93 protein-coding genes, 2 tRNA genes and 2 pseudogenes are annotated in these 94,362 nt (G+C 41.9%); 70 read left to right on the top strand and 27 right to left on the bottom strand.

The genetic code is table 11. The features are described 5' to 3' along the window. A partial coding sequence (locus H7844_07170; protein ID MEO5357061.1) for a pyrophosphate--fructose-6-phosphate 1-phosphotransferase occupies window positions 1-934 on the top strand: 934 nt, incomplete at its 5' end. A gap of 157 nt (window positions 935-1,091) precedes the next feature. Here H7844_07170 and H7844_07165 read toward each other — a convergent pair. Then, window positions 1,092-2,105 (bottom strand): methyltransferase domain-containing protein, encoded by a 1,014-nt coding sequence (locus tag H7844_07165; GenBank protein ID MEO5357060.1) that lies wholly within the window; start codon window positions 2,103-2,105, stop codon window positions 1,092-1,094. Between the two features lie 284 nt (window positions 2,106-2,389). Next, a complete protein-coding gene (gene ppdK / locus H7844_07160; GenBank protein ID MEO5357059.1) occupies window positions 2,390-5,044 on the bottom strand; it encodes a pyruvate, phosphate dikinase in 2,655 nt (884 codons plus the stop codon). A gap of 387 nt (window positions 5,045-5,431) precedes the next feature. Here ppdK and H7844_07155 point away from each other — a divergent pair. From H7844_07155 to H7844_07135, 5 genes are all read left to right on the top strand, one after another. Beyond that, window positions 5,432-5,506 (top strand) — tRNA-Gln (locus tag H7844_07155). A gap of 103 nt (window positions 5,507-5,609) precedes the next feature. After that, complete coding sequence (locus tag H7844_07150) at window positions 5,610-6,557, top strand: ribose-phosphate pyrophosphokinase (protein ID MEO5357058.1); 948 nt, start codon at window positions 5,610-5,612, stop codon at window positions 6,555-6,557. Between the two features lie 50 nt (window positions 6,558-6,607). Then, window positions 6,608-7,252 carry a 50S ribosomal protein L25 gene (locus tag H7844_07145; protein ID MEO5357057.1) on the top strand — a complete coding sequence of 215 codons (645 nt, stop codon included), beginning with the start codon at window positions 6,608-6,610 and terminating at the stop codon, window positions 7,250-7,252. 2 nt (window positions 7,253-7,254) lie between these two features. After that, on the top strand, window positions 7,255-7,842 hold the full coding sequence (gene pth / locus H7844_07140; protein MEO5357056.1) for an aminoacyl-tRNA hydrolase: 588 nt from the start codon (window positions 7,255-7,257) through the stop codon (window positions 7,840-7,842). Continuing rightward, window positions 7,829-8,407: a hypothetical protein gene (locus H7844_07135; protein MEO5357055.1), complete on the top strand. Its 579-nt coding sequence runs from the start codon at window positions 7,829-7,831 to the stop codon at window positions 8,405-8,407. The genes pth and H7844_07135 overlap by 14 nt, the downstream gene beginning before the upstream one ends. A 59-nt stretch (window positions 8,408-8,466) precedes the next feature. Here H7844_07135 and H7844_07130 read toward each other — a convergent pair whose 3' ends face one another. The 4 genes from H7844_07130 to H7844_07115 all read right to left on the bottom strand — a co-directional run bounded on the left by H7844_07130 (window position 8,467) and on the right by H7844_07115 (window position 11,090). Then, on the bottom strand, window positions 8,467-9,120 hold the full coding sequence (locus H7844_07130; GenBank protein ID MEO5357054.1) for an apolipoprotein A1/A4/E family protein: 654 nt from the start codon (window positions 9,118-9,120) through the stop codon (window positions 8,467-8,469). Window positions 9,121-9,185: 65 nt separating this feature from the next. Further along, window positions 9,186-9,938 carry an ABC transporter permease gene (locus H7844_07125; GenBank protein ID MEO5357053.1) on the bottom strand — a complete coding sequence of 251 codons (753 nt, stop codon included), beginning with the start codon at window positions 9,936-9,938 and terminating at the stop codon, window positions 9,186-9,188. 37 nt (window positions 9,939-9,975) lie between these two features. Then, a complete protein-coding gene (locus H7844_07120; GenBank protein MEO5357052.1) occupies window positions 9,976-10,305 on the bottom strand; it encodes an STAS domain-containing protein in 330 nt (109 codons plus the stop codon). A 374-nt stretch (window positions 10,306-10,679) separates the two neighbouring features. Next, window positions 10,680-11,090: an MGMT family protein gene (locus H7844_07115; protein ID MEO5357051.1), complete on the bottom strand. Its 411-nt coding sequence runs from the start codon at window positions 11,088-11,090 to the stop codon at window positions 10,680-10,682. 604 nt (window positions 11,091-11,694) lie between these two features. Between H7844_07115 and H7844_07110 the strand changes: the two genes are divergently transcribed. From H7844_07110 to H7844_06950, 33 genes are all read left to right on the top strand, one after another. Beyond that, entirely contained in the window at window positions 11,695-13,563 is a 1,869-nt protein-coding gene (locus H7844_07110) for a carbamoyltransferase (GenBank protein ID MEO5357050.1), read from the top strand. Between the two features lie 36 nt (window positions 13,564-13,599). Further along, window positions 13,600-13,749, top strand: coding sequence for a DUF5989 family protein (locus H7844_07105; protein MEO5357049.1), 150 nt, complete (start codon window positions 13,600-13,602; stop codon window positions 13,747-13,749). Between the two features lie 4 nt (window positions 13,750-13,753). Beyond that, the gene (locus tag H7844_07100) at window positions 13,754-14,122 is read left to right on the top strand and encodes an SxtJ family membrane protein (GenBank protein ID MEO5357048.1); all 369 of its coding nucleotides are present in this window, start codon (window positions 13,754-13,756) and stop codon (window positions 14,120-14,122) included. 49 nt (window positions 14,123-14,171) lie between these two features. After that, window positions 14,172-15,167 (top strand): polysaccharide deacetylase family protein, encoded by a 996-nt coding sequence (locus tag H7844_07095; protein MEO5357047.1) that lies wholly within the window; start codon window positions 14,172-14,174, stop codon window positions 15,165-15,167. After that, window positions 15,164-16,636: a polysaccharide biosynthesis C-terminal domain-containing protein gene (locus H7844_07090; GenBank protein MEO5357046.1), complete on the top strand. Its 1,473-nt coding sequence runs from the start codon at window positions 15,164-15,166 to the stop codon at window positions 16,634-16,636. The genes H7844_07095 and H7844_07090 overlap by 4 nt, the downstream gene beginning before the upstream one ends. A gap of 4 nt (window positions 16,637-16,640) precedes the next feature. Next, entirely contained in the window at window positions 16,641-17,579 is a 939-nt protein-coding gene (locus H7844_07085; GenBank protein MEO5357045.1) for a glycosyltransferase family 2 protein, read from the top strand. A gap of 4 nt (window positions 17,580-17,583) precedes the next feature. Further along, window positions 17,584-18,828 (top strand): ATP-grasp domain-containing protein, encoded by a 1,245-nt coding sequence (locus H7844_07080; protein MEO5357044.1) that lies wholly within the window; start codon window positions 17,584-17,586, stop codon window positions 18,826-18,828. 179 nt (window positions 18,829-19,007) lie between these two features. Continuing rightward, complete coding sequence (locus tag H7844_07075) at window positions 19,008-19,658, top strand: CpsD/CapB family tyrosine-protein kinase (protein ID MEO5357043.1); 651 nt, start codon at window positions 19,008-19,010, stop codon at window positions 19,656-19,658. Further along, window positions 19,645-20,733, top strand: a complete 1,089-nt coding sequence (locus tag H7844_07070; protein ID MEO5357042.1) for a polysaccharide biosynthesis/export family protein — start codon at window positions 19,645-19,647, stop codon at window positions 20,731-20,733. Before H7844_07075 ends, H7844_07070 begins: the two co-directional genes overlap by 14 nt. Continuing rightward, window positions 20,691-22,757, top strand: coding sequence for an SH3 domain-containing protein (locus tag H7844_07065; protein MEO5357041.1), 2,067 nt, complete (start codon window positions 20,691-20,693; stop codon window positions 22,755-22,757). Before H7844_07070 ends, H7844_07065 begins: the two co-directional genes overlap by 43 nt. An 89-nt stretch (window positions 22,758-22,846) precedes the next feature. Continuing rightward, the gene (locus tag H7844_07060) at window positions 22,847-23,875 is read left to right on the top strand and encodes a sugar transferase (protein MEO5357040.1); all 1,029 of its coding nucleotides are present in this window, start codon (window positions 22,847-22,849) and stop codon (window positions 23,873-23,875) included. Next, window positions 23,872-25,269: an O-antigen ligase family protein gene (locus tag H7844_07055; protein MEO5357039.1), complete on the top strand. Its 1,398-nt coding sequence runs from the start codon at window positions 23,872-23,874 to the stop codon at window positions 25,267-25,269. Before H7844_07060 ends, H7844_07055 begins: the two co-directional genes overlap by 4 nt. Beyond that, complete coding sequence (locus H7844_07050; protein MEO5357038.1) at window positions 25,266-26,426, top strand: glycosyltransferase; 1,161 nt, start codon at window positions 25,266-25,268, stop codon at window positions 26,424-26,426. The genes H7844_07055 and H7844_07050 overlap by 4 nt, the downstream gene beginning before the upstream one ends. Next, window positions 26,419-27,531 carry a glycosyltransferase gene (locus H7844_07045; GenBank protein MEO5357037.1) on the top strand — a complete coding sequence of 371 codons (1,113 nt, stop codon included), beginning with the start codon at window positions 26,419-26,421 and terminating at the stop codon, window positions 27,529-27,531. Before H7844_07050 ends, H7844_07045 begins: the two co-directional genes overlap by 8 nt. Before the next feature lie 7 nt (window positions 27,532-27,538). Next, on the top strand, window positions 27,539-28,543 hold the full coding sequence (locus H7844_07040) for a hypothetical protein (GenBank protein MEO5357036.1): 1,005 nt from the start codon (window positions 27,539-27,541) through the stop codon (window positions 28,541-28,543). Window positions 28,544-28,594: 51 nt separating this feature from the next. After that, the gene (locus H7844_07035; protein MEO5357035.1) at window positions 28,595-28,936 is read left to right on the top strand and encodes an SPASM domain-containing protein; all 342 of its coding nucleotides are present in this window, start codon (window positions 28,595-28,597) and stop codon (window positions 28,934-28,936) included. Window positions 28,937-28,967: 31 nt separating this feature from the next. After that, the gene (locus H7844_07030; GenBank protein MEO5357034.1) at window positions 28,968-29,486 is read left to right on the top strand and encodes a Uma2 family endonuclease; all 519 of its coding nucleotides are present in this window, start codon (window positions 28,968-28,970) and stop codon (window positions 29,484-29,486) included. Between the two features lie 314 nt (window positions 29,487-29,800). Then, window positions 29,801-30,448: a hypothetical protein gene (locus tag H7844_07025; protein ID MEO5357033.1), complete on the top strand. Its 648-nt coding sequence runs from the start codon at window positions 29,801-29,803 to the stop codon at window positions 30,446-30,448. 36 nt (window positions 30,449-30,484) lie between these two features. Beyond that, on the top strand, window positions 30,485-31,894 hold the full coding sequence (locus H7844_07020) for a sigma 54-interacting transcriptional regulator (protein ID MEO5357032.1): 1,410 nt from the start codon (window positions 30,485-30,487) through the stop codon (window positions 31,892-31,894). A 94-nt stretch (window positions 31,895-31,988) separates the two neighbouring features. After that, entirely contained in the window at window positions 31,989-32,360 is a 372-nt protein-coding gene (rpsF, locus tag H7844_07015; GenBank protein MEO5357031.1) for a 30S ribosomal protein S6, read from the top strand. A 6-nt stretch (window positions 32,361-32,366) separates the two neighbouring features. Continuing rightward, window positions 32,367-32,759 carry a single-stranded DNA-binding protein gene (gene ssb / locus H7844_07010; GenBank protein ID MEO5357030.1) on the top strand — a complete coding sequence of 131 codons (393 nt, stop codon included), beginning with the start codon at window positions 32,367-32,369 and terminating at the stop codon, window positions 32,757-32,759. A gap of 40 nt (window positions 32,760-32,799) precedes the next feature. Further along, a complete protein-coding gene (gene rpsR, locus H7844_07005; protein MEO5357029.1) occupies window positions 32,800-33,054 on the top strand; it encodes a 30S ribosomal protein S18 in 255 nt (84 codons plus the stop codon). Then, window positions 33,054-33,335 (top strand): DUF507 family protein, encoded by a 282-nt coding sequence (locus H7844_07000; GenBank protein MEO5357028.1) that lies wholly within the window; start codon window positions 33,054-33,056, stop codon window positions 33,333-33,335. Before rpsR ends, H7844_07000 begins: the two co-directional genes overlap by 1 nt. A 50-nt stretch (window positions 33,336-33,385) precedes the next feature. Beyond that, a complete protein-coding gene (locus tag H7844_06995; protein ID MEO5357027.1) occupies window positions 33,386-33,610 on the top strand; it encodes a DUF507 family protein in 225 nt (74 codons plus the stop codon). 1 nt (window position 33,611) lies between these two features. Further along, complete coding sequence (locus tag H7844_06990; GenBank protein MEO5357026.1) at window positions 33,612-33,917, top strand: HNH endonuclease; 306 nt, start codon at window positions 33,612-33,614, stop codon at window positions 33,915-33,917. A 2-nt stretch (window positions 33,918-33,919) separates the two neighbouring features. Continuing rightward, the gene (locus tag H7844_06985) at window positions 33,920-34,297 is read left to right on the top strand and encodes a hypothetical protein (protein ID MEO5357025.1); all 378 of its coding nucleotides are present in this window, start codon (window positions 33,920-33,922) and stop codon (window positions 34,295-34,297) included. Between the two features lie 194 nt (window positions 34,298-34,491). Then, a complete protein-coding gene (locus H7844_06980) occupies window positions 34,492-34,827 on the top strand; it encodes a TusE/DsrC/DsvC family sulfur relay protein (protein ID MEO5357024.1) in 336 nt (111 codons plus the stop codon). Window positions 34,828-34,929: 102 nt separating this feature from the next. Then, on the top strand, window positions 34,930-35,718 hold the full coding sequence (locus tag H7844_06975) for a respiratory nitrate reductase subunit gamma (GenBank protein ID MEO5357023.1): 789 nt from the start codon (window positions 34,930-34,932) through the stop codon (window positions 35,716-35,718). 12 nt (window positions 35,719-35,730) lie between these two features. Then, window positions 35,731-37,323: a (Fe-S)-binding protein gene (locus tag H7844_06970; protein ID MEO5357022.1), complete on the top strand. Its 1,593-nt coding sequence runs from the start codon at window positions 35,731-35,733 to the stop codon at window positions 37,321-37,323. Continuing rightward, on the top strand, window positions 37,324-37,842 hold the full coding sequence (locus H7844_06965; GenBank protein ID MEO5357021.1) for a hypothetical protein: 519 nt from the start codon (window positions 37,324-37,326) through the stop codon (window positions 37,840-37,842). Between the two features lie 135 nt (window positions 37,843-37,977). After that, a complete protein-coding gene (locus tag H7844_06960) occupies window positions 37,978-38,865 on the top strand; it encodes a branched-chain amino acid transaminase (GenBank protein MEO5357020.1) in 888 nt (295 codons plus the stop codon). 61 nt (window positions 38,866-38,926) lie between these two features. Further along, window positions 38,927-39,748, top strand: coding sequence for a hypothetical protein (locus tag H7844_06955; protein ID MEO5357019.1), 822 nt, complete (start codon window positions 38,927-38,929; stop codon window positions 39,746-39,748). Between the two features lie 177 nt (window positions 39,749-39,925). Then, window positions 39,926-41,467 (top strand): hypothetical protein, encoded by a 1,542-nt coding sequence (locus H7844_06950; protein ID MEO5357018.1) that lies wholly within the window; start codon window positions 39,926-39,928, stop codon window positions 41,465-41,467. A 7-nt stretch (window positions 41,468-41,474) separates the two neighbouring features. Here the strand turns inward: H7844_06950 and terL are convergent, their stop codons facing one another. Genes terL through H7844_06930 form a run of 4 tightly spaced genes read right to left on the bottom strand, consistent with a single transcriptional unit; the run spans window position 41,475 to window position 44,235 of the window. Further along, the gene (gene terL, locus H7844_06945; protein MEO5357017.1) at window positions 41,475-43,172 is read right to left on the bottom strand and encodes a phage terminase large subunit; all 1,698 of its coding nucleotides are present in this window, start codon (window positions 43,170-43,172) and stop codon (window positions 41,475-41,477) included. After that, entirely contained in the window at window positions 43,165-43,659 is a 495-nt protein-coding gene (locus H7844_06940) for a hypothetical protein (protein ID MEO5357016.1), read from the bottom strand. The genes terL and H7844_06940 overlap by 8 nt, the downstream gene beginning before the upstream one ends. Next, on the bottom strand, window positions 43,652-43,960 hold the full coding sequence (locus tag H7844_06935) for a hypothetical protein (GenBank protein MEO5357015.1): 309 nt from the start codon (window positions 43,958-43,960) through the stop codon (window positions 43,652-43,654). The genes H7844_06940 and H7844_06935 overlap by 8 nt, the downstream gene beginning before the upstream one ends. Window positions 43,961-44,007: 47 nt before the next feature. Next, window positions 44,008-44,235: a hypothetical protein gene (locus tag H7844_06930; GenBank protein MEO5357014.1), complete on the bottom strand. Its 228-nt coding sequence runs from the start codon at window positions 44,233-44,235 to the stop codon at window positions 44,008-44,010. Window positions 44,236-44,524: 289 nt separating this feature from the next. On the opposite strand from H7844_06930, the gene H7844_06925 reads away from it, so the two are divergent. Next, window positions 44,525-47,899, top strand: a complete 3,375-nt coding sequence (locus tag H7844_06925) for a tetratricopeptide repeat protein (GenBank protein MEO5357013.1) — start codon at window positions 44,525-44,527, stop codon at window positions 47,897-47,899. A gap of 99 nt (window positions 47,900-47,998) precedes the next feature. Here the strand turns inward: H7844_06925 and xseB are convergent, their stop codons facing one another. The 6 genes from xseB to H7844_06895 form a co-directional block, all read right to left on the bottom strand. Further along, window positions 47,999-48,280, bottom strand: coding sequence for an exodeoxyribonuclease VII small subunit (xseB, locus tag H7844_06920; GenBank protein MEO5357012.1), 282 nt, complete (start codon window positions 48,278-48,280; stop codon window positions 47,999-48,001). A 3-nt stretch (window positions 48,281-48,283) separates the two neighbouring features. After that, complete coding sequence (xseA, locus tag H7844_06915; protein MEO5357011.1) at window positions 48,284-49,696, bottom strand: exodeoxyribonuclease VII large subunit; 1,413 nt, start codon at window positions 49,694-49,696, stop codon at window positions 48,284-48,286. Continuing rightward, the gene (locus H7844_06910; GenBank protein ID MEO5357010.1) at window positions 49,693-50,736 is read right to left on the bottom strand and encodes a hypothetical protein; all 1,044 of its coding nucleotides are present in this window, start codon (window positions 50,734-50,736) and stop codon (window positions 49,693-49,695) included. Before H7844_06910 ends, xseA begins: the two co-directional genes overlap by 4 nt. 39 nt (window positions 50,737-50,775) lie before the next feature. Continuing rightward, complete coding sequence (locus H7844_06905) at window positions 50,776-52,647, bottom strand: hypothetical protein (GenBank protein MEO5357009.1); 1,872 nt, start codon at window positions 52,645-52,647, stop codon at window positions 50,776-50,778. Window positions 52,648-52,668: 21 nt separating this feature from the next. Further along, on the bottom strand, window positions 52,669-54,279 hold the full coding sequence (locus tag H7844_06900; GenBank protein ID MEO5357008.1) for a glycosyltransferase family 39 protein: 1,611 nt from the start codon (window positions 54,277-54,279) through the stop codon (window positions 52,669-52,671). Between the two features lie 227 nt (window positions 54,280-54,506). Further along, the gene (locus H7844_06895; GenBank protein ID MEO5357007.1) at window positions 54,507-55,661 is read right to left on the bottom strand and encodes an O-antigen ligase family protein; all 1,155 of its coding nucleotides are present in this window, start codon (window positions 55,659-55,661) and stop codon (window positions 54,507-54,509) included. 343 nt (window positions 55,662-56,004) lie between these two features. Here H7844_06895 and H7844_06890 point away from each other — a divergent pair, with 343 nt between their 5' ends. Together H7844_06890 and H7844_06885 are read left to right on the top strand one after the other, a co-directional pair. Next, complete coding sequence (locus H7844_06890; GenBank protein ID MEO5357006.1) at window positions 56,005-56,217, top strand: type II toxin-antitoxin system HicA family toxin; 213 nt, start codon at window positions 56,005-56,007, stop codon at window positions 56,215-56,217. A 26-nt stretch (window positions 56,218-56,243) separates the two neighbouring features. Next, on the top strand, window positions 56,244-56,681 hold the full coding sequence (locus tag H7844_06885) for a type II toxin-antitoxin system HicB family antitoxin (protein MEO5357005.1): 438 nt from the start codon (window positions 56,244-56,246) through the stop codon (window positions 56,679-56,681). A gap of 43 nt (window positions 56,682-56,724) precedes the next feature. On the opposite strand, the gene H7844_06880 is transcribed toward H7844_06885, so the two are convergent. Further along, entirely contained in the window at window positions 56,725-56,880 is a 156-nt protein-coding gene (locus H7844_06880; GenBank protein MEO5357004.1) for a hypothetical protein, read from the bottom strand. A gap of 139 nt (window positions 56,881-57,019) precedes the next feature. Here H7844_06880 and H7844_06875 point away from each other — a divergent pair, with 139 nt between their 5' ends. Continuing rightward, the gene (locus H7844_06875; protein MEO5357003.1) at window positions 57,020-58,642 is read left to right on the top strand and encodes a phosphomannomutase; all 1,623 of its coding nucleotides are present in this window, start codon (window positions 57,020-57,022) and stop codon (window positions 58,640-58,642) included. A 95-nt stretch (window positions 58,643-58,737) separates the two neighbouring features. On the opposite strand, the gene H7844_06870 is transcribed toward H7844_06875, so the two are convergent. Both H7844_06870 and H7844_06865 read right to left on the bottom strand, forming a co-directional pair. After that, a complete protein-coding gene (locus tag H7844_06870; protein ID MEO5357002.1) occupies window positions 58,738-60,546 on the bottom strand; it encodes a hypothetical protein in 1,809 nt (602 codons plus the stop codon). 652 nt (window positions 60,547-61,198) lie between these two features. Then, window positions 61,199-61,315: pseudogene (locus H7844_06865) on the bottom strand (prepilin-type N-terminal cleavage/methylation domain-containing protein). Window positions 61,316-61,997: 682 nt separating this feature from the next. On the opposite strand from H7844_06865, the gene H7844_06860 reads away from it, so the two are divergent. From H7844_06860 to H7844_06845, 4 genes are all read left to right on the top strand, one after another. Continuing rightward, complete coding sequence (locus H7844_06860; GenBank protein ID MEO5357001.1) at window positions 61,998-62,606, top strand: DUF2155 domain-containing protein; 609 nt, start codon at window positions 61,998-62,000, stop codon at window positions 62,604-62,606. Window positions 62,607-62,673: 67 nt separating this feature from the next. Then, window positions 62,674-63,441 carry an AAA family ATPase gene (locus tag H7844_06855; protein MEO5357000.1) on the top strand — a complete coding sequence of 256 codons (768 nt, stop codon included), beginning with the start codon at window positions 62,674-62,676 and terminating at the stop codon, window positions 63,439-63,441. 102 nt (window positions 63,442-63,543) lie between these two features. Then, on the top strand, window positions 63,544-63,855 hold the full coding sequence (locus tag H7844_06850) for a nucleotidyltransferase domain-containing protein (GenBank protein ID MEO5356999.1): 312 nt from the start codon (window positions 63,544-63,546) through the stop codon (window positions 63,853-63,855). Further along, window positions 63,852-64,208, top strand: a complete 357-nt coding sequence (locus H7844_06845) for a DUF86 domain-containing protein (protein MEO5356998.1) — start codon at window positions 63,852-63,854, stop codon at window positions 64,206-64,208. Before H7844_06850 ends, H7844_06845 begins: the two co-directional genes overlap by 4 nt. A gap of 51 nt (window positions 64,209-64,259) precedes the next feature. Here H7844_06845 and H7844_06840 read toward each other — a convergent pair whose 3' ends face one another. Beyond that, entirely contained in the window at window positions 64,260-66,980 is a 2,721-nt protein-coding gene (locus tag H7844_06840) for an AMP-binding protein (GenBank protein ID MEO5356997.1), read from the bottom strand. A gap of 283 nt (window positions 66,981-67,263) precedes the next feature. Here H7844_06840 and H7844_06835 point away from each other — a divergent pair, with 283 nt between their 5' ends. The 3 genes from H7844_06835 (at window position 67,264) to H7844_06825 (ending at window position 69,191) form a co-directional block, all read left to right on the top strand. After that, window positions 67,264-67,446, top strand: a complete 183-nt coding sequence (locus tag H7844_06835) for a hypothetical protein (GenBank protein ID MEO5356996.1) — start codon at window positions 67,264-67,266, stop codon at window positions 67,444-67,446. A 119-nt stretch (window positions 67,447-67,565) separates the two neighbouring features. Then, entirely contained in the window at window positions 67,566-69,059 is a 1,494-nt protein-coding gene (locus H7844_06830) for an SPOR domain-containing protein (protein MEO5356995.1), read from the top strand. A 50-nt stretch (window positions 69,060-69,109) separates the two neighbouring features. Then, window positions 69,110-69,191: transfer RNA gene (locus H7844_06825), tRNA-Leu, on the top strand. A gap of 314 nt (window positions 69,192-69,505) precedes the next feature. Here the strand turns inward: H7844_06825 and H7844_06820 are convergent. The 3 genes from H7844_06820 to H7844_06810 form a co-directional block, all read right to left on the bottom strand. Next, window positions 69,506-69,778: a type II toxin-antitoxin system YafQ family toxin gene (locus H7844_06820; protein MEO5356994.1), complete on the bottom strand. Its 273-nt coding sequence runs from the start codon at window positions 69,776-69,778 to the stop codon at window positions 69,506-69,508. Next, window positions 69,775-69,996, bottom strand: a complete 222-nt coding sequence (locus H7844_06815; GenBank protein ID MEO5356993.1) for a hypothetical protein — start codon at window positions 69,994-69,996, stop codon at window positions 69,775-69,777. The genes H7844_06820 and H7844_06815 overlap by 4 nt, the downstream gene beginning before the upstream one ends. A gap of 284 nt (window positions 69,997-70,280) precedes the next feature. Further along, entirely contained in the window at window positions 70,281-70,439 is a 159-nt protein-coding gene (locus H7844_06810; protein ID MEO5356992.1) for a hypothetical protein, read from the bottom strand. A gap of 197 nt (window positions 70,440-70,636) precedes the next feature. Between H7844_06810 and H7844_06805 the strand changes: the two are divergent. Beyond that, window positions 70,637-70,903, top strand: a pseudogene (locus H7844_06805) (IS3 family transposase). A gap of 44 nt (window positions 70,904-70,947) precedes the next feature. Here H7844_06805 and H7844_06800 read toward each other — a convergent pair. After that, complete coding sequence (locus tag H7844_06800) at window positions 70,948-71,460, bottom strand: Uma2 family endonuclease (protein MEO5356991.1); 513 nt, start codon at window positions 71,458-71,460, stop codon at window positions 70,948-70,950. Between the two features lie 349 nt (window positions 71,461-71,809). On the opposite strand from H7844_06800, the gene H7844_06795 reads away from it, so the two are divergent. From H7844_06795 to H7844_06780, 4 genes are all read left to right on the top strand, one after another. Next, window positions 71,810-72,478 carry a molecular chaperone Tir gene (locus H7844_06795; GenBank protein MEO5356990.1) on the top strand — a complete coding sequence of 223 codons (669 nt, stop codon included), beginning with the start codon at window positions 71,810-71,812 and terminating at the stop codon, window positions 72,476-72,478. Between the two features lie 10 nt (window positions 72,479-72,488). Beyond that, a complete protein-coding gene (locus tag H7844_06790; protein ID MEO5356989.1) occupies window positions 72,489-72,725 on the top strand; it encodes a hypothetical protein in 237 nt (78 codons plus the stop codon). Between the two features lie 10 nt (window positions 72,726-72,735). Then, the gene (locus H7844_06785) at window positions 72,736-73,383 is read left to right on the top strand and encodes an HAD-IA family hydrolase (GenBank protein MEO5356988.1); all 648 of its coding nucleotides are present in this window, start codon (window positions 72,736-72,738) and stop codon (window positions 73,381-73,383) included. A gap of 62 nt (window positions 73,384-73,445) precedes the next feature. Then, window positions 73,446-73,970, top strand: a complete 525-nt coding sequence (locus tag H7844_06780; protein MEO5356987.1) for a hypothetical protein — start codon at window positions 73,446-73,448, stop codon at window positions 73,968-73,970. A gap of 24 nt (window positions 73,971-73,994) precedes the next feature. On the opposite strand, the gene H7844_06775 is transcribed toward H7844_06780, so the two are convergent. From H7844_06775 to H7844_06765, 3 genes are all read right to left on the bottom strand, one after another. Further along, window positions 73,995-74,264 (bottom strand): hypothetical protein, encoded by a 270-nt coding sequence (locus H7844_06775; GenBank protein ID MEO5356986.1) that lies wholly within the window; start codon window positions 74,262-74,264, stop codon window positions 73,995-73,997. A gap of 98 nt (window positions 74,265-74,362) precedes the next feature. After that, window positions 74,363-75,442, bottom strand: coding sequence for an ion channel (locus H7844_06770; GenBank protein ID MEO5356985.1), 1,080 nt, complete (start codon window positions 75,440-75,442; stop codon window positions 74,363-74,365). Next, entirely contained in the window at window positions 75,442-76,020 is a 579-nt protein-coding gene (locus tag H7844_06765) for a thermonuclease family protein (GenBank protein ID MEO5356984.1), read from the bottom strand. The genes H7844_06770 and H7844_06765 overlap by 1 nt, the downstream gene beginning before the upstream one ends. A 373-nt stretch (window positions 76,021-76,393) precedes the next feature. Here H7844_06765 and H7844_06760 point away from each other — a divergent pair, with 373 nt between their 5' ends. The 15 genes from H7844_06760 (at window position 76,394) to H7844_06690 (ending at window position 94,182) form a co-directional block, all read left to right on the top strand. Then, a complete protein-coding gene (locus H7844_06760) occupies window positions 76,394-76,597 on the top strand; it encodes a dodecin family protein (GenBank protein MEO5356983.1) in 204 nt (67 codons plus the stop codon). A 399-nt stretch (window positions 76,598-76,996) separates the two neighbouring features. Further along, window positions 76,997-77,614, top strand: a complete 618-nt coding sequence (locus H7844_06755; GenBank protein MEO5356982.1) for a class I SAM-dependent methyltransferase — start codon at window positions 76,997-76,999, stop codon at window positions 77,612-77,614. A 284-nt stretch (window positions 77,615-77,898) separates the two neighbouring features. After that, window positions 77,899-79,164: a 3-isopropylmalate dehydratase large subunit gene (leuC, locus tag H7844_06750; protein ID MEO5356981.1), complete on the top strand. Its 1,266-nt coding sequence runs from the start codon at window positions 77,899-77,901 to the stop codon at window positions 79,162-79,164. Beyond that, window positions 79,161-79,622: a RidA family protein gene (locus tag H7844_06745; protein MEO5356980.1), complete on the top strand. Its 462-nt coding sequence runs from the start codon at window positions 79,161-79,163 to the stop codon at window positions 79,620-79,622. Before leuC ends, H7844_06745 begins: the two co-directional genes overlap by 4 nt. Beyond that, window positions 79,622-80,932 (top strand): ribosome biogenesis GTPase Der, encoded by a 1,311-nt coding sequence (gene der, locus H7844_06740; GenBank protein ID MEO5356979.1) that lies wholly within the window; start codon window positions 79,622-79,624, stop codon window positions 80,930-80,932. Before H7844_06745 ends, der begins: the two co-directional genes overlap by 1 nt. A gap of 168 nt (window positions 80,933-81,100) precedes the next feature. Next, entirely contained in the window at window positions 81,101-81,460 is a 360-nt protein-coding gene (locus tag H7844_06735; protein MEO5356978.1) for a DsrE family protein, read from the top strand. A 412-nt stretch (window positions 81,461-81,872) separates the two neighbouring features. Then, window positions 81,873-83,426 carry a transglycosylase SLT domain-containing protein gene (locus tag H7844_06730; protein ID MEO5356977.1) on the top strand — a complete coding sequence of 518 codons (1,554 nt, stop codon included), beginning with the start codon at window positions 81,873-81,875 and terminating at the stop codon, window positions 83,424-83,426. Window positions 83,427-83,460: 34 nt separating this feature from the next. Beyond that, window positions 83,461-83,994, top strand: a complete 534-nt coding sequence (locus H7844_06725) for a TlpA family protein disulfide reductase (protein MEO5356976.1) — start codon at window positions 83,461-83,463, stop codon at window positions 83,992-83,994. Between the two features lie 286 nt (window positions 83,995-84,280). Further along, complete coding sequence (locus H7844_06720; GenBank protein ID MEO5356975.1) at window positions 84,281-85,318, top strand: hypothetical protein; 1,038 nt, start codon at window positions 84,281-84,283, stop codon at window positions 85,316-85,318. Window positions 85,319-85,432: 114 nt separating this feature from the next. Then, window positions 85,433-86,638 (top strand): ABC transporter permease, encoded by a 1,206-nt coding sequence (locus H7844_06715; GenBank protein ID MEO5356974.1) that lies wholly within the window; start codon window positions 85,433-85,435, stop codon window positions 86,636-86,638. A 3-nt stretch (window positions 86,639-86,641) separates the two neighbouring features. Further along, window positions 86,642-87,307: an ABC transporter ATP-binding protein gene (locus tag H7844_06710; GenBank protein MEO5356973.1), complete on the top strand. Its 666-nt coding sequence runs from the start codon at window positions 86,642-86,644 to the stop codon at window positions 87,305-87,307. Window positions 87,308-87,477: 170 nt separating this feature from the next. Next, on the top strand, window positions 87,478-87,750 hold the full coding sequence (locus H7844_06705; GenBank protein MEO5356972.1) for a CD225/dispanin family protein: 273 nt from the start codon (window positions 87,478-87,480) through the stop codon (window positions 87,748-87,750). Then, a complete protein-coding gene (locus H7844_06700) occupies window positions 87,728-88,111 on the top strand; it encodes a DUF2752 domain-containing protein (protein MEO5356971.1) in 384 nt (127 codons plus the stop codon). The genes H7844_06705 and H7844_06700 overlap by 23 nt, the downstream gene beginning before the upstream one ends. Before the next feature lie 164 nt (window positions 88,112-88,275). Then, on the top strand, window positions 88,276-89,976 hold the full coding sequence (locus H7844_06695; GenBank protein MEO5356970.1) for a BamA/TamA family outer membrane protein: 1,701 nt from the start codon (window positions 88,276-88,278) through the stop codon (window positions 89,974-89,976). A 147-nt stretch (window positions 89,977-90,123) separates the two neighbouring features. Continuing rightward, window positions 90,124-94,182 carry an S-layer family protein gene (locus H7844_06690; protein ID MEO5356969.1) on the top strand — a complete coding sequence of 1,353 codons (4,059 nt, stop codon included), beginning with the start codon at window positions 90,124-90,126 and terminating at the stop codon, window positions 94,180-94,182. Window positions 94,183-94,362 lie beyond the last annotated feature (180 nt).

Below are 94,362 nucleotides of genomic sequence, written 5' to 3'. Positions count from 1 at the left end.
GTGTGCCGAGGCGTTGACAAAAGGAACTAACTCCTTTCTGCTAAAGTGTATCGGGGTGGATTGTCCCTTTCTATACACAATAGGCGGTGATGATACAAGTCTGACGGCGGCTGATTTGGCAAAGTATCTGCACGACAACGGCTATGAGCTGACGGTAATTGGGCTGCCAAAAACGGTTGATAACGACATTGTGCCTATAGCCCAAACGCTGGGTGCTTACACGGCTGCCGAACATGGTGCTAATTTCTTTATGAATGTTGTGGCGGAGTCATCGGCAAACCCGCGTATGCTCATAGTGCACGAGGTTATGGGAAGAAACTGTGGATACCTGACGGCAAAAACCGCTGAAGTTTATCATGAAAAACTAAAACATCTGGACTTTCTGGACTCATTCGGCCTCTCAAGGGAAAGGTACGATGTTGATGCCGTTTTAATTCCTGAAGTGGAATACGATATGGATAAACTTGCTGATTATCTCAACAAGAAATTAACCGATAAAGACTGCGCAAACATATTCATATCCGAGGGAGCGGGAGCGGCCGGAATAGTTAAGGAACTTGAATCAAAGGGGCTTGAGGTACCAAGGGACGCCTTCGGACACGTTAAATTGGATAAGGTAAACGTAGGGCAGTGGCACGCTGATGCGCTGCTATCTAAGGCAAGCGCCGGTAAAACGCTTGTACAAAAAAGCGGCTACTACGCAAGGGCAGCACGTCCAATTCTTCAGGACCTGATGCTGATTAAGGCAATGACTGACCTTGCGGTAGAGATGGCCGGAAAGGGCACCCCGGGCATCGTCGGCCATGACGAGGAAAAGAGAGGCGTCTTACGCTGCATAGAGTTTACGCGTATAAAGGGCGGTAAACCGTTTAATGCAAAACTCGGCTGGTTTACAAATCTGCTGAAGGAAATCGGCCAACCCGATCTTAAGTAATACCAAGCGGCAGTCAGAAGTAAACACAGGCGGAAAGAAGAAAGTGACGGAGGCGTACTTTTGGGTACGCCCCGGAGCTTTTGACAAGGACAACGAAGTTAGACAAATGAATTAGAATTGGAATTATTTATACGAAAGTGCAGTAAAAAAATCTAAACTATGAGCTGCCTGCAGCCTTTCTCTTTCCCCGCCCTTCTATTCCGTTGTAGCCATAGTGTATTTCCACATCATCCAGATCGGCCTCCTTAAAAAGCGCTTTTACCTGCTCCATATTAAGGGGGTTATCATATGCCGCAGAGAGAAAGTCAAACGTATCCAGCACTGCCCACTCCTTTAACACATTCTCGCTGAGATTGAACACTCCCCGGTAATCCGCCATACTAAAGATAATACTTAGCTTTCTGCTGCTTATTCCGGTAATCTTATGAAAAAGGCCTGTTATCGGATACAGAAAATTCACGTATTTCTCACATAACTTATAGAGCTTCTCAGGTGGGAGTTTTGTAGTAAATGGCCGGATATAATACTTCGTCATAAGGAGGTCTTTGTACCATTTGTCAAATTTGCAATAAATGTCAATAGTAAGCCTTCCACCCGGTTTTAAACATGGCGGCAAGGACAGAAATGCCTTTTTCACATCCGGTGTGTGCTGAAGCACTCCAATGCACAATAATTTGTCAAAGAAACCCCTCTTAACGGGCAGATTGTAAATATCTCCCTGCACTATAAGAAGGTTTTCATTATCACCGTGAGAGGCGTAATTAGCCTCAACTGCATTACTGTAGTCAAGCGAAACGATAAATGCACCGGTTTGAAGTGCAATTTCGGTATATCTTCCGGCTCCTGAGCCAATTTCAAGCATAGTCTCGTTCTGAAGGTTTCTGCCCCACTTTGTCTCATTAAAAAATCTATCCTCTGTAATCTTCAGCCCTGTGTATGAATCCAGAAGAGTTCTCGGATGCCTATTCCACTCAAAACCAAAACTTGCAGCGTAGTTGTCAATTGGGACAAAGCGGGGAATATATTTGATTATCGGATATGAAGCACCACAGTTGCGGCATTGAAGCATACCCTCTTTAACTTTATCATCATTGACCTCATCTGTCTTCTGTATAACCAAACCACCCAGGCACCCAGGGCAGCGTAAATATTCTAAATGAGCTTTTCTCATCCGATTGTCCCCTCCGCTTTTGTCATCTCTCTAAAAACCACCACTACTGCTCTTTTTTTATTGAAAGGTCTCTTGTAAAATCCACGCATCGCATATCTTTACCGCTTATGGAAAACTTCTTGTTACAGTGCTCCCGCCATGCACACACTACACATATGGTTTGCTCTTGTGCCATTCTCTCAGTCCTCTGCTATTTTTACCTTATTATATCTAAAGCCGATACAAATAAAAAAGGGGGAAAGCATAACCTTCCCCCCTTTCAACAATATAACAGTTAAACCGTATTACGCAGTGGTTGAAGCTGTTTTACCGGTCTTTTTCTTAAGTGCAGCCTGTGCCGCCGCAAGTCTTGCCAGCGGTAACCTGAAAGGTGAGCAGCTTACATAGTCCATTCCTACGTTAAAGCAAAACTCCACTGATCTTGCCTCTCCGCCGTGCTCTCCACAGATACCTACTTTGAGTTTAGGCTTAGTGGAACGCCCCTTTTCAATACCCATTTTTACGAGCTGGCCAACTCCGCCGATGTCTATGGTTACGAAAGGATCATCAGGAAGTACCTTCTTCTCTACATAAAATGGTAAAAACCTTCCGGCGTCGTCACGGCTTAAGCCAAAGGTGGTCTGTGTAAGGTCGTTGGTACCAAATGAGAAGAAATCTGCATCCTCAGCTATTTTATCGGCTACAATCGCTGCACGCGGAAGCTCAATCATTGTTCCGATTAAGTACTCCACATTCACTTTTGCCTTTTCCATAACCGACTCGCAGGTCTTTATGGTCATCTCTTTAAGTTTCTTAAACTCCTCAGGAACCGCTACCAGAGGGATCATTATCTCAGGTATTACTTCCTGGCCCTCTTTCTTAAGATCGCAGGCGGCTTCCATAATTGCCTGTACCTGAATTTCATACATTTCAGGATAAGTTACGCCAAGTCTGCAACCCCTGTGTCCGAGCATCGGGTTGAACTCGTGAAGTGCCTCGTTTCTTTCATTAAGTTTTGCTGCTGATACTCCCATCTCCTTAGCAAGTCCGTCAATCTCTTTCTTTGTGTGTGGGAGAAACTCATGGAGGGGTGGATCCAAAAGTCTTATTGTAACCGGTTTGCCCTTCATGACTTTAAAGATTCCCTTGAAGTCTTTCTTCTGCATTGGGAGAATTTTCTTCAGTGCTTTACGTCTGCCTTCCTCGTCATCGGCAAGAATCATCTCTCGCACTGCCTTGATTCTGTCTTCTTCAAAGAACATATGTTCTGTTCTGCAAAGGCCGATTCCTTCCGCTCCAAACTTAAGTGCAACTTCCGCATCATGAGGAGTGTCGGCATTGGCTCTTACACCCATCGTTCTGCACTCATCCACCCAGGTCATAAACTTTGCGAAGTCGCCGGTTATTGCAGGCTCGATGAGTTTGGTTTCACCGATAATGATATCACCGGTTGAACCGTTTATAGTCAACATGTCACCCTCTTTTAAGCTGTTGCCTTTTACGTTGAGGGTCTTTTTCTTAGAGTCTATTACGAGGTCGCCGCAACCGGCTACACAGGGTTTCCCCATACCTCTTGCAACAACAGCAGCGTGCGAGGTCATACCGCCGCGGGCTGTCAGAATTCCCTGGGCTGCGTGCATTCCACCAATATCCTCGGGGGAGGTCTCAAGTCTGACAAGTATAACTTTCTCTTTCTTCTCCGCCCAATCCTCTGCGTCCTTTGCTGTAAACACTATCTTTCCTACGGCTGCTCCAGGTGAGGCCGGTAGTCCCTTGGCTACCTTGTTAAGTTTTGCCTTAGGGTCTATCATCGGGTGTAAGAACTGGTCAAGCTGCGGAGGCTCTACTCTTAAAACCGCCGTCTCTTTGCTTATCTTTTTCTCATCCACTAAGTCCATGGCTATTTTTAAAGCCGCCGCCGCCGTTCTCTTACCTACTCTAACCTGAAGCATGAAGAGCTTTTTCTCTTCAATCGTAAACTCCAGATCGAGCATGTCATTGTAGTGAAGCTCCAGTTTTTTATAGATATCCATGAGGTGGTTGTACGCTTCCGGCATGTCTTTCTTAAGATCCTCAACAGGCATAGGGGTACGAATACCAGCCACAACGTCCTCGCCCTGGGCGTTAATCAAACATTCGCCGTAGAACTTGTTCTCACCGGTGGAAGGGTTTCTGGTAAACGCAACACCTGTTCCAGATGTGTCACCCATGTTGCCAAACACCATAGTGCATATGTTTACAGCAGTACCGAGGTCATCGGGAATTCCATTGAGTTTTCTGTAGGTCTTAGCACGCTCTCCGTTCCATGAGTTAAACACTGCGTCAATGGCAGCCTTCAACTGGTCCATGGAATCCTGTGGAAAGTCCTGTTTGGTTTCCTTTTTGTAAAGGGCCTTAAACTTAACTACCAAGTCTTTTAACTGCTCTACGTTTAGGTCTGCATCGTACTTTACTTTTGACTTGTCTTTTACCTCATCCAGAACGTGCTCAAACTTCATTCTGTCAACGCCCATAACTATTGAAGCAAACATGGTGATAAAACGTCTGTAAGCGTCGTAAGCGAATTTTTCATTACCTGATCTTGCGATAATACCTTTGATAGTAGCATCGGTAAGACCGAGGTTTAAAACTGTGTCCATCATACCCGGCATAGAAAACTTAGCGCCCGAGCGCACTGATACCAGAAGGGGCCTGTCAGGATCACCGAACTTCAGGTTCATGATTGCCTCAACCTTTTTAAGGTCTTCCATCGCCTGATCCCACATGCCATCCGGATACTTTGCGCCGTTTACGAAATACTCATTACAAGCCTCCGTGGTAATTGTAAAACCTGGGGGCACAGGAATCCCGAGCTTGGTCATCTCGGAAAGACCGGCTCCCTTACCGCCGAGAAGGTCCTTCATTGTACCGTCTCCGTCAGCCTTACCATCTCCAAAAAAATAAACCCACTTCTTTGACATACACTTCTCCTCCTACTTATTTTTGGTATTGATTATTAATAACTTAGCTCTCACATCCAAACGGCACATTATAATATATCTTTACAACAAGTTTCAATATGTTTTTTATTTATAAAAAGTTTTTTCAACATTTTTTTATTTTTTTTCAATTCAGGGTCTCAACCAGGTTGCAGTCAAAAGAGTAACGAGGCTGCTGGGAGAAAGCGGCGCCTCCCCTTACAGGGGATTCCCCTTTAGAGGAGAGCACGCCCCGGAGCTTTAGATGAAGCCAACAAAGTTAATCGAATGAATGCAACCTGGTACTACATAAAAAATAATGATGATATTTTGACAATTCTACTGCTGTTTATATACAATACCGCTCTATGGGTTATAAAGACAAGCTGTTGGGGCGTCGACAAACGGCAAGTCAGGAGACTTTGGATCTCCCATCTGGAGGTTCGAATCCTCCCGCCCCAGCCATATTATCCGGCAGGGCTGCCGGTGGGAAGCTGCCCAGGGTGGTTAGTACAGAACACTTTAGCACATAATTATTAAGGAATTACCTTAAATAGAGGAGAGCGGCATGTTAAAAGAGATAAAAATAATTACCGGTAACTCTAACCGCCGGTTGTCTGAGGAAGTTGCGGAGTTCCTGAGAGTCGGGCTTACCGACACCATAGTTAAAACATTCGGGGATGGCGAGATTTCCGTTCAGGTCAATGAAAATGTCCGGGGCCATGATGTTTTTGTTATTCAATCAATGTGTAATCCGGTTAATAATAATTTAATGGAACTGCTTCTTATTGTTGACGCTTTAAAGAGAGCCTCAGCCGGCAGAATAACCGCAGTAATTCCATACTTCGGCTATGCCCGGCAGGACAGGAAGGTGCAGCCGCGGGTACCGATTTCATCTAAACTAGTAGCTGATTTAATCACTGTCGCAGGCTGCCACAGAGTTCTGACTATTGATCTACACGCCGGCCAGATACAGGGATTTTTTAATATTCCTGTTGACCACCTCTACGCTACTCCCGTGCTCCTTAATTATATAAAAGAACATCTTCCGGTTAAAAACCTTGTAATCGTATCGCCCGATGCCGGAGGGGTTGAAAGGGCACGGTCTTTTGCAAGACGCCTTAAGTGCTCACTTGCCATTATTGACAAACGCCGTGAAAATGCCAACGAATGCACTGCAGAAAATGTTATTGGAGAGGTGCAGGGAAAAGACGTTCTAATACTGGACGATATGATTGATACCGCAGGCACCACTGTACAGGCGGCCAGCATTCTAAAATTCAACGGAGCCATCAACGTCTATGCCGCATGTTCCCATGCCGTTCTCTCCGGCCCAGCTATTGAGAGAATCAGCAATTCCGTGATTGAACAGGTCATTACAACAAACACTATCCCCACCTACGGTAAGGATGCTATGTGCCCAAAACTGGTAGTCCTCTCAATTGCCGCTCTCATGGGTGAGGCGATAAGGAGAATATATGAAGAGTCGTCTATCAGTTCACTTTTTGTCAAATAGAGATAAAAGCCGGGGTTTTAAATACTCCGGGTTAAATAAGAGGAGGATGTATGGAAAGAGTTAATTTAGCCGCACAAAAGAGAGAGAGTGTAGGCAAGGGGGCTGCACGAACACATCGCAGAGATGGAATAATTCCCGCCATTATGTATAGAAAGGGACAATCCACCCCGATACACTTTAGCAGAAAGGAGTTAGTTCCTTTTGTCAACGCCTCGGCACACGAACAGATTTTGGTGAACCTCAATTTTGCAGACGGCACTACGGCTGTTGCCATTATGAAAGAACATCAGGTGGAACCGCTTACCGGAGAGCTGCTTCATGTGGATTTTCAGGAAATATCCCTGCAGGAAACTGTAAGGGTTAGTGTTGCCGTGATTTTAAAGGGAACCCCTATTGGTGTTAAGCGAGACGGAGGACTTCTTCAGACAGGCATAAGGGAGATAACAATAGAAAGTCTGCCTGATGATATTCCTGCACACATTGAACTCGATGTTACAAGACTTGAGCTGGGAGATTCCCTGCATGTTGCGGATATTAAAGCTGGAGAGAAAATAAAGGTTCTGACTGACCCAGGGGAGTCGCTCTGCACTGTATCGGCAACAGCGTTGCTTGAGTCTGCCCAGGCAGGGGAGACCACAACAACAAAAGAACCTGAGATAATTAAAAAGGGCAAGCAGGAAGGTAAGGAGAAATAACCTTGTGGCTGCTCACTGGATTGGGAAATCCTGGTTGTAAGTACAAAAAGACCCGGCATAATGTCGGCTTTACTGTGATAGATGAGCTGGTTTTGCGTTTTAATGTTGATATGAAAGGCGGTCGAGAGCACGGCAGGGCGCCTGTTATTACCGGCAAATGCCAGATAGCGGGGCAGGAGATTTGCCTTATAAAGCCCCTTACTTTTATGAATTTATCAGGTACTGCCGTTGGCAGGCTGGTAAGAATGGATCCAGATAAGACCATCGTTATTCAAGATGATGTTGATATGCCTGCCGGTAAGTTAAAGATAAAATATGGGGGGGGCTCCGGGGGCCATAAAGGGGTTGCTTCCATAATTGAACATGCCGGAACAAATAATTTTTACAGAGTAAAGATAGGCATTGGGAAAGATCCCCACATTGCAGTTGAGGACTATGTACTGAGTAAGTTTACTCCTAAAGAGTTTCCTCTGATAGTTGATGCCGTCTCTGAGGCTGTAGCAGCTATTGAGTGCATAATCGCAGAGGGACCTCAAAAAGCTATGAATATTTATAATATCAGAGGAGGACAGCCTGATGGCGGCAATTGAAAAAAAGACATATTATTTTGAAAGACCAGGAAAAGAAAACTCTGATGATTGTCTGAGATTATCTGTAGATGCTGCGGCGCAAATGGACATCAAGCATGTGGTTGTAGCCACAACAGGCGGTGATACAGGGCTTTTATTTTCTGAAGCTTTTCAGGGAAAAGATATAAACCTGGTTGCAGTTACACATAGCCATGGCTTTAAGGAGGCTAATACTTTTGAAATACCGCCGGATGTTGCGGTAAAGATACGGCAAAACGGAGCTGTTGTTTATACCGGAACTATGGTAACACATTCGCTGGAGAGTGCCTTTTCCCAGAAATTTAACGGCCTTTATCCGACATTGATAGTGGCACAAACTCTGAGACGCTTTGGGGAAGGCTCTAAGGTGTGCTGTGAAATTGTTATGATGGCAGCAGATGCAGGGCTTATTCCTGAGGGGGTTGAAGTGTTGGCGGTAGCCGGCACAGGCAGAGGGGCGGATACGGTTTTGATTATACGCAGTGCTGCCTCCAAAAGATTTTTCGATTTGAAAATTCTTGAAATTATTGCTAAACCGAGACTATAACTCTTTTTTTAACGATAAAACCTTTGGGCTGTATAACAGATAACTTGTGTTGTACATGATTACTTAATAAGCAGTTTTAAAATCAGGGCAAATCCGGCCAACTGGCCAATCCAAAACAGAAACATCCATTTAATGTTTTCTTTGCTCGCTCTTTCAATTCTTAACTCTGTTTCTGTCTTATATAGCTCCATTTTATTCTCAAGCGCAGCTATGGATGTGTCCATTTTATTCTCAAGCGCAGTTATGGATGTGTCTATTTTATTCTCAAGCGCAGCTATGGATTTCTCCATTTTGTTCTCAAGCGCAGTTATGGATGTGTCTATTTTATTCTCAAGCGCAGTTATGGATGTGTCTATTTTATTCTCAAGCGCAGTTATGGATGTGTCTATTTTATTCTCAAGCGCAGCTATGGATTTCTCCATTTTGTTCTCAAGCTCAATTTTTATGGTTTCCATTTTGTTCTCAAGCTCAATTTTTATGGTCTCCATTTTGTTCTCAAGCTCAATTTTTATGGTTTCCATTTTGCCGTCAAGCCTTGTAATATCAGTCTTTGTAGCAAGTTCCCTGGTGAGTTCATCTCGAAGCTCAAGTTTGCTCTGTAGAGAAACGACATCTATTACGGACTCTACAGCCCGAACAAATTCTCTAGAACCGGCTTTGCCGGCATGTTCCTCTAATATGTCATATACCTCAACAGGTAAAGTAACTGCCATAGTACTCTCAGTGTAGCAAATAGTAGTTATCTTTGTAAAGTGGTATTCTATATTTTTTAATTTTATCAGAGGAAATAGTAAAAGAGGGCTGTGAAGAAAAAATCGAAAAATATGACTAAAAAAATCGAGGATACAACAGAGGCGGTAGTTCTGAGGCCGACCTCCTCGGCACTTCCCTCTACTTTAAAACCGTGGTAAGCACCAACTATGGTTATTACAACACCAAAAGCCCATGCTTTCATAAGGCCTGTGAAAAAATCCTTTAATTGAAGGGCATTTAGCGTCTGGTCTATATAAAGCCCTGAATTAAGTTCAAGCTCGGTAATGGCAACACAAAACCCGCCAAATATCGCATTTGCATCAAAAATAGCAGTCAGCACCGGCTGCATAATCATAAGAGCTATAAGCTTGGGCACTACCAGAAACCGTATAGGATTAATCCCCATACTTATAAGCGCATCTACCTCCTCCGCCGCCTTCATTGAGCCAATCTCGGCTGCAAAAGCTGACCCGCTTCTGCCGGCTACTATTATCGCACCCAGTATCGGCCCCAGCTCCCTTGTCACAGATACACCAACAAGGTTTGCAACATAAATAAGCGCTCCAAACTTTTTTAACTGATACGCCGCCTGCAAAGCTAGTATCACCCCTACAAAAAAAGATATTATCAACACCGTGGGAACCGAATTGTAACCCACCTTCACTATCTCCGACACTGTTGCCCGTACTCGTACCGGTTTACCCTTAAACGGTGAGACCAGACACCAATAAAACACCCCATTAACCAGCACAGAAACATCATGAACCACTTCACGCACAGAGAAGGCTTTCCCTCCCACTACCGCCAAAAACTTTCTAAGCGCCAACCGCACTGTCCAAATCCGTATAAATGTCAAAAATCAGGTCAAGCTTTGAAAATTGAAAAATTTTAACGACACTTACTGAAACATACACAAAGCGCAACTTGCCACCATACAGAGACATCTCCTTTAACGCCTCTACAAACGTGGCTACCCCTGAGCTGTCTGTCTCTGTAACATCTCTCAAATTGACCACAATTATGCCGGTTTTTCTCTTTATAAGAGAAATCATTGTCTCCCTTAATACAGGGGAAGTGTAGAGGTCTATTTTACCGGACACATTTAATATAACAGCCTGCCCCTTTATTTCTATGTCTGTTTTCATAACATATCTTTAAGTAAAAGGTTAATGTTTTGCATAGTTCAAACGGAACACTCGTTGGCATTGAAATAAGCAGTGGACATAGCCTTTAACGATAGATTAAATTTCATACTTTCTTCCACACTCCCTTGTCTTAGCGGTATTTAGTTTTTCCTGTCTAATACCAAGTTGCATTCAATCGTCTAACTTCTTGGCTTCGTCGAAAGCTCCCTGACGTACCCAAAAGTACGCCTCCGCCGCTTTCTCCCAGCCGCCTGCGTTTACTTCTGACTGTAACTTGGTCTAAGTCTTCTGACGTAGTCAGGGTTACCTCTATAATAATCCACCTGTCTCTTAAAATCAATAGCTCAATACTACATCCTCAGGTTTGTCAGTCTTTAGTAATTCTGATATTTTTTTCTTGACTTTTCAAACTCCAGAAGTTTTATTTTAATATAAATTCCCTCGGAGTAACCTCCCAGTTTGCCGTCTGAGGCTATAACCCTGTGGCAGGGGATTACTATCGGAAACGGATTAACACTCATGGCCTGCCCCACCGCCCTGGCCCCGCCGGGCTTGCCAACTCTTAACGCTAATTCCTTATACGTTACAACCTCACCAAACGGTACTTTTAAAAGCTCCTCATACACCGACTTTCTAAATGGTGTAATCCCTGAGACATGTACCAACCCCGGCGTAAATTCTTTTCTCAGGCCATGAAAATAATCTTTAAGTTCTGAAATAACCGCTGAACCGCTTTCTCTATATATAACCCCTTCAGGTTCTGTAAATGTAATCTCTCCAATCACCCCGTCAGAAAAAATACAAAAGACCCTCCCTAATTGAGTGGTTATGAAATCATAATAATGTTTGTAATTCTTTTGCATTTGAAATGTGCAGGGTGTTTTAATCAAAATGCTTTTTCATTTCATTTATTTATAGCCTGATTTTAACGAGTGCAGCAAAAGGATGTCAAGGTATTGTAATGTGGATATAATGCATTTGTTATTGGGTGCAACAGGCCGTCATACCAAGCTGCAATCAACGGTAAAAAAGAGATATTAGAGGCGGCCGTGCATTCGACTCCTTGACGTTGTTGGTTTTAACTCTGTACAATAGGCACAAATAAAAAAATGATATATAAATATAATGTATTATAGTAGTTCTCTGTTATATGAGTTTCTTAACTTTAAGAATGCGGGGAGTCATCAGCAGGAAATGGACGCAGCAATGACAACTATAGCATGGATTGCATGTGGTTTACAGCTGTTGTGAATTAGTTGTTTAAAGATAATGACTACAGCTAAACTAAGGATGAATTAAATATGCGAGGTGTTGATACTACTGTAGTAAGAAACATTGATGGTTGGTATGAATTCAGGATAGAAAGATGATGCCGGTGAGGACAGCCTGATGGGTAAAGTGATTTTAGGCATTTCGGCGTTTTACCACGACTCCGCCGCCGCCCTTTTAAATGACGGACGCATTGTAGCGGCAGTGCATGAGGAGCGTTTTACCAGAAAAAAGCATGACCCTTCTTTTCCCAAAAATGCTGTTGAATTTTGTCTGAAATACGGCGGATTTGATATATCCGATATTGACATTGTTATCTTTTACGATAAACCTTTATTAAAATTTGAGAGGCTCCTTGAGACCTATTATAACTTTGCACCAAAGGGATTACATTCTTTTATTGCGGCAATTCCTGTTTGGCTTAAAGAAAAACTGTTTCTAAGGAAACTCCTGACTGAGGAGCTTTCAAAAATCGGCAGGATAAACAAAGGAAAGCCGCATATTCTGTTTTCAGAGCATCATTTGTCTCACAGTGCTTCTGCATTTTACCCTTGTCCTTTTTCAGAGGCGGCCATCTTAACTGTTGACGGTGTGGGTGAATGGGCTACAGCTACTATATCTCACGGCACAGACAATAAGATAACTATGCTTAGGGAGATGAAATTTCCCCATTCCGTCGGGCTTCTTTACTCTGCTTTTACTTATTTTCTGGGTTTTAAGGTAAATTCCGGTGAATATAAACTGATGGGTCTTGCCCCATATGGTAATAAAGGAAGCCGGCAGGTCAGCCGGTTTAAAGACATTATCTGTAAGACACTGATTGATGTTAAAGAGGATGGTTCGATATTTTTGAATCAGGATTATTTTGATTACGCAACCGGCCTTGCCATGGTTAACGATGATGAGTGGGCTGAATTGTTTGGTTTCAAACGCAGGGATTCGGAAGATGAGTTGATTCAGTGCCACGGAGATATGGCTCTTGCCATACAGGAAGTAACTGAGGATATCATAATAAAAATGGCTGGGACGGCAAGGGAGCTGACCGGCTCAAAAAACCTATGCATGGCCGGAGGTGTGGCGCTAAATTGTGTGTCCAACTCTAAGCTTCTGCGTGAAAAAGTGTTTGACAATGTCTGGATACAGCCTGCTGCAGGGGATGCAGGCGGCGCTCTTGGGGCCGCTTATGCCGCTCACTTTATGTATGACGGGCAGAGCCGCACTGCCGCCGTGGAGATGGACTCAATGCAGGGGGCATACCTGGGCCCTGAGTTTAGTGAATTGGATATTAAACTCACCGGCCGGAAATACAAAGCTCCATATACGTTTTACGAGGATTTTGATAATCTCTGTGAACAGGCGGCTTCCGCCCTCTCTGATGGTAAGGTGTTGGGGTGGTTTCAGGGGCGAATGGAGTGGGGACCGCGGGCACTGGGTAACCGCAGCATCGTTGCAGACCCCAGAGACAGAGAGATGCAAAAGAGGCTTAACCTTAAGATTAAATACAGGGAAGGGTTCAGACCCTTTGCCCCGAGCATTTTATATGAGGATTTATCTCAGTACTTTGAAATAGAAATCCCTTCCCCTTATATGCTCTTTGTTGCCGATGTTGTTAAAAACCGGCAAATTCCCCTGCCTGAGGGCTATGAAAACTTATCTGTCAGAGATAAACTCTATTTTATCCGCTCCGATATCCCTGGTGTCACTCATCTGGACTACTCGGCAAGACTTCAAACCGTTCACAAGGAGACTAACCCGCAGTACTACGCTTTAATAAAGAAGTTTAAGGAAAAGACCGGCTATTCACTGCTTGTCAATACAAGTTTTAACGTCCGGGGAGAGCCCATTGTGTGCAGCCCTGAGGACGCCTACAGGTGTTTTATGAGAACCGATATGGATTGTCTTGTGATTGGTAATTTTTTGTTTAATAAGACGGAGCAGCCGGCATTGGCGGAGAAGGAAAACTGGAAAGAAGAATTTGTTTTAGATTAGAAAGTGTATATATAATTATCTTATAAGGAGAAACTTATGGGAATTTTAAAGGAACTTTGGGATTTTTTGAAGGAAAGAAAGAAGTTTTGGCTCATGCCGATAATAATTGTACTGCTTCTTATTAGTTTGTTAATAGTGTTTGCAGGCGGCTCGGCTGTGGCTCCTTTTATCTATACACTGTTTTAGAAAGATGAAAGATAAAAACGAGATATTAAAAACAATAGATGTTTTGGCGCTGGCATCCCTGGTGGCTTTTATGGTATTTAAAAAACCGCCGTTGCTGTGGCTGGCGCTGTTTTTTATTGCCGTAAATGTATTGGAATTAAAGCTCGGCGGGAAAATAGCGGAGCTATGGCTGAAATTTGCCCACCTTATCGGTACATTTAACAGCAAAATTCTCCTGTCTCTGATATTTTTTGTGTTTTTGTACCCGCTTAGCATCCTGTACAGGGCTTTCAACAAAGAGTCAACCGGTGATTTTAGAAACAGAAATAGAATTTCACAGTTTGACCCAGTCAACAAATCATACGATAAAGCCTCTTTTGAGAAGCAATGGTAGATGAAAGTTTACAATAACGGCACACTAAATAAGGGCGGACTTACTGAATATGCTCAATAAAAAAAGTTTAAAGAGCTTATTTGCCACTTTTGCCGGCGCTTATTTCAGAGTTTTTAAAAATTCCGTATTAAACAATACTTTAACTGTATTTCTGTACCATGACGTATCCAATACTCCATCAGAATTCAGCCGGTTATATAATCTCAATGTTTTCCCCGATCTGTTTGAATTCCAAATCAAATATATAAAAGAATGCTTTAATGTTATCTCACCTCAGCAATTAATAAGCGGCAGTGTCCCACCTCGTGCCGCTATGGTTACTTTTGATGACGGGCTAAAAGGGATTTTTTCAAATGCCGTAGAAATACTGAATAAAAATGAGGTGCCCGCTGTGATTTTTCTTAACATGGAACCTATCTCCGGTGAAATATTCTACTCCGGCCTCATAACATGGCTATGCGAGAAGGAAAATACCTTTGCAGAACACTTATTAGGTTCCACAGGAAAGGAACATATCTCTAAACCGTACTTTCTTCATTGCACAAGGGAAATTGTAAACTCATGGATAAAGCAAAGCGGCAGGGATTTTAAAAATGATGTTTATCGTTTTACCGGCCCATTTGCTTCCGAGGACGATCTTCTGAGAGCTTCGGAAAGCCCATACATTTATTACGCAAACCACCTGTATAACCATGATGTTGCTCTGAGTCTTTCTGATGATGAGCTAAAAGCATCATATATGCAGAATATGGAAAAATTGAAATGTTATAAAAACTATACTAACCTCTTTGCTTTCCCTTTTGGCCAGCCGGAGACGACTTTTTCTGAAAAACAGATTGAAATTATTCTTTCCATGGGCGCCGATAAAGTGTTTTCCTCATTACCAAACCTCAACTACTCCGTACATAGTCCGTACTTACACAGAATTGCACTTACGGATTTTAACAACACAAGATTAAAAATCCTGTATCAGGTTTTCTATAATGAAATGAAGGTAAATTATATTTTTAAATCATTAAAAAAGCTATTTTCAGGCAAACTGTGAAAGAGGCGGAGTCACTTTTAAAAAATATTAAACGCTACACAGCAAGTAATATATTTCAGAGGGCTTGCGGAATTATTAACACATTCATAAAGCCAAAGCTGCTCTCTCCTGAGCTCTATGGGTTGTGGAATCTCCTCTCTATTGTTATCACCTATGCCTCCAATGTCCACCTTGGCTCAAGAAACGCTTTGTTTTACCTTTTACCTTACCACCTCTCAAGAAACGAAACTAATGATGTAAATAATGTGAAATCCTCAGCCTTCTACGGCTCTCTGTATCTGACCCTCATTATTACCGCAGGGCTTTTTGTTTATAGTTTTTGGGGTAACTTAAATAAAATTCAACAGAGCGGCCTTATCTCAGTAGGAATAATAATTATTCTGAACTGTGTTTTTGACTACCACTACAATGAAATCAGCGGTTATAAAAACTTTAAACTAATTAGTTACGTAAACTATAAGCGTGCCATTGTCTCCGTAGTTTTAAATTTTATTTTAATATATTTTTTCGGTATATACGGCATTTACCTTTCCACGTTGTTTACGGTGTTGATTATGGTGGTTTACATGTACAGGGAGTCGCCGATTATATTAAAAGAACCTTTTAAAATAGACGTTTATTACGCACTGACCAAAAAAGGACTGCCCATATTAATTTATAACGTGTCAAATGATCTCATAAGCACTGTTGATAAAATCATTATTGCATATTTTCTGGGCACAAAGGAGCTTGGCCACTATGCAATAACAGGGTTGGTGTTTAACTTTCTGATGCAGATACCCGGTGATGCAAGAGACGTCATTGAAATTAGTCTTATGGAAAACTTAACAACCGGCAATCGTGAGGAAACTTTAAATAAGTATTTTTTCCAACCACTTTATTACACGTCACACATTATGCCGTTTATAATAGGACCTGCCTTTTTTTTGATTAAACCGTTTATCGAACTACTGCTTCCTAAGTACATAAATGGAATAGCTCCGACACAGATTGTCACCATAGGGTGTTATTTCTATGCACTGGCCTTTGTTGCCCGTGGTATGGTTATTTCAAATAATAAGCAATTTTCCGCCGCTATTGTCATCACTGCAGTGCTCTTATTTAATGCCTGCGCCGCCGTGTTTTTTATTTTAAAGGGTTATGGCACGGTTGGTGTTGCCTTTGGAAGTTCTTTCTCTTTTTTTATACTGTTTATATCGCTGTTTATCTTTGTTCAGCGTTTTAACAGGGAGATTTCTTTATTGCTATGGGTAAAGAAAACGAAAGATATTTTCATTATTTTTTTTGTTATGGGTTGTGTTGTTGCTGCACTTGTTTTTGCCACTTCAAATCTTACTGTGAACAAACATATCGGTGCTCTTCTGTCAACTGTGGTTTTTTGTTTGATTATGTATGCAGTGTCAGCGTACCTAAATCCTGGTTTTCTGCATTTCAGATTAAAAAAGATATTCAAACTAAAAAAAGGATGATCCTGTGCAATTTAAAACATCAATAATAATTCCGACATATAACAGGCCGGATGATTTAAGAAACTGTATAGAGTCGCTTTTAAAACAAACTGTGCCGCCCTCTGAGATAATAATCGTTGATGACGGCAATCTTACAGAGCCGCCTTTAAAAACTAAATGTGAGGAGCTGGCAATACAATATGTTTACTATAAAAAAGATACGCCGGGCCTTACCGCCTCAAGAAACAAGGGTATCGGGATGTCAACCGGAGATATTATCTTTTTTCTTGACGATGACGTTGTGCTCTTGCCGGATTATATTGAAGAGATTCTGAAAATATACGAGAGCACTGGAAACGTTGGAGGCGTGGGTGGTGCAATTGCAAACCATAAAAAGCTCGGTTTTGTCCAAAAGTTAAGGAAAATAATGGAAATTCCTTTTATGGTCTCAGGCCTCAGGGAGGGAAAAGTACTGCCCTCCGGTTTTTGTACAAGTTTCGGCACAACACCGTTTGAAATTAAACAAGTTACAGAGGTTGATTTCCTCTCCGGTGGTGTCTGTTCTTTCAAAAAAGAAGTCTTTAACTCATTTGCATTCGATTCCAAACATTTTCTTAACTATGGACTTGGTGAGGACAAGGATTTCTCCTACAGGGTATCAAAGGCTTTCAAACTGATATACACCCCCCATGCAAGGCTTTACCATTACGAATCCCCTAAGATGAGACCCAACGACTTTAAAGAGGGTTTCATGTTTGTTGTCTTTACACACTATTTTTTTGAAACACACGTTAAGAAACATTTCATTCAATGGGTATTTTTTTATTATGCTTTTTTGGGGTATGTACTTTTACGGATGTTTGTCTGTGCAGTCTCTCCAAAAAAGGACAATATTGATAAATTAAAAGGGCTGCTTAGTGCTCTTTTTGAAGTTACATTTAAAGGCACAAAAGTTGTTCAATAAATAAATGATACGCGCTCTGGTACTTGATGGTTGTATAAACAGTGCACTTGCTGTTACAAGAAGCCTCTCCATGCATGGAGTCAGTGTTACATGCGGCGCTGAATCCGTCCTTTGTAAAACACTGTATTCAAAACACACAAGCCGGAAACTTGTTTACACATCACCGGAGCGCTGTCTTTCCGGGTTTATAAGGGATATAAAAAAAGAACTAATCTCTTTACATTACGATGCTGTGTTTGCCGTAAGTGATAAGACGGTGTTAGCCTTGTCACTTAAAAGAAATGAATTGGAGCAAATGGCCGGCCTTGCAATTGCGCCGCATGAACCATATATGAAAGCCCTTAATAAAGTTGACACAATAACAGCGGCACAAACACTTGCAATACCGGTTCCAAAGACTTTTTTCCCTGAAACAATACAAGATTTGAAACTCATAGAAAATGAAATCTTCTACCCTCTCGTAATAAAACCCAGACAAAGTGAATATCCGGCAGGCGACAGAATTGTAAGCGGAGGGGCTCCCACGTATGCCGCAAACTCCGTGCAACTCCATGAAACATTTCGAAACTACAACTCACAACTACCCCTTCCAATGGTACAGGAGTATATTCCGGGACAGGGCAGGGGTGTTTTTGCTCTTTTTAACAAAGACGGTAAATGTGCTGCATACTTTGCCCACAAACGTCTCAGAGACATCCGTCCCACCGGAGGCGGCAGCAGTTACAGGGAAAGCGCAGAGCTGGATGAAACCCTTAAATATTATACCGAAAAACTGTTGAACCACATACACTGGGAGGGGGTGGCTATGGTGGAGTTCAGAGAAGACAAAAGAGACGGCTCATTCAAACTAATGGAGATAAACGGGCGGCTCTGGAACTCCCTTGCCCTTGCTGTAGCCTCAGGGGTGGATTTTCCCTATTTATTATTCAAACTGTGCTCAGGAGATGATGTGCCCCCTGTATATACATATCAAAAGGGATTAAAATGCCGTTGGATTATGGGCGATATCAGACACATTATCGAGGTGTTTCGGGGCAGGCCACAAGGCTATACCGGAGATTTCCCGAAACTTTTACCGGCTATCGGTAATGTGGTTTTCGATTTTTTCAGAGAAAAATCTTATTACGATGTGTTGTCAATGTCTGACCCCGGCCCGTTTGCGGCAGAGTGCATTGCCTTTATTGCAACACCTATAAGGAAAAAAATTACCCGTTTATTGCAGGGCAAATGCATTGACGGGAATTTCTAATTGCAATTTTTATTGGCACATAACTGTTTTTTGACAGTGTATAGTGCAAAATGTTCATGATTTAAGGAAATTTTTTCTGATGGTTTAAGCCCTGACATCAGACTATTTCTTATAATACCTTGTTTTACAATCTTTGGCACATTATTTGCATATTAAGTTGCTAAGAGATATATATAACTATGAATGAATACGAAAAACTAATACACCGCAATAAGCGGGAGTTGTCCAACTTCAAAGGCAACCTGTTGAACACTGTTGCCGGCAAGACGGCAAAGTCAATCATGGTAACAAGTGCTATGAACGGTGAGGGCAAAACGACAACAGCGTTAAGTATAGCTCATACTTTGGCAAATGAGGCGAAGGACAGGGTTTATCTTGCCGACGGCTCGTGGAATGCTCCAAGGTTAGATAAACTCTTTAACGTGGTGGAAAACCCGGGAATATCGGACTATCTTCAGGATGAGGCTGATTCAGAGATGATAGTCAGGCAAACTAAGACGGAAAATCTCTTTGTAATTCCGTTTGGCAAAAAAGCAGCCACTGTTACAGAGATTTTAAAACCTCTAAAATTGAAAGAAAAACTTGATACGTTAAAGAATCGCTGCGATTATTTGATTTTTGACGCTACATCAGTAATGGGCTCATCTGACATTGCAGTGCTCTCCAGTTTTTTTGACGGTGTGATAATGGTGATTGAGTGTGAAAAAACCAAATGGCAGGTGGTGGATTTAGCTAAAAGCAAACTGGAATCGGCAGATGCAAAGCTCATAGGAGCTGTTATGAATAAAAGAAAATTTTATATTCCTAAGTGGTTATATGGTTACATTTAACTTTAAGACAATGAAGCTTTACGCTAAATTATTAGTTTGTCTGCTGCCGGCAATCCTTATAATCAGCTGTTCATCAGCAAAAACCCAGACGAAACCTCAGGCTGAAACTGCTTATACAGACAACACCGCTGTGTTAAAAGTAGAGGACAATGAAACAGGTTTTAATACATCTTATGATGTCTTTCCTGAGTATCGCATAATGCCGGGAGATATACTGGACGTACTCTTTAAGACGGAAACAGGGCTTAAACAGGATAATTTCACGATAGAAATCGACTACACAGTGACGGTTAAATTTATTCATACACCGGAGTTAAATGAAACACAGACAGTCCGTCCCGACGGCAACATTACGCTTCCATACATCGGAGACATTAACGTTATAGGCAGGACAACACAGTGGCTGACTCAGGAGCTTAAACAACGTTACTCTAAGATACTGAGAGACCCCAGCTTATATGTAGTAGTGCCGGAGTTTCGGGCAACACTAAAGGAATTTAAAGCGGACCTGCACACGGCTCCGCGTGGATTAAGCAGACTTGTCACAGTGAGGCCGGACGGGTATGTTACGTTCCCTATAATAGGAGAAATGTTTGTAGTTAAAAAAACAATTAAAGACGTCAACAAGATACTCAACTCTGAATACGAAAAGATAATTCCTGGTCTGCATGTTAATCTGTTTCTGGAAAAGAACTCAGGCTTTATTGTCTATGTCTTTGGAGAGGTAAAAAAACCGGGTGCTTACCCTATCTTAAAACCGATAAGCATCATGGAGGCACTCGCCTTTTCCGAGAGTTTTCTCTCAACGGCTAAAACAAGCAATATTATCGTCTTAAGAAAATCAAAAGACAAAATCACAGCCACCATAATAGACCTCGATGAGGTTGTAACCACTAAAGATAGAGCGGAGCTTTTTATGCTTAACCCCGATGATGTTGTATATGTCCCTAAAAGAACTCTGTCTCAGATAGCAGATATAACAAGAGACATATCAGATATATTGTTTTTCAAAGGCTGGAGTGTAGGTTTTAGTTGGGAACTCCACAAGCAGCCCACATCGGTGATTCAACCATGAAGACTAATGCAGTGATAGAGGATTATAAAAGGGAATTACTAACTACATTTTTTGTTCAGAAACGAATTATTTATTTTGTTGCCGCCGCAATATTTATTGCCTCAATACTTGTTTCTTTTCTTTGGCCAAAAACTTACGCTGCTTATGGTTCAATTTTGGTAAAAGGAAAGAAAGCTGAAAAGAGCCCTGATGCCATAGAAAAAGAGGAAATTAAACCTTTTCCCGTAACAAAAGAGGATCTCAACTCTGAATCTGAAATCTTAACCTCACCGGATGTCATAAGAAACACTCTTATATTTTTGAAGGAAAACAATTTAAAGAATAATGCGGCGTCAAAAAGATTTTCTTTTCTTGCTCTGTTTAAAATTAAAAAGAAAACCACCGGCAACATAACCATAGAGGAAAGTGAAATTTATAAGATTAAAAAAAGGATTACTACCGAAATTGTCCCAATCACCAATGTTATAAAAATAACGGTACAGGATAGGGATTCCAAATATGCGGTTTTGTTTCTGGATACTCTTATGGAGCAGTTTTTGAAATACAGGATGCAGCTTTATAATTCAGCTGAGTCCAAGTCATTTTTTAAGCAACAGGTGACAGAGTCAAAGAAAAGTATTGAGGATAAAGAAGACGAGCTAATGAAGTTATATAAAGAAGGTGACGGTGTAATGCCGGCTAAAGAAATAGAGAATAATCTCTTAATCAAAAAGGACCTTGAGCAGGACCTATATCATTTTAAACAATCTGCAATAGAGAAAGCACAGATAATCCAGCAAATAAACAATGCACTACAAAGTAGAGAGATAAGTTTTTTTTCATTCCTGGATGGTAATGAGTCTATTACCGGTTTAAGCAAGTCGCTTCAGGCCCTGGTTGCGGAGCGAAACACTATTTTAAGCAAATACAGCAAAGAAAGTGAAAAAGCCCAATACATAGACGAGCAGGTTACTGCAACATACAATGCGCTTAAAAAAGAAATATCCGACTATAATAACAATATAAAAAGACAGCTGGAAACAATTAACGAAAAAATCGATTCTGTTGAGCAGCGTATTGAAAAAATCCAGACTCAAAACATGAAACTTCAGGAATTAACAATAGCCACCGAGAGAGTAAAAAGAGACATAGAAATATATAAATTATCCTATGATATTTTCTCTAAACGTAAGGAGGAATCCAGAATAACATCATCCTCAGAGGCCGGGACCTTTCTTATAAGCATCATGGGTAAGGCATTTCCATCAAGCGGCCCTATTTTCCCTATTCCCATGCTGTTAATACCCATAGGGCTTATCACTGGTTTAATGACAGGTATGAGTCTCGGGTTCTTGAAAGAGTATTTAGATCAAACATTTAAGAAACCTGAAGATGTTTTTAAATATGCTCAACTTCCCGTGCTTTTATTTATTCCTTTTATGTCTGATGAAACCACAACGCAGTCAAAAAAGCCGGATATATTTACAACCTTAAAATCAAAATTCGTGCCGTTGTTTAAGAAAAAAACTGATTTGCCCAAAACCCCCTCTATTAGTACAACAACGCTGCTCTCTTTGTTAAAAACAATCTGCATACCTGTAGTAATATTATTATGGATGCTTGTTACAGTAATTGTTATAGGTTGTCAAGTGGTACAAACCAATAGCATAAATAATAAGTATCTGCCGGCTTATTCAATGAAAAATCCCACAGACAGTGTAACAGCCTCAGCTTCTTTCGCAACAGAGGCAGAGGCCGATACAGCGCAGAAAGCAGATAACACCACCACTATGGAGTCTCCTGCCGCTGCATTAAATGCAAACTTTAACGCAACCACGGCAGAGCTAAGCTCAGATATTGCAAAACTATTCAGCACTCCGGTGCCTGGTTCAACAGTGATTGCATATCTTGAAAAAGGTGATAAGATGGCTGTCATCAATACATATAAAAGAGGCTGGCTAAAAGTCAAAACCAGTGACGGCACCGAGGGCTGGGTTTATGTGTGGACGGTAAATGTAATAAAGGATACATCTTATGGCCTGTAAAATCAAAGAAATTTTATAAAGAAGTTAACCGGCACATTTTCAACATCTTTGTTATATTATTAATTAAACAATAGTTAAGGAGTTTACATTTGGATTTCAGCTCGGCACTAAATATTAAAACCGGTTACAGGATATTTTCAAACACATTTAGCAATATTTTTAATGTTGTGCTGGCAGCGCTGCTTTTATTTTTCTCTTTTCCATTTTTTGTGGTAATATCAGCGGCAATAAAATTAACGGACAACGGGCCGATTTTTTATCGTGGAGAGCGTCTTGGTAAAAATAAAGAGATATTTACGATGTATAAGTTTCGCACACTGGTGCCCAATGCAGAGCAGATAATCGGCGCTGAATTATTAACGTCTCAGTATAATCTGGTAACCAAGGTTGGAAAGTTTTTAAGGGAGACACGGTTAGACGAACTGCCCCAAATATTTAACGTTTTGAAGGGGGATATGGCTTTTATCGGCCCAAGACCGGAACGTGCCGTAATTTATGATAAATTCTGTAAAGATATTAAAGGCTATGACAAGAGGTTTAGCGTGAAGCCCGGTTTAATCGGATACTCTCAACTCTTCACGCCTCATAATTCCACCAAAAAACTACGTACTCATATTGACAATTTATACATTCAGAAAAAACAGAATTTTGCAGTAGATATTGTTTTGATTTTTTATACTGCATATCTGTCAGTAAAATATGCGACCACAAAAATTGTAGTGTTAATATGGAAAAAACTGGTTTTGCGCATGTTTAAAAAAGACATGGCTGAGAAAAGAACCAACGAAAGGATTTATCTTAATGACAGCAGGATTTTTTGGGGTGACGCCTCCACGGAACAGCTAACAGATGAGGGGCTGTTGGTTAATATCAATGACGAGGCTTTTCTGATGTATGCCGATAAACAGTTGAAAGAGGAGACGTCCTTTAAACTTGAAATACTAATAAAAAAGAAAAAGAAAAAAACCGCATTTTGTAAAGGTATAATATATAAGGGAATTGCATTAAATGATAAAAACTTTAAATATGCTTACGTAATTAAATATACCCCTGTATCTCCGTTGAACTCCTATATGATTCACCAATACTTTTTACATAAAAGTGTTGCTCAGACATGAGAGAGAGATTTTTTACATTAATAAGAAACCCGATCGAGAAAATCATTTTTTTGGCTTTTTTCAGTACGATATTATTTATCATGGCAACTCCATATTATTACCTTGCCGTTGTCCCTGCTCTGTTAGTGGTGTTTTTTATTATACTAAATAATAATCCAGCTTTTGCTTACTATTTAATAATCTTTCTTATACCCTTCGGCGCTTACAGAAATGTGTCTGATTTGAAATTTCTGAAAATACACTGGCTATTGGCGGGTGTTCTTATTTTATACATCATGTTTAAAGCCTTTTTATTAAAACACATGCCGGCACAACTGAAATCCGGTCTGTGGCGTCTTATGTTGCTTCTATTTTCAGTATCTGTAATATCCGCTTTGTTTTCTCCTTTTAAGGAAACCGCATTTCAAAACGTAGGCCTATTTATTGTTGCGGTAATGTTCATAGTGATAACTATGTTTTTTACAGACAGAGATGCGCTGTTTAAGTACCTGCCGCCTATTGTGGTATATAGTGTTTCATTGAGTGCCTTAACCGGAGTGTTAGGTTATATCTTCAATATTACGTTTTTTGCAGAAAATGTGGAAACCGGACAGTTTAAAAGAAGCATCGGGGGAAGCACCGACCCGAATAATTATGCTCTTATGATAGCATTTTCTTTACCGCTTTTGTCGGAAATGTTTGACAGAGCAAGGGGGGCACCCGTAAAATTGCTATATCTGGGGCTATTTGTTATAAACATTCTGGCTGTTGTGTTTTCTTTTTCAAGAGGTGGTGCGTTGATAATATCGTTGATAATGATTATTATTTTTATCAGGCATATGAAAAAATTGAATTTACAACGCATGTTTCTGCAAATATTTATCATCCTTGCAGTTGTTGCTATAACCATAGGAGCGCTACCACCCAGATATTTTGAGCACTTCAAAAAAGTTACCGACACAAAAACCGACAAATCAATAGGCAGACGTGCTTCATACATTGTTGTTGGAATGGAGACATTTTGGAGCCATCCTGTGATTGGCACCGGACTGGGAACATTCAGGGATATTTTTGAAACAACCGTCTATGCACGTAAGTTTGCAAAAGAGGGGCTGACCAACAGACGTTTCGCTCACAACACATATCTGGAGTATCTTGTTGGAGTCGGCATTTTTGGCCTGATACTTTTTATGGCAATTATCCGGCTTATAATGCGCAATCTTATTTCAGCAAGAAAGAACTTTCTAAAAAACGGGGAAACCGCTAACGCCTCATATATTGATGCATATATCTTTTCGTTTATAGTTCTGCTCTGTTACCTGTTTATTTTTAGTGAACCTTTTCATAAATACTTCCTTCTTACGGCAGGGCTTTCTCAGGCTGCGCACAGATTATCTCTGCAGAGCAACATATGATTACAGCAATATTTTTGTTTTCAATCTTTGCGGTTTTTTCGGTTTTTTTTCTAAACCCGTTGTTTTGTGTTCTTGCGTATCTTATAAAACCCCCGAAAAAGAACAAATTACAGCCGTTTTCAAGCTCTGTATCGTTAATCATAGTTGTACACAACGGAGAGCAATTAATTGCAGAAAAGCTTGACAACTCGCTTTCACTTGACTTTGGAGGTGATGATTATGAAATTATAGTGGTCTCAGACGGCTCTTATGATGCAACCAATGAAATAGTGCAGGGGTATGGAGAGAGTATCCGGTTTATAAAAAATGATGAGCATCTTGGAAAACACATCGGATTAAATAAGGCGGCAGAGGCGGCAAACGGGGAGATTCTGGTTTTTTCTGATGCTGATGCCATACTGTCTAAAGAGTCAATACCAAATCTTCTCAGACACTTTTTCGACCCTACCACCGGTGGCGTTTCAGGACGGCGTATAATAAGTGACCGTGGCGGGGAATCTCTAAAAGACGCCCAAAGCGCTTACATTGGTTTCGATACCGCTATCAAAAAGCTGGAGAGCCTGAGAGGGAGCATTTCATCAAATGACGGCAAACTGTATGCAATAAGAAAATCACTCTTTAGACCTGTCCCCTCATCGGTCACAGACGATCTATTTGTTCACCTTACAGTAGTAAGTCTTGGCTTCAGATTTACATACGAACACCATGCAGTGGCTTTAATAAAAACACCGTCAAGAGATCCGGCACATGAAATTGTAAGGCGAAAAAGGATAGTTACCACAAGCCTTAGAGGGATTTCAATGTATAAAGAGCTCTTGAATCCGTCTAAGTTTGGAATGTTTTCGGTAAGCCTTTTTATTAATAAAATCCTCAGACGCACTTTACCGGTTTTTTTAATAACTCTGTTTATAAGTTCGTTTTTACTGGTAAGGGAGCACTTGTACTATAGTATATTTTTTGTGCTTCAGGCTGCATTTTATGCTTCTAATATATTCTACTTATTGGTATTGTCTAAAATCAAAAAAATCAAGCTAATTACACGCATATTTTCAGTGGCATTTTACTTTACGCTTGGCAACTACGGCACTCTTTTAGGATTAACAGATTTTTTAAGAGGCAAAAAGGTGGAAAAATGGGTGCCGGTAAAAAATGGCTGAAAACCCATCTGTATTAATAGTTTCCTTGTCAAAGCATTTTGGAGGGGCGGAAGTAAGGGTCATAAATACAGCGGAGCATCTTCATTGCAGACGCTGTTGCTATGGTGTTGTCACACTAAAGGATACACCCCTTGAGTCTAAGCTCAGGGAGCGAAACTTAAATACCTTCGCACTTTCAATGAGCAAGGCAAATCCGTTTATCATTTTCAGTATATATAAAATAATCAAAAGAGGGTGTTTTAACGTAGTTGACGCTCATAACCCGCAGTCGCAGCTTTGGGGGTTAATTGCAGCCGTTTTAGCCCATACACCGTTAAAAATATGCACTGTCCACAGCAGCTATGGAGATACAGAGAGGGGAATAAAAAAATTGCTCTACGAATTGATTTTAAAACTTAATGTTTTTTTAGGGGTAACTTTAATCTCTGTGTCTGAGTCTGTAAGCACATATCTTCGTGGTTTTGGAGCCGGCAAGGTAGTTTTGATTCACAACGGGATAGCAATGCCTGAGGTTGACCGGAAAGAAACGCTGAGGGAGAGGGAGAGAGCCTCTCTTGGTTTAAAAAAAGATGATTTTGTTATAATCACTGTGGGCCGTCTTGAGCCGGTTAAAGGTCATATCTATTTAGTGGAGGCGTTAAACATTATGCTTAAAGGTGCCTTTGAAGTGAAATGTTTGATTGTAGGTGATGGACGGGAGTTTCAAACGCTTAATGAGGTAATAATATCACAAGGGATAGAAAATGACGTGAAACTGCTGGGGTTTCACTCATGTGTTACAAACCTGCTTGCAGCGGCGGATGTTTTCTGCATGCCTTCACTGTCTGAGGGATTGCCGTATGCACTTTTAGAGGCATGTGCTTGTCAACTGCCCGTTGTGGCATCAAATGTAGGGGGCATAGCTTATTTTTTAAGGCATGGTAAAACTGCAATTCTGATTGAACCCAAAAGCAGCAAAGCCATTGTTGAGGCAATACGGTATATCAAAGACAATCCTGATGTGACACAAGCAATAACAAAAGAGGCGTTTGCACTCGTTAAAAATGAATTTTCTATAGAAACTATGCACAGGCTTATGCTTGAGGTGTATGGTTTGGGGGGGTAATCAGGTTATGTGGATACTGCTGTTAATTATGTTGTTGACTCAAAGCGTTGTATTTGCAGAGGACTCAGGCAGTTTACCGGGCGGCTGGAGGCCGTTTTCGGATGACTCACCATGGAATATACCGATTCCCCATGATGCTAAAACACATCCTGATTCAGCGCTTATTATGAAAACCATTATTTCAGAGGCTAAAAACATACGCATTGCCAAAACGTATTCAATACCTGTATGGGTCGTTGATTCCAAAAAGACGGCACTTACAAAGGTCAGAAGCACAAAGATATACGACACATGGGATAAGAACAGAGCAGGCATAAGCGATGTGGCAATACCGGTGACAAGGGAGATGTGGGCTGAGCCTACCGAGGACGGGCATATTTGCATAGTGGATCCGGCAGCGGGACTTTCATGGGAGATGTCTGCTTTCCGGTGGAAAAAAGACGAGGACACACCACGGGCAAATACATTTAATATATGGGATTTAAAGGCAACCGGTGTGGGCACTCACAAGGAGGGCAAACGCTGGCAGCTTATAGGGGGTAGGGGCTCTGGTTTTCCGCTGATAGCAGGGCTGATACGTCCTGAGGAACTTAAGGCCGGTGAAATCCGCCATGCTCTGGTGTTTACATTTCCAAAAAACAGGAAACCGGATAAGGGCGAGGCGATGTTTATCACACCTGCCGCCAGAAGTGACGGAAAAAATAAGGGTGTTGAGTATCCGGTTGAGGGAATGCTTTTTCAGCTTGATCCATCTCTTGCAGAGAAGGATTTTGATAGTTGGGGGTTAAACCGTGAGGGAAAGATAGTAGCTAAAGCTCTTCAGAAGTATGGTATGTATTTAGGTGACAATGGGGGCGCTATGGCACTGCAGGCACAACTCCTTGCTCCCGACACTGACGGAAACCAAAGCAAATGGAACGATTTGTTTCAGGGTTTTAATAAGAATATTGAAAAAATTCCAACTGATAAGTTCAGGATTATTTACACCGGTGAGCCTGTGATTAAACAGTAGTAATATCCCTGCCACCGGTTTGCAGGACAGGAAGATGCAAAGATTGGAAACATCGCCGATTACAAAGTCGAAGGCATCAATGATTATCACCGCAGCGTAGTGAATAATCTTCCAAAGTGTTTGACGTGCTGGGCAAGGTGCATCTGCGGTGGGGGCTGCTTCTACGACAATAAATCCCACACCGGAGACATGCGCAAGCCGGACACCTTTTATTGTAATGAAACAAGGGCTGCTGCTGAAACGAATATCTATATACTCAGTTGGACGGCGCAGGCAGGGAATATCTCAAGGGGGTTTATCAGAATCTGGTGGATGAGAAGCTGCCTTAGACTGCAACTGAGGCAGGATGCCAACAGAGAACACTCTGATATGCCACGTCGGCTATTTCTTTGACAAAACCTTTAGTTTGACGCTAAAATAAACCATGCTTACGGAAACTATAATAACCGATTTAGACTTAACTGAAATTATCAATGGAGAGGAAATCAAGGGGCCTAGTCCATTCTTTAAACACCAGGATATTGTTTTTAACTTAGCGGATATAATACGCTACCACGTAAAGGCTCATAAATTAGGGAAAGTATGTTTATCTCCTCTTGATGTAATCTTTGAAGAGGGGATTAATAGGCTTCAACCCGATATATTGTTTATCAGAAAAGAAAACCTGAGTATTGCACAGGATTGGATAAGAGGCGTACCGGATATGGTTTGTGAGGTAATATCTTCAGGCAGTTATGAAATGGATACCGCAGTTAAGAAGGCTATTTATGAGAAATACAGGGTGCCGGAGTACTGGATAGTTATGCCGGAGCCACAAACGATTGAGATATTAACCATTGAAGGTGATAAATACAAGTTACACTCTATTGCAGCATTTGAGGGGTTTGTTACTTCTAAAGTCATTGAGGGACTAAAAGTCAACATTACTGAGGTGTTTGAGTAACCAGGTGCTGGCTTTAGGGGAGACGTCAAGGAGCTTTAGACGAAGCCGACAAAGTTAATCGAATGACTGCAACTTGGTATTAGACGGTAATGTTGATGAACAAACAGGTTATTGTTTATCAAATCAGACTGTTGTTTTGGTAAGCCGTGAAAAAAACATTTTCATAAACAGCGGCACTTTTATTGACAAATCCAACCATCTGAAACTATAATATCATCTCGATGGGCTGTTTCCTGTTGAGGAAAACATAAGTGCAATTATGGCATAGTTTGACGTGACGAGATATTGTTTTGAAAATAAGGAGGAATGCAAAAATGTATAAAAAATTCAGCTTTATGGTTTTTTTAACCATGCTGTTATTTCTTACGACGTTTTATATCCCGAAAGCGGGCTCTGTTGACGGCACCTATGTAACATACTTTCTACCATATCTTCACACCGGCACCAACTATCCGGTTTACTGTGTAGTAACAAATAACGGCATAGGTGCAGACAACGTCACTCAGATGGGTGTATTTGTTATGTCTAACGCATCAGGTGTGCTTAACAGAGAGATGCCCTCCACCACCCTTACCGGTGAGCTGAGTTATAAACGAACCACAATGCTGACTTTTAGCGGGCGTGGACTATATATGGGAACCGCTCATGGTAGTGACTATGCCATAGACTTGTCTCCATACGTTGGTACATCTGAGGCCTACGGTGTTAAACTTACCTTTATATCAACAATAAAAAGAGGTTCTAACGCTAAAAGAGACAGCCACCTAAACTGCAAATCTCTCCCCATGGCATGTTTTATGGGCACAACCAGCCCCAAAAGGAATGTATCAGGGGTAATTTGTGAAGCCGGATATCTTGGAAGCACAATCCAGCTTTATACAAATCGTCCTTATAATATAGCAATAGAGGATTTTGTGCCGGATGAGTACTGGGCAGATAATGCTACAAATATGAGCTATTAGCCGGATGCCCGATGTGAATAAGTTTACTGTCAGGATATGAGCGTTAAAAGGGAGATATTTTTTGTCGGTAATGATGCCGCTGTGCTTGCAGCTGTTGCGGCAATGCCTGGGCTGCAAGACTACGGGTTTCATCAGATTGAGAGTTTTGTAGAGACGGCTTTGCCGTCAAATGGAGCACTGAGTTTAGTTCTGATAGATTTTTCTTACTTAAACGGCAACAGCATTGCTAAAAGCATTGATGTTTTAGCCAAAGTAAAAGAGCTGGCTGCCGCTGCAGAGACCATAGTGCTCTATGAGGACATGCAGAGAGAGGATGCAATGAACGCTCTGGCTATGGGAGCGTTTTTTTGTATAAAAAAGCCTTTTCACTCCGAGGAGTTAAAAACTGTGATGCAGAGGGCCATGGAAGGGATATCGTTGAGGGATGAGGTAGAGCGGTTAAAGGCTGATGCTTTACCGCAAGGCAATGAAATGGTGGGAGAGAATAAGAAGTTTCGCAGAGCATTAAAGGAGGCGGAAAGTTTCTTTGACACTGAAAATCCGGTGTTGATTTTAGGTGAGTCCGGTACCGGCAAGAGGAATCTTGCGAGGTTCATTCATTTTTCCGGTCATAAAAAAGATGGGACATTTTTAGTTGTAAATGCTGATTCAATGCCTGAGGATATGGCGGGGCCGGATATGTTCGGCTGGGAAAAAGGGGCATTTACCGGTGCTAAAGAGTACGGGGCCGGCTCCATAGCTCTTTGCTCAGAGGGCACTGTGTATATATCTGAGATAACGTCCCTTAGCCCTGCACTCCAGGAGAGAGTTCTTAGTTTCATAAAAACAAAAAAATACAGCCCCTTCGGCACAAAAAATGTTTTAACTTCTAACGCCAGGGTTATAGCATCATCGAAGGAAAATATACCGGAATTAGTAAGAAAAAAACTTTTCCTAAAGGAACTTTCAGAGGTTTTTTACGGTGCTGAAATCAGAATTCCTCCGTTAAGGGAAAGAAAAAGCGATATTATCCCTTTAGCGGAGTATTTTTTAGCAAAATATGTGCTACGCTACGGCCTTGAGAAGAAAAAGTTCGGCGGCACCTCCACAGAGTACTTTATGAACCACTACTGGCCTGAGAACATCAGAGAGTTAAAAAAAACGGTAAAACATGCGGCAATTTTGACTAAAGCCTCTGAAATTAATTACAAGGATATCGTCTATTATGACACTTCAAAGTATTCCATCTCGGAATTTCTTGAGAAAAAAATTGTTAACTACTTGCAGGACGTCACAGGGTTAAGTTTCGGTAACCTTTACAGTACAATAGTGGATGAGGTGGAAAGGACACTGATAAGCATGGCACTGAGGGAAACCTCAGGAAACCAGTTGAAAGCATCAAGGATTCTTGGCATAAACAGGAACACTTTACGTACAAAAGCTAAGCAGTTTCAGGTGGAAAAATAATATAAACAGACCTATATTGATTTTTGTTGGTTAGTTATGTTAGAAAATATATTGGAAGCATAAGAAGAGTTTAAAAATAAGCGGGGGTTAGTGGATGAATTACTATGAGAATATCGCAATACTGGATGCAGCACTGGACGATGCGGCGGTAGAAGCGGCTGAGAAGAAGATTTTAGACGTCATAGAGAAGGCAAACGGTGAGGTGTTAAAAAAGGAACGCTGGGGCAGAAAGAAGCTGGCATATACGATAAACAAAAGAGACAAAGGGTTTTATCTGTTCATGGCTTTTAAGTCGCCTCCGGCGGCGGTTAAAGCACTTGAGAGCTTTTATAAGGTCTATGACGCCGTGTTTAAGTTTATGCTTATTAAGCTTGAAAAGAAAGAAATCCGTGCTCTTGAGGAAACCTTAAAGAGTAAACAGCCCAAAGAAGAGGCTGCTGTGCAGACAGAGCCAAAGGCGGAATAAAGAGCGATGTTTAACAAAGTAATATTTGTTGGAAATCTGACCAAAGACCCTGAGCTAAGGTACACAAGCCAGGGGACTGCCGTGGCCAGTTTCTCTCTTGCGGTCAATTCAAGGGGAAAGCAGGGTGATGATTTAAAAGATGAGACATTATTTATAGATATAACTGTTTTTGGAAAGCAGGCGGAGCCGTGCGGCCAGTACCTGAGCAAAGGAAGCCCTGTGTTGGTGGAGGGCCGGTTGAGGGAACGGCGCTGGGAGGTTGAAGGCCAAAAACGCAGCAAGTTTGAAGTTATATCACAGACGGTAAAGTTTTTACCCAGAAGAGGGGAAGCCTCCAGAGGAAGCCATGACGGGTTCTCCTCTCCACCGGATGAGATGACCGACCTTGAACCATTTTAGATAAAGATACAGGAAAAACAGCAATGAGGAGTGCAAAGAGATGATACAAAAGAGCAGAGGCGCTGACCAGGCAAAGTTCAAAAGGTTTGCGAGAAAGAAGTTTTGCAGATTCTGTGCAGAGAAAACTCCGTTTATAGATTACAAGGATGTGCGGACGCTGAAATCGTATGTAACTGAGCGTGGTAAAATTCTCCCCAGCAGAATGACCGGTACGTGTGCAGGACACCAGAGGGAGCTTACCACAGCCGTAAAGCGTGCCAGAAATATTGCCATGCTTTCTTTTATGGAAAAATAATGCGAGTGCCTAAATCGTGGGTGACAATTGTGGCTGTGGATATTGTGGATAAGTTGTTGACTGAGGGGTTTATTGCAGCCTCTGTTACTAAAGATGAGCTGGTCAGAGACGTTAAAGATGTTATGATGGCGGAGCTTATGGCGGAGGATAAGGTCAATGAGGAGGTCAGGGAGCTCTTGAGAGCTTATGAGCCGGAAATAGAAAGGGGCCGTATGGACTATAAGAAACTCTTTGATCTGACTAAGCATAAACTGATAAAAGAAAGAAATATAGTAATATGATGCTCTCTGACGACAAAGTTTCCCACTTATCTCACATAGTTCTCTCAGGGATGAAAACCAGGAAGCTGGTAAAACTAATTGCCGGCGAACCTGAAATCAGAAAGAGAATAAAAACCATAATTACAGCACATTTGAACGTCTGCGAGGAGGTTGACACAATAGTAAGAAAAAAGCTGAAGTCAATGAAAAAGGGCTTAATAGAGGGCACACAGGAGTGGGACATCTTGTACAGAAAGTTCTTTGATGAGGAAGGTGCAAAACGAGGGGGAATTTAGGGTGAGAAAGTTGTTACTTTCTCATGAGGACTTTGCAAGGCGTGAGAAGGAAAAGGCAAGGAAGCTGAGAAAAACACGCTGGTGGTTAAGAAAACTGACCGAGGGTGTTTGTTACTACTGTAGTCTTAAGTTTTCCGCAGGAGAGCTTACCATGGACCACCTGATACCTTTGTCAAAGGGTGGTATGTCAACAAGAGAAAATATTGTGCCCGCTTGTAAAAACTGTAACACTAAAAAGAACTCGTTGTTGACGGTTGAGTGGACGGAGTACATGGAAAGATTGAAAGGTATGGAGTCGCTGGTTTAAAAATGGCACGTTATGGTAATAAAATAAGAGAAGACAAAGACACACTGACCCAGCCCAGGTGTCCGTTTTGTTTGCAGAGTTTTGACAGGCCTAAGGAAGTATCCACCTCACTTGGTTTTTTTACAGGCGGTGTATGCGACTGCGGGGCTGTATATGTGCATGATCCCACCAGAAAAAACATGGGAGAGGCTTTTATGGAAGCCCTTGCCTATGCGTGTAAAGAGGACTGGAATATGGCTCTTTCCTTGAATGAGGATGAGGATTACTCATGTGCTCATCTGAGCTATCTGCCGCAGACTCATACTCTGTCCCCAAAGACACATGGTACAGGGCCGTTTGATAAGAATGGGAATATGATTTTTTTGAAGTTGAAGGATTAAGATGTTTTGTAACCAGGACAAAGCAGTGGTTTTAATTCAAATAAAAAATATTGATAAACATATCAATATTTTTTATTTGACGATGTCCTCTGTGGTATATTAAGGTTATGAGTATCGTACCATGTTAAGGATTTAGAGCCAAAGAAGAACAGGGAGTTTCCCGGAATTTAATTTAAAAAGGCAGGAGGTTTTGTATGCGTACTATTAGTTGTGAGGGTAAAAATATCGAGCTTGATGAGGATGGCTATCTGACAAATCTCAATGATTGGTCAGATGCATTGGCAAAGCAGTTAGCCACAGAGGATGGCCTTGATTTGACGGAGGCCCACTGGGAAGTAATCAATTTTCTGAGATCATACTATCAGCAGTATCAGATAGCGCCGATGATAAAGATATTGGTTAAGGAAATTAAAAAGACGATGGGGGCTGACAAGGGTAACACCAAGTATTTGTATCAGTTGTTCCCAGACGGTCCGGCTAAGCAGGCATGTCGTTATGCCGGTCTTCCTAAGCCTACCGGTTGCGTATAATAACAGAGCGATTTTTAGCACTGTATATAACAAAGGAGCGCTTGGTAGTTTCTATCAGGCGCTTTCCGTTAGAATAAAAATCTAATTAATAAGGAACGTGCGATGACGGGCATAACTTTTATAGTGAATATGTACATGAGTTCGATCGTGTATGTTGGCTGTGCCGTATTCGCCTTAGGGTTCATTTATAAGGTTTATTTTGAATACTACAAGACGCCGCAACCTCTGGTAATACCTCAGACGCCGCAACCGGTCACTCTCTCAGGAGTAATACTGAGGATGGCGGGGGACGTGTTGTTTTTCAGGAGTTTATCTAAGGGAACAACATTTCTGTTTATAACCGGGTGGATTTTCCACTTCACTTTTCTAATGATGATCATTCGGCATTTAAGGTACTTCATACATCCGGTACCGGGACTCATTACGGCATTAGGAAACGGCGCTATGTTTCTGTCTGTAGTGCTCTTAGTATCCCTTATACTACTTGTAATCAGAAGGTTTGCAGAAGAAAGGACGGCATATGTCACGGTTTTAGCGGATTACGTTGTACTTTTTCTGATAATAGGCATAACCATGACAGGAATAATGATGCGATGTGAACCCTTCAGGCCGGACATTGTTGCCGTCAATGCCTTTGTTTTGCAGCTGATGGACTTGAAGGCCCCGTTTAAAATGTTGGGTATGCACCCGGCTGAGCTTTTACACAAGGGACAGGCATTATCTCCCGGCGATGTAATTTTTATGTGCCATTTAAGTTTTGTTTTCTTTTTACTGATGTATTTCCCCTTTAGCAAGTTGATGCACGCTGCCGGTTATTTCTTCAGCCCGACAAGGAATATGGTAAACAACCCAAGAGACGTCAGACACGTCAATCCCTGGGATAATTCTTAAAGGAGGCTAAACATGGCTAATGATAAAACTACAGATAGTGCTCAGGGAAATACTAATGATGCAAATGCACGGGTGCAGGAGCTGATTAAATTTGTAAAAATAAAAGAAAAACCTGTTGAGCTGACCGGACACTATGAGGTACCGTGTATAAAACCGGACTCTTTTATAGATGTAAAGCCTCAGCTTTTGTCAAGTGTGGAACAGCTTCAGCGGCTGGGATACCCAACAGCGGGGCTAATACCTGACTGGAAAGAGGTTTTTCTTAAAAAAATGGACGAGATTTTAAAAAAGTATCGTTCAGTGAAGCTTTTTTTAGATATATGTGTTCGCTGTGGGGCGTGTACAGATAAATGCCATTACTTTATAGGAACGGCTGACCCCAGAAACATGCCTGTGGCGAGGGCTGAGCTTATGCGCAAGGTTTATCGCAGATATTTCACATGGCAGGGTAAGCTTTTCGGAAGCAAGTTTGTAAACGGTTCAGACCTTAGTGAAGAGCTTCTGGCCGTATGGTACACATATTTTTATCAGTGTTCAGAGTGCAGACGTTGTGCAGTGTTTTGTCCATATGGTATAGACACAGCCGAGATTACCATGGCTGCAAGAGAGATTCTAAACAGCGTGGGGCTTGTGCAAAAATACATGCATGAGATAATAGACAAGGCACAGACAATCGGAAACAACCTGGGTATGCAGCAAAATGCTATAGTCAATGCCCTTGAATTTGTGCAGGATGAGCTTCAGGAGACAACGGAAATCCCTGATATACAGGTGCCTATAGATGTGGAGGGCGCCGATGTCCTGTTTGTAACCCCCAGTGCCGACTTCTTCGCATCCCCGCATATAGAGTCATTATATGGTTATGCCAAGGTGTTTCATCAGGCAGGTATAAGCTGGACAATGAGCACACATGCCTCAGAGGGCGGCAACTTCGGCCTGTTTGTGCATAATTACGGCCATATGAAGAAGATAAACAAGCGCATATGGGAAGCTGCTCGTGATTTAAAAGTAAAGCGTGTAATCGGGGGCGAGTGCGGCCATATGTGGCGAGTGCTTTCGTCCTATAGCAATACCATGTTCGGGCCCTTCGACTGGCTGGACTCAAGATATCCCCGTCCGCAGCACATATGTGAGTTTACGCTGGATTTATTGAACCGAGGGGCTTTGAAAATTGACAAGACCGCCAACGATGAGTTTGTAGTGACTATGCATGACTCTTGTCAGGTTGCCAGAGGGCTTGAGATGGGAGGCACGGAATTTGGGCAGTTTGAAATCCCCAGAGGGGTAATTCGCGGTGTGTGTAACAGGTTTGAAGACATGCCGGAAAATACAATCAGGGAGAGGACCTTCTGTTGCGGCGCCGGCCAGGGGCTTTTGGGAGATGATATGATAGCGACCAGGGTCAAAGGGGCGATACCTCGTATGCAGGCGTATTCGTATGCTAAGAGGGAGAAGGGGGTAAACTTTGTAGCACTCATATGTGCCATATGCAAGGCCCAACTGAGTAAAATGTTTCCCACCTATGGGATACCCATGGAAGAGGTGGGTGGAATACACCAGCTGGTGGGCAGAGCCATAGTGCTTGGAGCGAAGGAGGGCATATAGATGAAAAGCTCAATGAAAATAATCATGTTATTTATCCTTTTGGTTTCAGCATTTGTGTTTTATGCCTGTTCCAAACAGGAGCCGCCAGTTGCCGGTGGTACCGGCGACAATGCCCTTTCGGTACCGGCAAATGTTAACATTTTGCCATGGTACCATGCTACAAAGGAAAGTGTGAGGAGAAATCACATGGACCTGCTGAAGTCCGGGAAAATTCCACAAAATGCCTGTCTGCCTTGCCACACCGAGCCAAACAATTTCTGTAATAAGTGTCACGAGTATGTCGGTGCCCAGAAGGTTCAAGCAGACAAATCATATAAAGAAGTGCTTGGACTTGAGGTCAATAAGGATATACCTGCTCCTGAGTATCACATGCCGCCCAGTGAGTGGAGATACACACATGACAATTATATAATTGCAGGGAAGGCTAAGCTGGATGAGTGCCTTGGTTGTCATTCAGAGCCGGATAACTTCTGCAATAAGTGCCATACAAATGCAAATATAAGGAAGATTGATAAGTAATTACAGAGATACATAGTTTTCCGTTAAAAAGGAGGGTTTAAATAAACCCTCCTTTTTATTTTTTTTAGACTTGACAAATTATATCTATAGTTGGTATAAAATACTGTTGTGATAAGCAAGACGGATAAAATATGGATGGACGGCAAGTTTGTCAACTGGGATGATGCAAATATTCACATAATGACACATACGCTTCATTATGGTCTAGGGGTTTTTGAGGGAATCCGTTGTTATAAAACAGACAGGGGACCGGCCATATTCAGGTTAAAAGAACATGTAAAGCGTCTGTACGACTCGGCGCTTATCTGTCAGGTGGAGATTCCATTTACCCCGCAGGAGACTGAGCAGGCGATAATAGATGTGGTAAAGGTTAACAAGCTGGATGAGTGCTATATAAGGCCTTTTGTTTATATCGGTTATGGCATGATGGGGCTGTATCCTAAAGGCAATCCGATAAGTGTGGCGATAGCGGCATGGCCGTGGGGAAGGTATCTTGGTGAGGATGGCCTTACAAAAGGGATTTCCATAAAAGTGTCGTCTATGTTGAGGAGCCATGTTAATTCCAATATGACAAGGGCTAAAATCAGCGGTTACTATGTAAACAGTCAGTTGGCCAAAAAAGAGGCAATCTCATTGGGTTATGAGGAGGCACTGCTTTTGGACACTGAGGGGTATGTATCTGAGGGTTCCGGCGAGAATATCTTTATAGTCAGAAACGATGTTGTTAAAACCACACCGCTTACTTCCATTTTGGAGGGAATAACAAGGGATACTATCATGACTATCGCCATGGATGAAAACATAAAAATTGCAGAGGCGAGGTTTACCAGAGATGAATTATATATATCTGAGGAGGCCTTTTTCACAGGCACTGCTGCAGAGATAACGCCGATTCGTGAGGTTGACAACCGCAAAATCGGGCAGGGGCATCCCGGGCCTGTTACAACTAAGCTGCAATCTCTATATTTCGACACTGTAAAGGGGAAAATCAGCAAATACGAACACTGGCTTACCTACGTTTAATACGCTCACTTTGCTATAGTTACGGCACACACTATTGAATTCTCTGAAATAATATAGTTTTATGATTGCCGAGTTTTTTACATGGTTAACCACTCAGTGCCCTCAGTATGTCAGAGCTATGGGGTATCTCAAAGAGGCTATCGCAATTGAGGCACGTCATAAGAGATGCAAAAGAGCATGGTCGTCTCATCTGGAAAATTCCAAAGATTTCATTATTAAATCTGTTAAGCGATGTGAAAACCTCCGAAAGGTTGTCGTTTTAGGCTCCGGCAATCTGTTGGATGTACCCCTGCTGCAACTTAGCCAAAATTTTGACAAAGTGGTATTAGCCGATATTATTCACCTTCCTAAAACCCTCAGAGGGCCCCGTAAGTTCCATAATGTGGAGGCACTGTCATGTGATGTAACGGCAGTGGCGGGGGAGATATATAGTTTATGTAAAAACCGCTCCACCAAGGCGGAGCGTATTGTATTGCCTGAGCCTAAAGCATTTTTTCCGTTGGAAGCCGGCACAGATTTAGTAATATCTTTAAATATTCTATCGCAGCTTACTGTGATGCCAAGGGAATATATCCTAAAAAATAATGCTTTTGAAGACGGCACAGTTTTTAAGAGATGGGAGCACAATGTACTAAAGGCACATCTGGATGCCCTTATGTCTTTGGAATCAAACGTATGCCTGATTACTGACTTTGAGTTCACGGAGCGTAACCATCGCACTGAAACCGTTAATCACTACTACACACTAACAGGCTTAGAGCTTCCAGTGCCTGAGCGTATGTGGAACTGGAGCATTGCCCCACAGGGGGAAATCTCCGGGGATATTTCCATTGAGAGAAAAGTAGCCGCTTTCTTTTTTCCATTTAATACTAAGCTACATTGAGAAGTAAGCGTAGGCGTAGTTTTTCGTGCGCTTGTGTCGCTTTCTCCCAGCCGCCTCGTTACTCTTTTGACTGCAACCTGGTATTAGACGATTGAAAGCAACTTGGTATAAATGTAAATCTCGTCTCTGAGAAATTCGCAAGAACATACTTTTGGGTTTTGCTATAATACAGCAAATATGGAAAAGATTAGCAGTGATCTAAAATTTGTGCTCATTTGTACCATCGTCTTTTTTATCCTTACACTTTTTAATATTTTACACCATGAAATGTGGCGGGATGAGCTGGAGGCATGGATGATTGTAAGAGATGCAGTTTCTATACAGGCTCTCATTGAAAACCTGCAATATCAGGGACATACCATGCTCTGGCACTTAATTCTTTATCCTGTGACTAAAATAACACGAAACCCTGCTGCTATGCAGATGAGTCATCTTCTCATAGCAACACTTACCGCTTTTGTTTTTTTGAAGTTTGCACCTTTTAGCAGGCTCTTAAAAGTTCTGTTTATATTCGGGTATTTTCCTTTTTTTGAGTTTGCATCAATCAGCAGAAACTATGCGATTGGAATTTTGTTGCTTTTTATTTTTTGTGCATGTTTTGGGAGGGACTTCAAAAGCAGAAATTACATTATACTTTCACTGGTGTTACTTCTTATGTGCCAGTGTAATGCTCTCTCAACGGTATTAGCAATAGCTCTTGCCGCCACTGTTTTTCTTGAGCCTGTGCTGGTTCGGGACTTTTCCGTATATAAGTCCAGACAATTTTATGTATCAGTTTTGATTTTCCTTGCCGGACTAATTCTTTCCATAGTTCAGATGATACCGCCGGCTGATTCCTTAGTTTATAAGCCCAAACTTATCCCCTTTGATATGTCAGGGAAAGTCGTTGATCAGATATCAGCATTGTGGAATGTGTTTTTCCCGGTACCACGTATTGAGTTAACGTTTTGGGGTAGCAATTTTATAACTTATTTACCTCTGAAGGAATATACAGTATCCGCTTTGAGGTTTGTCGCCTCCTTATGGCTGTTACTGCTTACCACCGGCATTATATTCAGAAAGAAAATTCCGGCTTTTTATTACATTGCAGCCATAGCCGGTGTTACCGCCTTTAGTTATATATTTTACGAGGGGTATTTACGCCACAAGGCGCATTATTACTTTGCTTTTATCTCAGCTCTGTGGATTAGCGCTTACTACCGGAATGAGGAATTTAAGAGCAGGTTTTTCAACCGGTTTTTCAGTTTTTTTGAAAAAACTAAAAGCTACTTTCTTTTCGTTGTACTCTCCTTAGGTGTAATTGCAGGATTAATTGCAAACAGTCTTGATTACCGCTATCCTTTTTCAGCTTGTAAGGCGGCGGCGGCATTTATAAAACAGAACAATTTGCAAAATATGCACATTGCCGGCCACATGGATTATACGTCAAGCGGAGTGTCGGCTTATCTTGACAAACCCTTTTATTACCCGATAAGCGACAGAACCGGCACTTTTACCGTCTGGAATTCAAAAAGAAGCGAAAAAACAGATGTTTTAAAAGCTATAAAGAAATACAGGGATTCTGTTAAGGCCGACGTCCTGCTTGTTTTCAATGACCCCCCTAAAATGAATAAAATACTACAGTACAGGCTGATACCGGTAACGAAAATTATGCAAAGTACGGTAAGGGATGAAAACTTCTTTTTGTACCTGATGAGGTATGAAAAAGAACCGGTATGAAGCTCTTTTAATAAGCTCCTTTTCCTCTAAATACGGTATCTCTGGAGGCGATGGTTTCATAACCTGCCGTTGCAGAGTTTTGTTCAACTATGCTCTTTAGCATTTCAAGTGCGTCCGGGCCGTCATCATGATCATAGAGCGGATACCTGACAAGCTGTTCTATTAGGGTTCTCTGGGTTTTTTTAAACCGAATCCAGCCGTTTTTTATCCACGGCTGAAGGGTTTGAATCCGTAAGAGTTTATCGGCGCCTGATCTTATCTCTACAACATTAAGTGTCAGGTTTTGTCTGTGAGCTTCTTTAATGAGCGTATCTTTAAAAAACTCCTGAAATGCAACAGACTCCACACCAAAGAGCTGAAAGCGTTCTTTTTTGTGACAGGCTAAAATATCTTCGATAATTTTATCCGGGTGGCGGCGCTCAATGTCTGCTACAGTTATATACAAAATGCCGTTTATAAAGCGTCCGCAAATAATAGCCGAGGGGTCATGGCGTTTAGATTTTTTCCCCATTGAAGGGTCAACTACCCCATACAGAGGTGCATTTTTAGGCAGCGTCTCATCGTCGTAGTATTGAATCCAGTGTTCGCTAAAGAGGCAGTCCTCGGGGTTAATTGGCTCGTTTTGTTTTTCCGAGTCGAAATAAGCAGGGCCGTCGGAGATACGCATTTTCATGAGATAGTAGTAGTCCTCAACTTCCGGCCACAGCACCTCAGTGCCGGCAAGCATTTCGTCCTTATATGTGTTGAAGTAGGCATCCGCCATTATCTCGGCTGTTTCTTTGCTCTCTGTGCCGGTAAGTGGTGGTGAGCCGGATGAAAAAATGTTTTCCCACTCCTCCCACCTCTTTGATTTCGAGTACCGTATGATGGCTTTGAATTTTTTTCCTCTCCAGCCGGGTTTTTTTAACAGTTTTGACAGAAGTGAATCGTAGTGCAGCACCGTTGCCACAACAATATAGATGGTGTCTTTCTGTCCGATTTTCATAAGGGCCTTAAAAAACCAATCCTCGAGTTTCCTTCTTTGTTCAACCGACATGACCGCCTCGTCGTTTTCCAGGTCATCGCAAATAACCAGGTCAGGGCGGCGGCTGCCGTGTCTCATGCCGCGAAGCTTCTGTCCGGCTCCGACCCCGCGGATTTTCACTCCATTGTGTGTTATAAGAGTATCAGCCCTCCATATTTTACCCTCTCCGGTGATGTGTGGGAAATCCTGATTAAGACGTTCGTTGGTTTCCAGTTCGGCCTTTATAAAGGAAATGAAGTCTTCCGACTGGCTTGTCGTATCTGAGACAATGAGTACAAAGTTACGGGCGTTAAAGGCAGTGGTCCATAAAGGGAGAATCAGGGTGGTCCAGGTTGATTTGGCGTTACCACGCGGGGCGGCGTCAACTTCTTTAGTGCCGCCTGAGGTCGCCGCCCCCTTTACGCCGGGCTTTGATGACTCTGCCGCGGCCTCAGTAGCAGAGCGCACCAGTTCCATGTATCGCTCGGAGAGGTATTTGTGGAGTTTGGATGATGGTGATTTTATGTAGTGTGGGAAATATGTGCGGGCAAAGAATTCGAGGTCTTCAGAGGCTCTTTTTATTCTAAGGGTCTGGGCGGTTTTACCATCTGTGCCGGCAGTGTCCTCAAATGGTTTTGTATGTGAGCTGATTTGTTCTCTGAGAGCCTCGATGTCTTTAAATATTTTTTTTAAATTAGCCATATTTTTCCGTCAGAAACAACGTGAAGGCATCAATGTGTTTTTCCACACTCTTGATGCCGTCGGGGTCGTTTTTAAGAAGCCACTGGACGTAAATTTTCATGAGGTCCACATAGGCGTCAAGTTTTGACTTTGCTGTGGTTTTGTAGAGGTTGTTGATAGTGTTGACAAGGGAAGTGTATGCATTTGTGGATTGGTTATCCAAAGTGCCGAGGGAGTCGTAATTTTCCTTTTGTCTTAGGAGGTCTGCTATCAGTGACTCGGTTGTTACGGCTTTAGCTTTTCTGAGCTTTTCGATTTCGAGTTTTTCTTTTTCTGAGCGCTCTTTCCATTTATATTTCTCCGCCCATTCCGTAATTGTTTTTACGGTAAGGCGGAACTTGTATTTTTTGTTAAGCTCTTTGACGGCCTCCTCTGAGTTACCTTCGAAATCTCGCCACACCTGCCATGCGACGTCTATGTTTTCAAGGATAAGTGATTTTCTAACCATTTTGCCTACCTCTGGGGATAAAGACGCCCTCGTCTTTGATAATGCCGTTTAACAGGTCGTCACCGTAAGCGGTAATTCCCACCTCGCAAATTTGGCCGCTAAATTTCTCATTACGTTTTACATAGCCCTTGTCCTCAAGGTAGCGCAGTTGAATCTTCAGGTCCTCGGTAAGAAGTGCATAACCGAAGAGGTAGAGCCTTGCTCTGAGTTCCTCCTCGTTTATGTACTCCTCCGGGTCGGACTTTAGAATCTCCAGCACATAACCTCGCAATATCAACTCTTTCAAAAGTTTCATATTCATTCGTTAATCTCCTTAGCCGAGGGTTTTTCTTTAAAACCGGTACCCTGTCAGTCTCTGTCCATTCTGTCAATAATCACCCTGAGCATGATGAGAATGTCGAGGTGTTCCTTGTTGTCTTTGGTTAAAAAATCATGTATAGCGCCGTGGAGGCCTTCCATGCTCTGTGCCTGACGTGCAAGTGCGGAGGCTTGCTCCTTCTGGGCATGAACAAACTCACAACCGATTTTATTTATGAACTTATACCCAAGAATGATAGCAATTAGTGCTAAAGCCATACCGGGCCCTCCCTGACCCACCGCTTTTATAAGCTCTGTCAGTTCCATGTCAGTGGTATAATGCCTTTAAGCATAAGTTAATGTTAATCACAACGTAATTGTCAGGTCATTTAAACGGTTTTTAAAAATAAGAGAAAATGCGGGCAAGAGGTTATATGACACAGTCACCAACCACACAGCAAATTCGTCTTGCGCTCTATATTGCTATTGTGTATAATTGGTGAAATGTGCTCCTGTTTAAAATAAATTCGCATGAAATTAACTATGATAGAGGAGGAGGAGGATACCAATGCAATGGAGAAGTGTTACACTTAATATTTCCAACGAGCAAAGGAAAGTTTTAAAAGAACTCGGCTTGCAGTTTGCCGGAGAGATAGAAAACAGTGGGACAGCTGATAAAAAAATCCTTGAGCCGCTAAAAGAAGAGCTTTCATACATCATCAACGCCAACTCCGAGGTCAAGGCCATTGTCAAAGATGCACTTGCAACCGGCAATCATTACACTCTGCGGCTCATTGACTCCGACAGCGAAATCCTGAACCTCCCGTGGTCAATGGCTGAGGAATCAGAGACAGACACTCCGCTTGGCAGTATAGAAAGCCTCCATATATTAAAAACGCCGGCTGCTGTAATTGATAAAAAGTTATCAGATTTTACACCGTATATAGAAGCCCCGTTAAAAATCCTGATTATGATTTCCTCCCCGCTTGATTTGGATTACAAATCACGGCTTTCATATGAACAAGAAGAGTATGAGATACTGAAAGCCTTTGAACCGCTTCTTAAAACCGGCCATGTTGAAATAGACTACACGGATGACGGCTCACTTGAGGCGCTGAAATCAAAAATCAAAACCAACAAATACCACATTCTGCACTTTTCAGGCCACGGGGCATTTTATAAAGGGCGGGGTTACTTGGCTTTGGAAGACCATTATAATCTAAAGAAAAAATTTGTAGATGAAGATAAATTTGCAATAGCGATTAATTCAAATCCCGACTATAAAATCCCACTTGTTGTGCTGTCATCGTGTCAAACCGCTCAGGGCGGCTCCGAGCGGATTCTAAGAGGCATAACCGGCAAGCTCCTAAACGTTGATATTCCGGCTGTTGTCTCAATGGGTATGTCGGTTTTTGAGGAACACGCAACATTTTTTACGGCGGAACTTTACAAGGAGCTTGCTGATAGGCAGCACATTATGCAGGCATTTACCTCTGCAACAAAACGGCTGAAAATGTTTGAGCAACAGGTGGCAGACAAGGGCGGTGATGTATCACAACAGTGGATGATTCCCAATTTATACGTCTCGCAAAAAATAGAGAAACTTGTGGATTGGGACGGCGCACCGAAACCCCTGATATTAACAAGTTACCGGTATGTGACAGAGAGAAAGCATATGTCTGTAGAGCACGGTGCGGATTTCCTGTTTGTAGGGCGCAGGGAAGAGAAGGCAAAGGTGTTTGAGCCGTTTTTTGATAGAATTCCCATACTGCTGAAAGGCCAGGGCGGGGTTGGTAAAAGCACAATGGCTGAATATATGGTTCAACGGGCGGTTAGTAAAAATCCGGCTAAAACGTTTCCGGTTATTATCACTGATAAGGTGCGCTCGATTGACAATGTTTTGGAAGTAATTGAAAGCACCATGTTAAAAACCGGCTCTAAAGAAATGCTTACCGTGACAATTTCGGCAAAATCTATCCCTGAGGCGATAACTCGGCTTGATACGATATTGAGAATGTTTGCAGCAGATTACGAACCGGTGTTGGTATTTGACAATCTGGAGACTTTTCAGCCCTCGCCCACGGCCGGGTTTAGCGATGAGTATAAAGACATTTACGAGGTGATAGAGCATCTTTGCAGAGAAAAAATCGTGCAGTTGGTTTTAACCGGCAGGTACAGCATCCCGGGGCTTGAGAATCTGATAGAAATTAACTTAAACAACATCGGTTTTAACGATTACTGGAAAAAGTGCCAATATCTCGAACTGTTTGAAATTCATAATGAGCTAAACAAGAAATTCTATTTAGACACAATTTTTAACAAGCAGGAAGCCGGGTTTGTTGACATGGTGAGATTTTTACATAACAACCTTGGTGGGAATTTCAGGGCGCTGGAGTTATTTAATAAAATTTATATTGAAAAGAAAGAGGAAATTAAGGAATCGCTCAAAACGATTGCCGCAATGAAAAATACTCTGGGTGCCGCCGTCACGGATGTTAAATCAGATATGGCGCTGAACCTTATTTTTAAAGAGTTATTAAAGCTGGTTAGTGACGGGCAAAAGCGTGTTCTGTATCTGCTCTGTAATTTCAGAATTCCGGTTCCGGTTAATACACTTAAAACACAACCGGATGGACAGGCGCTGACAGACAAAGACTTAGGGGCAGCCCTTGAGCATTTAGGCAATCTGACCCTCATTGAGATTTCAACGGTTAGACTGGACGACAGCAATACTATTCAATACTATTTCGTAACGCCGATAATTAATGATTTATTGAAAGAGCATGGCGGGCAAAGTACTGTAGCAGTTGAATTTTCATGGAAAGCAGCCGGTGATTATCATTATGATATTGTAAAAAATCATGGCGGTGGTCTGACTGAATATGAGGAGGCGTTCTATCACTACCACAAAGCCGGAATTAATGAAGCCGGAGTGAAGGATAAAATTAATGAAATCGGAGCAAGACTGGTCAACTACTATTATAAAAACTCGTTGTATGCAACCGCCCTTTATTACTGCAAAGCTGTTTACGAGCTGCTCGGGTTGGAGTCGGATTTACATGTTTTAAATAATATGGGGCTAATACTGCAATTAAAAGGTGATATAGACGGTGCCCTGAAGATTTTTTTAGAGATTAAAGAAATATTAAATTGTAAGGTTGATAAGAATCAGGACGATAAGGAGTGGGAAGGGGCTACTTTAAATAATATCAGCCAGATATATGATGCCCGCGGCGATTATGAGAGTGCCCTTAAGTATATGCTTGAGAGTTTAAAAATCATGAAGGAGATTGGCGATAAAAAGGGGGAAGGGACTACTTTAAATAATATCAGCCAGATATATAGTGCCCGAGGCGATTATGAGAGCGCTCTGACGTATCTGCTTGAGAGTTTAAAAATCAGGAAGGAGATTGGCGATAAAGCGGGGGAAGGGGTTACTTTAAATAATATCAGCCAGATATATAGTGCCCGCGGCGATTATGAGAGCGCCCTGAAGTATCTGCTTGAGAGTTTAAAAATCAGTAAGGAGATTGGCGATAAACAGGGGGAAGGGGTTACTTTAAATAATATCAGCCAGATATATCGTGCCCACGGCGATTATGAGAGCGCCCTGAAGTATCTGCTTGAGAGTTTAAAAATTAGGAAGGAGATTGGCGATAAACAGGGGGAAGGGGTTACTTTAAATAATATCAGCCAGATATATGATGCCCGCGGTGATTATGAGAGCGCTCTGACGTATCTGCTTGAGAGTTTAAAAATCAGTAAGGAAATTGGCGATAAAAGCGGCGAGGCAATTACCCTTTTTAACCTTGCGATGTTATACGATGCAACCGGCAAAAAAGCAGAATCGGCACAGTGCCTGAAGGAAGTAATAGAAATCAATAAGACGTTAAAGAGTTATGAAATTATACAGGCGTTAAAGAGCGCAGGGATAAATGGGTAAATACCAATTTGTTTTTTTAGCTGCAATCCGGTATCGTCACAAACAAATTTTTATAACAAACATTGTTTCGCTTCAGGTTCCAAGATGAGATGATTTCTTTTATGAAAACAGCGAGTTCTTTTCTTCCGCCTGATCTTTCTTTTTAAGGTCTTTTTTAGGGCTGCCCGACTCATCGGGTTCATCGGGTCTTTCAAACTCTTTCAGGACATCTTCCAGCTCCTCCTCAGTTTTTCTCAGGCGGGATTTACATAACTTTATAAGGACAATAGCTGTACGTACTTTCTCCGTCAGTAAATCCACGTCTATGGTTTCATCCTCTATCTCGGATATTATCGCCTCGATTTCCTGTATCGCTTCAGAGTATTTTTTTTCTTTCTTCACTGTCTATACCTCAGTTGTATTGATTAATAACGGCGAGGCGGCTGAAACGCCGCTGACTATGCTCTCTATTTGTCCTGTTGCTAAAATCGTTTGAAGTGTCATTCCCTCTTTTACCTGCTCAGGTGTTCTTATGAGTTTCCCACCCTCATCCATTGTTATGCTGTAACCCCGTTTCAACACATTTTCCGGGTTTAAGTTACCCGCCGCCCCGCTAAGAGTCTTTAACCTCTCCTTCTCTTTATTTACCAGCCGCTTAAGTGATAACTCAAGACGACTCCGTATGTAATCAAGCCCGGCTTTAAGGTTACGTAAGTCGCCTGCAGCAATACTGTTAAATTTCTCACTCAGGGTTTTAATATAATTTTTTTGTCTTTGTATAATTTTAAGGGTAACTAATACAGAGGTACTGTAGGTTTTAATCGCATATCTGCTCCTTAAAATTGCCGCAGCAACGCCGTGTTTTAATGCCCCGGAAAGTGTAATAAGACCGCCGTCCAGTTTGCGCTCCCTATCTCTGACAGAGGTGACAAGCTCTTTCAACCGCCTGTCAAGCGTGTCCTCAAACTCCCTCGCACGCTCTACTATAAACGCTGCGGCAGCCGTGGGGGTCTTTACCGATGTGTGGCTAACCTCATCAATTACCGAGCGGTCCCTTTCATGTCCTATTCCGCATATGACAGGGATGTTTAAAAGAGCCACTGCCCTGCCTATTAGATAATTATTAAACGCATCTAGGTCAACCGCTCCACCGCCCCCTCTGACTATCACTACCACATCGGGTTTATCCACAGCGCCCTGACACTTTCTGACAGACTCAGCAAAAGATTCCTCCACACGCTCCCCCTGCATAACCGTCTCATACAGGGTTACATAGAACAGATACCCGTAGGGGTTAGATTTAAGATGTCTGAGAAAATCCTCAAACCCCGCCGCCCCTTTAGATGAAAACACCGCAATATTTTGAATCACCACAGGCAGCGGCAACGCCTTGTTGCGGTTTAATATCCCCTCAGTCTCAAGCCTCAGCAGTATCTCCCGCTTTTTCCTTGCCATCTCACCCAGTGTATAGGACGGGTCTATACACTTTATTATCAGGCTTAAACCATAACGCTCATGAAACGTCAGTGCCGCCTCAAGAAGTATCTTTAACCCCTTTGAGAGCTTCACCCCCGTCACATTTTCAAATTCCGAGGAAATCATTTTATAGGAGGACGCCCAAATCCTCGCAGAGGCGTTTGCCCGTATCCCGCTGTCGTCCTTTTCCACAAGTTCAATGTAGCAGTGACCGCGTGCATCAACATTTAACGAGGCAATCTCCGCAGTTATCAGGTAACTCTCAGCAAACGTGCTCTCAAGCACTTCCTTCACGATAAGATTAAACTCGTACAGACTTAGTGCAGGTTTTTTTTGAATCATCTCGACCGCACAACCTTCCCGCCGCCGCTGTCTATCCTGTAGCCTTCAGTCACGGCAGGGTCTGCCGGAGTTACAGTTATGCTTCCGTTGAGTGTTCCCCAATAACTAACCTCGACTTCTTTTTCTCTCTTAGCATCGGAGTATCTGGCGGTTAATGCAGCTGTGAAATTAATTAATCTCTCATCCGGCGTTGCAGAGGCGTCCTTGTTTGTCAGCAATGTGGTAGGTGAACCTACACCCGCCACACTAAAAAACACGGAACCATCTCCGGTAAGGAGCTCGAGTTTTTCGTTTTCAACCTGATTCCTGCCGACAATTGCCTTACAGGTGGCACTCAGGCGAAAATGCCTGCCCAGCTGAAGCAGTGTGATGTCTCTGACAGAGGCGTGGGGGTCATGCCGAAGGAGTTCCTTCAACCTATATGAGTAAATCGGGTCAGTCAGCAGGCAGCCACCCGCAGGAGCCGGATAATCCGTCAGGCCAAGTTCCTTTGCCAGAGCCATCTGAGGCTTTCTGGTTCTGCCGTTCATTGCATAGAGCTGCTCTGTGTCAACAAGCCCCCGCTCCTGCGCTATGGTTGGTTTCAGAAGTTTGGCGCACAGCGGCCTGAGCACAAGCCCTGCAACTCCGGCGTCTCTGTCAATAAGAGGAAAACACTCACGTCTTTGGCTCATCGGCCTCTGCCCCAGCACCTCACCGGTTACAAGAAAATCAGCACCTGTTGAGTGCATCAGCTTCAGCGCCTCTTTAAGCATTAGAATCCGGCAGTCTATGCATGGGTTCATGTTCTTACCGTGCCCGTGGCGGGGGTTTTTAACAATGTCAATAAAACTCTCACCGAGTGTTATCATTTCAACGTCAAAACCAAATTTCGCGGCTAAATCATATGTCGGCCGCCCGCAGGAAGACACCCCTGAGGCGTCGCAGCCAAAATAGGTCTGAAACGTCACGGCAGTTATTTCTATGTTCTGCCTGAGTAACACCAGCACGGCCAGTGTGCTGTCAAGGCCGCCCGATAGTAATGCCACTGCTTTAGACATTTTAATTATTTTACCTTGTTATACTAACATTTATTAAAATCATTTTTCTAATTTAAAAACCTCTATTACAGTTTGTTTCTGAAATAGAGATGGATACGGTGAATTTATACTTATCGAAATTTCGCCACCCTCACCTATATACGGATTTAGCAGCAAACCGCTTTGGCTATTGGATATTGTAAGCCTGTAGGTAAACGCCTCTGTGTTGTTTTTCAGGTGTATATACACAGGGGGGGCTTTAAAGACCAGCATAATAATCCTTCCGATAAGGTTATAATTAACAGTTATTCCGGCAAAGTTCAGTCCGGCAAAGTTTAGCTTTGAAAGCGTAACAGCGGAATTCATCTCTGTCTCTTTTTTAAAGAGTTTTTTTTCCTTAAGCACATCAGGCTTCTGTTTTTTTGCAAACAATATGAAGTCTCCGTCAATTGAAACAATCTCATACTCTGTCATAATAGTCCTGAAAGTTTTGGGCTCATAAAAAAAAGAGTTTTTTTCATCTATACTGCCGGTTGAATAAAGAATAAACTGCGGGGCTTGCGGCGTCCTTAGTTGTTTTTCATTGAGGGAATCGAGCAGCACAGTGTATGCAGAGTATGACTGAAAAATCGGCCTTGGCGACCACTTAAAACCGTAAAGCTCAGCCATTATGATGTGAAACGGATAAATATCAACGCTGTGGCCGTTAATTATGCCAATAGTTTGTGGACTAAGGTAAAAAAACTTTGATAAGGAATTTTTATTTAATTTCTTGATGTCTATTTTTATCCCGCGTAACTCATCAAAAATAAAACGCAGAGGAAGAACTATACGCCTTGTTTTTAACATAGGATATCCGGCGATTGATTTTGTGGTATTTTTAGCATTAAGGTAAAAGGAACCAAGTGCCAGAAAAAAAATAAAAAAAAATAGAAAACTCTTCAAATAGATATTAAGAGTTCTTTTTTGTGAAACATAAAAAAGTGAAAACAGTATGGCGGCACTTCCCCAAAAACCGGCAACGTGTTCAAATCGCTGCCTTACAACACCGTGTTTAAACAAAAAGAAAAAAGCTCCGGCCGACAAAATTAAAAATATTGCCGGCTGTTTGTTCTTTTTTACAACAAAATATGCCAATAAAGAAAAATAGAATATGAGTATAAACAGTGAAATGTATATCTCAGTTAAACTCCCATAAAGTGCCATTGCAGCATTGTAGCCCGATGATATCTCAACAGAGTTTCTGAAAAAAGTTAGCAGCTCCGATGGGCTGCCGATTAGAATTAATCCCTGCACAAAAATAAAAACGCAATAGATAATAACTGAAACTGCAAAGTCCTGAAATCGCCTTTCCTTTAATAAAATCGCCTCAAAAGCTAAAAAAGTACAAAAAAGAGATATCCCATATGAAAACTTAAAATAAAAAAATACGCTGAAACCAAACATGACCGGGATGAGTATCCTATAGTCATTTTTGCCTGCAGCCAGATACATATATGCGGCAATCAACAAATAAATATAGTGTTTGGACTCCACATCAAACTGCAACACTATCGTAAGGACGGCAAAGACCAATACAAAATCAGGCAAAGAAATTTTTTCATTTTTTCTAAGAAATAAAAACACAACAACAAATAAAGCTAAGTGAATAAAAGTGGTAAATATAGCAGAATATGCCCACAGTGCTCTGTCAATATAGACAGGAAACATAAGATAACCAAGAGGTCCGTAAGTAAAGAAAATATCTTTGCCGGTGATAAGACCGTTTTGTTTAGCTTTATGAAGGCCATAGACCCATGAATCATCCACTCCGTTTTGTAATGAAAGATATAAGAGAGGGATAGAAAGAAAAAACGCTGAAAAGGCTATCAGTATGGGAGCAATAGCGGTAGTATAATTTTTATTTTTTAGCCTGTTAGTTAAATAAACCATCTGAAAAAATCATTCTATACGCTAATTGACCACAGAGATGGTGTAAAAGGGTACCTTCATATTTTTCAGTTCATATGATTTTGCAAAAAAAGGCTGAGCTTTCTTTAAATCATCATATGAAAAAGTACCACCCTTTTCAAGAATGAGATAGCTGAGCGTCATCTGCCCCTGATACGGAATAAAACCACCCTGGGCTATTCTGTAATTTTTCTCAATGTAAGGCCATGATTTTAGTTTCATCAAATCAGGCATGGAATTAGCATAAACAAAGAGGTATCTCGAATTAAAATTTTTTTCATAGGCAATGACGTCCTCCTCAGTGTTTGGAGTACCAAAGCAAAACCTTTCAGCAAAGTAGCAGACTCCCAGCTTCTGGGCTGATACTGTAAGCAGAAATCTATCCTTTTCTAATGTATGGGTTTTTATATACTCTCCGGCTATGTCTATGCCGAAAAACTGCTTGTCATATTGCCTGGTAAGAGAGGCATTTACCGCTGTCAGGCTTAAAACCGGCACTATCAACGACAGAGCGGCTGTTATGTAGTGTTTTTGCAGTTTCCTGAAAATTAGTGAAAAGACATAGTTAACGCAGTGTGCCATAAGGAAAGCGGCAAGGAAAACATAAGGCATCTGGTAGTAACTGTGCTCTTTAAAATAGAAATTAAAAACAGCCAGGTAACAAATGAGCGATATAAAATAGAAGGTGAAAAAACCTCGGGCTTTTTTATAGACCAGAGGTAGCAGCAGAAGGCCTGCCAACATAAGAAGTCCATTAAATAATGTATAGTTGTCAACAAAAAAACTCAGCAGCATGTTTGAGTTTGCTCTCCAGAAGTTAAGGGTAAACGGCTCCAGCAGCCTTATTTTATGAATCGAACCCTCCGTCAGAGTTTCATTTATGTTTGTAATGTTGGTAAGCCAAATATAAAACGGCAGTATTGCAAAAATCATAAAACCCGAAAGGGATTTTCGCATTTTATTATCTTTTATTTTTTCAAATGTTTCCTTTAATGGTACGACACCCAGTACGGCAATTGCAGGAATAAGAAACGACATTTTAGCCATGCCTGCTACAGCCAGTGACAGGGCGGACAGAGATGCGTACTTAAAAGACGGTTTTTCCACCCATTTTAGAAAGAACAGATAAAACAGCATAACAAGAAACAGGCAAGGCGCCTCCGGCTGGATGTTTCTTCCAAAAAAAACGCTCAACGGCATAATAGCCATATATACGGCGGTAAGCACAGATACGTTGACATCATCTGTGAGTCTTTTAACAATAACGTAAGCAAGGACAATCGTACCCATAGAAAAGGCTATCATCTGAAGGCGCATCACCCAGAAGGATATACCGAGGATTTTCCACAGAATGACTCCGATAGCCGGAATAAAGGGTAACTGCGGGTACTCCTCATAGTAAGGAATGTCTTTGTCGGCGGCCTGAAAGTAAACATGCCTGTGAATGGAGATACCGGTTTTATAGAAATTAAGAGTTTCGCTCAGATGCTGGTTTTCCTTCATGTTGTGATAGCCGATGCTTGGGTAGTCAAGGTGGTAAGAGCGCAGGTAAAAGCCGTAAGCAAGGGCTATTATCAGTATTATCGCCGGATATTTTGTCTTAAGAAATTGCACGTCACTTCCTTTACTATGAATGTCGGCATAGTATCACATTTATCGGATAAATCCGGCAAACTGCATCAATAGAGCAAACTGCCTCTGTCTGTAACCTCCAATAATAGCCTGTCCTTAAAAAATAAATCAAGGTTCGGGAAAGGTGGAGTCATTAACATAGGTGTAAAAAAACCTCGTGAAACTTACAAATTACACATAATTTAATAATCCTTTGATATAAATCGCAACTACTCCAACTCATACGAGCAGGCAGCCATAACGGCACTGAGTATAGCAAACTCCATACCCTGTTTATGGTGGAAAGTTGTATCAAACAAACCACCGATGAAAATAACCAGAAAAGCACCCAAAGCTCCATATTTAACAGTTTTCTCATAACTGGAAAGAGCTTTGAAGGAGACCCAGGTTTTTAAAAAACCATAGATTATTAATATCAGGGATGTTATTCCAAAAATTCCTGTTTGCACCGCCGTGTTGAGATATAAACTGTGAGCGTCGTAAACCGCCCTGCCGCCATCCATGTGAGGCGGGAGTGAAAAATTAAAGTTGTTTAAACCGACTCCTGTTAAAAAGTTGTCTTTAAACACTGTAAAAGCATATTTCCATATTTCAATACGGTGTATGAGAGATTCGGTAGAGAGAAGCTTGCTCCACATGGGTTTATATAAATAGAGCACTGTGAGGACCATAGGTGTAAAGAAGACTATTATCAGAATACTTTTGCGGGTGTTTTTTTTCCATAACAACAGGATAACAATAAACAGGGCAAGGGCAACAAATGAGGTTCTCATGGTTGTCATAACGGATGCTGCAAGTGTAATAAAGATTAGTGTAAAGAGAATAACCGTCTCTGCTTTGCCGCCTCGTTCTCCATAGACAAACATGCTTAACATGGCGGTAGCCGATATAATGAGGTACATGGCGGTATAGTTATAGTGTCCCAGGGCGGGAATTGAAAGTACGGAGTGAGTAAGCAGGGAATTATATATTCCATAAGCTGAAACAGCACCGGTTGAGATAAAAAAAGCCCAGAGGAGAAGGTTGACATCTCTTTTTTTACAAAATCCATGGAAAACAAAAAAAGTAACCGTATTGCGTAAGACGTCTCGTATTCCCTTTATGCTTTCATATTTGTTTTCCGAGAAAAAAGCGGCGGCACACGATACCAGCAAAATCAGCAGAAAACCATAATGGAGCGCTGTCATTTTTATTCTAAGGCTGCCGTTGTATAAGTTATAAAAAAAAATAGGCACCATAAATAAATAAAGCGAAATATTTTTCAGGCTTTCCGACAATGGTAAAGCAAGCAATAAAATTGCGGCAGCGGCAAGATTGATATTATCTGCATTATTTTTTAAGTATAACTTAACGTTATAATTCATAAAAGTGCCGGTTTGCTTTGATTACCTGTATGATTAACATGACCGTAAAATTCCGCCCTTAAGCTTGTAGTTTTAATTATCTGAAATAACATTTCTCTGATACCGCTGGTTATTATAACACAGTGCGCTTTTAATAAATTAAAAAAAATGAGCTCCTTACCAGATCGAGTTGGTAGAAAAATAAGAAGCAGCCTCTGTCGCCTTAAAAGTGTGACATGTGCAAGACCAGGATTACCTTGCACATTCACATCTTCTTACAAAATCAATATGAACATACTTTTGAATTTCACTATAATAGAAAATAATGCTTGACAATACAGGATATATCCTGTATAATAAAAACATGAAAGATTTAGATTTCATTAAATTAATCAAAAAACACGGATGGGAGCTTGATAGAACAGCCGGAAGCCATCATATATATAAGAAAGGAAACGACTCTATCTCAATTCCCGTACACAAAAAAGACTTAAAAAGCGGCACATTACATCAATTGCTTAAAGACAGCGGTTTAAGCCTCAATGATATAAAAAAAGGAAAAAAAAAGACATCGTAACTATAATACAAAAAAAGGAGGTAATTATGAAAACTTTAAAATATCCTGCGAGGTTTGTACGCTACTATGATGATGGTGAATATTATGTTGTCACATTTCCCGATTTAAAAGGATGTGTGACTCAAGGCGAAACAACTGAAGAGGCTCTCTTCAATGCAACAGAAGCATTGACAGGTTATTTGACCTCTATTTTTATCAGGAATTTAAACATACCAGAACCGTCAAATATTACAGGAGACAACATTTATTTTATCGAACCTGATGCAAGCATATCAATCTCGATAAATTTGAAGAAATTAAGACAGGAAAGAGGTATCAGTCAAACTGAATTAGCCAATATGATAGGGGTTAAATATCAAACATACCAAAGACTTGAAAACCCTCTTAAGTCTAACCCGACTATAAAAACATTAAGCAATATTGCAAAAGCATTCCACAGGAAATTACATGTAGAGATTACTTAATTTATTATATTGGCGACACGCTTGCAGCCATCCATCTTTTTACTTACTGATAAAACACTGTCCTCACCACGCCGCCAATCTCAGCCGTCACGGTATTAAATTGTACCCAAGCCGCACCGGTACCGGTGGCGTCATGTGCAATATGTATATATTTTGTGCTGGCGCCGGTAGCCCCTCCGGCACGAGGCAAGGTCGGCATTAACAAAACTATTTCCTTGGCAATTTAAAAAAACATATATTTATAGCGGCTCCATTATGGATAATTCATGGTTTTTTATGATAGACTATCTGTGGTTTAAACCCTTACTTTAATAATCAATACCATTGGAGGTGTACCAATGCCTTACAAGAACGCTTCAGAGTGCTGGAGAGACATAATGTCTGATGTGAAGAAAAATGCAGGGCTTCTTTCCGAAATCGAAAAAATAGCAAGGGAAAACATGCAGCCTGCTAATGTTGTATTTGGCACATCAGGATGGCGCGGAGAGATAGGCTTTGATTATACGTACAACAATTTTAAAATAGTTACAACGGCAATAATAGAAATGTTTAAAGAACAGGACCCCGAGGTTATGAAGGCAATGGGTGTGAAGGACTACAATGAGATCAAAAAAAGAGGAGTGATAGTCGGCCATGACAATAGATTCCTCGGCCCCGACTTTGCCAAAACAGCTATTTCTCTCCTTAGCAAGGAAGGCATCAGGACATACTACAGTGGTGAGACGACAACACCTGAGTTCTCGACTGCTATTGAGGAGCTGGGCGCATCATGCTCCATAAATCTGACTCCGTCTCACAATCCTGCTCAGTGGGCAGGGTTTAAGTTTAACCCCTCAGACGGCGGCCCGGCAGGCAGTGAAATCACAAAAGTTATTGAAAAGTTTGCCAACTCAATGATGGAAAAAAAACTGACAATTCCTGACCCTGAAAAAGCAAACTTTGAGACAATTGACCCCGTTGCTCTTTATGAGAAATTTATAAACAAGAAAAAAACTTTAAACACTCAGGAGCTGAGAAAGTTTATTGACGAAAATGACTGTTTTATTTGCATAGACCATGTCCACGGCTCGACAAGGACCCGTCCTCAGAGACTTCTGGGAGACTCCCCTAAGATAAAGTATTTCAGAACCGAGGATGATTATCTCTTTGGTGGAATTGCCCCTGAACCCTCCTCTAAGAACATGAAAATGGTGACGGAAGCTCTGAGAGGTTCAACGGCAAAGCTCAAACTTGGCGTTATCATGGACCCTGACGGTGACAGGATACGATTTACAGACGGCACCACGGAGCTGCCCATGAATTACTTTGGAGCACTGGCTTTTCACTTTTTCTATAAATACAAGGGATTAAGAGGGGTTGTGACAAAGTCAGTGGCAACAAGCAATTTTGTAAATGCTATTGCTGAAAAACTCGAGCTAGGCATTAAAGAAACCATGGTGGGATTTAAAAACTTCAGGCCCTACCTGCTGCCCTCAGGCTCAGAGCGGGCAATCATTGCATTTGAGGAGAGTGACGGAATATCGGGTTACAACCACACCCTTGAGAAAGACTCCATCTTCGGACTTCTGGTTGCAATAGAGATGATGGCAAAGACCGGTAAAAACATCGGCGATTACTTCAGAGACGTGCAGGAGGAGTTCGGGTACTTTTACCCTGACCGCTCAGGTGTTGAGGTTGACCGCTCCCTTGTCGGAAAACCACTTATTGAGAAGCTTTCCAAAATCAGGGAATCCATGCAGCCCGGCACATCGGTTACCTTTGGCGATACTACCAAAACCGTCAAAACACTAATCACTGTGGATGGTACAAAGATTGTCTTTAATGATGACTCGTGGCTGCTGATAAGACCCTCCGGGACAGAGCCTAAGGTCAGATTTTATATCGAAACACGCTCGGAGGCCGAAAAAGACGTAATGTTTAAAAAGGCCGAGGAAATCACTAAAAACGCTATTGCTGCTTAGTCTGTGATAGTAAAAGATAGGGGGGATGACTCCGTCTTTCCCCTTATCTTTTTTTCTCAACTCACTGCTTTCCACAATCATTACAGATGGCTGCCTTATCGGTTATGTACCGGAGGTAAAATTCCTCTGTCCTGCAATTGCTTTTTTTTCATTTCCAGATATACTGTAAGGTTAATGCTTTTCTGTGCCAGGTCAGAGGCAGGGTCCTTTTGAATCACAGCATCAAAATATGCTTTTGAGCGTTGGAAATCGTTGAGTTCGAGATAGCAAAGCCCAAGGTTAAAGTTTATCTCTTTGATCTCCTTTGCATATTTAAGTGACTCATTAAACACCTCGACGGCTTTCAGAATAAGCGGTTCTTTTGCTGCAAAATCATCTGCTTGAGAGCCTAATTTCATATACAGATATCCCAGATTATTATATGAGCCGACATTGTGCGGGTTTTCATTTATAGATTCAAAAAGGAGGGTTTCAGCCCTGTGGTAGTTTTTTCTTTCTATCTCAATGATACTCAAAGAATTGAGCACGATAGATTTTTTTTCATGGCTTAAGTGTTTGAGATTGAGTGCATCTTGAAACTGCCTTTCCGCCTCATTGAACTTCTGCTGCCTCAACAGAGCTATTCCGTAATTGGTTTTTGTTATATCGGAGCGGGGATTTTTCTCGGCAGCATCCTGCCAGATAGTGAAATCAGAGCTCCAATCGGAGAGGCGGTTATAAGTCAGCAGTGCATAGGTTAAACAGATAACAACAAGCAGAGCCAATTGCCCGGTTAAAGGCCGGTTGCTGCCACTGCCTGTGGAGTGTTCCAGCGGCGGATATAAGAGCATAACCAGTAAGAAGCATAATCCGGCGGAGGGAAGATACAAGTAGCGCTCTCCGATAGGTGCAGCTATCTGAGACACTGCTATAGCAAGGGAAGGCATCAGGGTGAGCCCCAGCCATAGCAACCAAAAAGCAGCTAAAAAGTTCCGTCTTATTATTAAAAACACTAATAGAATAAGCGGCAAAATAAATAACACAGGATAGGCCCAGCTGGTGGGTACCTCTGGAATGATGCTTAAATTCAACGGAAGCAGCAATTTTTCGTAGTAGTAGGCGGTTGAGTTTATAAGGGTTTCAACGGCGGAGTATGGTGAGGTGTTTTTAACTAAAAAAGCTCCTGAGGTACCGGGAGTTTTTAATAAATCCTTCAACCATACAAACTTTCTCAAAAACATATAAACAACCAGCGTTGCAGCCATAGAAACACAAACAAGGGCTGCGTCTTTTTTAGAAGCTCCGGCAATGAAGACATATACCAAAGCTATTGCAATAAAAACAATAGCGTTTTCCTTGGAAAGAAGAGAAAACACGAAAAAAACCGATATAAGAAACAATCCTTCACGTTTTTTTTCATGTAAGAAAAGCAAAAGGGCTATAAAAGCAAACAAAAAGAAAAATGTGGCAAGCAAATCAGTTCTTGCAGATATCCAGGCAACAGATTCGGTATGAATGGGATGCAGTGAAAAGAGGAGGGCACAAAAAAAAGAGGCGCCTGAGAAATTATGTGGAAAGAGCTTCCAGTTCTTAAAAAAGATAAAAGAAGCTGCATATAGAAGCATTGAGTTTAAAGCATGAATCACAACATTGTGGATATGGTATCCGATGGCATTAATATGCCAGATAGTATAGTCAAAAGCAAAAGACAATGTTGTTATTGGTCTGTAGTACAGACCGTAACAAGTAAAAATGTCATAGGGCTTTTTTTTATTGAAAAGCATTGCCCCTTTGATTATTTCATCATCATCCCATATGAGGCCGCTTTTAAATGCAGGGATATAGATAATAACGGAAACTGCAAAAACAATACCCAAATAAACAGCATGGTGCAGATACGCTGTTTTGCCGGTGTTGTCTTTCATAACTATAATACCAATCCGCAATCAATCGTCTAACTTCGTTGGCCTAGGCGAAAGCTCAGGGGCGTCGCTTGTTCCTTTCCGCCTGCGTTTACTTCTGACTGCGAATTGGTATAAGTTGTGTAAACAAAACAACGGGAAGGACTTAACGTCCTTCCCGTTGCTTTCTAAATCTCTGTTGTAAAGAGACAATTGTTGTTAACTAACGGGTGGTTACCATCTGGCTGAACACAGCAGTGGTTACATTAGTGGTATATGCCAAAACGTTAACTGCACGGCTGGCAGCGGGAGTTACAAATACAACACCCTCATCTCCGGCGGCAGGGGTTGCGGAAATAAACAATGTATTACCTGTGTAGGGGCTCTTATCACCTTTGAATGAGTGATGTGAGATAAAATGTGTAATCACGCCTGCTATACCACCGGGAAATGCGGTGTAAGTTCCTGCACTACCCTCATTATAAACGGCATTACATGTTTTTCCGGTGTTGGTAGCTAATGTGGACTGGATACAACCCTGTGCACCTGATGCATCTGACACTATTATATAGGGGTCTCCGGCAACATATGCATCAAGATATGACTGTAAATCCGATACTGCGCCCTTTGCACCTGATTCAACTGCTCTTACTTTTGCTTTTTCTCTCTGCCCGAGGAACGCAGGAACTGCTATTGCCGTCAGAATACCGATGATTGCAATAACTATTAAGAGCTCAATCAAAGTAAAGCCTCGTTCCCCTCTGTTTTTCAAATCCGATATTACTTTAAACATCTGAAACCTCCAAATTGCTTTTATAGGCGGTTAAAAACCACCCATTAACCGACAGTTGCACTCCTAAATCTATCATCTCAGCCAACCCCATAATTCCTGTCATTCACTTAACAAACATATTAAGCCGGTCTCATGATCCACTTTCGTGCCCTGTCTGCTAATTAATATTATAGCAATTTGTATGCCAGATAAAAGAGCACGGAATAGATGGTAATAGAGATTTTTCGTGATAAAAACTGACAAAAGTTGTCACACATTGACATAAAGTGACATTTACCTGAGTCTGATATTCTGTGTGTTCCCACAGCAAATCTCAATGATTGTAGTGTCTAATTGCAGAAGTTTGCGATAGTTTTTCAGAGTTATATCCTTTTTATAATGGCTTGCAAAATTTCGTTGTCAATGAGTTTTACCTTTAAGGGCTGAGATTGCCACACCCCTTTGGGGTTCGCAATGACGGCGCTGGGCTGTGCGTTGACGTTTCTATCCGTCATTACGAGGAGCACAGCGACGTGGTAATCTCCTCTTTTAAAAAATTAATCAGAATTATTTGAAATATCTATTACTTTTGCAATTAGACAGTAGCATTGGATTCCGGGGGTAACATTGACAAAGATATTACAGGCAAGTTAAAATTATCAGACAGCGGCAGGCTGGTTTTAGAGTTTGCCTTTGAGAAATTTTGAAGCAAAAGGCGGCTATGGTGTTAAATAAAAAGGGCATGGGTGTTTCCGTTTTTTTGATGATATCATTTTTACTTTTTACATCGTGCACAAAAAAGAAAGAGGTAGAATCAGAGGTGCCGAAAAATCCTGAAAAATATATGGTCAGTCATAACGAAGGTTCAAAGAGCGCAGGCGGCACAAACTCTCACGGCAGAGACGATGTGAAACCACAGGGGCACGGTGGCGGTAAGGACTCAGTAAAACCCAAAATGGAAATCCTTGTGCCGGAGGACGTAAAGAATACGTGGGAGTCGGTAAAGTTATTGATAACTGATAAGAAAACCAATAAACAGGAAACTGCAGAGGTTAAGATTGGTGACAAGTATAAGGTTAGAGGCTCAGGGATTGTTATACATGTTGGGCAGCTGCTTCCTGATTTCAGGATGGACGCCCTTACGATGACTTCCATGTCCAATGAACCGAACAACCCGGCTGTTAATGTCACTATTGTGGAGGGCGGCAAAGAGATTTTTACGGGATGGTTATATAGCAGATTTCCTGATGTTCACCCATTTGAACATCCTCAATATGCTGTTATCTTGGTTGAGGGAGTAAGAAAAAAATAAGCAAATATCAACAGACCGCCGGCTTTACCGATGAGTCTGTAAACCGATAAACAGGAGTTTTATTACCATGGCATATACAATAGCATTTTCCGGTAAGGGCGGCACAGGGAAGACAACCCTTGCAGGGTTGACCGTAAGGTACTTAATGGAAAAGACAGGTAAGCCTATCCTTGCCGTTGACGCAGATAGTAATTACTGTTTGAATCTGGCACTTGGTGTGGAAGTTCATGCTACAATCGGCGGGATAAGGGAGTCATCGCTTGAAAGTGTCCGGTTAAGCGGACAGAGGCCGGGTGGGATGAGCACAGGGGAGCTCTTTGACTACCAGGTCCAGCAGTCCATAGTGGAGGCAAGGGGGTTTGATCTTCTTGTGATGGGAAGGCCCGAGGGACCAGGCTGCTACTGCGCAGCAAATAACGTAATCCGCAAGTACACCGATAAACTCGCTCAGGACTACGCATTTGTTGTTATTGACGCAGAAGCCGGCATGGAACACCTGAGCCGCAGAACCGAAAACAACGTTGACATAATGTTTACCATAACGGATGCCACCGTAAAGGCACTTGAGACGGCAAAAAGAATCAGTGCGCTGATGGATGAGCTAGGACTTAAAATATCGGAAAGACATGTAATCGTAAACCGTGTAAGGGAGGCGGGCAGCGAGGAGTTGAAAAAAGAGGCTACAACAAGGGGACTCTCAGTTTGCGGATTTTTACCTGAGGACGATGGTATCTCCACTGTTGACCTTTTGGGTAAACCGGTCTTTGATATTGCCCCAGGTGCGCCTGTGCTTACATCGTTTTATTCGCTTTTGGGTAGTACTCTGAAATATTAATGTTTTTTATCCCTGCTCTAAAGAGTTTATAGTTCTCTGTATCCTTAAGTGTAGCATATAACATGGTTAATTGAAACAACTGCGGCAGATGAGGGAAAAAATATGGAAATTGCAAATAATCCGGCTATTGAGGACCTATTAAAAATACTTAGAAATCTCAAAGGGTACGTAAGAGAGCGATACAGAGCGGAACTAAGAGGTGTTTTTGGCTCTTATGTGCGTGCAGAGCAAAGACTGGGCAGTGACCTCGATGTACTTGTCGAATATGATGATGGTGCAAACCTTATTGACCACGTGGGGTTGTCATTATTTCTACAAGAGTATTTGGGGCTTCCCTCTGTTGACATAGTGCCCGAGAGCGCTATAAGGGATGAAATCAGACAGGAAGTCCTCAATGAAAAAATACCGTTATGAGGAAATTACATTTTTATGTAAACGATATAATCGCTGCAATGAATGCAATAGAAAATTTTGTTGATGAAGCCGGGTATGATGACTTCATAAATGATGACAGAACAGTTAGTGCAGTTATAAGGAAACTTGAAATCATTGGAGAGGCAGTAAAACATATACCAGATGAAATCAGAAAGGAGTATGAGGATATACCATGGAAAGAAATGGCTGGACTCAGAGATAAGCTTATACATTTTTATTTTGGGATACAGCCAACTCTCATTTGGTACACGGTAAAAGATGTTATCCCTAAAATTAAACCGGTGCTGGAGACGCTACAAACTGAGATCGCAAAGAAAACTGATAAGTGGTAAGAAACAATAGCATGGACCCATCCTAAGTTTCTTTCTAAAAAAACGCCGTTGTCAGGCGATAGGGCGCTCCTGCTGAGAACTCTCCAACAGGGCCATAATTTGATTCTTAACCTCATCGGCAAGGCCCTGGTAGTTTTTATCTGAGTTTATATCCGGATAAACCGGTCTGCCTATAATAATTTCCACCTTGTGCAGCTTTGGAATAAAAGCTCCCCGCGGCAATACATCATGCGCACCCCTGATTAAAACCGGCACAAGCGGAACATTGCACTCATAAGCTAAAATTCCAACCCCCTTTTTAAACTGCTGAAGCGTTCCATCCACAGAACGCCCTCCTTCCGGGAATATACACAACGACCTGCCGCGGTTAAGCAGGTATGCCGATAAGGAAAGAGCACGCATCAGAAACTCCCCAGGGTCTATCGGAATTACATGGGCATAACGTGCAAATCTGCTTGAAAGATAACCGGTAAAGAATTCCTTAGCGCCCTGAAAAAACAGATTTCTAAATACCTTATGCGGAACACACGCGGATATAAAAAAGGCATCCAGATAGCTGCTGTGGTTTGGGCAAAGAATGTACGCAGTGCCTGGCAGGTTTTCCAGTCCTGATATTTCAGCCCCAAATAATTTTCTGAAAGAAACTCTCAAAATGAAATTCATAACCCTTGTTACATAATTTTCAAAAGTTCCGTTTAAAAAACCTGCGCATATAAGATCAGTTTTCTCAGGCGGCTCTTTCGACAGGATTTCCGAATAACCGGTTTTTACTGAAGTACCATCCAACAGCATTTCCACCGCCCCCCCTTCAACAAGTTTCGATACCGCCTCTACGCAATCATCAACCGTTTGTAATTCAACCATAACTGTCTGAGGAAGCCGGATTTTAAATCTCTCCTCGATTGCGGCAATAAGTTCTATTTTTTTCAGCGAATCAAACCCCAGGTCAAGTTCAAGGGTGTCAGTACCCCCTATCGGCGTCTTAATTTCAGCAACCGTGCGAATTATCTCAAGTAATACGGAAGCATACGCTCCGGAGGGTTCAACTTTAGCAGTGGTATCATCACCGGCTGCTTTAACCGCCCCGGCTTTTACCATCTCTTTGATAAGATAGCGCTGAAGTTTGCCAAGCCTTGTTTTAGGCAGTTCATCAGGCCAGAGTTTAAAACCCTTTAATCTCATATACGGCGGAAGCACTGTGGATATCTTGTTGATTGACCATTTAACCGACTCGTAAAGGGATGAGATTTTCATCTTCTTAGCGTAATCCATATCGCAGACAATCAAGGCGTTAAGCGAGGTGCTCCCCCTGCCGTCACTTTCCTCATAAACACAGATTTCTTTTATAAGCGGCTCCTCCAAATACTTTGCCTCCACATCCTCAGGATAAACGTTTTTACCTGAACTCAGTACAATTACCTCTTTTGCGCGTCCTGTTATAAATAAGTACCCCTCTGAATCAATATACCCAAGGTCTCCGGTATGTAAAAACCCGTCTTTGATGACGGAGGGTGTTTCACCGGAAACTGCACCGTAATATCCTTTCATAACCATAGGGCCTTTGATTAAAATCTCTCCGGTATCTGCAGTGCCGGCGATATCCCCTGCGCCTTGCAGGGTTTTAATGGTTACGCTGTTAAGTGGTATTCCGGCAGAGCCCGGTTTTCGTTTTTTTACCGGATTAAATGTAACAACAGGGGAAGTCTCAGTTAGTCCGTAACCCTCTATCACGGTAAAACCAAAAGCCTCAAGGCGGCTCATGGTCTCCGGTTTTAGTTTTGCCCCGCCGGAGGTTATAAATCGGAACTGCTCTCCAAATGCCTCCAGCACGGTCTTGAAAAAAACAGTCCCTGCATTTATGTCAAATACCCTTCGCAGAAAATCAGACACTGAGAGCAGATTTTTTGTCAGAAACTGGATATGGGCAGGCTGTGCCGCTATCTTATTGTCTATTGCGTTTAAAAACATATCAAGCAGCCGGGGAACACCAATCATGACTGTAACCCGGCAGCTACGGATAGTGTTAACGAGCTCTACGCCTTTAAGCCCCGGCGGATAAGTTATCGTTGCACCAAGGAGCAGGGGAACAAAAAATGTACACATAAACGGATATGTATGATGGGCTGGAAGCACTGAGAGGACATTATCTCCGTTAGAAATAATACCGGTTTCAATTACCGCCTTAGCGTCAGAGCAGAGGTTTTTGTGGGTTAATAAAACACCCCTTGGTTTGGAAGTAGTACCGGAGGTAAAGATAATTGAGGCGACCTCATCATCAGAGGGAAGTTGTTGATACTTAAAAGTTGAACGGGTATCGGAGTCCCAAATATCTTGAAATTCAGGACTGTCAAAAGAAATTATTGTTTTGTTCCGGGCACTGAGAGCCCCCTGGACCTTATCTTTAACAGTAATGCCTGAAAAAATTACCTCGGCCCCTGAGACTGCGACAAGGTTTTGAATTTCGTTATCTCCCAGTTCGGAATCTATGGGGACACATGTAGCACCGAGAAATGAGGCTGCAAGGTAAGCTGCACACCACTTTGGCATATTTTCCGAACAAATCACCACACTGTGGCCAATTTGAACTCCCAGCACGGATAAGTGCTGTGCTATGTTGAGAGTTTTATTTAAAAACGCACTGTACGTTATTTCTGTTTTGGAATAAGAATCCTGTGTTTTGTGGTATTGAATAAACGCAATGTTTTCAGGGTATTTTTGAGCGGCCTCGTAGAGCCATAAAGGGACCGAATATGTGGAATTAGCTGTCGGCATCTGTATTTAAAGACATGGTGATCTCAATGAGTTTATACATATGGGTTTTAGCAGCCCCCCGGCATAATTACCGGCTCTGTAGCATTTAGTGTGCGCAAGTGTTTTTTAAAACAAACCTTTTCATTTCATTAATTTTAACGCTTGAGGGTATAAAAAAGTCAAGGTCCTTGTCTTTCCACATTTCACCAAAAGATGTAAAATGTGTTATTATTAATTAAATTTTAAAATATAAGACTCACAGTAAGGGAGAGCACCGTCATGCCTTTATGGCAGGGACTAAATTATGAAGCAATTTGATAAATTTATTGCTAAATCACTTTATTGTAACAGGTGTAAACAGGCGGTTGCAGTCACCGAAAAAACCATCTCAGCGCAGTCTGATTGTACCGTTTATGATTATCTGTGCAATCACTGCGGTGACTTGCTGGGTTCAAAGACTGAAAAACCTTCCGGTTATGATAAATGAAATACATGGAAAAACTGGTAACTTAAATCTTTTTAAATTTACACTTGCATAAATTGCCGTAAAAACTGATAATATTTTCTCATGAGTCTTAAATGAGATATAACAGGGAGAGACAGGATATGGAAACTAAAAATATACTGGTAATAGATGATGATAAAACCAATGTTCAGCAAATCGGCGAAATGCTCAGAATGGAAGGATTTACAGTCTATACTGCCTCAAGTAAGGCAGAGGCAGTGGAATTGGCACTTAAGACTTTGCCTGCTCTTGTATTTGTTAAATCTATGCTTATGGATGCCAGCGGCTATGAAATCATAAGAGACATTAGAAGTGAAGATGCCGTTAAGAATACCCAGTTTATCGTACTGACTGAAATAGAGAAAACATACGATGACAGGTACAGGTCAATTTACAAAATAGTGGACTCTATAAAGCTTCCAGTGGATAAACGGGAGTTGATAACGAAGGCTTCAAAATATGTGGAACTTGACTCTGTTGTTGAAAGCACTGAGGGGACTGCACAATTCCCTGATGATGAGGGGGAAATAGTCGGTTCAATAGCATTAAACGACCAGGGCGGTTTCGATGACAATGTTCGCTTAAGATTTGACAAAGACGAGGACACGGTAAAAATCACTGGAGATACTTTTAGGGAGAGCTTATCAAAAGAAAAAGACCATTATGAAGAAAGTTCTAAGACAAGCCAACAATTTGAAGAGGACATGGAGCCTGCTAAAAGACCGTCGCCGGAAAAGCTGGATACACATAAAGAGCTTGAGGATACCGTGCATATTCGTGATATGAAAGATGATGAGGAATCCATGGAGGAAAAGGAGCCACCGGCAGGGTTAGACATAACCGCCATAGACGCAGATGATGCCGAGGAGTACCTGCAAAAATTAAATGAAGACCGTGCAAAGAAAAAGAAAATAATTATGATAGGGGTTTCGGCTGCATTTGTCTTGATTTTAGTCTCAGTGTTTGTGTTTTCCAGAGGTGGTAAGGTTGCTCAGAAAAAGCAGGATGTAGTAAGCGTGACAGACACCACAGTCATAGATAAAGCTGTAGAGGAGCCACAGGAAACACCCGAGTCTGCACCGGCTTTAGAACGTAAACATACTACACCTAAACCAACACCTGTTGTTGAACACAAACCCGCACCGGAACCTGCTCCCGCAAAGAAAACTGTTACTGCCGAAAAACATCAGGTAAAACCAGCTCCTGTTCAACAGAAAGCCTTATCAGGCGGGGAGAGGGTCTCTGCTAAAGCCGAGGCAACGCCGAGGCCTGAGCAACACGCTGCGACGGAACAAACCCAGAAGCCCGCTGCAACACCGGTGAAACCAAAGGCGGAAAAAACAGGTAAAACTGAGGCGGCTGAAGGTGTTTATTCGATTCAGGTAGGTTCTTTCAAGGATCAGAATAATGCTAAAAAGTTTGTCGAAAACCTGAAAAAAGAAGGTTATTCGGCCTTTATAAAAGAGGGTACAGGTAAAGATTCTCCATGGCATAAGGTGTATGTTGGAAAATATAAGAAAAAAGAGGATGCCGCCGCCGTTGTAAATAAACTTAAAAGCGGAGGCAAACTGGAAGTCCTCTTAAAGAAAATATAAGGGGTTACAACCACATACATTATCATGTACATGCTGTAAATAGCTCTGGAGCGAAGGTGGCGGAACTGGCAGACGCGCTGGACTTAGGATCCAGTGGGTAACACCGTAGGGGTTCGACTCCCCTCCTTCGCATTCCTTTAAAATCAATAGGTTACAGGCACATCATTATCAGAAAACCCACCCAAAAACAACCAGGGTGCCCCAAAAGGTGCCCGTCACAAACTTACTCTATCCAACTCCAGCCAACTTAAACCAAAATTGGGGGGTTTTTATGTTGAGTTGGAATACCTCACAAATTAAGTAATTACGGTGATTTTTTAGTAAAAACTGCTGATAGTCGCACTGGATTTCTTGTTCCTGAATTTACTCTGTGGGTGATAAAAATACAATGTTACAAATTCTTTACTGAACTCCAACTACAATTAATCGTGCAGTGGCTAATAGACTTACTCGTGAGAACCTATCTCTATTAACAAGATATCTTTTTCATTTTTGTCACTTTCTACAAAATCGAATATTATACGTAAGTCGTAACCGACACAACATGCCCATGAACCTGTTAACTTCCCTTTGAGTTTATGAGTTGACAACTTCGTATTGAATGGATCTTCCGCTATTAAGCCTAAAGTTATTTCAATATCTTTGATTGAATAAGGATTTTTCTTCAGATGACGTCTAAGTGCCTTTATAAATGTTTTACCCCAAATAAACTGCCTCATTTATAGATATCTTTCATTAAATCATCAACAGAACCCTTTTTCACTTTTCCATTTAAGTAATCTCTTTTTGCTTCTGTGATACTCTCTGCTAATAATTCCCGCCTATGCTCTAATAACCTGTTACGAACAATACCAATAAGATCCTCTTGTTGAGATTCAGGCAACGATTCAACGATTTCTAAAGCGTCCTGAAATGCTAAATTATGTTGTTTTTGCAAATAAAACTCCTTACTGTATTTTGATTATTATACCACAAGTTACTGTCATAATATACTTTTTCTATAGGTTCTATCGTGCCGTGTGAAACCATTGTTCTAAAGGTTAATGTTGCCATTTTATCCCACCCCTTTAAGATTGTGCTACTGTTAAATAATAACACAGGGATTAAAGGAAAATATATCAGATCACTGAAAGAGCAGTATTAGAAAATCATTTGAAAAGGTATAAAACTAAAAACCAGCCTCAAATGCACTCTCTTCTACTTAACCAACCGCAGATGTCTTTATTTTGGTTTATCCGGGTCAGGATTTTTAGATTTCAGTAATTCTTCAGTATCCCTATGCATTGCAGACAGTTTTTGTGCTGCCTGTATTAAATCGTCATCATTGACAATGTTATATCTATCAAATACGGCACGGGTTTTGTGTCCGGATATTTTCATGGCAACTACTTCCGGCACACCGGCTCGTATAAGATTACGTACAGCAGTTCTTCTTAAATCATGGAATAAGCCGTGCATTTAGGGTGAAGAAGATGTGCCGATGTTTAGGAGTATCGAGTAGCGGCTATTATGCGTACAAAAGGAGACCGGTAAGTAAAAGGCAAAGGGCTAATGAGAGGCTTTTGGTGGAGATACGTACTATTGATTTTCAGAAAGCCCTCAAACAATACGGAGTTATTCCAAGTATGAGTAAGAAAGGCGATTGTTACGATAATGCCGTTGCCGAGTCTTTCTTCCATACCTTAAAAACAGAATTGACCTATCATGAAAAATACGAATCGAAAGCCCAAGCCAAAAGCAGTATTTTTGAGTATATTGAGGTCCTCTACAACCGTAGAAGAAAACACTCGGCTATAGAATATCTATGCCCTGTTGATTACGAAAGAAGATTTGGTGTATCTTAACTATATGTCCATTTTTTCGGGGAAACATCAATAATCAGTGAGGGCTACGCAAATATATCCTTGACGTTGAAAGCAAGGCCTTCTATGACTTTAGAGATAACAGTGCCTTCAAATGCTGCAAAGGAATGTAACTTGTACCTATCGCTTTCAATGGTTAATATCTGAATTGTTTGTAGCTCCGGCATGACTACCCAATACTCCGGTACCCTGTATTTCTCATAAATAGCCTTCTTTACCTCAGTGTCCATTTCATAACTACCCTGAGATATTATCTCACAAACCATATCTGGTACGCCTCTTATCCAGTCCTGAAGGATACCCATGTTCTCTTTCCTGATAAAGAGTATGTCGGGCTGAAGTCTATTAATACCCTCTTCAAAGATTACGTCAAGTGGTGAAAAATACAATTTACCATTATTATTTTTTTTGATATGCTGCCGTATAATATCATACAAGTTAGTTGCAATATCCTGGTGTCTTCTAAATGGACTAGGCCCCATAACTTCCTCTCCGTTAATGATTTCCGTTAAGTTAAAGTCTCTTTCAATAGTGCGCATATTAATAGTATATCACCGGATTTATGGTTTTGTCTATTTCTGAACAAAAACCTTGGCAGCCTCACAATTAAAGCGGTTGAAGTGCTGATTTGTAATCAGCCGCATTTCGGGAAAATTCCAAATGATAAGTCGGACGGTTGTTACCTCTGCAAGTGCAGCGGCACAAAGATGTATCCCCTTCTAAATCCAGATGATTAAACTTGATTCACCGCAACCCCGCAATTCTCAGTGCTTTTCTTTGTAAATTTTTATGGCCTTCACTCGTTCATTGAGAATTGATAGTTAAAATAATTTATCATTTTATGTTAAAGTACTATAGATTGAAAGAATAGATAGTTCGGAGGGGATAATGAGAGTAGTGTTAAATACACTGTTATTTTTGATACTGGTGGTGATTATGACAACAGAGGCGTTTGGGGAGTGCACAGCGGGGGATTGCGTAAACGGTATCGGCACCTTTGTGATGACGGATAAGACCCGCTATGTCGGTGAGTTTAAAAATGGTAAGCCTGAGGGTTCCGGCATATATACCTACACAGATGGCAGCAAGTACTCCGGTTCAGTTAAAGAGGGCAAGAAAGACGGGCAAGGAGTATATAATTTTGCAAACGGTGATAAGTACGCAGGACAGTATAAAGATGATAAACAGCACGGACACGCTGTGCTTACGCGCAAAGACGGATCAAAATTTGAGGGTGAGTATGCAGAGGGAATGATGAAGTTCGGGTTATACTCATGGCCTAACGGTGTTAAGTATGAGGGTGAATTTAAAGACAATAAAATAAACGGGAAGGGAACATACACCGACCCCTCAGGTATAAAATATACGGGGAACTTTAAAGACGGAAAAAAGGAAGGCCACGGCACTTACACCTTTGTTGATAAAAGCACCTATGAGGGTGAGTTTAAGGACGATAAGAGAAACGGCCCGGGGGTGCTTACTTATCAGGATGGAACAAAGGTAAACATGGTGTATGTTGACGATAAACCAGTGCAGGGTAAAGAGGACAAAAAGTGAGGATAGGGTTATGAAAGAAAGCTGTCCGGGAAGCAAGGAAATTACCAATCCATATCCTGAGCAACTTTTGTGTGTATTTTGTGGTTTCTCTAATGAGATATGGTCAGATGAGAATGAAATTAACTGCAGCAGTTGTAAAGCGCTCTTAACCAGGGAGATGAAGCCTACCTGCATTCAGTGGTGTCCTGCTGCAAAGGAATGTGTTGGTATAGAGAAATACGAAAGATTAATGAAGTCAGGACAGTAGGCAGCAGCAGGTGGGATTAAAGCTGGTAGTTTTTGACCTTGACGGCACACTGGTTGATTCAATAGAGGATATAGCCGCCTCGTTGAATTATGCAATAGCTACAGTGGGCCTTAAGAGTTTAAGCTCATCATCAGTGGTGGGATTAGTAGGTGAGGGAGTTGGAAAATTGATTGAACGCTCCCTTGGCAGCGGGCTTCTTCACAAAAAGGAATCCGTGTTAAAGGTTTTCCTTTCTCATTATGAAGCACATATGTTTGACACAACCAGACCCTATGATACAGTGCTGGAAACACTGGCAGAGCTCTTGCCATATAATATGGTGGTGGTAAGCAATAAAACCGAGGCTTTGTCAAAGTTAGTCATCGAAAAACTTAATCTGTCAAAGTACTTTAGATACGTATTTGGTTTCGACACTTTTACTAAATGCAAACCATCCCCGATGCCGGTACTAAAGGCAATGGAGCTTTGTGGTGCAGCACAGGATGAGACAATAGTAGTAGGTGACAGTTCTTTTGACATTGAGGCTGGAAGGCGTGCCGGGGCCAAAACTGTAGCCGTTGCTTACGGTTACAGGGCGGTTGAGACTCTTACTGCGGCTGATTATATAATCAGAGAGAAATTAATTGAATTATTGCCGATTGTTAAATCCATGCAATAAGGTTTATTTGTATAAAATAATTTGTTATAATTACAGTTAATAGTTTAACAGGAGGGGGGTATATGCTAAAGAGGATTCTTGTAATAGTACCGGTACTTATAGCGTTTTTCATAACCGGCTGTATGCAGACAACGGGGGTTCAGTCTGACGGGCAGCATGGTGGTACAACTGCTGAGCCGGCTGTAGAGCCGGTACGAATGTCGTTGATGGGAACGGATTTTGATGATATCGAGGTCCCCGGTGAACTGGAAATCTCACAGGATGACTCAGTAATAATAAATACAAACACCTTTAGCGGCGGCTCTGTTGTATATCAGGGACGGGTAACGATAGAGTCTCTCATTAAGTTTTTCAGGACAACACTGCCGAAAAACGGCTGGGAATTTGTAGTTACAAGTTACGCTAAGAAGGCCACTGTGTTATCATTTGTTAAGCCCTCAAAAAACTGTATCATATATATACAGGCGCCGGGGGACTGGCAAAGAACCACACGGGTACAGATATGGGTAGGCAATTCTTTTCCTAAGGGTGCCGTTACAGAGCAGGGCATTAAGCACAGGTATGAGCCGGCAATAAGAGTGAAGTAACGGTGCAGCAGAAATATTTAGCAGTTAACCGTTATTTTCGAATCCGCCTTGAACATTTCTTATTTTTTTGGCAAGTTCACGCATGGCGTCTATTACGGAGGCGCCCTCCGCCATTCTGTTACTTACGTATTCAGCTTTAGACAATTCGTTTATAACGTGGTCGGTGGGGCCGCCTAGTTTACACTCATTTACTCCTTCCTGAAGCTGCTGAGTTATACAGGTCTCTATCTCCTGAGTGGAGAACTTCTGTGCCAGCTCTTTTATCTCTTTTATGTTTATGTTTTGCCTCTCCATTATTATCTCTCCTCCTGAATTTGAAAAATTACATAGTATTATATGCCGGCTGTCATAGTTTTTTCAAGTATGTTTGAATTGTAGCAGCAAAGATGAAATTATCTCTTTGAGAGCAGGTTGAATTCTTTAATCCGTTTCTGCCCAATTGTAATGGCTGCGTCTCCGTTTTCAAGTAAAGTCTCAGGTGAAGGATTTAAGACAGGGTTGTTTTGTTTTTTACGCAAACCAAGAACAATGTGATTAGCCCCTGAGACCACAGCCATTAGGTTTGAAAAAGTATCACCCTCTTTGCAAATGATGGGAGTAACGTAAATTTGGTGTCCCTTAGAGCTGTCTATAAGCTCATAAATAACCTCCTGTGTCCCGGGATTTAATAATTCGTGGCTTACTATATAGGCGTCAAAACGGGAGAGGCATACAATGTGGTCACAGTTGGCTTTGCGTAATAGTTCCTCCGTAGAGGGATCCACACACTCTACCACCGTCTTAACATTGTTTTTTGCTGTTCCGGCTCTGGCCTCTATTGCAAGAGTAATGGCAACATTAAGATTGTCCGACTGTGACTCATTGGAATTCTTGCACAGGACAATAACATGCTTTGCGTTGTCTATGGAGGCCCTTGTAAGGGTCTCATCTCTGGTTGGATTTCCTTTGATAAAAAGTATCCCCATGGATGAAAGCTCCGGAGGGAGTTCATCAAGATTTTCATCCACAATTACAACATGACTGTCCTTGCCGAAGGCAGGGTCGCTTTTCAATTCCATGATAATTCGTTCGATTTTAGAAAGCCCCGCATAGTTTATAATCACCAGATGGTCTTTTAAATTCAGAGTGCTCATTCCCTTTGTCTCCTTATTTTTTTCGATTATCAGAACTGTTGCAACCACAGAAAGCGTATATCCTAAAAGCCCTATCCCCAGCAACATCAAAGGCACGCCGACAAGAAGCCGTCCTGCCGTTGTTTTTGGAAACAGGTCTCCATAACCCACTGTTGCCATGGTTACAATAGAATACCAAAAGCCGTCTGTGAAAGAAATATCAGGGTTCTCTTCTATCTCAAAATAAACAAAACTCGTAGTGCCGTAAAGGAATACTACTGCAAGAAGCGTAATTAGTTTTAAAGCGATAGAGGGCGTACAGATTGTTTTCCTGAAAAACGATTTTAATACGAAAAACATCACTGTCCCTCATCCTGCCATTTCTGTATCATGAACCCGGCACGGGATGCAGCATCCTTGTTAGCCCATAGGCCAACACCGTTAGCCCTTGCTATCTCTTGTTGCTGAAGGTATAGTGACATCGCCGGAAACGGGTATTTTGTATAGACCAAAACTAATCCATGGCTGATAAGTTTAAGGGCAATGTCCTGGTCGCCGGAGAAAATCGTAGCAAGAACTCTGCCATGTTTGTCTTTAGTGGCGGAGTGAAGCAATACTCTAATAGGCTTCTCAGAGGCAAAACTGTTGAGGGCATGAACTGCCGCCTTCATATATGGAGTCGTTTCATCGGATTTCGATCCCTCATCAAAGGATTTGATTCCAACTATACGAATCATAATTTGTTCGTCAGTGTTTTTTCTTACAATAATTGTATCTCCGTCAACGACTTTGTGAAGATGGACGATGTCACCGTTTTCGAGCTTAGCGGTGGCCTTTTTTAGGCTACCTGTCTTGTGATGGACCTTTATATAAAAAAATATCGAACAGCTCAGAAGTATGACAATAATTGCCCAATATATTTTAGTGGAGCGATCCATAATAACGTTATTAGTTTATTAGATTTAATGCAATTAAGTCTATCACATACTAAAAATATTTCTGCTGTATGCCATTGATTCCAATAAATGGTAAGCGGTCAATGATTATGGGATAGACGGCGGCACTTGTGCTATTTCCTTTGTAAAATAAGTATTAATGATGCTTATGCAGTTAACTCAGGAGCTGATACTAAATAAAATTTTAGTTCTTGATTTTTTACACTTGTTGTATTAAAATATATATAAGTAATCATAATAAAGGATTACAAAAAAGGGGCTTTTGGCAGGAAATTGCTAACGGTTGATCTTTTTAACTCTCGTTTACCTTATGCTCGGAATCCTTATAAATGTAAGTCTGAAAAAGGAGGGGCAAATGGTTTCCAAGATTATCACATTAGTGGGGGAGTCCCCAACCAGTTGGGAAGAAGCAACTACGAATCTTATCAAAGAAGCACAACAGTCCCTAAGAGGTATCACACGCATTCTGGTAACAGAGTTTGACGTTAAAATGAAGGAAGAGCAGGTTGATACCTTCAGAGTAAAGGCGGAGGTCGCTTTTAAGGTACAACATAAGTAAGGTTATTCCATTTAATTTCTGTTAATTAAGAAGTAAAAATGGGGCAGGTTGCTTTCAATCTCGGAATAGATATTATAGTAATACCGGGTTGCAGTCAAAAGAGTAACGAGGCGGCGATGCCAACAAAGTTAGACGGTTGAATGCAACTTGGTATAAAGCGTATTCTGAGTAGCGGGGAGGGTAAAAAATATGGAACATTCATTTTGTAATCAGCAAAGCAGCCTGTTCCGTTTTAAAGTGAAAGTGTTTTTTTTATTTGGGCGCTGGGTGTGTTATAATTAACTCATGGGGCTGGATACAAAAAATATTCTAAAAAAACTATCCTTTAATACATTCATACCTTTTTTCTATCCTTTTATGATGTTGCCGCTTAAAGGCTGGAGGCGGGAAGCTATACAGATGTGTAGCTTTAGGCCCGGAGACAAGTTGATTATTCCAGGGGTGGGGACTGGTTATGACCTGAAAGATATCCCCCCCGGAGTTGAAATATACGGCATTGATATAAGTGATGTTATGCTTGGCATTGCAAGAACCAAGCTAAGACTTATCGAAAGCCGAAATAAAATTAATCTCGCCATTATGGATGCCGAGAAGCTGGATTTCCCGTCGAATACTTTTGATAAGGCTATACTAGGGCTTTTTCTAACCTGTGTCTATGATCCGCAGAAGGCTTTTGCTGAAATCGTGAGGGTTATGAAGCCCGGGGGTGAAATCCTGATATATGACCACCTGGTGCGGACAAACAAGTGGACACAACCGATTATATCGTATATGGATGTTTTGATGAAATATAACTTTTGTAGCATGGTACGGATTTTTGAGGATGTCATAAAAGACCAGCCTGTCACAGTGGTAAAAGTAAAAAACGGAGACCCTTTTGGTTTTATAAGGGGTTTTTTATTGCGTAAACAAGAGCTGCCCGTTGCTGTAGTTAAAAGAGACTTTCTGGGTTTTATGAGGGGATTCTTGTCCGGTAAAAAGGAGCAGCCTGTTTTGGCCGTTAAAGTGAAGGTATGAGTGGCTGACTTCACTTTCCATATAGTACCAAGTTGCATTCAATCGTCTAATTCCAATTCTAATTCATTTGTCTAACTTTATTGACTTTGTCAAAAGCTCCGTAAATGTGCACCTGCGTCGCTTTCTCCCAGCCACCTGTGTTTACTTCTGACTGCAACTTGGTATAAGTGTTTCCACCTAAAAAAATCTCCGGTGCTCGGCGACAGGGGGCTGATTACAGAGTGTCTTTTCATTAGGTTTCATGTTACAATATGCAAACAACGATAACACGGAGGGATAGTTTAATGCCAATGACAATAACAGAAAAGATACTTGCCGCCCATGCAGGGAAAAAAGCTGTTTCACCCGGAGAGCTTATTAATTCAGAGCTTGACCTCATACTTGCTAATGATATAACCGCCCCAATAGCAATAAAGGAGTTTATAAAAATCGGCGCTAAAGCAGTATTTGATAAAAATAAGATTGCACTGATTCCGGATCATTTTGTTCCGCAGAAAGATATAAAAGCTGCTGAGCAGTGTAAGCTCTTGCGGGAGTTTTCAACAGAGCAGGAGCTTAGCCTGTATTTTGAGGTTGGCCGGATGGGGGTGGAACATGCGCTTTTGCCGGAGCAGGGACTGGTTTTACCCGGGGATGCCATCATAGGGGCGGACAGCCACACCTGCACATACGGTGCACTTGGTGCGTTTTCAACCGGAGTGGGCTCCACCGACGTTGCATCAGCTATGGCTACCGGACAATGCTGGTTTAAGGTGCCTCAGAGTATGAAATTCATCTACCACGGAAAACTCAACAAGTGGGTTGGCGGTAAGGATTTGATACTGCACACCATAGGCGACATTGGGGTGGACGGAGCACTCTACTGTGCGATGGAGTTTGAAGGAGAGGCCATAAGTGCGTTACCAATGCACGGCAGGCTTACTATGTGTAATATGGCGATAGAGGCGGGGGGCAAGAGCGGGATTATTGTACCCGATGCCGTCACAAGAGACTATGTGGCAAAGCGGGCAAAGCGTGATTTCTTATTTTACACATCCGATGTGGATGCAGAGTATTCTGACGTTCGGGAGTATGACTGCTCAAAGATTGAGCCCACAGTGGCCTGTCCGCACCTTCCCTCTAATACAAAACCGGCTAAGAACCTTACCGGTATCAGCATAGATCAGGTGGTAATAGGCTCATGCACTAACGGCAGGCTTGAGGACTTAAGGGAAGCCGCCTCAGTTATAAAGGGACGTAAGGTTAACTCCAACACCCGTATGATAGTAATCCCGGCTACTCAGGAGATATATAAGAGTGCTATGAAAGAGGGACTTTTGGAGATTTTTATAGACGCTGAGGCGGTGGTCTCAACCCCCACGTGCGGCCCGTGTCTGGGAGGGTATATGGGAATATTGGCTAAGGGAGAGCGTGCAATAGCCACCACAAACCGAAATTTTGTCGGGCGCATGGGACACACCGAATCGGAGGTATATCTTTCAAATCCGGCTGTTGCTGCCGCCTCCGCCGTGTTTGGACGTATTGCGCTTCCGGAGGAGCTTGGGCTTTGAGTGTTGAAGCACGGATTTTATCTTTGGGGTTAACCCTTCCTCAGGCCCCTAAGCCTGTGGCCTCATATGCAGCCTGTGTTGCAACCGGAAATCTGCTTTTTCTAAGCGGAGTGCTTCCCTTGCGGGATGGAAAACTGCCAAGAACCGGCAGGGTAGGGCGAGAGATTAGCGTTGAGGAGGCTAAAGAGGAGGCAGCTACAGTTGTTCTAAATGCCCTGGCCATAGTGAAAGATGCAATTGGAGATTTGAATAAAATCAGGAGGTGTGTAAAAGTGACAGGTTTTGTATCATGTGCGGAGGATTTTTACAGACATCCGGAGGTAATAAATGGTGCATCGGATTTACTGTTTCAAGTTTTAGGCGACAGCGGCAGACATGCCCGCTCATCGGTGGGAGCAGTGTGTCTTCCACTTAATTCACCGGTGGAAATAGATTTTATTTTTGAAGTAGCCGCCTGATGCCTAAACCGATAGTTGTTTTAGCAGGCAGGCAGAATGTGGGGAAATCCACGATTTTTAACAGAATGACCAGAAGCCGCACCGCTATAGTAAAGGATGAACCAGGCGTTACACGGGACAGGATATATGGAGAGGCACAGTGGGAAGGCAGGCACTTTGCCGTTATAGATACCGGCGGGTTTATCACAGGCGATGAGGATGAGCTTTTGACATCAGTTCGGCAACACGCTTTGATTGGCCTTGATGAGGCTGATGTAATTGTCCACGTTCTTGACGGTAAGGACGGCCTTACACCGGGCGATATGGAACTTGCCTCACTTATCAGAAAGTACAATAAAGAAGTCATCTGGGTTGTTAATAAAATAGACAGTCCTAAAAACACGGGAAGATTGCCGGATTTCTATCCTCTTGGAGCAGCAGTGTTGCCGGTTTCCGGTGAGCACGGCTTTAACTTTGATGACTTTATGGATGAGGTCACAGGGCGATTTAAAGCTGAGTCATATTATGAGGAGCCTCCGTCTGAATATCCACGGGTGGCAATAGTTGGGCGTCCTAACGTTGGTAAATCAACCCTCGTAAACGCTTTGTTGGGAAAAGAGAAAATGATAGTTAGCCCGATAAGTGGCACAACGCGTGATTCAGTGGACAGCCTGTGCAGTTACTATGGCCGTAAGTTTATGTTAATAGACACGGCTGGGCTTAGAAGGAAAAACCGGATAACCTATGATGTGGAGAGGTTTTCGTCAATTCGTGCAATTAGAAGCATTGAGAGGGCGGATGTGGTGATTTTAATCATTGAGGCCACGGCAGGTGTGGTCGAGCAGGATAAGAAAATCGCAAGTCTTATAGACAGAGCCGGTAAGGGGATGATTATTTTAATCAATAAATGGGACCTGCTGGTGGAGCCTGAAAAAGCGTTCCCTGAGTTTCAGGAGCTTATTGAAAGGGAATTGAATTTTGCCAAATATGCGCCGGTTTTAACGACATCCGGTATAAATAAAAAGAGAGTCACCAAGGTGTTTCCGATTATTGATGAGGTCATGGAGCAGCGGGCGCTAAGAGTAACAACAGGGCTCTTGAATAATCTCTCAGAACAAATAAACCGGGCGCTTCCGCTTCATAAGGGCAGGCAGACCAGGGTGTTTTATATGACTCAGGTGGATATCAATCCTCCGCAGTTTACGGTGTTTGTAAACTATAAGGAGGCGGTCAGAGACCATCACGTAAGGTACATCGAGGGGATGATTAGAAAAGAGTATCCGTTTAAGGGAACTCCTATAAGGATTTATATCAGAAACAAAAGCCAGTAAAGGGTATAAAAAGCCTTATGTTTTCCCAATTCACGAAGGGGAGGAGTATTCTGTCAGGAAGAGATTTATGTTGGGGTATAAGGAAAATAAAATTACCGGAAATATGTGGAAAGAAAATTATTTCAAAAAAACAAATACTTGGACTAAATTTCTTTGAAGGGGGTAACTATGAGTAAACTTAAAGTTCTTTTTCACGTAAATGAGCCTGAGCGATGGGATGTGGCGTTGGGTAACGTGACTAATTTGATTAAAGACGTTGGAGCGGATGCTGTGGATGCCGTAATGCTTGCTAACGGTCCCTCGGTGCTGGCATATGGGGAAGCGGATAGGTTAAAGACGATGGAGGCTCTTTCAGCTCAGGGCGTTAAGTTTCTGGCGTGCCGGAATTCGTTAAAGAAGATGTGTGCCGGAGGCGGAAATGTCTGCATATCTGAGGAGCGGATTAGTCCTTTTATTACTGTAATCCCTGCCGGAATTACCGAGCTGATAAGACGTCAGGCAGACGGATATGCTTATGTGAAGCCGTAATACCACAGTAGCTTCATAGAGGAAAAAAATGCTATAGAAGTACCACTTTTAACGGGTTGCCGGATTTTCTATATTGGATTTCGGGATTCCATAAACTCTTGACATACATCGATTAATATATTATGCTATGTTGTGGTGCCGGAAGATGATTATAGCATAAAGAAACTAACGAATAATCGGCGGGGTTGTTTGTGAAAAGCATTGCCCAAAAAACGGCATCTCCAATAAAGCATTTTAATACAGCATTCTTATGGCTCACAAAGAACTTATTGAACTTAAAATATCGGGGACTCAGGCGCTAATCATGAGATGCTTGTGGTTAGCGATGTGCTGTTAAAATACTATTTTGAATCAGTACAGCCGCTTGCCTTTTAGAGGTTGTCATAATTTTAACAAAAAGGGAGAGAAGAAAATGAGAAAGTCACTTTCGTTAGGTTGTATAACGGTTTTTTCATTTATTTTAATATCAAACCAACGCATCGGTGCGGAGGATGTGTACTTAAAACAAGGTGCCTCATCTGCTACAGGCGTTGAAAGTAAAATCACCGGCAGGGAAAACATTTTTAAACTGCAGGGGGCTTCACAATTTCAAACCCCAAAGGAGCTCCGCCACCAGGTTAATTTCTGGAAAAAAATATTTACCGGCTACAGTACCCGACAGTGTGTTATTCATGACAACAGGGTTATGGATGTCGTTTATGAAGCCATTGATTTGACTGAGGATGAAAGTAAAGATAAGAAATTGAGGTCTCTGGCTATATCCCCTGCTCTAAATAAATATAGGGCAATACTGGAAAGACTGGATACCCTTTCTCAGGATGAGCTGCAAAATTTGACAGGAGAGGACAAACGGGTCTATGAACTTCTCTATAGCAACGGCATAAGAAAGGGCTATAAAGATGCCGCCGGTAGGCTAAGAGTTCAGGTTGGCCAAAGCGACAGGTTTAAGAAAGCACTGAGCCGCAGCACCCTATATATTAAAGACATCGAGGAGATTTTTGCCATGAATAATTTACCCATAGAGCTGACCCGCCTGCCCTTTGTGGAGTCTGCTTTTGACATAAATGCCTACTCGTGGGCAAAAGCCGCAGGGCTGTGGCAATTTACAAGATGTACGGCAAAGAAGTATATGAGAATGGATAAGTTTGTAGATGAGCGGCTTGATCCAGTAAAGTCAACGATGGCGGCGGCAAAACTCCTTTCTTATAATTACTCAAAGCTGTCCTCATGGCCGCTTGCCGTTACGGCATATAATCACGGCTGCTATGGAATGCAAAAGGCTGTTGAAAAAACCTCAACCAGAGACATTGGTTTTATTGTGGAAAACTATGACGGTCCGGCTTTTGGTTTTGCTTCCAGAAATTTCTATACCGAACTGCTTGCTGTTTTAGAAATACTCGATGAGTATGATAAGTACTTCAGCGATATTGTTTTTCAATACCCCGAGAGCTACGACACCGTAAAAATTTTAAAGCCGGTAAAACTCAGCCGCCTGATTTCGGCAACCTCTGTCACAGTCAGCGACATTCAGAGACTTAATCCAGAATTGTTAAATTCCGTGCTCGTCTCTAAGATAGCACTTCCCCAAAATTATTCACTAAAAATTCCACAAGGTACAAAAGAAATCCTGATTTCCGCCCTTGAAGCAGACATAGAAAAGGCTGATGAGCAGCCCGCAACCGCTAACTTGACTGTAAAAACGGAGGTTACTGAAAAGTCTGTAAAAACAACAGAAATACCGCCATCACGTGAAAAGGCACAAGCCTCGAAAAAACCTTCCGAAACAGTGCAGAAAACCGCCGCAACGGCTGCCTTTAAGGAGCATGTTATACAGAAGGGACAGACACTTTATTCGCTTGCCCGCTTTTATAACATCCCCCTGAGTGAAATAATGAAAATAAACTCTTTGACAAACCCTGAAACCATAAAAATCGGCCAGGTGCTTAAAATACCAGGGCAGACTTAAACACTTAATAAAAAATAAGGAGTATAGGTGTAATATGATAAGAAGGATTTTTTTTAATAGTTCAGCCATATTATTAATATTTTTTTTATCTTTAATACTTAGTGTAAGTTCTGTTTTTTCGGTGCCGTCGGCACCGTGGGAAATAGATGAGATAGATGGAAAAGCCGCACCGAATTTTGAACTGGCAACGATTAACGGGCAGACCATATCTTTGTCATCTTTAAAAGGCAAAGTTGTGCTTCTTAATTTCTGGGCTACATGGTGTCCACCGTGTAAGGAAGAAATGCCATCTATGGAAGCACTGTCAAAAATGTTTAAAAATAAAAATTTTACTGTTTTGGCGGCTACACCAAATTCTTTAAGTGATGTTCAAAAGTTTACAAAAAAAAATCCGGTAGGCTTCACGCTCCTTTTAGATCCCAACAACAAAGTATCCAAATCTTTCAAAGTGTATATGCTTCCGATTACTTTTTTAATAAATAAGGAAGGAGTGATTGTTAAAAAATATATAGGCGCACAAAACTGGACAGAACACCCCATAGTTGAAGATATAAAGAAGCTGCTATAGTTTGCTCTTACTAACTATAGTTATAAATAAAATTATATTTTGTTTTTCAAGTTGACAATATAGTGCCGGATTTTTAATAATTTAGATGCACCAATTTTTGGAGTTTGTAAGGAATACTAAAAGATATGTTAATTTAGGCGGAATACCAAATCTAATTTAAAAAGGTGGTGATAAAGGAAAAGAGTACAATGACGGAAGGAACGAAAGGTTTACATTGGGGTAAAAGCGGCAGGTTTAGGTTAAAGTGTATATGTATAAATAAAAAAGGTTTGAATAGGGAGGTAGAATGAAGAGATTTTTGTTTGTTTTTTTGGTATTAACGTTTGTAGCAGCAATGTCAGTGATGGCCTCTGCAGAAGATGTGAAGTTTGAGGGAATCGCCTACATTCAGGGTCACGGCGGCCACATAGCGGTATTGGATTTGGCAACTGGTGATGTGGCCAGATATACTCATGGCAAACCCAGCGATGCACTTATCTTATCAAAAGATGCTAAGACAATTATTACATTTTCACTTGACGGACATTCAATGGAAATAGATATAGCAAGCGGTAAGATGAGCGAATGGCAGAAGTTAGGTAAGAAGCACTGCGGCTCGGCGTATGCCCCAGACGGCACAATTTGGGTATCTGACATGGCCGATGGTAATGTATATATCTACGATCCTAAGACAAAGAAGCTTGTGGATAGTTTTAACGTAAGTAAGTCAATCTGCGGAATAACTTTTTCAAAAGATGGCAAGATAGCATATGTGACGGATATGCCCGGGGCGTTTATCAGCATAGTTGATGTAGCGAGCAAGAAAGTAACAGGTAAAATATCCGGTGTGGGAACATTCCTCCACCGCTCAAGGTTAAACCCTGCAGGGACCGAAATATGGCAGTCTGACGGCGCCGAGCTAAAAGGCGGAAAACCCTCAGGAGTTGGTTATACCGATGCCGGTGGAATTCCCGGAACAGTTCAGATCGTTGACGTAAAGACCAATAAGGTTGTTGACTCAGTGCTAATCGGTGGAAACCCCCATGATGTTGAATTCTCACCCGACGGCAAGTATGCCCTTGTTGTGACAAGGCAACTTCCTGAGGTGGATGACAGCGCCGTCGTTATCGTGGACACCAAAACAAAGAGAGTAGTAAAGCAGTATTCGGCATGTAAGAAATGCCACGGTGCACTGGGCGTGATGATTCCCAAAGAAAAAGATAGTGGAAGACCATACCTCTGCGCTATTGAAGTAAACTGGAAAGAAAAGAAAATCCCTGCATCTGCAGAGCCTGCGCCTGCTCCTGAACCAGAGAAGGCTCCGGCGGCAGCTCCAGCTCATTAAAATATTTTAGCAAATAAAATAAAAAAGGCCGGATTAATTCCGGCCTTTTTTTTTATATCTAATTAGTGTATAATAAGTTTGATATAGATTAAATGTATAGTTTTATGAGTTAAGATGAAGATAACGATAAACACTGTAGCAAAGAACAATCTGAGACGGAAGGTCTTCAGAAGCCTTGCCATAGCTGGAGCTGTAATGGTTGTAGCTGCCACGCTTTTTTCTATTACCACGGTGATGGATTCAGTGGAGTTAAGCCTCAGACGAAGCATTCAGCGCCTTGGGGCAGACATAATGGTAGTGCCTAAGGGCTCGGAGGTTAAGGCAAAGTCCTCACTTCTTTCCGGTGAGCCCTCGGAGTTTTATATGGATAACACTATGGTGGAAAGAGTAAGAAAAGTAAAAGGAGTTAAACATGCAGCCGCCCAAATATACCTGATAACATCTAAGTACAGGTGTTGTGATGTCGGCGAGATGCTTATGATAGGGTTTGACCCTAAAGACGATTTCACCATTATGCCGTGGCTTACGGAAAGCCTTAAACGCGAGATCAGGGATGATGAGGCCATTATGGGTAGAGCGATAACTGCCTTTCAGGTAGGTTCAAGCCTGACGGCATACGGAAGGCTTTTCAAAGTTGTAGGAATGATAGAGCAAACTGGTATGAAGTTTCTTGACAACTCAATGTTTTTGCCTATGGAAGGTGTGAGGAAGGCTATTGAGGAGTCTAAAAGAACGGGAAATAAGGCAGTGGATATACCTGAAAACAAGATATCAACAGTGTTGGTACAAGTAACAACTGATATGCCGCCCTCGAGGGTCGCTATATTTATAGAATATGAAATATCAGGGGTAACGGCCATAGTTTCAGAGGAGGTTGTTTCCACTGTAAGAAAGCAACTCTTTATACTTCTTAAGAGTATTCTCTCTGTAAGCATACTACTATGGGCGATGGCACTTTTTCTGATAGGTCTGGTGTTTTCCATGATTGTTAATGAAAGACAGCGCGAGATAGGGCTTTTGAGGGCTATGGGAGCTAAGAAAAAAGATGTCTTTAAACTTATCATGACTGAAGCCTCGATGCTTTCTTTATCCGGTGGTGCGGCGGGTATAGTTTTAGGTGGTGCATTTTTGTTTTTCTTCAAAGATTTTATTAAGTCATCCCTGAACATCCCTTATCTCTGGCCTGACCCGTTACAGTTTGTGCTGCTGATTGCCTTTAGTTTGCTGCTCTCTTTTTTAACCGGCATCATGGCAGCCCTGTACCCTGCTCTGCGCTCTATGAAAATGGAACCATATGCTGCAATAAGAAAAGGTGAATAGAAAATGATTGAACTGACTGAGCTGTCAAAACATTATATAATCGGGAAAGAAAAATTAAATGCTGTTGATAACGTTAACCTGAAAGTGGAAAAGGGGGATTTTCTTTCTATAGTGGGGCACTCTGGAAGTGGCAAGACAACGCTTCTGAGTATTGTCGGCGCTCTTACAAAGCCTGATATTGGCACGGTAAAAATCAATAATGTAAATCTTTGGGCTATCACTGATGATGAACTCTCAGAGCTCAGAAGTAAGCTAATGAATTTTATATTTCAGTTTTCAAGCCTTATCCCCACGCTTACCGTGCTTGAAAACGTGATATTGCCGACTGCTTTTGCCAAAGAAAAAACCGGCAGGGTTGACTATGCGAGGGCGTTGCTTGAGATGGTAAAAATTGAGGATAAGGCCGAGCTGTATCCATCTCAGCTAAGCGGCGGGCAGCAGCGCAGAGTTGCTATAGCCCGTGCTTTTATAAATGAGCCGCAAATAGTGCTTGCCGATGAGCCCACCGGAGACCTTGATGAGGAAACCGAGGCGGAGATTATGGCACTATTTAGAAAAATGAATGAGGACAAGGGGATTACCTTTTTACTTGTAACCCACAGCTCAGAGATTGCAAAGCAATGCAAGAAAATCTACAGAATGCAACACGGTGTTTTAAAACCTTTTTAGTATGGTATAGTTAAGCGTTTTAGCTGCTGGTACTTTTAGTTAACTTTTAGATTAAGGGGGGATTTATTGTGTTTTGTTCATCATGTGGCACTCAAAACGAAGATAATGCGTACAAATGTATAAAATGTGCAAATGTTTTACACCATGACACTCCTAACCCTAAGGTTGTTATTAATCCACACGTACAAACTGCTCAAACCATACCTAATTATCTTGTGTATTCCATACTGGTTACACTTTTTTGTTGTTTACCAACAGGTATTGTAGCTATAGTATATGCTGCTCAGGTAAACGGAAAGATAGCCGCCGGTGATTTTCAGGGAGCGGCTGTTTCGTCAAAAAATGCGAAAACCTGGTGTTGGGTATCTTTTGGTATAGGATTAGGAGTTACGATAATTTCTGTTGCAGCAGGTATATTTGGTGTTTTATCCAAGGGGTTTTAAACTGCATGATATTGTAATTGCAGTGGGTGTAGTTTCGGTATTAGTGTTTTTATATTTTTTTAATCCTGAGCAGACACTGAGTTGGCTGCGGTGTCCTTTCCTTAGTATGAGCGGCCTTTACTGCCCCGGATGTGGTTCTCTCAGGGCTGCTCATCAATTACTCCACGGTAATGTCTTAAATGCTGTACGGTTTAATCATCTGTTGGTGTTAACGTTTCCTTTTTTGGCTTGTGCTTTCATATCTAAAACCAGTATTTTTCTGCGTGGTAAACCGCTTTTTAATGTTTCCATTGAGGCTGGCTGGATTAACGCATTTGTCATCTATATTTTACTCTTTTGGATTTTAAGGAATTTACCCTGATCTTTTCATTAAAGGTCTTCCCGAAATCCCTTTTTGGGGGGAACTCGATTTTCTATATCGGATTTCGGGTCAGAAAATACACTTGTTTTTTTTGTAAGAGAAATGATACGCTTTTTTTGTAGGTAACCAAACTGTATTGCAATTTGTGTAGGCGGGGGTAACAGGTGAATCTTAAAGACAAAGCGCTTTTCTATTTTATTTTATTGTTTATATTATTTAGTCCTGTACAATCAAAGGCGGAAACACCTTCTCACCCTCCGGATACCGGATATTCAAACACACAGCAGCAAAGACTGTTGGAACCGCTTCCTGAGCTAAGAAAGGACAAGGGAGAGCCGGAAATAAAGCTTCCTCAATTGCCTAAAGACGAAAACATTTCATCTAAGGTTACCGTGTTTGTTAAGACCATAAGAATACAGCAAAGCACTGTGTTTACAAAAGAACAACTGGAGAGCATTACAAAAGACTACACCGGTAGGGAAATAAGCTTCATGGAGCTTGAGACACTTCGCAGCGCTCTGACACAATATTACATAAGTCATGGGTTTATCAACTCCGGTGTAATCATTCCCGACCAAAAGGTAGAAAACGGCGAAATAATACTAATTGCCGTTGAGGGAAAGCTCACAGACATTGAGGTAACCGGCAATAAGTATTTTAGTTCCGAATATATAAAGGGTAAATTAAGACTATATAGCGGCACACCGTTAGACATAAATGATCTGCAAAAGGCTCTTCAGATAATGTTACAGAATCCTATGATTCAGAGGCTTAATGCCGAACTTGCTCCGGGATTAAAGCCTGGTGAAAGTGTGCTAACTGTTAAAATCGAGGAGAGCTCACCGTTTACCCTGATTGTTGAGGGAAGTAACGACCACAGCCCGAGTATAGGTTCATACGGAGGGGATGTTTATGCTTTGTATAGAAATCTGACAGGCCACGGAGATACAATAGGGGGTAGCTTCAGTTATACCAAAGGCCTCAAAGACGGCACAATAGAATATGCGATACCTTTAGACGTAAGGGATACAACATTAAGAGTTTATTACAGGCAAAACGAGGCGAATGTTATTGAGGACCCCTTTAAGCGGCTGGATATTGAAAGTAAAGTGAAGACATATGGAGTGGCATTAAGCCATCCAATTTATAAGACCCCGGAGACGGAGTTTGCTTTGGCACTGGCTGTGGAGAGAAAACATTCCGAGACATTTTTACTGGGGCGGAGGTTTTCCTTTAGCGAGGGAACAGATGACGGTAAGGCCGGCGTATTTGTAGTGCGTTTCTTTCAGGAGTGGTCAACCAGAAGCCGGACTCAGGTGTTAGCCGCCCGCTCCACGATAAGTTTAGGATTAAAAGGATTTAACTCTACAACAAACGATGATGCGGCAGACGGCAGATTTGTCACATGGCTGCTTCAATTCCAATGGATTAAGCGGCTTTTTGGTACGTCAAGCCAGATTGTGTTTCGTACGGATGCCCAGTTTTCAAACGATTCACTGCTGCCACTGGAGAAATTTGCAATAGGGGGTATGAACAGTGTCCGCGGTTACAGAAAAAATATTATGGTTAGAGACAACGGAATTTTCTCATCCCTCGAATTTCGTATTCCTATCTATGGCACTGAAAAGAGACCGGAAATATTACAAATCGTTCCGTTTACAGACTATGGCAGGTCGTGGAACACAAGAAGCACAACGCCTCTTCCCAGAGACATATATAGCGCAGGCCTGGGGCTCAGATGGGCTGTAACTAAAAAAATCCTGTTTCAAATCTATGGCGCTAAGGGTTTTGTAAACCTCTATAACTACGACGAGGACTATCAGGACAAAGGCATTTACTTTAAACTAACAACCCAAGTGTTTTAGGAAAGGAGAGTAAGGGGAAGGACGCTGTCCTTCCCCTTAAACCCCTACCTGCAAGGGAGCGAAGCCCCCTTGACCCCATTCTGTTATTGTTTTGTTGAGTTAACATAGAGTTTTTATTGGAATGATTGTGATAAGGAGAATAAGCATATGAAAAAGAACAAACTGTTTTTATATGAGATTGTAAGCAGGTACTTACTAATTATTATGTTTTCTTTTATAACTATCTTTCTAAACATCGAAATAAGTTACGCAGGTATAACTCTTGACGGCACGATGGGGCAGAGCGGGACTCTCACTGGGCCAAGCTATACCATAACCGATACAATGGGAACTCAGGTCGGCGGTAATTTGTTTCACAGCTTCGGTACTTTTAATGTCTATACCGGTGAGAGCGCCACATTTACAGGGGCATCCTCAATATCAAATATCATAGCCCGGGTAACCGGCGGAAGTTCATCTTACATAGACGGCGCTATTTCCTCAAGCATATCGGGGGCTAACTTGTATTTTCTAAACCCTGCCGGCGTGATGTTTGGTAAAAACGCAACACTGGATATTAAGGGCTCGTTTTATGTAAGCACCGCTGATTATCTGAAACTTTCTGATGGGGGTAAATTCAGTGCAACAACTCCCTCAGATACGGTATTAACAACGGCAGCGCCTTCAGCGTTTGGCTTTACAAGCAGTAACCCAACCGGTGTTTCAATAGACGGTGGTTTCCTTGAGGTATCAGAGGGTAAAGGGATTACAATCGTTGCCGGTAGCATTGATATTAAAAACGGCTATTTATATGCTCCCGGCGGGCGGATTAATCTTGCCGCCGTTGCATCGACAGGTGAGGCCTCAATTACATCGTCCGGTATAAACACGGATGCGTTTTCAACTCTTGGCGATATAAACATCTCTCATACCGATTCAACAAGGGAAACCAAAAACGGTTATACGATAGGTAATCTAGATGTCAGCAGCACAACAGGAGGCTCAGGCAGTATTTATATCCGTGGCGGGAAGTTTACATTAGACGGTGGATATGTTTTCGCCGACACATACGGAGATACCAACGGCGGCGGCATAGATATAAATATAGCGGGGGATATAAATATTATAAATGGCAGCGCTATAACGTCTGATACTTCAGGAAAAGGTAATGCCGGTGATATAAACATCAAAGCAGACAATTTAAATCTCACAAGTCTTGGAAGAATATCAACCACTGCCCTGAATGGAAGTACTGGTAATGGTGGTAATATAACAATAAAAGCAACTGATACGATAAATATCTCCGGTTACTCCACCTCAAGTAACAGCTATAGCGCCAGCAGTATTTATAGTGCTACGTATGGTGTAGGCAATGCCGGTAGTATAACCATTGAAACAAACAATTTGAATCTTATGGACTTAGGATTAATAGGGTCCGCCACACTCTCCGGAAGCACCGGTAATGCAGGTGATATTACAATAAAAGCTAAAGATACAATAAACATCTCTGGATATTATGATTCCGGAAACGGCGTTGGCTACAGCACCATTTATAGCAAAACGTACGGTAGAGGTAATGCCGGCAACATTACCATAGAAACCAATAATCTAAACCTTACTGATGTTGGAACAATTTCATCCTCTGCAGAATCGGGAAGCAGCGGCAATTCAGGTGATATTGCAATAAAGGCTGCTGATACAATAAATATTTCAGGATACTATGATTCTGGTAGCGCTCTTTACGGCAGTAAGATTGGCAGTGAGACGTATGGCAGCGGAGATGCAGGCAGCATAACAATAGAAACCGGCAATTTAAATCTTTCTAATGTTGGAACAATCTCATCCTACGCACAGGAGGGAAGTACCGGTAATGGCGGAGATATTACTATAAAGGCTGCTGAGTCAGTAAATATTTCAGGATACTATGATTCTGGCAGCGGTCTTTACAACAGTAGGATTGCCAGTGAGACGTTTGGCAGCGGAGATGCCGGCAACATAACAATAGAAACCGGTAATTTAAATCTTTCTGACGTAGGGGCAATATACGCCAATGCACGGGAGGGAAGTACCGGTAATAGCGGAGATATTACTATAAAGGCAACAGAGACAATAAATATTTCAGGATATTATGATTCAGGTGATGGTGTTTATGTCAGCAGCATCAAAAGTGAAACATACGGAAGTGGAGATGCCGGCAATATAACTATAGAAACCAGTAATTTAAATCTTTCCGACGTAGGAACTATCTCATCCTCAGCATGGGCGGGCAGCACCGGCAATGGTGGCGATATTACAATAAAGGCAACTGAGGCGATAAACATTTTTGGATACTATGATTCCGGCGATGGTGTTTACTATAGCGGTATCATAAATGAGACGCATGGCAGCGGAGATGCCGGCAGCATAACAATAGAAACCAGTAACTTAAATCTTACTGATGCTGGAGCAATCTCATCCTCTGCACGGGAGGGAAGTACCGGTAATGGCGGAGATATTACTATAAGGGCAACTGATATGATAAGCATTTCAGGGTTTTATGATTCAGGTGATGGTGTTTATGTCAGCAGCATCAAAAGTGAAACATACGGAAGTGGAGATGCCGGCAATATAACTATAGAAACAAGTAACCTAAATCTTACTGATGTTGGAACAATTTCATCCTCCGCACGGGAGGGAAGTACCGGTAATGGTGGAGATATTACTATAAAGGCAACGGAGACGATAAGCATTTCAGGATACTATGATTCCGGCAGCGGTTTTTACAGCAGTAAGATTATCAGTGAGGCGTATGGCAGTGGAGATGCAGGCAACATAACCATAGAAACCGGTAATTTAAATCTTTCCGACGTAGGAACTATCTCATCCTCTGCACGCTCGGGAAGTACCGGTAATGGCGGAGATATTACTATAAAGGCAACGGAGACGATAAATATTTCAGGTTACTATGATTTGGGCAGCGGTCTTTCCAGTAGTAAGATTAGCAGTGAGACGTTTGGCAACGGAGATGCAGGCAACATAACCATAGAAACCGGTAATTTAAATCTTTTTGATGTAGGAACAATCTCATCCTCAGCACGGGAGGGAAGTACCGGTAATAGCGGAGATATTACTATAAAGGCTGCTGATTTGGTAAATATTTCAGGATACTTTGCCAAAGGCCGCAGTGTTTACTATAGCGGTATCATAAGTGAGACTTTCGGTGGTGGTAATGCAGGCAATATAACAATAGAAACCGGTAATTTAAACCTTACTGACGTAGGAGCAATATACGCCACTGCACGGGAGGGAAGTACCGGTAATGGCGGAGATATTACTATAAAGGCAACGGAGACGATAAGCATTTCAGGGTACTATGATTCCGGCAGCGCTCTTTACAGCAGTAAGATTGGCAGTGAGACGTTGGGCAGCGGAGATGCAGGCAACATAACAATCGAAACCGGTAATTTAAACCTTACTGATGTAGGGGCAATATACGCCACTGCACGGGAGGGAAGTACCGGTAACGGCGGAGATATTACTATAAAGGCTACTGATACGATTAATATTTCAGGTTCTTATGAATTCACATCTGACATTATTGTCAGCAGCGGCATATACTCGGGCTCATCCGGCTCAGGGCAGGGAGGGAGTATCTCCATTACAACTTCTAATCTTACAATAACAGATGGGGGAACAATTTCAGCAACCAGCACTGGAACAGGAAATGCCGGAGACATTCAAATAACCGCCGGCGATTCTTTATATATGAGCGGTGGGACAGTACAAACATCCTCTGAAAAAACAACCGGTGGCAGCATTACTATAACCGGTAACGATATACAACTATTAAATGGCAGCTCAATCTCATCAAATGTTAAAAGCGGTAAAGACAAGGGCGGTAATATAACTATTTCTGCAGCCACCTTGTGTGTGCTTGATAACAGCGAAATATCGGCGGATGCCGACTTAGGGTATGGCGGAAATATTACAATAGGTGCTCATGCAGTCTTTTTGTGGGATAGCAGCGCTCTTCATGCCTCATCGTCAATAACCGGACAGGAGGGAGCAATAAACATAAATTCGCCGCTTTCCGATGTTACCGGTTCTCTACTTCAGTTAAACCCAAGCTACCTGCAAGCGGAAAAACTGCTGCCTGAGAGTTGTGGAGCAAGGAAAGAGCAGCGGGGCTCGTTTGTAGTTAGAGGCAACGAGTATTTATCACCGCAGCACAGTAGGTTTTTGTTTTAGGTTCTGAAGATTTGATTTGAGCATAATTTCCAGTTTATGTTAATCTAAACTATGCACCATTTTATACGAGGCAGGGGGCTATGCATCAGAAATTTGACATTACGCTAAAAGATTTATGGAAAGATGTACCTGTTAAAAACTTGAGTAACTTAACAGGTACATCTTTCCATAAATCTTTTA

This window comes from Nitrospirae bacterium YQR-1, from assembly GCA_039908095.1.
Classification (GTDB): Bacteria; Nitrospirota; Thermodesulfovibrionia; order Thermodesulfovibrionales; family Magnetobacteriaceae; genus Magnetomonas.
Note: the sequence above shows the minus strand (reverse complement) of the source record. Positions and strands in the feature narration are given on the sequence as shown.

Excerpts from the sequence above, each read along its gene's own strand:
- H7844_07080 (MEO5357044.1), top strand. The coding sequence starts at position 17,584 with ATGATACGCGCTCTGGTACTTGATGGTTGTATAAACAGTGCACTTGCT.
- ssb (MEO5357030.1), top strand. The coding sequence starts at position 32,367 with ATGTTTAACAAAGTAATATTTGTTGGAAATCTGACCAAAGACCCTGAG.
- leuC (MEO5356981.1), top strand. The coding sequence starts at position 77,899 with ATGCCAATGACAATAACAGAAAAGATACTTGCCGCCCATGCAGGGAAA.
- H7844_06790 (MEO5356989.1), top strand. The coding sequence starts at position 72,489 with ATGAAAGAAAGCTGTCCGGGAAGCAAGGAAATTACCAATCCATATCCT.
- H7844_06810 (MEO5356992.1), bottom strand. The coding sequence starts at position 70,439 with ATGAAAATATCCGGACACAAAACCCGTGCCGTATTTGATAGATATAAC.
- H7844_06760 (MEO5356983.1), top strand. The coding sequence starts at position 76,394 with ATGGTTTCCAAGATTATCACATTAGTGGGGGAGTCCCCAACCAGTTGG.
- H7844_06730 (MEO5356977.1), top strand. The coding sequence starts at position 81,873 with ATGAGAAAGTCACTTTCGTTAGGTTGTATAACGGTTTTTTCATTTATT.
- H7844_06935 (MEO5357015.1), bottom strand. The coding sequence starts at position 43,960 with ATGAATATGAAACTTTTGAAAGAGTTGATATTGCGAGGTTATGTGCTG.
- H7844_06890 (MEO5357006.1), top strand. The coding sequence starts at position 56,005 with ATGAAAGATTTAGATTTCATTAAATTAATCAAAAAACACGGATGGGAG.
- der (MEO5356979.1), top strand. The coding sequence starts at position 79,622 with ATGCCTAAACCGATAGTTGTTTTAGCAGGCAGGCAGAATGTGGGGAAA.
- H7844_06770 (MEO5356985.1), bottom strand. The coding sequence starts at position 75,442 with ATGTTTTTCGTATTAAAATCGTTTTTCAGGAAAACAATCTGTACGCCC.
- H7844_06755 (MEO5356982.1), top strand. The coding sequence starts at position 76,997 with ATGTGTAGCTTTAGGCCCGGAGACAAGTTGATTATTCCAGGGGTGGGG.
- H7844_06820 (MEO5356994.1), bottom strand. The coding sequence starts at position 69,778 with ATGAGGCAGTTTATTTGGGGTAAAACATTTATAAAGGCACTTAGACGT.
- H7844_06960 (MEO5357020.1), top strand. The coding sequence starts at position 37,978 with ATGGACGGCAAGTTTGTCAACTGGGATGATGCAAATATTCACATAATG.
- H7844_06980 (MEO5357024.1), top strand. The coding sequence starts at position 34,492 with ATGCGTACTATTAGTTGTGAGGGTAAAAATATCGAGCTTGATGAGGAT.
- H7844_06775 (MEO5356986.1), bottom strand. The coding sequence starts at position 74,264 with ATGGAGAGGCAAAACATAAACATAAAAGAGATAAAAGAGCTGGCACAG.
- H7844_06870 (MEO5357002.1), bottom strand. The coding sequence starts at position 60,546 with ATGAAAGACAACACCGGCAAAACAGCGTATCTGCACCATGCTGTTTAT.
- H7844_07075 (MEO5357043.1), top strand. The coding sequence starts at position 19,008 with ATGAATGAATACGAAAAACTAATACACCGCAATAAGCGGGAGTTGTCC.
- H7844_06800 (MEO5356991.1), bottom strand. The coding sequence starts at position 71,460 with ATGCGCACTATTGAAAGAGACTTTAACTTAACGGAAATCATTAACGGA.
- ppdK (MEO5357059.1), bottom strand. The coding sequence starts at position 5,044 with ATGTCAAAGAAGTGGGTTTATTTTTTTGGAGATGGTAAGGCTGACGGA.
- H7844_07150 (MEO5357058.1), top strand. The coding sequence starts at position 5,610 with ATGTTAAAAGAGATAAAAATAATTACCGGTAACTCTAACCGCCGGTTG.
- H7844_06905 (MEO5357009.1), bottom strand. The coding sequence starts at position 52,647 with ATGGTTTATTTAACTAACAGGCTAAAAAATAAAAATTATACTACCGCT.
- H7844_07100 (MEO5357048.1), top strand. The coding sequence starts at position 13,754 with ATGAAAGATAAAAACGAGATATTAAAAACAATAGATGTTTTGGCGCTG.
- terL (MEO5357017.1), bottom strand. The coding sequence starts at position 43,172 with ATGGCTAATTTAAAAAAAATATTTAAAGACATCGAGGCTCTCAGAGAA.
- H7844_06975 (MEO5357023.1), top strand. The coding sequence starts at position 34,930 with ATGACGGGCATAACTTTTATAGTGAATATGTACATGAGTTCGATCGTG.
- H7844_06850 (MEO5356999.1), top strand. The coding sequence starts at position 63,544 with ATGGAAATTGCAAATAATCCGGCTATTGAGGACCTATTAAAAATACTT.
- H7844_06925 (MEO5357013.1), top strand. The coding sequence starts at position 44,525 with ATGCAATGGAGAAGTGTTACACTTAATATTTCCAACGAGCAAAGGAAA.
- H7844_06690 (MEO5356969.1), top strand. The coding sequence starts at position 90,124 with ATGAAAAAGAACAAACTGTTTTTATATGAGATTGTAAGCAGGTACTTA.
- xseA (MEO5357011.1), bottom strand. The coding sequence starts at position 49,696 with ATGATTCAAAAAAAACCTGCACTAAGTCTGTACGAGTTTAATCTTATC.
- H7844_06715 (MEO5356974.1), top strand. The coding sequence starts at position 85,433 with ATGAAGATAACGATAAACACTGTAGCAAAGAACAATCTGAGACGGAAG.
- H7844_06965 (MEO5357021.1), top strand. The coding sequence starts at position 37,324 with ATGAAAAGCTCAATGAAAATAATCATGTTATTTATCCTTTTGGTTTCA.
- H7844_07165 (MEO5357060.1), bottom strand. The coding sequence starts at position 2,105 with ATGAGAAAAGCTCATTTAGAATATTTACGCTGCCCTGGGTGCCTGGGT.
- H7844_07000 (MEO5357028.1), top strand. The coding sequence starts at position 33,054 with ATGCGAGTGCCTAAATCGTGGGTGACAATTGTGGCTGTGGATATTGTG.
- H7844_06940 (MEO5357016.1), bottom strand. The coding sequence starts at position 43,659 with ATGGTTAGAAAATCACTTATCCTTGAAAACATAGACGTCGCATGGCAG.
- H7844_06855 (MEO5357000.1), top strand. The coding sequence starts at position 62,674 with ATGGCATATACAATAGCATTTTCCGGTAAGGGCGGCACAGGGAAGACA.
- H7844_07055 (MEO5357039.1), top strand. The coding sequence starts at position 23,872 with ATGAGAGAGAGATTTTTTACATTAATAAGAAACCCGATCGAGAAAATC.
- H7844_06895 (MEO5357007.1), bottom strand. The coding sequence starts at position 55,661 with ATGAATTATAACGTTAAGTTATACTTAAAAAATAATGCAGATAATATC.
- H7844_06735 (MEO5356978.1), top strand. The coding sequence starts at position 81,101 with ATGAGTAAACTTAAAGTTCTTTTTCACGTAAATGAGCCTGAGCGATGG.
- H7844_07105 (MEO5357049.1), top strand. The coding sequence starts at position 13,600 with ATGGGAATTTTAAAGGAACTTTGGGATTTTTTGAAGGAAAGAAAGAAG.
- H7844_06950 (MEO5357018.1), top strand. The coding sequence starts at position 39,926 with ATGGAAAAGATTAGCAGTGATCTAAAATTTGTGCTCATTTGTACCATC.
- H7844_07120 (MEO5357052.1), bottom strand. The coding sequence starts at position 10,305 with ATGAAAACAGACATAGAAATAAAGGGGCAGGCTGTTATATTAAATGTG.
- H7844_06795 (MEO5356990.1), top strand. The coding sequence starts at position 71,810 with ATGAGAGTAGTGTTAAATACACTGTTATTTTTGATACTGGTGGTGATT.
- H7844_06845 (MEO5356998.1), top strand. The coding sequence starts at position 63,852 with ATGAGGAAATTACATTTTTATGTAAACGATATAATCGCTGCAATGAAT.
- H7844_07040 (MEO5357036.1), top strand. The coding sequence starts at position 27,539 with ATGTGGATACTGCTGTTAATTATGTTGTTGACTCAAAGCGTTGTATTT.
- H7844_06910 (MEO5357010.1), bottom strand. The coding sequence starts at position 50,736 with ATGTCTAAAGCAGTGGCATTACTATCGGGCGGCCTTGACAGCACACTG.
- H7844_06875 (MEO5357003.1), top strand. The coding sequence starts at position 57,020 with ATGCCTTACAAGAACGCTTCAGAGTGCTGGAGAGACATAATGTCTGAT.
- H7844_07145 (MEO5357057.1), top strand. The coding sequence starts at position 6,608 with ATGGAAAGAGTTAATTTAGCCGCACAAAAGAGAGAGAGTGTAGGCAAG.
- H7844_06955 (MEO5357019.1), top strand. The coding sequence starts at position 38,927 with ATGATTGCCGAGTTTTTTACATGGTTAACCACTCAGTGCCCTCAGTAT.
- H7844_06780 (MEO5356987.1), top strand. The coding sequence starts at position 73,446 with ATGCTAAAGAGGATTCTTGTAATAGTACCGGTACTTATAGCGTTTTTC.
- H7844_07025 (MEO5357033.1), top strand. The coding sequence starts at position 29,801 with ATGTATAAAAAATTCAGCTTTATGGTTTTTTTAACCATGCTGTTATTT.
- H7844_06885 (MEO5357005.1), top strand. The coding sequence starts at position 56,244 with ATGAAAACTTTAAAATATCCTGCGAGGTTTGTACGCTACTATGATGAT.
- H7844_07030 (MEO5357034.1), top strand. The coding sequence starts at position 28,968 with ATGCTTACGGAAACTATAATAACCGATTTAGACTTAACTGAAATTATC.
- H7844_07020 (MEO5357032.1), top strand. The coding sequence starts at position 30,485 with ATGAGCGTTAAAAGGGAGATATTTTTTGTCGGTAATGATGCCGCTGTG.
- rpsF (MEO5357031.1), top strand. The coding sequence starts at position 31,989 with ATGAATTACTATGAGAATATCGCAATACTGGATGCAGCACTGGACGAT.
- H7844_06840 (MEO5356997.1), bottom strand. The coding sequence starts at position 66,980 with ATGCCGACAGCTAATTCCACATATTCGGTCCCTTTATGGCTCTACGAG.
- H7844_06720 (MEO5356975.1), top strand. The coding sequence starts at position 84,281 with ATGAAGAGATTTTTGTTTGTTTTTTTGGTATTAACGTTTGTAGCAGCA.
- H7844_07070 (MEO5357042.1), top strand. The coding sequence starts at position 19,645 with ATGGTTACATTTAACTTTAAGACAATGAAGCTTTACGCTAAATTATTA.
- rpsR (MEO5357029.1), top strand. The coding sequence starts at position 32,800 with ATGATACAAAAGAGCAGAGGCGCTGACCAGGCAAAGTTCAAAAGGTTT.
- H7844_06880 (MEO5357004.1), bottom strand. The coding sequence starts at position 56,880 with ATGCCGACCTTGCCTCGTGCCGGAGGGGCTACCGGCGCCAGCACAAAA.
- H7844_07050 (MEO5357038.1), top strand. The coding sequence starts at position 25,266 with ATGATTACAGCAATATTTTTGTTTTCAATCTTTGCGGTTTTTTCGGTT.
- H7844_06930 (MEO5357014.1), bottom strand. The coding sequence starts at position 44,235 with ATGGCTTTAGCACTAATTGCTATCATTCTTGGGTATAAGTTCATAAAT.
- H7844_06830 (MEO5356995.1), top strand. The coding sequence starts at position 67,566 with ATGGAAACTAAAAATATACTGGTAATAGATGATGATAAAACCAATGTT.
- H7844_06725 (MEO5356976.1), top strand. The coding sequence starts at position 83,461 with ATGATAAGAAGGATTTTTTTTAATAGTTCAGCCATATTATTAATATTT.
- H7844_06835 (MEO5356996.1), top strand. The coding sequence starts at position 67,264 with ATGAAGCAATTTGATAAATTTATTGCTAAATCACTTTATTGTAACAGG.
- H7844_06985 (MEO5357025.1), top strand. The coding sequence starts at position 33,920 with ATGGCACGTTATGGTAATAAAATAAGAGAAGACAAAGACACACTGACC.
- H7844_07135 (MEO5357055.1), top strand. The coding sequence starts at position 7,829 with ATGGCGGCAATTGAAAAAAAGACATATTATTTTGAAAGACCAGGAAAA.
- H7844_06765 (MEO5356984.1), bottom strand. The coding sequence starts at position 76,020 with ATGGATCGCTCCACTAAAATATATTGGGCAATTATTGTCATACTTCTG.
- H7844_06970 (MEO5357022.1), top strand. The coding sequence starts at position 35,731 with ATGGCTAATGATAAAACTACAGATAGTGCTCAGGGAAATACTAATGAT.
- H7844_07130 (MEO5357054.1), bottom strand. The coding sequence starts at position 9,120 with ATGGCAGTTACTTTACCTGTTGAGGTATATGACATATTAGAGGAACAT.
- H7844_06995 (MEO5357027.1), top strand. The coding sequence starts at position 33,386 with ATGAAAACCAGGAAGCTGGTAAAACTAATTGCCGGCGAACCTGAAATC.
- H7844_07095 (MEO5357047.1), top strand. The coding sequence starts at position 14,172 with ATGCTCAATAAAAAAAGTTTAAAGAGCTTATTTGCCACTTTTGCCGGC.
- H7844_06710 (MEO5356973.1), top strand. The coding sequence starts at position 86,642 with ATGATTGAACTGACTGAGCTGTCAAAACATTATATAATCGGGAAAGAA.
- H7844_07110 (MEO5357050.1), top strand. The coding sequence starts at position 11,695 with ATGGGTAAAGTGATTTTAGGCATTTCGGCGTTTTACCACGACTCCGCC.
- H7844_07045 (MEO5357037.1), top strand. The coding sequence starts at position 26,419 with ATGGCTGAAAACCCATCTGTATTAATAGTTTCCTTGTCAAAGCATTTT.